The sequence below is a fragment of the Rhodococcus tukisamuensis NBRC 100609 genome, from assembly GCF_001894985.1.
Classification (GTDB): domain Bacteria; phylum Actinomycetota; class Actinomycetes; order Mycobacteriales; family Mycobacteriaceae; genus Rhodococcus_G; species Rhodococcus_G tukisamuensis.
In genome coordinates, this window is record NZ_BCXG01000006.1 from 56,230 (window position 1) to 170,033 (window position 113,804).

Here is a 113,804-nt window from a genome sequence, read left to right on the forward strand (position 1 = left end):
ACGCCGACCTTCCGGGCGTCCGCGGTGTGCATGTCGATGCACCACGCACAGTGGTTGATCTGGGAGGCGCGGGTGAGCACAAGCTCGGCGAGGGCCGGGTCGACGCCCTTCCTGGCCGCGGCGTCCAGGGCGATCATCGCCTGGTAGACCTCGGGGGCGTTCTTGAAGAAGTTGACACGCTGCGGGTGCTCGGGTGTGGTCATGGATTCGACTGTAGGCGCGGAATGGTCCGTCCGAATGGTTCAATCTGCGAGTGAAATCATGGGCCAATTCCGGGCTGGACCTGCATCTGGACCTCCGCGGCCGGGGCGGCGTTCGCTCCGCGCTGACCGCCGCCCTCCGCGAGGGCATCAGGTCGGGCCGGCTGGCTCCGGGAGCCGCGCTGCCACCGTCGCGAGCCCTGGCCGCGGACCTCGGGGTCGCCCGTAACACGGTGGCGGACGCGTATACCGAACTCGTCGCCGAGGGCTGGCTCACCGCCCGGCAGGGCTCGGGCACCCGGGTGGCACCGCGCGCGGTCACCACGCCGGCCGGGGGAACCCGCCGACCTGTCGCGGCCCCGTTGCCGGTGCACAACCTGATGCCGGGCTCACCCGACCCCGCCTCGTTTCCCCGCGCCGCCTGGATCGCCTCCACCAGGCGTGCGCTGACCGCGGCGCCGAGCGAGGCATTCGGCCCGGGCGATCCCCGGGGCCGCCCGGAGTTGCGAATTGCCTTGGCGGACTACCTGTCCCGGGCGCGCGGGGTGCAGGCAGACCCCGACCGGACAGTCGTGTGTGCGGGCACCGCCCACGCGCTGACGTTGATCGGGTCCGTGCTGGCCCGGTCCCCTGCGGTGGTGCAGGCCGGGTCGGGCACCGTCGCCGTCGAGTCGTACGGGCTGCACGTGCACCGCGGCCTGCTCGCCGAGGCGGGCCTGCGCACGGTGCCGTTGACCGTGGACGAGAACGGGGCCAGGGTCGGGGAACTGGTGTCGTCGGGGGCAGCCGCGGTGCTGCTCACGCCGGCCCACCAGTTCCCGATCGGCGGGCCGCTGCACCCGGAACGCCGTGCGGCGGTGATGGACTGGGCGCGCACCGTCGACGGACTGGTGCTCGAGGACGACTACGACGGGGAGTTCCGTTACGACCGGCAGCCGGTGGGCGCGATGCAGGATCTCGACCCCGACCGGGTGGCGTACCTCGGTTCGGTCAGCAAGAGCCTGTCGCCGGCGTTGCGGCTGGGCTGGATGGTGCTGCCCGACCGGCTCGTGGACCGGGTGGTCGAGGCCAAGGGCGTCTGGGAGCGGTGGGTGAGCGTGCCGGACCAGTTGGCGCTCGCCGACTTCCTGGCGAGCGGCGCCTACGACCGGCAGGTCCGACTGATGCGGGCACGCTATCGCGGTCGCCGCGACCGACTGGTGGCGATGCTCGCCGAACGGGCACCGGCGGTGCGGCTGTCGGGCATCGCGGCCGGGTTGCACGCCGTCGTCGACCTGCCGCCCGGCAGTGAGCGGCGCGTGCTGGCGGCCGCGGCCGCGGCGGGCCTCGCGTTGGGGCCACTGTCGCAACTGCGGCACCCGGACGCCACCACCCCGCCGCGGGACGGGGTGGTGGTCGGCTACGGCGCGTCACCGGAGAACGCCTTCGCGAGCGCCCTCGAGGTGCTGTGCCGGGTGCTGGCGACGGCCGGGGTCTAGATCGTCCCGCCGGCGGCGGACGGCGCGCCGGCGGCGTCCTTCGGGCTGCTCATCTCGCGGGCGACGAAGTTCTCGAGGTCGAACAGGTTGCTGCCGGCGCGGTCCGCGATGGCGAGCAGGGTGGTCATCGAGGCGACCTCCTCGACCTGCTCCTTGAGGAACCACTGCATGAACTGCTCGCCGAGGTAGTCGCCCTCCTCGCGGGCGGTGCTCGCGAGCTGGATGATCTGCTCGGTGACCGCCCGCTCCTGCTGCAGGGCCAGCGCGATCGGCTCGCGGGTGTCCGCGAACCGCGACTTGGCGTTGTCGACGCCCGTCATTTCCACCGTGATTTCCCGGTCCAGGAAGTACTGGACGATCATCATCGCGTGATTGCGTTCCTCCACCGCCTGCGAGTAGAAATGCTTGGCGAGCTGAGGCAGATCCGAATTGTCGTAGTAAACCGCGGTCGCGATGTACTGGTGCGACGCGTTGAATTCGTTGCGAATCTGGTCGTGGAGCAACGCGTGGAACTTGGACCTGTCAGTCTCTGTGGAATTCGCCATCGGGCGACGATATAGCTGGTCAGGGTGAAGTGTCATCCAAGTCGAACCTTATTGAGGGAAGTATTCCCTAATTAAGTTCGTCCTTAATTATGTGAGCCTTATTTGTGGGCGATTCGAATGACGTCGCCTGGTCAGGCCGCTGTCGCCTCGACTTCGCGAGGGGTCAGATGCCGCCGCCGGCGGGCCGCGGTGCCATGCCGTCCTTCGGCGGGGTCGAGTTCATCTCGCGGGCGACGAATTCCTCGACGTTGAACAGGTTGTCGCCCGCCCGGTCGACGATGGCGAGCAGGGTGGTCATCGAGGCGACCTCCTCGACCTGCTCCTTGAGGAACCACTGCATGAACTGTTCGCCGAGGTAGTCGCCGGTGTCGCGGGCGGTGCGCGCGAGCTTGGTGACCTGGTCGGTGACGCCACGCTCCTGGTTCAGCGCGAGTTCGACCGGCTCCCGGACCGAGCCGAAGTCGGTGATCACCTCGTCGATCCCGGGGATCTTGATCTCGAGGTCGTTGTCGAGGAGGTACTGGATCATCATCATCGCGTGGTTGCGTTCTTCGGTCGCCTGCTTGTAGAAGCGCCCGGCGAGCTGAGGGAGGTCATTTCCGTCGAAGTACACCGCGACCGCTACGTACTGCTGCGAGGCCGTGAATTCGTTGCGAATCTGTTCGCGGAGGAGATCGTGGAATTCGCTGCGCTCTCGGGTGGTCATGGCGCACAGATTACCGCCGGACGGCCGCCCGTCGGTGGACCGGTCGCGGAAGGTGGTGCACGCCACCGCGTCCCGGCCGAGGGGACGACCGGCGCCGCGATCGCGGTTCCGGTGGGTGGGACGGGCGCGTGATGGGCCGCGGGCCGGCAACCAGTCTGGGGTCATGAAGTTCTCACTGGCCGTGGCCATGATCCCGCTGGACCAGCTGGTGCCGTTGGCGCGGACGGCGGAGCAGTGCGGGTTCTCCGCCGTCGCGCTCCCGGACTCGTTGTTCTTCGCCGAGAAGGCGTCGGTCGACTACCCGTACACGGCGGACGGGTCGCGCATGTGGGACGGCGAGACCCCCTTCGTCGATCCGCTGATCGCCGCGGCCGCGATGGGCGCGGTCACGTCGACGATCGCGTTCCGGACCAACGTGCTCAAGCTCGGCTCGCGTAACCCGCTGCTTCTGGCGCGGCAGGTCGGGTCGGTCGCGAACCTGACCGGCGGCCGTTTCGAACTCGGCATCGGCGTCGGTTGGGCGCCGGAAGAGTTCGAATGGTGCGGGGTGCCGTACCGGAGGCGCGGTGCCCGCGTCGACGAGATGGTCGAGGTGCTGACGAAGGTGCTCGCCGGCGGGATGGTCGAACACCACGGCGAGTTCTTCGACTTCGACCGGCTGCAGATCAGCCCGGCGCCCGGGCGCCGGGTGCCGCTGTACGTCGGCGGGCACTCGGCGCCGGCGCTGGCCCGGGCGGCGCGCGTCGGCGACGGCTGGACCTCGGCTCTCATGCCGTTCGAGGAACTCGCCGCCACGATCGTGAGGCTCGGCGAGCTGCGCGCCGAGTTCGGTACCGCGGACCGGCCGTTCGAGGTCCAGGCGTCCGGGGTCGCCACGCACGGTTACGTCGAGCTGGCCGCCGTCGGCGTCACCGACGTGACCGTCATGCCGTGGGCGATGCGCGGGCTGCCGATGGACTGCCCGCTCGAGGCGAAGCAGGACGCGGTGCGGGCGTTCGCTGCCGAACACGTCGCACCCTGACACGCGGCCAACGACCTCAGGGACCTCAGGGGCCCGAGGTCAACAGTTCGGGCGGGACCGGCCGGTCGTTCGCGAGGGCCTCGAAGAACTGCGATGCCCGCGCGCGGTCCCACAACAGCACGTTGCCGGAGCCGTCGACGTCCTCGAACCCGCCGACCGGGACGGTGGTGGTGACCAGGTCACCGCGCATCGCCCAGGCCAGCCCAGCGAGGTTCCACAGGTGGTCGCCCTCGTCGACCTGGAACGAACCCGCGGTCTCGGTCACCATCGGCCACAGTCGCAGCGGGTTGAGCAGGGTGGTCAGTCCGGTGGCCTTCTTCAGCAACGCCGCCATGAACAGCCGCTGGTTGTTCATCCGGTCCAGGTCGGCCATCGGCGTCGCGCGAGTGCGCACGAAGCCGAGTGCCTGGGCGCCGGTCAGGTCCTGGCAGCCGGCCTGCAGGTTGATCCCGGCGAGCGGGTCGTCGATCGGGTACGGCACGCACAGGTTCACCCCGCCGATCGCGTCGACGATGCCGGCGAAACCGCCGAAGCCGATCTCCGCGTAGTGGTCCATCCGCAGCCCGGTGGCCTCCTCGACGGTCTGGACCAGCAGTTGCGGCCCGCCGAGCGAGAACGACGCGTTGAGCTTGTCGCGGCCGTATCCGGGGATCGGCACGTAGGAGTCGCGCGGGAGGGACACCATGGTCGCGGCGCCGCTCTCGGGGATGTGCACCACCATGATCGTGTCGGTGCGGCTGCCGCCCAGTTCCGGACTCTCGCCGCCGGTGGCGAGCTTCTGTTCCTGTTCCGGCGTCAGGCCGGCCCGGCTGTCGGAGCCGACGAGCAGCCAGTTGGTGCCCGGGGTGTCGGCGATCCGACCCGGGTAGCCGGCGAGTGCGTCGATCCGGTTCAGCCCGCGGTCGAGGTAGAGCACGGAACCGCCGACAAGCAGCACCAGGGCCAGCAGGACGAGACCGATGCGGCGCCCCCAGTGCGGCGGCCGTCGGCGCGCCCGCGCGGGATTCGGCGGCCGCTGCGGCGGGACCGGCGGCGCGGGCTGGTCGCGACGCGGGGGTGGTGGTACCGGGGTGCCCGGTCGACCCGGCTGCCCGGACTCACCGGGGTGGCGCTGCGGCGTCTGCGTCGGGGCGTACGCCGACCCGGCGGCCGGTCGGTAGGCGTGGGTCTGCTGCGGCGGCGGGCCCGCCGGGCGACCGCCGGCCGCCGGCTGTGACCAGGCCTGTGGGGGCTGCGCGCTGCGTCCGTCGCGCCGGATCACCTGGGTGCCCTCGGGTCCGGGGTCTGCCGGGGTGCCACGGTACGGCGGCTGGGGACGGGGCGGCTGGGCGCGGGGCGGCGGGTAGCTCGGCGGCGGGTAGTTCGGCGGGGGGTTTCGGCGCGGCGGCTGGTTCGGCGGCATCTGCGGGCGCGGGGCTCCGGCGCGACCCGCGTGGGGGTCGCGGGGGTCTCGCTGCTGGGGACGGTCGCCGTTCACGTGAAACGACTCTACGGGTCAGGGCAGCCAGGACACGTGGCCACGCAGCGCGGTGTACCCGACGAACGCGACCGCGTCGATCAGCCAGTGCGCGACGACCAGCGGCCACAGCCGGCCGGTCTTCTGCCAGTAGCGGCCGAACACCAGGCCCATCACCACGTTCCCCAGCCCGCCGCCGAGGCCCTGGTAGAGGTGGTAGCTGCCGCGCAGCACCGCGGACGCGAGCAGCGAGCGGTTCTCGCTCCAGCCGAGCCGTCGCAGCCGCGAGATCAGGTACGCGACGACCAGTACTTCCTCGGCGGCGGAGTTGGCGAACGCCCACGCCACCAGCGCGGGCAGCCGCCACCAGTGGTCGTCGATGGTGCTGGGCACGACGGTGAGGTTGGCGCCGAGGGCGTTCGCCACCAGGTACAGCGCCAGGCCGGGCAGCCCGATCAGCGCCGCGAGCCCGACGCCGGGCAGCAGGTCGCGTCGCCAGTCCGGACGGGCGGGCAGGCCGATCCGGGCGGGGCCGAGGCCGCTGCGCCAGAGCAGGTAAAGCCCGAGTGCGGCCCACGCACACAGCTTGGCGATGCCGAGCAACTGTCGGCCGAGGTCGATCCAGCCGACGGTGGACTGGGTGACGTTGAGCGCGACGGTCTGGTCGGAGAGGACGCCGGGGGCGAGGGCGTCCTCGGTCAGCGACAGGATGCCGGACAGCCCGCTGAGCCCGAAGGTGACGAGCAGGACGACGGTTATCTCGAACCACAGCGCCCGTCGCTGCTCGGGCGTCGGCGCGGGCTCCGACGGAGCGGGGGCGTTCGGCCGCAGCCATTCGTCGAGCCTGGTCACCCGGGCCACGGTAGCCGACCGAGGCCGGCCGGCCGGTTCAGTGCCGGGCGCGCAGGCCGTTGACGAAGGGGCAGCCGACGAGCAGTCGCAGGGCCCGGCTCAGCGCGGCGGCGTCGTCGACCGGGTCGCCGAAGGAGAGTCGGACGTCGTTGTCGGCGCCGCCACCCTCGGCGCCGGTGTCCTCCACCCGCAACCGGATGCCGTACCGGTCCAGGCCGAGCGGCCGGACGCGGCCGCCGCGCAGGTGCCGGGGCAGCCGTCGGGCGAGCAGGTCCACCAGTTCGCCGTGGTCGGCCTCGAGGTGTTCGAGCCAGTGGTCCTCGATCTCCCAGAACGGGTCGGGGCGGGCCGCGAGCAGGTCGTCCAGCGGGACCGGTTCGGCGCCGTGACTGTCCGCGACGACGGCGGAGTCCAGTACCAGGCGCAGCAGGGTGGTGGTGTGCCCGACGTCGAGCAGTCCGGGGTCGGGGTGGTCGGTGGCAACGGCGGCGGCGAGCGCGCGGGAGGCCTCCGGGGGCACGGAGTGCAGTGCGCCGCGCAGCCAGACCAGCGAGCGCACCGGTTCCCGCAGGGAGAGCGGCGCCCGGTCGGTGAGTTCGAGGACGGCCGGCAGCCCGGCCCGGGAGGCCTGCCACGCCAGCGCGGTGGCGGCGGAGTCGGTGGGGACGGTGAGCACGACGTCGCCGCCCGCCCGCAGGTGCTGGACCGGCACGACGACCGGGTCGCTGCCGTCGATGGCGAGGACCGCCTGGTGCGCGCGGGCGCAGGCGCTGCGCACCCGCTCCGCGGTCGACGGGCCAAGCGTGATCTCTGGCGTGCTCATCGGCGGGATCCCTTCGGTTACCGGCATCACAGTAGGTTAGCCATGCCTAAGTTACGGGAGGGTGGCCGCGGAACGCAAGGGCCGTCGCCGCCGATTACCGTTGGGGGCGTGTCCACCCTGCTCACGCTGCAACCGCCTGCCCCGCGCGACCCGGAACCGCCCTTTGCCGGGCTGCTCTTCGAGGTCTGCGCCGACGTCGACGCCGTCCGGGCCCGCCGCCGCGGCGTCCTGTTCGGGCCGCCGGTGATCGCGGCAGGGGCCCTGCTGGCGGCGCCGGGCCAGGTTCCCGACGAGCCGGTCTGCGTGCGCCTGGACGCCGACCCGGACCTGCTTCCCGCCTCGCCGCCACGGCCATCGCGCTTCGAGATCGACTGCAGCGCAGATCAACTCGACGACGTCGTCGCCCTCGCCCAGGGGGACCCGAAGCCCCTGCCCGCCCGGCTCGTGGTCTTCGTCGAACGCGGAGACCAGTCCCGCGGTTGGGCCGCCGAGTCCGCGGCGCGGATCGCCGACGCCGGGGCGCACCCCGGGCTCGACGTGGGTGCCGCCGCCGAGGACGTCGCCGACTTCCTCGCCGTCCTTGCGCACTCGGACGCCGGCTTCGTGGCCCGGGCCCGCACCGGCACCGAGGTGGTGGCGGTGCTCGCGGCCACGGTGGCGGCGCTGCGCGGCGACGACATCGCCGCCGCCTTCGCCGCGGCCGACCCGGTTCCGGTGGCCGCGCTCAGCCCCGCCGCGGCCGCGGCCGTGCGCGAGGTGCTGGTCGGTGTCGCCGTCGACGACGCGACGGAGGCCGAGTCGTACCTCTTCGAGCATGGGATTGCGGCAGACCTGAAGGGCTGAACAGTAGCCTGGACCCGTGCCACGCATCGCTTACTTCGGACCATCCGGGACCTTCACCGAGATGGCTCTGGCCAAGTTCGAGAAGGACGGTGCCTTCGACGGCCCGGTCGAGCGCATCGCCGCCCCGAGTCCGCCCGCGGCCCTCGACCGCGTCCGCGACGGCGTCGTCGACGCGGCGGTCGTGCCGATCGAGAGCTCGGTGGAGGGGCCGGTCCCGCCCACCATGGATGCGCTGGCGTCGGGGGAGCGGCTGCAGATCGTCGCCGAGACCGAGCTCGACGTGCGCTTCACCATCGTCGGCCGGCCTGGCACCACGCTCGACCAGGTGCGCACGATCCGGGCCTACCCCGTCGCCTCGGCCCAGGTGCGGCTCTGGCTCGAACGGAACCTGCCGGACGTGCGGCTCGAGTCCGCGTCCTCGAACGCCGGCGCCGCGGAGGACGTGGCCGCGGGCCTGGCCGACGCGGCGGTCTCCACCGCGCTGGCCGGCGAGCGGCTGGGTCTGAGCGTGCTGGCCGCCTCGGTCGCCGACGTCGACGGCGCCCGCACCAGGTTCGTCCTGGTCACCCGGCCCGCGCCGCCCCCCGCGCCGACCGGGGCCGACCGCACCGCGGTGGTGCTGCAGCTCAGCAACGAGCCCGGCTCCCTGGTCGGTGCAATGTCCGAATTCTCCACTCGTGGAATCGATCTCACCCGGATTGAGTCCCGGCCGACGCGCATCGAGTTCGGCACCTACCGGTTCTTCCTGGACTGCATCGGGCATCTCGAGGACGCGGCCGTCGCGGAGGCGCTCAAGGCCCTGCACCGCAAGCACACGGTCCGGTTCCTCGGGTCGTGGCCGGCGGCGACGCCGGGTGGGCAGCCTCCGCCGTCGGACGAGGAGGCGAGTCAGTGGCTGCGCCGGATCGGCGCGGGCGAACCGGACGGGGAGCAGTGACATGGCGGGCAAGCTGATCCTGGTCCGGCACGGCCAGACTGAGGCCAACGTGGGCCTGCGGCTGGACACCCGGCTGCCCGGAGCCCGGCTCACCGAGGTCGGCGAGGGGCAGGCGCGGGAGTTCGGCAGTCGGCTCGTCGGTACCTCGCCGCTGGCCGTGGTGGCCTCGGAGGCGTTGCGCGCCAGGCAGACCGCTCGGTGGGTCGAGCGGGCGTCGGGCGTCGCGGTGCAGGTGCGCGAGGGGATTCACGAGGCCCAGGCGGGTGACCTCGAGGACCGGGCCGACCGCGCCTCCCACGAGCTGTTCGCCAAGGTCTTCCACGCCTGGCATGCCGGCGACCTGGCGGCGAGGATCCCCGGCGGCGAGTCCGGCGAGGACGTCCTCGAGCGCTACGTCCCGGTGCTGAGCGCGCTGCGCCGGGAGTTCCTCGAGGCGCCCGGCGCCGGGGGCGACGTGCTGGTGGTCAGCCACGGCGCGGCGATCCGGCTGGTGGCCGGGTACCTCGCCGGGATGGACGGCACGTTCTCCGCGCGCACCCACCTGGACAACACCCAGACCGTCGAGCTGGTGCCGACCGCCGGCGGCGGCTGGCAGTGTGTGCGCTGGGGCGCAGTGCTGCCCCCGTTCGATCTCGCCCCCGTGGTGCCCGACGATCCCATGGGCTGACCGCTCGGCGCGCCTGTCATGCGTTTGACCGACGGGGGTGCCGCCGGTCGGGTCAAGCGGACCATTCGGGCAGGTCGATGCGTATTCTGAAGCGGTGACGGAGCGAGTTGACAAGCGCACCCTGCGATACGCAGGGCGGCGTGAGGAGCTGCTCGCGGCGGTCACCGACTACGTGATCGCGAACGGCGTCGGCGAGCAGTCGATCCGGCCGCTGGCGCAGGCGGCCGGGGTCTCGCACGCGTCGCTGCTCAACCACTTCGGCAGCAAGGAAGAGTTGCTCAGCGCGGTCGTGGAGAACCTCCGGCAAGGGTCGATCCCGATGGCGCTGGGCACGGAGGGCGACGACCCGGTGGAGCTGCTCAAGCGGTGGTGGGCTGCCCGCACCACACCTGAGGCACTGCCCCGGTTCCGGCTGATGTTCGAGATCTACGCGCAGGCGTTGCTGGATCCGGCGCGCTTCGAGCAGTTCCTCGAACACTTCGTCGGCGAGTGGCTGGCCGCGCTCGAGGTGGGGTTGCGCCGCGCGGACTGCCCGCCGGACCGGGTGGCCGACACGGCAACCCTGATCCTCGCCCAGGTCCGCGGGCTGCTGCTGGACCTGCTGGCCACCGGTGATCGGGACCGTGTTGACCGGGCGTTCCTGTTGTTCGCCGACACCATCGACATCTACGTCCGTTCCTGGCAGTCAGCCGGGCGAAAGGTCGACTGACTCCCGCCACGTGGCGGGCTACCGGAGTCCGCGCTCGGTGAGGGCGGCACGAATCGACGCCGGTCCTCGACCAGCTTGTTCCGTGGACCCGGGCGATGAGGTCCGTGCGCGACGCCGCGCTCGTGTCGGCCTGAGTTCGGTTGCGCTGCCCGGAGCGATTGATTGACCAGACGGTAGGTCTAACTTATGGTCGGTGTGCCCGGTCCGCAAGGTGACCGGGCGCACACTCGTGAGGAGATCAAGTTGACCCGTCGTCTACGCGCCGCGCTCGTGAGCACGGGCCTGTGCCTGGCCGTCGCGGCAGGTTTGGCTGCCCCGGCCGCCGCCGCGCCCGTCGCCGCTGACCGGCCGGGCACGGTCACGTCGGTCCAGGACCAGCCGGCCGACCGGCAGCTGCCGGGTGCCGCGAAGTCCTCGCTGGTGACGTACTGGTCGCAGGGGCCGCAGGACAGGCCGATGCTCAGTACCGGGACCGTTTACCTGCCGCAGGGCACGGCACCGGAGGGCGGCTGGCCGGTCATCTCCTTCGCCCACGGCACCACCGGTGTGGCGGACCAGTGCGCCCCGTCGGCCAACCCGCTGAACGAGCGCAGCGTCCGGTCCTACAGGCATTGGCTGGACCAGGGATACGCCGTCGTGGCCACCGACTACGTCGGCCTCGGCACCGCGGGCGTGCATCCCTACCTGGACGGTCGCTCCGCCGCGCACAGCGTCGTCGACATGGTGCGGGCCGCTCGTTCCGTCGAGCCGGCCCTCTCGTCCAAGTGGGTCGCGATGGGCCAGTCCCAGGGCGGCCAGGCGACGATGTTCGCCGCGAACCTCGCGACCTCGTACGCGCCGGAGCTCGACTACCTCGGCGCCGTCGCCACCGGGGTGCCGTCGAACATCGAGAACCTGCTGCCGCTCGGCGGCCCGGCGTTCCCGAAGCTGCCGCTCAAGGGCACCACCGTGTACATGGCCAACGCGCTCGACGGCCTGCGTGCGGCCCGACCGGACGTCGACGTCGACTCGTACCTGAGCCCGCTCGGTCGCACCATCCTCGACGACGTCGAGAACAACATCTGCTACGCGGAGGCCCGTACCAAGTACGCCGACGTCTCGCTGGGTCAGTTGCTGTCCAGGTCGATCGACACGCCGGCCTTCACGGCCGCGGCGCGCAAGATCCTCACCGTGCCTACGGCGGGCTACGACCGGCCGGTCTTCATCGGCCAGGGCCTGAACGACATCGACGTCCCGGCCCCGCTGACGCTGAAGCTGGCCGCCGACCTCGCGGCGAACAACGTCGACCTCGCGTTCCGCACCTACCCGACCGACCACCTCGGGACGGTGCCGGCGTCGGAGGCGGACAGCACGCCGTTCGTCGCCGCGCTCTTTGCCGGCGAGAAGCCGTGCACGGGTATCTCCTGCTCCGGTTCCAGCTAGTCGATGGCCCTGGTCGGCGAGATCAGACCTCGCCGACCAGGGCCCCCACGGCCTGCCGGACCCGGGCGTCGCCGCCCGGTCCGAGCGTGGACCAGGCAGTACCGTCGGTGGCGGTGCTCGAGGTGCCGAGGATCCGGCCGTGGTCGGTGTCGATCACCGCGACCGGTGCGCCCAGCGGTGCGGACCGGCCGTCCGCGCGGCGCATCGCGACGATCTCGGTGCGGGCGAAGCAGGTGGCCAGCGCGGCGGCCAGCACCCCGGCCTCGCGGGCCGCGACGCCGAGGGTGGCGAGCTTCCGGGCGGTCGCAGCCGGGTCCGCGCAGTCCGACAGGGCCTCGACGAGCCCCGCAGTGACGGCGTTGACGGGTTCGAACATCAGTGGCCGCGCGAAACCCGCAGTGCCGCACAGGAGGTCCCGAATCGGAACCGAACAGGGTTGCAGCACAACGGAGTTCTCCTCACAGTGGGCCACGACCCCGCCGAGCGGGCCTAGCGCCACGCACAGTCGGCCGCCGTCGCCGTCGCCGGTGTAGCGGCGCAGCGCGACCTCCCGGTCCGGCCGGGCCAGGGTCCGCAGTCGGTCCGCGAGGTCCGGGTGCGGGTCGCCGTGGTCGAGCAGGCCGCGGCCGGTGAGGGTACGGGCCGCCCCGACGAAGGCGGCGTCGCGGGCCGCGGCGGTGTCGAATCGTGATGACGCGTCCAGCGCCACCGGCAGTTCGTCGATGCGCAGCAGGTGGACCAGCAGGCCCAGTTCGTCGAGGGTGAGGGTCGCGGAGGGCAGCCCGGCGGGCCCGAGCACCGCGCCGGAGGTCAGCACCGCGGGCGTCTCGATCACGACGAGAAGTCCGGGTCCGCGCCGATCACCGACGGGATCACCACCCGGCCGTCGCCGAAGTGCTCGAACCCGCGCAGGTAGTCGGGCGTGTGGTGCAGCTCGTCCTCGCCGGCCCCGCGGGCGGCGCCGGTCATCGGTGCCCCCACCGGCCCGCCGCGGGCCGACGCCGCGGCCGTGTCGGCGCGCGACTGGTCCGGGCGCAACGCGTCGGGGAGGGGTGTCGTGCCGGCGCCGGGGGCATGCCCGGTGCCCCCGCCGGCCGCCCCTCCGCCTAGCTGGCTGCTGCCCCCGGCCGATGCCGCGCCTCCGGAGTACCCCGACGCGTCGGCATCGGCTGCGCTGCCGGAATGACCTGCGCTGCCGGAGTATCCACGTCCGCTGAACCCGACGGCCCGGGTCGCCGTCGATCCCGGTCTGCCGTCGCCGCCACGAGGGCCACCCTCGCCGCGCGCACCGGTGACGTGCCCGCCGGTGCCGTCGCCACGACCGGTGGCGCCGGGACCGGGTCCGATGACACCGCCGGTCAGGGCGGAGACTGCGTTCGGTGCGAGGGACGTGGCGCTGGAGGCCGCGGTGCCCAGGCCGGACCCCGCGATCGAGCCGGCCTGCGACGCCGCGCCGACCACAGCCGGGTTCTGCGCCTGTGCCAGCGCGGCCGCCACCGCGGCCCCGGCCGGGGTGGTCCGGAAGTCGTCGAACGCACTGCCGGCGGTCGCCGCCGCCGGTCCGTCGCCGTCGGAGGCCCGCGGCCCGTTCGCCAACGGTGGTGGGGGAGTGAAGGACTGGGGCGACGCTGCTGCCGTCGACGCGGACTCGTACGCCTCCATCACCAGCCCGGCCCGCACATCCATGGCCCGGTCCGCGGCCTCCGCGGCGGCGCCCGCGCCGACCAGCGTCCCGCCTACGGTGTGCGCCAACACCTTCGCGGTCTTCACCGCCGCGATCTCGGCGATGCTGGGCATCGCGAGCCGGGCGACGGTGTGGGCGGTGGCCTCGGCGCCGGCCTTGCTCGCGGTGACGGCGGCCAGTGTGCCCGCCTCCTGCGTCCACGCGTGGAACGGCACCAGCTTCGCCAGCGCGGCGTCGGCGGCGAGGCCCTCCCAGCCGACGCCCAGCTCGGCCACCACCCTGGTCATCGTCAGGGTCGCGTCGGTCAGGGCGGCGGTCAGCGCCGTCCAGGCGGCGCTCGCGGCGGTCAGCGCGACCGGGCCGACGCCGGCGTTGAGCGAGGTCGAGTTCACGGTGGCACCACGCGGCAGCCAGACCACGCCGGTGAATCCCAGGGTCATGTCGGTGTCTCCTCGGGGCGGTGCTCAGGCGCCCGCGTCGAGCGCGGTGCCGAAGGAGTGGTCGAGGTCCGTGTACTCGGCGGCCTGCCCGCGCAGGGTGACCGCGGCGGTGACCAGTTCGGCGATCCCCGTCGCCGCGGCGGGCAGGAAGCTGTCCGCGACCGAGTTGAACGACGCGGCGGCCATGGTGGAGACCTCCTCGCTGCCGGCGGGCGAGAGGTGCAGGGCGGCGGCGTTGGCGTCGAGCGCGGACCGCAGACGCTGCGCGAGGGCCTCGAGTTGGGCGGCGGCGGAGATCAGCGCGTCGGGTGAGACGTACACGTGGCCTGGCATGGTCTCGGCCTCCTGGAGGGCTCGCGGAAATGGTCCGTCAGGAGATTGGACGCGCCGCGCCGCGGCGCGGTTCCACGAGCGAACTGTCGGATTCAGACCGGCACTCCCACGGTCTGTACAGGGCTGGAAACGGATGAAGGCACCTTCGGACCGTCAGGTCGTCCGAAGGTGCCTTCATCGTGGGGCATGGAACTATTTGAACCCGGCGGCGATGTCGCGGCCGATTGGGTACTCCACCGTGAAGCCGCAGCCGCCGTGCAGCTGCACGGCGCGGTCCACCACCCGCTTCGGCAGCGCGGTTGGCCGTGATGATCAGCCCCGGATGGCGCGGCGGTCGCGGTCCGGATCAGAGAGGATCAGGACCCCGACGGCGGCGATGGCGGCGCAGACGCCGATTGCCTGGAACGCCAAGCCGTAGCCGGCGGCTGGGGTGGCGGCATGGTCGACGATGACGCCAGTGGCATAGGGCGCAACGAGTCCGCCGACAGCCATCGTTGCGAGGAACACGCCCATGGTGCCGGCTGTCTGCTGAGGTGGGCACAGTTCGGAGATGGCGGCGTTGAGAAGCGGGAAGGCCATGCTCACGGACGCATAGCCGATCGACAGGGCTAAGACCGTCACGATCGGCACGTCGAAGAGGGGCAGAGCTGCCAGGATGGAACCACCGACGAGTACACCGACGCACGGGACGATGATCCGTGAGGTTCGGGACCTTCCCCCCGCTGCCATCGACCGGTCGGTCAACGTGCTCGAGACGATCATCAAGACCAGGGCGATGACGGATGGAATCGCGAACATGGACCCAGCCTGCATCGCGCTGTATCCGAGACCTTTCTCGAAATACGAAGGGAGCCAGGTCAGCACGACGGTAGTCAGTGCGTAGACAAAGATGGTCAGCGCGGAGCAGCTCAGGAACGTGCGGGTCAGGAAGATCTTTCGCCACGGAACACTCGGCTCGGCATTCTCGTCGTCGCCGTGCGACTTCGACGTCTTCCCCGTGTAGGGGCCCTCCTGCCATCCGATCAGCCAACACACCGACCAGGCGAGGCCGAGGAAGGTCAACGTGATGACAGCTGTCCTCCAGCCGTAGCTGACGGTGAGATAGGTGAGGACCGGGGCGAGCAGGATCTTCCCGACTGACCCTGATCCCATGAGGAACGCTCCTGGCAGCCCGCGCTTGGCGGGTGGATGCCAGGAGTAGGTCGCTGTGTGCATGAGCGCGGAACTCGGGCCTTCGGCGAGGCCCAAGAGCATACGACCAGCGATGAGGGTGACCAGGCTGGCTGCGACCACCAGGGGCAGCAACACTACCGACCACACCGCGGCCAGGATCAGCAGTGCCCAGCGCAATGTCAGATACTTGTTCAACGGGCCCGCGAGGAAGCCCCCGATCGTGAACGTCAGGAAGAAGAGTGAGCCGACCATGCCGATCTGGGTGGAACTCAGCCCAAGTTCCCGTGCCAGTGGCTGGGCGATGATGCCCAGGATGGCCTTGTCGGCGAAGTTGACGACGTAGAGGAATACGACGAGCCCCGTCATGCTCCAGGCTCGCCGCCGGTTGTCGGCTCGGACTTGGACAACTATCGGATCAATGGTCTGTTCAGCGGTCATTCGGTCATTCCTTCGGGCTAGAGCTCTGGACCCTCTTGGGCTGAAGTTCTTGGATGTGGTGCGTCGGCGGTTGCAGTCCTGGCGCACCTCAACTGTGTCGCAGAACACGTTTCTGCTCACTAGAGGAGATTTATAGCAGAGGAGATGTCGGTCGACAAGGCTCGACGCTCGCCAAACTGGACCTGGCGATCTGCAGGACGGATTCGTCGACTCCGGCGTAGTCGATCGAGCAGATCGCTTGCGCGTTACCGGGTCTCGAGGCCGAAGCTCCGGCCCCAGTTCCGGATGCTGCGGTGGATTCGACGCAGTGCGGGGTGCGGTAGAGCGCTCTCGCCGCTTGGTTGTCGATCGACGGCCTGACGGCCGGGTCGGCGCGTCTCCGATCGAAAGGCCTGCGAATTGGCCGGGTGCGGCCACTGGAGGTCGTGGTGGCCCGACGCTTCAAATGGCCGATTTCGCACCGGTGTCGCGCGTTCACTGTTCCAGCGTTGCCCTCTGTCGGATGGGGCCTCGGGACGCTGGATGTTGCTGCTGCGTAGGTGGCCCCGGCGCCGGGTGCGCGCCCGGGGTTCGGGTCCGACCGATCCACACCGCTCGCCGTTGGAAGAGTGGTTGACTCAATCGGAGTCGCGGTGCAGAATCAGTTTCTGTAAACCAGAAACTTTCTCTTGAAGTGAGGTCCCATGCGTGATGCGGCCGACGTCCTCGCCAACGTCCGGCGGGGCATGCTCCCCGCCCACATCTACAACGACGCCGAGGTCTTCGAGGCGGAGAAGGAGCGCTTGTTCAGCCGGGCGTGGATGTTCGTCGCCCACGAGTCGGAGCTGCCGCAGATCGGCGACTACGTCGTGCGCCGGGTCATGGACAACTCGTTCATCGTCAGCCGTGACCAGTCCGGCGAGATCCACGCGATGTTCAACATGTGCCTGCACCGCGGCATGCAGGTGTGCCGCGCGGAGCAGGGCAACGCCTCGCACTTCCGCTGCCCGTACCACGGCTGGTCCTACAAGAACGATGGCCGCATTGTCGGCATGCCGTTCCACAAGGAGGCCTACGGCGGCGAGGAAGGCTTCGCACGCAAGGGACAGCGACTGTTGCCTGCGCCCAGCTTGGGCATCTACAACGGGCTGATCTTCGTGTCGATGGACCCGGACGCCGAGCCGCTCGAGGACTTCCTCGGCGACTTCAAGTTCTACCTCGACTACTACACCAAGCAGAGCGCCAGCGGCGTCGAGGTCCGCGGACCGCAGCGCTGGCGAGTCAAGGCGAACTGGAAGATCGGCGCCGAGAACTTCGCCGGCGACATGTACCACACGCCGCAGACCCACACGAGCGTCGTCGAGATCGGCCTGTTCCGCGAACCGAAGGCGGAGAAGCGCAAGGACGGCAACACGTACTGGGCGGGCAAGGGTGGCGGCACCACGTACAAGCTGCCCCCGGGAACCTTCGAAGAGAAGATGAACTACGTCGGCTATCCCGACGAAATGGTCGAGCGCATGAAGGAGCAGTGGTCCCAGGAGCAGGTCGACGTCATCGGACGCGACGGCTTCATGATCTCCGCCGCCTCGGTGTTCCCGAACATCAGCCTGGTCCACAACTGGCCGAAGGTCGCCGAGGGCGACGACGTCCTGCCCTTCATATCCATCCGTCAGTGGCAGCCCATCAGCGCCGACGAGACCGAGGTCCTGTCCTGGTTCGTCGTCGACAAGGAGGCCCCGGAGGAGTTCAAGAAGCTCTCCTACAAGGCCTACCTGATGTGCTTCGGCTCCAGCGGCATGTTCGAGCAGGACGACGTCGAGAACTGGGTCTCCCTCACCAACACCGCCGGCGGCTCGATGGCCCGCCGTCTGCTGCTCAACGGTCGCATGGGCATGCTGCACGACGACAGCCCAGTGGTGCAGCCCCTGACCGAGGACGAGTTCTGTGGTCCGGGCGTCGCGCACGTCGGCTACGGCGAATACAACCAGCGGCACCTGCTCAACGAGTGGGCCGACTACCTGGAGAAGCCTGCGCCCGTGCCGGCCAACATCCACGTCGGTGCTCCCCAGGTCGATGGTGAGTGCAGCAGTGAGACGGCAGCGCAGTGCAGCAGCGAGAAGGTGGAGGCGTAACCGTGAGCACCTACATCCCCATCGACTCCGCCAGCTCTCCGCTGGGCCAGGGCGCGTCGAAGACCGCAGCAGTGGGTCCCTCGCTGGCGTTCGACGATCAGCGGCACCTGACGGCGCACCGCTGGCTCGTGGAGGAGACCTACATCCTCGACCGGCAGGACTACGACGCCTGGCTGGACACCCTCGCCGAGGACATCCACTACTTCATGCCGATCCGCGTCACCACGGCGCTGGGTACCGGCTATGACACGGCCAAGGACATGGCGCACTTCGACGAGGACAAGTACTCGCTGAGCCGCCGCGTCGCGCGCTTCGACACCGGCCACGCCTGGGCGGAGGACCCCCCCTCGCGCCTGCGCCACCACCTGTCCAACGTCCGCACCTTCGCGACCGAGAACGAGAACGAGCTCGTCGTGGAGTCGGCCGTCCTGCTGTTTCGCAGCCGCGGCGACGTGCTGGAGCCCTCGCTGCTCTCGATCGGGCGCGTCGACCTGCTGCGTCTCGAGGACGGCGTCTGGCGGCTCGCCCGCCGGCACATCGCCGCCGACGAGTCCGTGCTGCGCATGCAGAACCTGGCGGTGTTCCTGTGAAGCTCTCCTGGGAGGGCGAGGCGGAGGACGCCGCGGCGGCGGCCCGGGCCAACTCGCGGCTCGGTGTCCTGCAGGACCAGCGCGACGGCGAGACCATCGTCATCGCGAACGAGTTCTCGGACATGCGGATCTCGAAGGTGCACACCCGCAACGGCGTACGGCTGCTCATCGAGTCGCCGAAGTCCGGTCAGTGGATCACCCTGGACGCGCTCGAGCTGGAGGCCCTGACCTGGCAGAACGAGACGACGCTCTCGGCCATGGTCGGCAAGCCGTTCCAGTCGCTCATCGCCACCGAGGACGCCTCGTGACCGGCTGGCTCGACGGCAAGCGCGCGCTGATCGTCGGGGCCGGCTCCGGCATCGGGCGCGGCGTGGTGGACGCCTTCCTCACGGAGGGTGCCAGCGTCGGTGTGCTCGAGCTCGACTCGGCCAAGTGCGAGGCCCTCGCGGCCGAGCACCCCGAGGTCGCGGTCGTGCAGGGCGACGCCACCAAGGCGGCGGCCAACAACGCCGCGGTGTCGGCGGTCGTGGATCGCTTCGGCGGCCTGGACGTTCTGGTGAACTGCGTCGGGGTCTTCGACTTCTACCGCAAGCTCGAGAGCATCGACGCCGACATGCTGGACCATGCGTTCGACGAGATGTTCGCCGTCAACGTCAAGTCGCACCTGCACAGCGTCAAGGCTGCGACGCCTGCGCTGCGTGAGTCCGGTGGCTCCATCGTGCTCACCGAGTCGACGTCGGCGTACTACCCGGGCCGCGGTGGAACACTGTACGTCGCATCGAAATTCGCGGTGCGCGGGCTCGTCACCACCCTCGGGTACGAGCTGGCGCCGGCCATCCGTGTCAACGGCGTCGCCCCCGGCGGCACCCTCGGGACCGATTTGAGCGGGCTCGCGACGCTGGGCCTGACGGAGAATCGGCTCGACGGCCCGGACCGGGCGAAGGAGCTCGCGGGCCGCAACCCGTTGGGCGTCGCGCTCGACGGCCTCGACCACGCGTGGAGCTACGTATTCCTCGCCTCCGATCGGTCGCGCGGCATCTCCGGCCGCGTCGTCCACTCCGATGGCGGGATGGGAATCAAAGTCTAAGGCCGTGTTACGCGCGACCTACTGAAGGAAGAATCTCACATGGCAATTCTCAAGGCGAACCTCGAATTGTGCCAGGGCTACGCGAATTGCGTGGTCGCGGCGGACGACGTCTACGACATGGACGACGACGGTCTGGTGGTGCTGCTCAAGACCCGGGTGGACGAGTCCGACCGCCAGCGGGTCGAGACCGCGGCGAAGAGCTGCCCGGCCAACGCCCTCTGGCTGGAGGACGAGTGAGCGGCGGGGTTCTCGTCGTCGGCGGCTCGGTCGGCGGCATCCGCACTGCCCGCGCGCTGCGCAATGAGGGCTACGCCGGGGTCGTGACGGTCGTCGAGGCCGAGTCGCATCTGCCGTACGACAAGCCGCCGCTGTCCAAGGCCCCGCTCGACGGCGACGCACACGTTCCACTGCTCACCGCGGACGAGGCGAGCGAGCTCGGCATCGAGCTTGTATTGGGCAGGGCCGCAGTCGAATTGCGGCCGCAGGCCAAGCAGGTGGTGCTGGACGACGGGGTTTTTCTGGGCTACGAGGAGCTGGTCATCGCCACCGGCGCGGCCGCGCGGCCGTCGCCGTGGACCGGTCCCGACGTGCACGTGCTCCGCGCCATCGCGGACGCCCGCGCGCTGCGCGTGAGCCTGCGGGGCGCGAACAGGCTGCTGGTCGTCGGCGCCGGGTTCATCGGCGCGGAGGTGGCCTCGCTCGCCCGCAAGCAGGGCATCGAGGTCACGATCGTCGACCCCGCTCCCACGCCCATGGCGCGGGTGGTCGGAGACGATCTGGGACAGCGCTTCTCGCAGCTGCACCGCGCGAACGGGGTGGACACGCGCTTCGGCGCGACGGTGTCCAGCCTCGAGCAGGTGGACGGTGGCATGTGGGCCGAGCTCTCCGACGGCACGAAGATCCTCGTGGACGCCGTCGTCGTCGGTATCGGCGCGGTGCTGAACACGCGCTGGCTGGAGTCCTCGGGCCTGGCGCTGGAGGACGGCGTGGAGTGCGACGAGTATGGCCGCGTGGCCGGCGCCGAGCACATCTTCGCCGTCGGCGACATCGCCCGGTGGTACCAACCGCGGCAGGAGAAGGCAGCTCGCGTGGAGCACTGGACCAACGCCGTGGAGCAAGCAAATTGTGTGGCCCACAACATTTCTCATCCGTACTCGACCCTCTCGCACGACCCGGTCGCCTACGTCTGGAGTGACCAGTACGACTGGAAGATCCAGCTTTTCGGCACGCGGAATCTCGAGGGCAGTCCGGCCGTCGTGGAGCAGTCGGATCCCTTCCGGTTGGCTGCTGTGTGGCAGGACTCCGACGGGCGAGCCAGCGGCGGGTTGACGGTGAACTGGCCCAAGGCATCGGTTCAGCTCAGACGCACTATTGCGGCGGGCGGTCCGGCCGAGCAGGTCCACGCCCAGCTCGCCGGCACGGCGGTGCAGGCATGAGGCCCGGGGAGCTCGAGGAGCTCCGGGCGCTCGTCGCCGAGGGCTGCCGGGTGCTCGCCGCCCGGCAGCTGGCCCCGGGGATCTTGGGGCACATCAGCTTCCGGATCGACGAGTCGCGGATGCTGATCCGCTGTCGGGGGCCGCAGGAGCGCGGGCTGCTGCGCACCACCGCCGAGGACATCCGCCTGGTCGACATGACCGGCGCGCCGGGCGCAGTGGGTGCGCTCGACGGCGGCTACACCGTGCCGTACGAGTTGCCGCTGCACAGCCGGATTCTCATGCGCCGTCCGGATGTCACCTCTGTGGTGCACGCGCACCCGCACAATGTCGTGGCCGCCGATCTCGCGGGGCTGCCCATCCTGCCCATCGTCGGGGCCTACGACATCCCGGGAGCGGTGCTGGCACACGGTGGAGTGCCCGTATTCCCCAGGGCCGCTTTGATTCACAACCCTGCCCTGGGCGACGACGTGGCCGATTCCCTCGGCGATCGGCCGGTGGTGCTCATGCGCGGCCATGGCCTCACGTCCACCGGCGCGTCGGTGCAGGAGGCGGTGCTTCGCGCCATCTCTGTCGACGTGATCGCCTCGCTGTCGTTGTCCATCGTCTCGGCGGGCGGCACGCTGGTGCCGATCGGTGCCGAGGATCTGGCGGACTTGCCGAACCTGGGTGCTGGTCTCAATTTGGGTGCCGCTTGGCGCCACGAGGTGTCGCGGCTCGACTAGGCGCGTCGGGTGGTGTGACGTTGGCCCGTTCGGTATCGCACCGGCAGTTCCTTCCGGCACTGTCGCCGAATTCAGTTCAGCTTCGTTGCTGATGTGGTCTGCCTGCCCGCGCGGCCCGCACGGTGCTCGCAGAAGAAAAATCCTCTGCACAAGGAAGCTTCTCCGTATCAGCCCAGGTTGGGCGACTGCATCTTGTGCTTATCGATCGATAGTGAAGTCCTTGACTCGGCGGCTTGTATGCCTGTTCAATGCTCGAGACCGCCGGTTCGGTGTGGTTCAGGTCACAGCCCGAAGGGACGTACGGAAGATGCTGAGGAAAGCTGTTCCAGCCCTCGCAATCGCCTCGATGCTCGCGTTGACCGCTTGCGGCGGGTCGGACGGTGGAGACTCCACAACAGGTGCGGACGGGATCAAGGTCGGGAAGGGCGTCGGCGATTCCGAGATCAATCTCGGAATCCTCACCGACTACTCCGGCCCGATCGCCCAGGCGGCAACCTCCGGCTCGATCGGCCTGGAGATCAAGCTGGATCAGGTCGAGGCAAGCGGTTTCTGACGGTCGGGGACCACGCGCCATCCGACCGATCTGATTTGAGTTAATGCTTGGCAAATGCCTCCGGAGGTGCGCGTAGGGGGTGGTCGACGGCCCCACTTCGCCGAGGGGCGGGACGTTGACGCCCCGGTTCTCGGGTGCCTCCGGGGGTGTTCGGCATATCTGACCGAAATGTTCTGACCATGTCGTCCGTTGTCCGTCGACTTATCCGCCCGGATTCTCTGGGCGACTGCGCTGCCACCCGCGCTGGGGCTGGGTCTGTCAGCGCAGCGCCGGAGACTTCTCTGAGTGATCCCGGCGCCGGGACTGAATTGGACGACCGTCCTGTCCGATTTCCGGAACTCTCCCCGCGCGACGACAACCTGCGCGTTTGGCAGAAGATCTTTCTGCACAGAGGGCTATAGAACGATATATGCAGGTGACAGCACTAGCGTTTGGAGGTTATCGAGCGCTAATCAGGTATTGACGGAAGGGCCGTGGGGCTGTTGAATGCACTGGAGCGCTGATCCGATGTGCGTCACGTCACAGATTCCAAGAGGGGTATTTAGATGGTCTCGATGAAGGCGGTTCCGGTTGTCGCGGTCGCCGCGATGCTCACGCTCACCGCTTGCGGTGGGTCCGGCAGCGACGCCTCCGCAGGCGCCGACGGCGTCAAGATGGGCATCGGTGTGACCGACACCGAGATCAACCTGGCGCTGCTGTCCGACTACTCCGGCCCTCTCGCCCAGGCGGCTACTTCGGGCACGGTCGGCATGCAGGTGCAGGTGGACGCAGTTAACGCCGCGGGCGGCGTCTGCGACCGCAAGCTCGTCCTGCACAAGATGGACACCAAGTACGACCCTCAGGTCGCCACGCAGCAGTACCGCGCCATCAACAACAAGGTGGTGATGATGCCGCAGCTGGTTGGAACACCGGCGATGATGGCCATCAAGGACAACATCGCGAAGGACAACATGCCCACCTTCGCGTCCTCGCTCAACACCGCCGCGATCAAGCTCGACAAGGTCTCCATCTACACACCGCCCTTCGAGGTGGAGCTGATCAACGGCCTCGTCTGGGCCGCCCAGGAGGCCGGTGCCAGCGCCACCAACCCGCTGAAGGTCGCGGTGATCACCCCCGCGGATCAGTACGGCACGATCTACGCCGACGCCGTCAAGTTCGCCGCGGACAAGATCGACGGCGTGGAGGTGGTCGCCAGCCCGGCGTACACCCCGACGGACAACGACTTCACCGCTCAGGTCGCCGACCTGAAGAAGTCCGGTGCTCAGGTGGTGATCCTCGGCAACACGATGGCTCAGACCGCGAGCATCGTCGGCCAGTCGGCGCAGCTTGATTTCAAGCCCAAGTGGGTCGGCTACTCGGCCGCCTGGAACGCGGCGCTGGCCAAGCCGCTCGCGGGCCTGCTGGACAACTTCTACGTGTCCGCCAGCTACGGCGTGCTCGCTGACGAGGTCCCGGGCATCGCGGACATGAAGACGGCCTTGGCGGAGTACGCGCCGAACGAGGAGCCGAGCAACTTTCAGGTCGTCGGCTGGCTCAGCGGCGTGGCAACCCAGGCCGTGCTCGAAAAGGCCTGTGAGAAAAAGGACCTCACCCGCGACGGCGTGCTGGCGGCGATGGAAGACCTCGAGATCGATTTCGGTGGCATCCTGCCGGCCGTCAACCTCAAGGACGGCGACTCGATCGTCAGCTACGAGACGAGGATGAACCGTGTGGATGCCGCCGGGATGATGATCCCGGTCGCGGACTTCAAGGCCGCCGGCGAGGCGAAGGCCTGGGGCGCGGCGAACGGCTTCTAAGTCGAGCGTCGAGGTGCCCGCTTCCCCAGGACGGCGGGCGCCTCGACGCCACCCAAGTACTACACCTCGCCCGTCTAGAGCCCAAGTGCCACACAATGTTCGACCAAAGGAGTAGAAGGGGAATGTCGCTCTTCTTACAGCTCGGCTTCCAGGGCATCGCCCTGGGAATGGTCTACGGACTGATCGCCCTCGGGTTCGTGATCATGTTCAAGGGCTCACACACATTCAACTTTGCCCACGGCGAGATCGTGGCACTGGGCGCCTACGCAGTGTTGGCCTTGATGGCCTTCATGCCCTGGGGGCTGGCGTTCGTCATGGCGGCCGTCATCGTCGTGGTCCTCGGGGTCCTGATCGAGGCGGTCTTCCTCCGCCGCATGGTTGGCAAATCCGTGACTACCGTCGTGCTGGCGACACTGGGCATCTCGATCATGCTCCACCAGGCGATCCTGATGATCTGGGGCGTCGGTACACACGGCTCGGCGGGCCCTGTCGGCTCCGGCACAGTGAATGTCGGCTCCGTGGTCTTGCCTTGGAGTGGCATCGTGACGATCGGCACCTCCGTTGTGGTCCTCGCTGGACTGGCCTACTTCTTCCAGAAGACCCCGTACGGACTGGCGCTCCGCGCGACCGCCAGTCATCAGGAGGCGGCGCTCGCACAGGGAATCGACGTACGGCGGATGTTCGCCCTCTCATGGGGACTCGCGGCCTTCCTTGCCGTGGTGGCCGGCGTCTTCCTGGCGTCCTTCCCCCGGGTCGTCTCGCCGTCATTGGGAATCGTGGCGCTGCTTGCCATCCCCGCGATCGTGATCGGTGGCATGGACTCGCTGGTCGGCGCGATCGTCGGAGGTTTGGTCGTCGGCCTGATTCAGGTGATGGGGTCCTACTACCTGTCGGACATCGGGGGCGGCCGACTGCACGAGGTCCTGCCCTACATCGTCATGTTCGCCGTGCTGGTGGTCCGACCGTACGGACTCTTCGGCAGTAAAAGCGTTGAAAGGGTCTGATCGATGACAACAACTCTCGAACCCGCACCCGTCGACGACGCCACCGCAGGTGGTCCGGCTGACGTCGTGCGGACCAAGAAGCGAAGCACGCGTGTGTGGGTTGCGGTGTGGGTCGTGGCGATGCTGCTGGTGCCCTGGGTCGTGCAGTCCGACCTCTGGATGGGCGTCGGAATCTTCGCGCTGATTGCGGCCGTCGGCGCCCTCGGCATGCAGGTCATCACCGGCTTTGCCGGTCAGATCTCGATGGGCCACGCGGTATTCATGGCGATCGGTGCCTACACCTCAGCCTGGCTGGGAGTCGATGTGGGACTGCCGGTCTGGGTGTGGTTGCCTGCAGCCGCAGTGGTTGCCGGACTCGCTGGTGCCCTCGTCGGTCCTGCGGCAGTGCGCATCCGCGGGCTCTACCTGGCGGTTGCGACGTTGGCCCTGATTTTCATCGGCACGTACGTCTGGGAGACCTGGACCAGTATGAGCGGTGGTGTCAATGGTCGGACGGCCCCTGCGGTCGAGATCAATGGGCAGGACTTGCTGGACGGTTACCGGTCGTCGGGAGGCGAGGAGATCCTGACCTCGTTCCAGGCTTGGTGGTACTTCGCGCTGGCAGTGCTGCTCGTCGTCACCGTGCTGACCTGGAACCTCAAGCGCTCGCGGCTCGGTCGCGCCTTCATGGCGGTCCGAGACCGGGACATCGCCGCAGGCGTCGCCGGGATTCCTGTGACCAGGACCAAGGTCGTCGCCTTCGTTGTCTCCTCGTCCCTCGCCGGTGTCTCCGGCGCGCTGCTGGTGTCCTACATGGGCTACTTCACGCCGAGCCAGTGGACGATGATGGTCTCCGTCGACTTCATCGCCATGGTCGTCATCGGTGGTATGGGCACGGTTGCGGGCGCGATCCTCGGCGCATTCTTCATCAAGGCGATGCCTGAGATGGTCAATGTGGTCTCGCCGTACCTTCCGTTTGTCTCGAAGGACGCGAGCGCCGACGGCGGCGTCACCGCGCCCCTGCTCTCTCAGTTCCTGTACGGCCTCGTGATCGTGCTGGTCCTCATCTTCGAGCCCAAGGGTCTGGTCGCGCTGTTCAAGCGGCCTGTCGACTGGGTCCGAGCTCGAATCTCGGGAGGTAGCAAATGAACTCGCTGGTCATTGACAGCCTCAGCGTCCGCTACGGCGCGGCCTCGCTTTCGCTCGAGGACGTGAGCCTCACGGTTCCCCAGGGCCAGATCGTCAGCCTCCTCGGGCCCAACGGCGCGGGCAAGTCGACACTGATGCGCGCCGTCTCCGGACTGCTCGGCGTGCACGGTGGCGCCGTCGCCTCGGGCAAGGTCGAACTGCTGGGCAAGGACGTCACCAACGACCGGTCGTCCAAGCGTGTCAAGGCGGGGCTCGCGCAGGCGTTGGAAGGCCGGCAGGTGTTCCCCGGCCTGACCGTGGCCGAGAACCTCGCGAGCGGCGGCCATGTCCGGCGTTATCGCAGGGCCCAGGAACTCGAGGTGCGCGAGCGGGTGCTGCACCACTTCCCGCGGCTGGGCGACCTGATGGCGCGCAAAGCCGGTTATCTCTCAGGCGGCGAGCAGCAGATGCTGGCGATCGGGCGGGCGATGATGTCCCAGCCCAAGGTGCTCCTGCTCGACGAGCCGAGCCTCGGCTTGGCGCCGAAGATCGTCGCGGATGTCCGCGACGTGATCGTCGACATCAACAAGGAGGGCACATCCATTCTGCTCGTAGAGCAGAACGCGGCAATGGCGATGGCGATTGCCCACTACGGATATGTCTTGGAAGGCGGCCGCGTGGTCAAGGAGGGCAAGGCGGAGGACCTGCGCGGCGACGCGGAAATCGCGGAACTCTACCTGGGTGCGTCGGCGGTGGGCACAGCCGAGCCTGCGCCGGCAGTGCAGGCCACGGGAATCGATACCGAAGGAGCGATCCAGCATGTCTGAGACGCGTGCCGACCTGTTGGAGGTCGAGGACCTTTCCCTGAGCTTTGCCGGAGTGAAAGCGATTGATGGCGTGAGCTTCTCGATCGCCGAAGGTGAGTTGTTCTCCGTCATCGGTCCGAACGGTGCGGGCAAGTCCTCGTTGTTCAACTGCATCTCGGGCGTATACGCGCCGCAGTCCGGCTCGGTGCGCTTCGCGGGCGAAGAGATCCTCGGGATGCCCGCTCACAAGATCGCGAAGAAGGGCATCGCCCGGACCTTCCAGAACGTCGAGGTCTTCCCGGCCATGACGGTGCTGGACAACCTGTTGCTCTCGCGGCACAACGCGATGCGCGCGGGCGCCTTGGAGAACATGCTCTGGCTGGGTCGCTCTGCTCGCGAGGAGAAGGCCGCGGTGGAGAAGGTTCGTGAGGTCGCGGCACTCATGCAGATCGAGCATCTGGCCGACATCCCTGTCGGATCGCTGCCGCACGGCACGCAGAAGCGCATCGAGCTGGCGCGGGCGCTGGCGATGGAACCCCGACTGATCATGCTCGATGAGCCCGTCGCGGGCATGAACCACGACGAGACCGCCGAGATGACGGAGACCATCGTGCAGGTGAACCGAGACCTCGGCGTGGCCATCCTGCTGGTCGAGCATGACATGAAGATGGTCATGGGTATCTCGAACCGCGTCTGCGTCCTCAACTTCGGTCAAAGAATCGCCCTCGGCAAGCCCGCCGAGGTTATCCGCGACGAGGAAGTCGTCGCAGCCTATCTGGGAGCTGCATGATGAGTGACGATCGTTTTGTTGTCTGTGGAATCGCCGGCAGCCTCCGCCGAGATTCGTGGAATCGCAAGCTCCTCGAAGCGGCGGAGAAACTAGCACCCGCCGATGTCGATTTGCGGATCACGGAGCTGCTGGGCGACATTCCGTTGTTCAACGAGGATCACATCGGTAACGAGGCGGAGAGCGTCCATGCGCTGCGCGCGGAAGTTGCGGCCGCCGATGCCGTGGTCATCGCCACGCCGGAATACAATGGTGGTATCCCCGGCGTCCTGAAGAACGCGCTCGACTGGCTCTCGCTGCCGCTCGGCAGTTCGGCGCTCGAGCGCAAGCCGGTGGCGCTCATGGGCGCGACGCCCGGCCGCCTCGGCACAGCGCGCAGCCAGTTCGAACTGCGTCACACTTTCGTCTTCTCGCGGTCCCCGGTGCTGCCGGGGCCCGAGATTCTCCTCAGTTTCGCGCCCAATCACTTTGACGAGCAAGGCCGGCTGACGGATCCAATCGTCCTCGAACGGGTCGATTTGATGTTTACGCACCTGAAGAAATACGCAAGTCTCAATGAATACGAGGTTGTCTGACCATGTCCGGCGCTACCACCAGCCCGACCGTCCACAAGGAATTTGTCAGCAGCGAGTCCCCGGGCGCGAAGCGCGCGGGGGCCGGCGGCTACCCGTGTCAGGGGATCTACTACACGCCGGCCGGCAAGAAGCCGCGCATCGCGATGATCGCCTCGCACTACCAGATTGACTTTTCCGAGCATTACATCGCCGAGTTCATGGCTGAGCGCGGTGTCGGATTCCTGGGCTGGAACACCCGGTACCGCGGCTACGAGGAGCTCTTCAATCTCGACCAGGCCCTGGTCGACATCGGCGTGGGCGTCCGCTGGTTGAAGGAACATGCAGGTGTGGATCAGGTTATCCTGCTTGGCAATTCCGGCGGCGGGTCGCTGATGGCGGCCTACCAGGCGCAAGCTGTCGAGTCGTGCATCCGTCCCGCCCGCGATATGGAACCCGCGTTGGGTATCGACGAGCTCATCCCCGGTGACGCCTACATCTCCCTCGCCGCGCACGGCGGCCGGCCCGATGTGCTGACCTCGTGGCTGGACGCGGCCGTCGTAGACGAGAACGACCCGACGCTGACTGACCCCGAACTCGACCTGTTCAACCCCGAGAACGGCCCGCCGTACTCCGAGGAGTTCATCGAGCGATACCGTGCTGCGCAGGTTGCTCGCAACCACCGGATCACCGCGTGGGCCCGGGAAGAGCTCGCCCGGGTCACCGCCGCTGGCTACTTCGACCGGCACTTCGGTGTTCCGCGTACCTGGGCGGACCCCCGCATGGTCGACGCGACGCTGGATCCGAGCAGTCGGCCTGCGGGCGAGTGCTACCGCGGCTCGACTGCCGTGGCGAATCGCGGCGACCGCGGCATAGGTGCCGGGAGCACGCTGCGGAACTGGCTGCACATGTGGAGTCTCGAAGAATCCCAGTGTCGCGCGGAAATGCACATGGAGAAGATCACTGTGCCTGCGTTTGTCATCAACCCTGACGGCGACACGGGCGTGTTCCCCAGCGATGCGGACGCGCTGTACAACGCCATCGCCAGCACCGACAAGCAGCGCAAGGACCTGCCGGGCGATCACTACTTCGTCGAGCCGGCCGGCGCCCGCGAGAAGGTCGCCGAGGTCATGTGCGACTGGATCGCCGAGCGCTTCCCCAAGGCGCAGTGGTGATGGGCACCGAGAACGACGAGCTGGGGCTCGCACGCAAGCAGCACTGGGTCAACCAGGTTGCACGGCACGCCTTCGAGCGCGGCGACCTCCCGGCCATTGTGTTCGGCGATCGCCGGATCACCTGGGCGGAGCTTCAGCAGCGAGTGGTTGCCGTCTCTGCCGCACTCGCCGAGCGCGGTGTGGGCCGCGGCGACCGCGTTGCGCTGCTGATGGGCAACCAGGCCGAGTACATCGAGATCATCATCGCCGCCAACCGGATCGGTGCTATTGCCGTGCCGATCAACTTCCGGCTGAGCGTCGGCGAGGTGGCGTTCACGCTCGACAACAGCGGGTCTGTCGTCCTCTTCGTGGACAAGCAGGCGAACGCCACCGGAATCGCCGCGTGCGCGGAGGCCGAGGGCCAGGTCCTGGTCTTCCAGGTCGGTGAGGGCATCGACGAGAGTGCTGGCGGCGCAACGCCGTACGACGTCCTCGTCGCCCACCCCGGTTCGGGCGCCTCGATCGCCGTGACCGAGGAGTCGGAGCCTGCGCTGCTCATGTACACCTCGGGCACCACCGGACGCCCCAAGGGCGCCGTGCTGACACATCGCAACCTGGCCGCGCAGGCGGCCACGAACGTGATGGCCTTCCGCTTCGAAATGCACGACGAGGTCAGCCTCTGCGCCGCGCCGCTGTTTCACATCGGCACCCTCGGCTTGGCGGCGCCGGCGATCCTGATGGGCGCCACGGTGGTCGTAATGCCCAGCGTCTCCTTCGACGCGGGCGCCCTCCTCGACGTCGCGGAGCGCGAGCGGGTCACGTCGACGTTCCTCGTACCCACTCAGTGGCAGGCGGTCTGCGACGAGCAGGAGCGGGTGCCGCGTGACCTGTCCAGGCTCCGTGTCAGCTCCTGGGGTGCGGCGCCGGCCAGCGACACCCTGCTCCGCAAGATGGGCGAGGTTCTGCCGGGCGCGGCGAGCCTCGCGCTCTTCGGGCAGACCGAGATGTCCCCGGTGACGTGCGTGCTGGAGGCCAAGGACTCACGCCGCAAGCTCGGCTCCGTCGGGCGCCCGGTGCCCGGGGTCTGGGCCCGCATCGTCGACCCCGACATGGTGGATGTGCAGCCCGGTGAGGTCGGGGAGATCGTCTACCGCGGCCCGGGGCTCATGTCCGGGTACTGGAACAACCCGGAGGCGACGGCGCAGGCCTTCGCCGGCGGCTGGTTCCACTCCGGTGACCTGGTGCGGATGGACGACGAGGGTTTCATCTATGTCGTGGACCGCGCGAAGGACATGATCATCTCCGGCGGGGAGAACATCTACTGCGCCGAGGTCGAGAACGCGCTGGCCGGCCACCCCGACATCGCCGAGGTTGCCGTGATCGGCAGGGCGCACTCGACTTGGGGCGAGACCCCGGTCGCGGTGGTCGCGCTGAAGCAGGGCGCGGCGGATCTGACCATCGAGGAGTTGCGCACCTGGGCCGGGGAGAGGTTGGCTCGTTACAAGCTGCCGACTGACCTCGTGGTGGTCGATTCGCTGCCGCGAAACGCCTCGGGCAAGGTCACCAAGAACGTGTTGCGCACCCCTGCCGTTACCCTACCTGCGTGACTGCAAAGGAAGATGCACCTCCGAATCGTCCGCAGTACCCGATCGAGTCTGTCGACAACGCGCTTCGGATCCTGTTGCTGCTCGGCGATCGTCGCAGCATCCGGCTGACCGAGGTGAGCGAGTATCTCTCGGTGGCCTCGTCGACTGCGCACCGGCTACTGGCGATGCTGCAGTACCGCGGGTTCGTTCGTCAGGTCGAGGGCTCGCGGGCTTACGAGCCGGGCCCGGCCCTGACGACGATAGCGTTCGCGGTCCTGCGCCAGACCGACGTTCGGGCGCGCGTGCACCCGGTCCTCGAACGGCTCTCGGCCAGCCTCGGCGAGACGGTCCACCTGGCCCGGCTCGACGGGAACACGGTGACCTTCGTGGACTCGGTCGAGAGTGCTCGGGCGGTGCGGGTCGGGTCCCGCATGGGCATGACCATGCCTGCGCACTGCACGTCGTCGGGCAAGGCGCTGCTCGCCACGCTGGACGACAGTGGGGTGCGCGAGCTCTACCCCAAGGAGAAGTTGACGGGCCTGACCTCGCACTCGATCACCAAGCGGTCGGTTCTGCTCCGCCAGCTCGCGGAGGTCCGCCGGGTCGGGTTCGCCACGAGCGACGAGGAGTCCGAGGACGAAGTTGTGTCGGTGTCGGTCTCGCTCGGCGAGTACGGCGGGGCGCACTATTCGTTGAACGTCTCCACGCCCAAGAGTCGGATGTCCGACGTGACCCGCGAGGAGATCGCCGCCGCACTGGCCCAGGCGGTGGACGAGGTCGCCGCGTTCTTCCTGTGATCTCGGAATAGAACGAATCTTCCTGCGCGGCAAGGGTAAGGCATGGAAAAGGCCCCGCCGATCGAATCGATCGGCGGGGCCTTTCCTTGATCGCGTCCCTATTCAGGCAAAGACCTTGCGAAGTTCGCCGGCGTCCAGGTATTCCTCGATGCGGCGGACCTTGCCGCCGTCGACGAACACCCGGAAGATGGTGGGGACGTTGACGGTCTTGTCCCCGATGGTCGCCCGGATGACGTGCTGACGCACAAAGCCGTCCTCGAGGGCGGCACAGCGGGCTTCGTCGTAGCCGAAGTCGTCGTAGCGGGTGGGGATGCCCGAGAGGATGCGGAGGTTGTCCTCACGGGACTGCTCGGCGTTGTCCCAGTTGTGCCAGATCTTCACGTCCGCGTGATAGATCTCGTCGAGGACGGCGACATCGCCTCGACTGAGGGCGGTGAACATCTTGTCTGCGAGCGCGAGCATCTCGCTCACTTCGCAGCAGCCCCAACCGGAGCGCCGAGGCCGCCGTCCGCGGTCCGGGGCGCGTGCGCGACGTCGTCCTCGCGTAGCTCGCGGGTCCACGCCGCGAACTCGAGCAGAATGCCGTCCGGGTCGAAGAAGTAGATCGACTTCACGAACGTGGAGTCGCTGTCCTCGAGGCTGATCCCGCGCTCGGACTTGTCGTGGTTGAGCATCGGTCCGGTCTGCACACCCTTGGCCTCGAGCTTGGCCTTGTACTCGTCGAACTTGTCGAGCGGGATCTTGAACGAGACATGGTTCATCGAGCCGTGTGCCGACGCGATCTCCCTGCCGATACCGGGGATGGCCGCGGGCGCCGCGATGCCGGGGGCGTGCGGGGCAGCGTCGGCGAACCAGAAGAACGCGATGAACTGGCCGCCGCCCATGTCGAAGAAGAAGTGCTGGCCGCCACCGGGCAGGGAGAGCGTCATGGACAGCTTCATGCCCAGGACGTTGGTGTAGAAGTCGACGGTGCGCTCCATGTCCTGGCACACCAGCGCCAGGTGGCACACGCCACCTAGTTCGAATTCCGTGTTTGTCATGTCACATTCTCCTCGCTGTGTGTCGGCCAGCTCGCCGGGTTCTCGGCTCGACGGTAGGTCCGAGCGTTCGGCTAGTCAAGATCTATCGATCGCTAAGTTGCGAACGGTGGGTAATCGTCGTGGTGGCCGGAGCCCGGTGTCACCAGGCGGAACCGGATCAATGGGAGGCCGACTGCAGGCCGGGTGGGTCGAAACGCTCTGGCGGATGCGCCATGCCCCACCGGGGGCGTTGGTGCGGGTCGGGTCAGCTGAACACGGCGCTGAGCTGGCCGCGGTCGAAGTACTCCTCGATGCGGTGGATTTTGCCGCTCTCGACGTACACGCGCAGGACCGCGGGGACGTTTACGGTCTTCTTCCTGACCGTGGCCTTGATGACGTGCTGACGGAGGAAGCCGTCCTCGAGGGCGGTGTGGCGGATGTCCTCGTAGCCGAAGGCGTCATAGCGGCCGGAGATTCCCGCGAGGGTCGCGAGGTTGTCCTCGCGGGACTGGTCGAGGTTGTCGAAGTTGTGCCAGACGGTCACGTCGTCGCGGTAGAAGCCGGCCACCGCGTCGATGTCGCCGTTCGAGACGGCGTTGAAGAACTGGTCCGCGAACTCGAGGATGTCGCTCATTGGAGTACTCCTGACTAGGCGCCGTTGGCGGCGCTGAGCTTGCTTACGGGGGCATGAGAGATGTTGGCGTTACGCAACTTGCGGGTCCGGGCTACGTACTCGAGCAGGATGTCGCCTGAGTCGAGGAAGCGGATCGACGGCGCGCAGGTGGTCCCACTCCTGGTTTCTGCGGCTGCCGGCTCGCACTCGCCTTGTGCTGTGACGCGCATCGCTCGGATGTCTCACGAAGACCGTATTGCCGTCTGTTTGGTTCGTCAAGACCTATCGATCGCTAAGTTTCGAACGAAAGGTGAGCGTGCTATTGACGGCGAACCGTCCGCCATGCCAACCTTCTATATCAGAGATAACTTCTGCATAGCAGAATTAACGAACTGGAAGGGGTGTCGGAGTGACTGGTCGTAACCGCTTTGAGGCCAAATCTGTAATCGTCACGGGCGCCGGCTCCGGCATCGGCCGCGAGACGGCGCTGGCCTTCGCCAGAGAGGGCGCCCTGGTAACGGTGGCCGACATCAACAAGGTGGGTGCAGAGGAGACTGTGTCGGCAATCGAGGCAGAGGGCTGCACCGCGCGGGTGTCGGTCGTCGATGTCGCCAACGCCGCTTCGGTCGAGTCGATGGTCGAGGAGGCGGTCGACGCGTATGGCCGCATCGATGTTCTCCACAACAATGCCTACTGGGCGCCGCTGAACCGCAGCGTCGTCGACACCACCGAGGAGGAGTGGGACCAGGCTCTGGCGGTCACTCTCAAGAGTGTGTGGCTGGGTTGCAAGTATGCGATCCCGCATATGGTGAAGGGCGGCGGCGGCGCCATCGTGAATACCGCCTCCACCGCGTCGTTCGTCGCGGGCCCCTCGTTCGCCGCCTACATCGCGGCGAAGGGCGGTGTGCTCGCCCTGACTCGGTCGGTCGCCTACGACTTCGGCAAGCAAGGCATCCGGTGCAATGGCGTGGCACCCGGGCTTGTCGAGACACCGGCCACCGAGGATGTCTTCAGCGACCCGGCCCGGGTTGCACCCATCCGCTCGCATCTGCTCCTGGGGCGCCATGGTCAACCGGGGGAGATCGCCCAAGCAGTGCTTTTCGTCGCGAGCGACGACGCGGCATACATGACCGGGCAGACCATCGTTGTGGATGGTGGCCGTCTGGCCGGGTGATCGCATCGGCGGGATACCGTGGTGCTCATGGAGCGGGCGGGAAGAATCGGTGGGGAGGGGCTCGGCGCCAGGATTCGGTCGGCGCGTATCGAGCGTGAGATCGGGCTCCGACAGCTGGCTCAACTGGTCGGCATGAGCCCGTCATCGCTGAGCGAGTTCGAGAATGGCAAGAGCCTGCCGGGCCAGGAGCGCTTGCAGGCTCTCTCGGCCGCGCTCGGGGTGCCGCTGGATCTGCGTCCGCCCGAGCCCGCCGGCCCACGGTTCGACAACTGGCGAGACTTCGAGCCGCTGGACCTCCCTCCGGTCTTTCGAACGGCGCTCGATGTCTTTGTGGAGGTCGGCTACCACGCTGCCACCGTCAGGATGATCGCCGACCGGTGCGGCTTGTCGATGGCCGGCGTCTACTACCACGTGGAGAGCAAGGACGTTCTGCTCACTGAATTGCTGCAAGGCGCGATGGCGGAGCTGACAAGTCGATGCGTCGCTGCAGACGCCGAAGCGGATTCACCCGCTGAACGGCTGGCGAACCTGGTCGAGTGCGTGATCCTTTTCCACACGTACCGTCAGGCCTCGGCGGTGCTCGCGTCCACTGAGTTACGGTCGCTCGACGAGTCCGGCCGATCGCTGCACCTCCAGGCACGGACGGAGGTCCGGGACATTGTGCAGGCAGCAGTGGAGGCCTGTCGTGATGCGGGGCGGGTCGGAACCGTGCCGGCGTCGTCGACCGCCACTGCGATCGTCACGATGTGCGTTGCCGTGGCCGATTGGTACAAGCCTGGCGTAAGCCCGCCGCCGCACGAGATCGCACGGGAGTACACGGACCTTGCGCTGGCCATGGCCAGCGCCGGCTCGTCGGGTACTTCGGGTTCGCGGGACTGACGACGCAACGCCAGGCGATTCGTCGGCTCCACGCTGCAGTGCTCCGCGCGGTGTCGGGATGGTTGAGAGTTTCTGAGCGGCTTCAGTTTTCGGCCTTCACGTCTTGACTTGCGTTGTCGTCCTGTGCAACTCTGAATAAGAGAAATGATCTGCCATGCAGAATAATGTGATGTCTGGGTGGTCAGTCCCACGGAGCGTCAAAGCCCAGGGTGCAAGTGCAGGTGCGTGAATCCCGCGTCGTGGGCAGGGCCCTCGGCGACATCGGTGGGCGCGAGCAGCACCAGTAGGACGACCGGATCTGAGGAGCGCGCAATGACCGCGATTGTCAAGGGTCACCCGTCGACGAACGACGACTCGTACCAGCTCAACACGACCACGCTGATCCGTCATTCGGCCCGCAACTACCCTGAGCGCGAGATCGTCTATCGCACCGCCGACGGGGGATGGGGCCGCTACACCTACGGCGACGCGTACGCACGCATCAAGCGGATTGCCAACGCTCTGACCGACCTGGGCGTGAAACCCGGTGACGTGGTGGGGATCCTGGACTGGAACAGTAAGCGGCACTTCGAACTCTACTGGGCCATCCCGGGCACAGGAGCGGTGATGCTGCAGATGAACCTGCGCCTGGCGCCCGAGGACGTGGGGTATGTCGCCACCCACGGTGGCGCGTCTGTCGTCCTGGTGGACGAGAGCCTGCTGAGCGTCGCAGAATCGGTGGCGCCGTTTGCGCCGGAGGTCACCTGGGTGGTGATGTCCGACAAGCCCCTCTCGGAGATCGCCACCACGTTGCCGAACGTCCGTCATCTCGAGGACCTGGTGGCGAAGGCGTCCCCGGAGATCGACTGGCCGATGATCGACGAGAGCTCCGCCTACAGCGCCTGCTACACGACCGGCACCACCGGCCGGCCGAAGGGCGTGTACTACTCGCATCGAGCGATCTACCTGCACACCCTGACACAGGCCTCGTCCTACGGGATGAGCGCCGCCGACGCGGTCATGCTGATCACGCCGATGTTCCACAGCCAGTCCTGGGGTCTTCCGCAGTCCGCCGTCTACGTCGCGGCCAAGATCGTTCTGCCCGGCCGCTATTCGGCAGTGGACACCGACATGTTGGCGGACGTGATGATCGCCGAGAACGTGACGGTCGCGAACGGCGCCCCGGCGATCTTCCAGCCGATGCTCGACTACATCGAGACGCTCGACGTCAAACCGGACTTCAGTCGCACCCGACTGCTGTCCGGCGCCACCGAGCCCGCGCTCTCGCTCATGCGTGGGTTCCACGACTTGACCGGTGCTGATTTCATCCATGCGTACGGGGCTACCGAGACTGCGCCGATGGCTTTCGTGAACTACGGCCGCAAGGTGACCTTGCAGGGCAAGGTGACGGAAGACGAATGGTGGAGTATCAAGCGCTATCAGGGTCTTCCCGCGGGCGGTGTCGATGTGCGGATCGTAGATCCGGAGGGCAACGACTTGCCGCACGACGGCAACAGCAAGGGCGAGGTCCTGCTGCGGGGACCGTGGATCACCGCGCGGTACCACAAGCTTGATGACGACGCCGACAGGTTCCTTGACGGTTACTGGCGAAGCGGCGATATCGGGACCATCGATCAGAACGGCTACCTCAAGCTCGCGGACCGGCTCAAGGATGTCATCAAGAGTGGCGGCGAATGGATTTCGTCGATCGATATGGAAAACGCGATCATTGCCCATCCTCGGGTGACTGAGGCGGCGGTGATCGGTGTCGAGCATCCGAAATGGCAGGAACGTCCGGTCGTCATCATGGTGACCAACGACGGTGAGGACGTTGCGCTCGCCGAGATCCACGAGTTGCTTCACGGCGCGTTCGCCAAATGGCAACTCCCTGACACGATTCTGTACGTCGACGCGCTTCCGCGTACGAGTGTCGGAAAGCTTCACAAGAAGGTCATGCGCGTTCAGCACGGGGACCTCTACCGAGGCGCGTAGTTCCTTCCCCAGGCCCGAGCAGTGCGATTGTCGCACTGCTCGGGATTTGCTGTATCTGTGTGTTGTACAAGTCTTTCCGGCCTTTCGAGATGGGGATATTTCTTCTTCGTCGTAGAAACACTTTCTGATAGCCTCCTCACAGGAGTCGCTGGAAGTGGCTCAAATCACCTCGAAGTCAAGGAGACTCAGTTGACCAAGCGGATCGCATGTCTCGAAATGAATACCGGCCAGCAGAAGAGCCCGGTTCCCGATCGCCTGATCGCGCCCGGGTACTCCGTCGAGTCGGTGTACACGGAGATCCGAGTGACCCCGATCGATGCGGTCGACCTGCTGCTCTCCGATGTCGTCTACGCGGAGGCTGCAATGCGGGCCGCTCGCGACGGGTGCGCCGGAGTTCTGATCGGCGGGGTTCCGGACTACGGTCTGGCAGCCGCGCGCGCCGCCTCCGATGTCCCGGTGGTCGGTAGCGGTGAGGCAAGCCTGCTGGCAGCAGCGGCTCTCGGCGAGAAGTTCAGCATCGTCACGATCTGGCCGGAGACGATGGACTTCGTCTACGAGCGTCTCCTGCGCGATAATCCTGTTGGACGGCAGTGTATCTCGGTACGCTACGTCTCAACCCACGCTGAGCAGAGCACTCTGGCTGATGAGGACAACTTCCTCACCCAGATGAAGGCCGGACGCGAGGACATTGTCGAGCGCATCCTTGCCGAGATCGAACTCGCAGTGCAGGACGGCGCCAAGTCGGTCATCCTTGGGTGCAACTGCATGAGCCCGGTCGCCGAGATCCTCGCTGCCCGCTCGAGCGTCCCCATCGTGGACCCGACGACGGCCGGCTACCGCCAGCTCGAGACGCTGATCGAGCTCGGCTTGCGCCCGGCGCGGGATCCGCGGGTGCCGCGATCGGAGCGTCAGGAGCTCTTCGCCGAGATGGTTCAGGCGGCGGACGGCGCGCTCGGCGCCGATCAGGAAGACTGCCCGGTGTGTGTCCTCAATGACGACGGCACTGCTTCGTGCGATCTGCCGGCAAACGTGCCCGCCGAAGCGTAGGAGGGGCAGAGATACATGAGTGCTGCGTACACACTCGAATCAGTAGCTGCCCGAGCCGAAATCGAAGACGTCATCCACCGCTACTGCCATGCGACGGATCGTCGGCGTTGGTGGTTGATGGACTCGGTTTTCCACGAGGACGCAACCTGCCGATTGTCATCGATCGGCGGAAGCTGGCGCGAATTCGTCGCACAAGGCTCCGCACTTCTCGAGCCGGTCGAGGCGACGCACCACCAGGTCGGCAACATCATGATTGCTTTCGAGGGGAGCGTCGCACACGTCGAGACGTATGTGACGGCATTCCATGCCATTCCGCATGATGCGCCTGTCGGTGGTGGTTTCGGTGGCACGGGTGAGGCGTACGAAGTCATGCTCGGCGCTCGCTATATCGACCGATTCGAACTCCGCGACGGTCGCTGGCGGATTGCGGACCGGCGCCTGCTCACGGAGTGGCGCAATCACCGTCCATCGCGAGAAGGCGGCCTTGCCGCTGTCTCTGGGCAGGCGAGGGGACAGCGAGAGGACGGCATCTCGGGATCGGTCGTCGAGGCTTGGCGCACAAACGATCCCGGTCGAGTAGACGCCAGTCGGCTTGTCGACCGTGCGGAGATCGCCGATGTTGTCAACCGCTTCTGCCACGCAGTGGATCGGAACCGATGGGAACTGATGGCGAGCGTATTCCATGAGGACGGGAAAACTGTCTTCATCGGAAACGAGCTGCCTTGGCAGAAGATGGTGGAGAACGCGCGGGTGTCGATGGGCTCCCTCGAGCGGACCCATCATCAGACGGGCAACATGCTGTTTTCCTTCGACGGTGACGTCGCCGAAGTGGAAACCTACGTCACCGCCTATCACCGAGTTCCGCCGACCGCTCCCTCAACTACGTTCTGGGACGGACGAAGTGAGGATTACGAGGGCGTTGCAGGTGGTCGATACATCGATCGATTCGAGCGCCGTGACGGTCGCTGGCGCATGGTCGAGCACCGAACCTTTGTCGAGTGGCGTCATGACCACGGCGTCGCGGAAGGCTCGTTGGCTCAAACCCCGTCGAACATGCGAGGCCAGCGTGGAGATGCCGACGCATCACTTCCGGTGATAGCCGCGCTGCTGCACTGATTGTCGTATTGCTTTGACGTGCAACGAATGAGCGCCGGTGAATCACCGGCGCTCATTCGTTTTCAGGGCCTTCGTCAGTTCTTCGCGATGTCGCGACCGATGATCTCGGTGGTTCCGCCGTCGATCGTCTGGACTCGGCTGTCGACGTGGGCGCGTGCTATCGGGTACATCCATGATGTAGCCGTAGCCGCCGGCCGTGCAGTTGTAAGCAGCGATCGACGACGCGCTTCTGGAGCTCGCTGGCCCACCATTTTGCCTGTGCTGCTTCGACAACAGGCAAATTACCATCATTGACGGCCAGGACGGCGTTGTCGACGTAGGCCTGTGTCACGTTGATCTCGGTCAGCATCTCGGCGAGTGCGAAGCGTGTGTTCTGGAAGTCGCCGATGGGCTTGCCGAAGGCATAGGCCTTGGTCCACTCGTGAGCGGCCGTGCGGAGCACATTGCGCTGACAGCGATCGAAAGCCGTTCACGGGGACGCCGTTCCATCAGATGGATGGGGTCACCGCCCTCGGTGCCCGAGGAGGTTGGCTGCCGGAACTCGAACGTTGTCGAACGACAACTCCGCCGCGTCCTGGCCGGCGAGACCCACTTTGTGGAGTTTTCGGCGGCGGGTGAATTCAGCCATCCCGCGTTGTCGACAAGAAGACTGAGCTGCGTGATCCTGCGTTGGGATCGGTTCGGGCGGCGACGATCGCGATGTCGGCATGGATGCCGCTGGTGATGGATGTCTTCTGACCGTTCAAGATCCAGTCGTCACCGTCGCGGACGGCGGAAGTCTTGATTGCCTGCAGGTCGCTACCGGTTCTCGGTTCGGTCATCGTAACCACGCCGATGATTTCGCCGGAAGCCCTTCCCGGTAGCCACCGCTGCTTCTGCTCGTCGGTACCGAGGTCGGCGATGTACGGGACGGGATGACGATGTCGGTGAGATCGCGGCACCGGGCGATCTCGTTGGTCAGGTCGGCAGGTGTAGGTTGCGTCAACGCGGTGACGAACCCGAGTGCGTCGGCATTTACACGGCGGCAACGAGTTCCGCTCGTCCCACTCACTGCATCCCGCCTTGCACGATGGGGTGGCGAACGCTGAACGTCTCCGTGGGTGCCGTTGAGATCATGAGAGTCCTGGGCTTTCTGTCAGAGGTCCGAGTCGGGTCAGGGGTAGGAAATTCGTCGGATCGAAGGAGCGTGAGAACAGTGGTACTCGGCCTCGGGAGAGCGTTCGGCATCTCGTTGCCCCGCTGGGCGGCCACGTTGGCGTCCCTCTCGTCGTGGAGCATTTACTTAGCGCTCGCTATGGAGGTATTGTGGGTCGCTACAGACAGCCGAAGATTCCGGGAAGCCGGGCACCATTCATCCGAGAGTGTTAGCTGTTCGGAAGGTCGAATGATCTTGCTGGGCAACTCGTTCGGATGAGTCAAATCTGATGCGACGAGCTCGCGACTGCGTCGCTGTCGTGCGGACCGCCCGAGTTTCCCCATGTCGCCCCCCCCTGAAAGAGGCCCGCATGACCACTCCGTCCACGGTCCATGACGTCATCATTGTCGGTTCCGGCCCCGCCGGATACACCGCTGGTGTCTACACCGCGCGCGCTGAGCTCGCGCCCCTTCTGTTCGAGGGAACCCAATTCGGTGGCGCCCTCATGACCACCACCGAGGTCGAGAACTTCCCCGGATTCCGCGAAGGGATCATGGGCCCTGACCTCATGGACCAGATGCGCGAGCAGGCCCTGCGCTTCGCGACCGACATCCGCACTGAAGACGTCGACGCGATCGACCTGAGCGCACCGATCAAAACCGTCACCGCGAACGGCGAAACCTACGCCGCGCACGCAATCATCCTCGCCATGGGCGCAGCCGCCCGCTACCTCGGTATCGACGGCGAAGAACGCCTCCTCGGCCGAGGCGTCAGCGCCTGCGCCACCTGCGACGGCTTCTTCTTCCGCGACCAGGACATCGTCGTGGTCGGCGGCGGCGACTCCGCAATGGAAGAAGCCACCTTCCTCACCCGCTTCGCCCGCTCCGTCACCCTCGAGCACCGCCGCGAAGAGTTCCGCGCCTCACGCATCATGCTCGAACGCGCCAAGGCCAACGAGAAGATCCGATTCCTGACCAACACCGAACCCGTAGAGGTGCTCGGCGAGAACAGTGTCACCGGCCTCGAGGTCCGCGACACCGTCACCGGTGAAACCTCCACCCTCGACATCACGGGCATGTTCGTCGCCATCGGTCACGATCCGCGCAGTGAGCTCGTCAAGGGCCAGGTCGAGCTCGACGAAGCCGGCTACGTCCGCGTCGCCCCGGGTTCCACCGCGACCTCCGTCGACGGCGTGTTCGCTGCCGGTGACCTGGTCGATCACACGTACCGTCAGGCCATCACCGCTGCCGGCACCGGATGCTCCGCGGCGATCGATGCCGAACGCTGGCTTGCCGATCGTGGGGACATCACCACCAACACGCTCGACGCTGCCGGTCCCAGTGTCGATGTCGTCGGCGCTCCCTGACCTCTGATCGCTTTACCTTTACGCTCGTTCCCAACCCTCGAGGAGTAACCGTGTCGAATACCGTCACGATCACCGACGATTCCTTCAAGCAGGACGTCCTGGCAAGTGACAAGCCTGTTCTGGTCGATTTCTGGGCTACGTGGTGCGGCCCGTGCAAGATGGTTGCCCCGGTTCTCGAGGAGATTGCCGGTGAGAACAGTGAGAAGTTGACCATCGCGAAGCTCGACATCGATGCCAACCCGGCCTCCGGCCGCGGCTTCCAGGTCAAGTCGATCCCGACGCTGATCCTGTTCAAGGGTGGCAAGCCGGTCAAGACGATAGTCGGTGCGAAGGGCAAGGCTGCGCTGCTCAAGGAACTCGCGGACGTTCTCTGACCTAACCGGTACGCACTACGGAATCGCAATCAACGGATGATCGCCGGTGTTCACCGGCGATCATTCGTGCTCAGGTCATTCGATTCCCAGCGCACGCGACCATAGGTAGGTGAAGGTGTCGATCGCCTCGTCTCCTGCGGGACCTTCTACCGATACTTCGAGTCGAAAGAAGATGTGTTCCAGGAGTTGAGCACTCGGCTGTTCGAAGATGTGCACCACCGTGAACCTCTCGACCCCGACCTGTCGCCGGCCGCGAAGCTGATTGCGACGAACCGGTTGTACTACCAGGCATACCGGCGCAACGCGAAGCTGATGGCCATCGTCGAGCAGGTCGCGACGTTCAACAGCGAATATCGCGAACTCCGCCACGAACATCGCCGAAAGCTGCTCGATCGGACGGCCCGAGCCATCGCCCGCTGGCAGCAGCAGGGCCACGTCCGAGCGTCACTCGATCCGGTTATGGCTGCTCGCGCCATGGCCGCGATGGTCGACCACAGCCTGTATCTGTGGCTTGTCCAGGGCGACGAGGCGGACGAAGAGAGCCTGCTCGACACTTTGGATCAGATGTGTATCGGTGCCCTCGGTCTCGACGACGAAGGTCTCCCGTCGTGATGCGGGTATCTGGATAGATCCACTTCACGGCAGGAGACCTCGGTTCGTTCGAGAACCGGTTGCGTGTGTCGTCAGATGTGAGGGTCGACGGTTCCCGTCGTGAGCGACGGTGCACCTGCGAGGAGCGGACCGAGATCGGTGATGGCTCCCTCGCCGGCGCGGAACTTGCGATACGCGGCGTCGTGCTCGGCCGACTGCCAGGTCTCGACGAAGCGCCAGACGTGGGGGCTCTTGGTGTCGACAACCGACTTCACGCTCAGGCAGCCGGGGAACGCCCGAGTCTCCTCGAGCACCCGTGTCATCACCTCACGCGCGGAGTCCAGGGACTCCGGCTTGAAGGTCAATTCCAGGACTGCGATCAATTCCATCTGTACTCCTCGGTGGTTGGATGTTGTCGGCGTTCGTCAGCGGAACTCGGCGGCGATGTCGCGACCGATGATCTCCTTCATGATCTCGGTGGTGCCGCCGTAGATGGTCTGGATCCGGGAGTCGACGTAGGCGCGGCCGATCGGGTACTCCATCATGTAGCCGTAGCCGCCGTGCAACTGCACGCAGCGATCGATGACCTGCTTCTGAAGTTCGGTCGCCCACCACTTGCTCATGGACGAATCCACCGCGGTTAGCTCACCGGCGTTCAACGCGAGAACGGCACGGTCGATGTGCGATTCGGTGACCTCGATCTCCGTGCGCATCTCGGCGAGAGCGAACCGGGTGTTCTGCAGATCGCCGATCGGCTTTCCGAACGCCTTTCGCTCGAAAACGTAGTTCTTGGTCCACTCGTACGCGGCGCGAGCCGAGGTGATTGCACTGACGGCGATGGAGAGCCGCTCGAGCGGCAGATTCTCCATCAGATGAATGAATCCCCTGCCCTCCGTGCCGAGCAGGTTCTCGGCCGGCACACGGACATCCTCGAAGACCAGTTCGGCGGTGTCCTGGGCGGCGAGTCCGACCTTGTGCAGCTTGCGGCCGCGACTGAAGCCGGGGGTGTCACGCTCGACCACGATCAACGAGAAGCCCTTGCTTCCGGCATTCGGGTCGGTGCGGCACACCACGATTACGACGTCGGCATGGATTCCGTTGGTGATGAACGTCTTCTGGCCGTTGATCACCCACTCGTCACCGTCGCGCACCGCGGTGGTCCGAATACCTTGGAGGTCGGAGCCGGCACCGGGCTCGGTCATTGCGATCGCCCCGATCGTCTGACCGCTGGCCATGCCGGGGAGCCAGCGGGTCTTCTGCTCCTCGGTGCCGAGGTTCGCGATGTACGGGACGACAATGTCGTCCTGAGTGTTGATCCCCGCACCGAAAGAGGTGGTGCCTGTCCGCGCGACCTCCTCGAAGACGATCTGGCGGAAACGGAAGTCGGTGACGCCGGCCCCGCCGAATTCCTCCGAGATACCGAGTCCGAGGATGCCGAACTTGCCGGCAGCCTGCCACGCCGAACGGCTGACCAGTCGCTCTTGCTCCCACCGCTCGTAGTTGGGTTCGATCTCGCGAGCCAGGAACTCGCGAACCGTCTCGCGGTACGCCTCGTGGTCGGCTTCGAACTGGGTGCGCTTCATGGGGGTACTCCTAGGTGTGGGTCAGGCGTCGACGGTGACGAGCAGCTTGGCGAGGCGTTCCGAGATCAGAGCCTCTGCGTCGGCGACGATGCGTTCAACGAGTGCGCCGGCGGTGGGGATGTCGTGGATGATGCCCTGGACGGTGCCGACCGTCCAGATGCCGGCCTCCGGGTCGCCGTTCTCGTAGACCAGTCGGCCGCGGGCTCCGGCGACCAGTTCGCGCACATCCTCGAACTGTCCACCGCGGTAGAGGATTTCGACGACCTCGCGGCTGACGGTGTTGCTCGCGACCCGTGCGGTGTTGCGCAGCGGGCGGAAGATCAGCTCGGTGTCCGTCTCCTTCGCGGCGACGATCGCTTCCTTGATGGTGCGGTGGATCGGGGATTCCTCGGTGCACATGAAACGGGTGCCCATGTTGATGCCGTCGGCCCCGAGCGCGAGTGCGGCGACGAGGCCGCGGCCGTCACCGAAGCCGCCGGACGCGACCATCGGGATGGTGATCTGCTCGGCCGCGGCGGCGATCAGCACCAGGCCCGGGACATCGTCCTCGCCGGGGTGTCCCGCGCATTCGAAGCCGTCGATGCTGATGCCGTCGACGCCGGCATCCTGGGCCTTGACGGCGTGCCGGACGCTGGTGCACTTGTGCAGCACCTTGACCCCGGCGGCGTGGAAGTCGGGCAGGTGCGGCGCGGGATTGGAGCCGGCGGTCTCGACGATCTTGACGCCGGACTCGATGATCACCTGCCGGTACTCGTCGTACGGCGGCGGGTTGATCGCGGGCAGGATCGTCAGGTTCACGCCGAAAGGCTGGTCGGTGAGCTCGCGGGTGCGGGCGATTTCCTCGGCGAGATCGTCCGGGGTGGGCTGGGTGAGCGCGGTGATCATGCCGAGTGCACCGGCATTGGCCACGGCCGCAACGAGTTCGGCGCGACCGACCCACTGCATGCCGCCCTGGACGATGGGGTGGCGGACGCCGAATGTTTCGGTGAATGCGGTGGTCAGCATGTAAGTCTCCTCGCGGTACGGGTTGTCAGGGAGCTGTGGGATGTCCGACGACGCGCAGGGCGATGGCGGTGTAGCGGGCGGCAACAGCGTCGGGGGTCAACGGGCCGTCGATCTGGAACCAGCGGGCGATCGACTGACCCATGCCGAGGAGCGCACGCACTGTCTCTGGGATGTCGTCGACGACGAAGACCTTCCGGTCGACGCCGTCCGTCACCAGGTCGAGGGCCATGAGTTCGAGCCTCTTGCGGGTCGCCGCGTAGTTGCGGCGGTTCTCCGGCGCGACATGCCGCAGCTCGGAGTCGAGCGCGGACTGTCGGGAGCGGTGCGTCATGTTCAGCACCACCGCATCGAAGAAGTAGGCGAAGCGCAGGACGGGATCGTCACCGCCGTCGGCGACCGCGGCGACGCAGCGGTCGATCAGGTCGCGGACCGCGGTGTCGAGCAACGCCACGAGAACCGCTTCCTTGTTCTCGTGGTGGTAGTACAGGGCGGGCACCGTTACCCCGACCCGGCGGGCCAGGTCGCGGACCGTGGTGCCGTGGAAGCCGTTCTCGTGGAAGGCATCCAGGGCGTGATCGAGGATGGGGCCGAGCTGCATCGGCTCGAATTCCCGCCAGTTGGTGATGGTTTCGGGCGGTGCGGACATCGACCCCTCCTCGATCACGTGCGGGTCAGCGCGGGGCCATGCGGATGGCGCCGTCGAGACGGATGGTCTCGCCGTTGAGCATCGGGTTCGAGACGATGTGCGCGGCCAGGGCGCCGTACTCCGACGGATCGCCGAGACGGGACGGGTGCGGCACCTGCTGGCCGAGCGAAGCCTGTGCGGCTTCGGGCAGCGAGCCGAGCAGCGGGGTCTTGAACAGGCCGGGTGCGATGGTGACGACGCGGATCAGCAGCGACGCGAGGTCGCGGGCGATCGGCAGGGTCATGCCGACGACGCCGCCCTTCGAGGCGGAGTACGCGGCCTGGCCGATTTGGCCGTCGAACGCGGCGACGGAGGCGGTGTTGATGATGACGCCGCGCTCGCCGTCGATGGGCTCGGTCTTCGAGATGCGCTCGGCGGCAAGGCGAAGCACGTTGAAGGTGCCGACGAGGTTGACGTTGATGATCTTGGTGAAGGAGTCGAGCGGGAAGGCGCCCTGCTTGCCGACGGTCTTGACGGCGTTGCCGATGCCGGCGCAGTTCACCAGAACTCGCAGGGTGCCGAGGGACTCGGCCAGGTCGAGGGCGGCGGTGACGGCGGCCTCGTCGGTGACGTCCGCCGCGGCGAAGCGCACCCGGTCACCGAGTTCCTTGGCGACGACCTCGCCGTTGGAGCTGGGGAGGTCGACGATGACCACCTGGGCGCCGTCGGCGAGGAGGGCCTTGGCGGTGGCCAGGCCGAGGCCGGAGGCGCCGCCGGTGACGAGGGCGACGCTGTCGTTGACGATCATGTGGTGTTCCTTTCGGGAAGTGTTGTGTCTCAGAGTCGTTCGATGATGGTGGCGTTGGCCATGCCGGCGCCCTCACACATGGTCTGCAGGCCGTAGCGCCCGCCGGTGGCCTCGAGGTGGTTGAGCAGGGTGGTCATCAATCGGGTGCCCGAGGACCCGAGTGCATGACCGAGGGAGATGGCGCCACCGAGGGGGTTGAGCTTGGCGGGGTCGGCGCCGAACTCGTGGGCCCAGGCCAACGGCACCGGCGCGAAGGCCTCGTTGACCTCGTAGGCGTCGATGTCGTCGATGCTCAGGCCCGCCTTGGCCAGGACCTTGTGGGTGGCGGGGATGGGGGCGGTGAGCATGAGCATCGGGTCGTCGCCGACCACGGAGAACGAGTGGAACCGGGCGCGCGGGGTGAGCCCCAGCTTGTTCGCCATCTCCTCGCTCATGATCAGCACGGCGGAGGCGCCGTCGGTGAAGGGGGAGGAGTTGCCCGGGGTGATCTGCCACGGGGCGTCGGGGAACCGGGCCGCGAACTCGTCGGTGCGGAACGACGGACGCAGGCCGGCCAGGCCCTCGGCGGTGGTGCTGGTGCGGACCGTCTCGTCGACGGTGTGCGTGACGGTCTCACCGGCGGCGTTCGTGACGCTGATCGGCACGATCTCCTTGTCGAACGCGCCCGCGGCGATCGCTGCGGCGGCACGCTGGTGCGACTGTGCGGAGAACGCGTCGAGGGCCTCGCGGTCGAGCTTCCACTTCGCGGAGATCAGTTCGGCGGAGATGCCCTGGTGGATCAGGCCCTCCGGGTAGCGGGCGGCAATGCCGGCGCCGGCTGTGTCCTGGCCCATGGAGGACGTGCCCATGGGGATACGGCTCATCGACTCGACGCCGCAGGCGATCACGATGTCGTAGGCGCCGGCGATGACGCCCTGGGCGCCGAAGTGTGCGGCCTGCTGGCTCGACCCGCACTGGCGGTCGATGGTGGTCGCGGGCACGGACTCCGGGAAGCCCGCGGCGAGCAGCGCGGTGCGGGAGATGTTGAGGGCCTGCTCGCCGACCTGCTGGACGCAGCCGCCGATGACATCGTCGACCTGGGCGGGGTCGAGGCCGTTGCGGTCGACGAGGGTGCGCAGCACGTGGGACAGCATCTCGACGGGATGGGTCCCGGACAGGGCGCCGCCGGGCTTGCCTCGTCCGGATGCGAGGCGGACGGCGTCGACGATGACAGCGTTGGTCATGAGAGGAACCTTTCGGGGGAGGGAGGAAGGTGGTGCGGCCCGGCGCTCCGGAGGCAGGGGCTCAGCGGAGCACCGGGCCGAGATCGGGGGGTGGTCAGCGGCCCTGCCAGACCGGCGGGCGCTTCTCGGCGAAGGCCTTCGGGCCTTCCTGCGCGTCGGCGCTGGTGAAGACGAGCTTCACGGCCTCGGCGTTCCGGTCCCACACGTCCTGTTCCCAGTCCGAGTCGGAAGCCGTCCGGTGGATCATCGACTTAGACTCGCGCACGGCCAGCGGCGCGTTCGCGGCGATGCTCTCGGCGAGTTCGAGGGCGACCTCGAGGGCGGTGCCGGCGGGCGCGACACGGTTGACCAGACCCAGTCTCAGGCCGTCAGCGGCGGTGATGGGCGCGCCGGTGAGCGCGAGTTCGAGGGCGACCTTGCGGGGGACCTGCTGCTGGAGGCGGATGACGCCGCCGGCCGCGGCGAACAACCCGCGCGTGACCTCCGGCAGCCCCAGTTGTGCCTGTTCGTCGACGACCGCCAGGTCCGACGCGAGCACCAGTTCGGTGCCGCCGCCGAGGGCGAACCCGTTGACCGCCGCAATCGTCGGCTTGCTTACCCAGTGCTGGACGAAGCCCGCGAAACCCCATTCGGGGTGGCCGTCGGCGTCGAGAGAGGCGCCACTGCCGAGCGCCTTCAGGTCCGCGCCGGCGCAGAAGGCCCGCCCGGCGCCGGTGAGGACGATGGCCCGAACCTCGTCGTCGGAGTCGGCCTGGTCGAGCAGGGTCCCGACAGCTGTCGAGAGCGCCGCATTGACGGCGTTCAGTGCGCGCGGGCGGTTGAGGGTGATGATCGCGACACTGCCTCGGCGCTCGTACAGCGCCGCGGGCTCGGGCGCGGTGGTCGACTCGTCGGCCATGGGTTGCTCCTCGGGGGATCTTCTGCGAAATTGATTTACTGAACGCTCGCTAAGACAACTATCACGCTACCCGGGAGGTGGTCAACGGATGACGTTGGCTCGCGACCGCTCAGTGGGGTCTGGTACAGATGAAACGGCCGCGGCACGCTTCCGTGCCGACGCTGCTCGAGAACATCGCGGTCCTCGGCGCCGGGTGCGGCGAGTACGTCCGGGAGGGCTTCGGCCACCCGGCCCGGCCGTGGGCCGAACGGGCCAACGCCGCACTGTGCGGCCTCGAACCTCGCAGCGCCACAGGCAAAGTGGCGCTCACTTTCCGATCCTGACTCCCCGAGAAGGACAGTTCATGAGCACCGACACAAATGACGTCCTCGTCGGCCTGGCCGACGGCGTCCTGCGCATCACCGTCAACCGGCCCGCCCGGATGAACTCCGTCACCACCGAGACCCTCGATGCCGCAGCCGACGCCCTGGACAAGCACGCCGGTGATCGCGCGGTCCGTGCCGTAGTGCTCACCGGCGCAGGCCGGGCGTTCTGCACCGGCGCCGACCTGTCCACCGTCGGCGACTTGTCCGGACCGCCCGACCCGTCCACCGTCGACGCAGCCAACCGGCTCGTCGCCGCTCTGCGCGCGTTCCCGCGCCCCGTCGTCGCGGCCGTCAACGGCCCGGCCGCCGGGGTGGGGGTCTCGCTCGCCCTCGGCGCTGACCTGACCGTCGCCGCCGAGTCCAGCTACCTGCTGCTCGCGTTCACCAAGATCGGCCTGATGCCCGACGGCGGTGCGACCGCGCTGGTCGCGGCGTCCATCGGCCGGGCCCGCGCGATGCGGATGGCGCTGCTCGCCGAGCGTCTGCCCGCCGCGGACGCGCTCGACGCGGGTCTGATCGCGCGGGTGTTCCCGGACGCGACGTTCGCCGACGACGTGGAGGCGCTCGTCCGGGGGCTCGTCGACGGACCGTCGGACGCGTTCGCGGCCACCAAGACCGCGATCAACGACGCGACCCTCGGGCAGCTCGACCCGGCGTTCGCCCGGGAACGGGCCGGCCAGCTCGAGCTGCTCGCCGCCGCCGACTTCGCCGAGGGCGTCGATGCCTTCCTGGGCAAACGGCCGGCGGTCTTCGGTCGCTGACGGCCCTCCGAGTCCTTCCGGTCCGCAGGGGCCGAAAGGACTCGCGGGCGGCGGAGCCGCCTAGTGCGCCCCAACGGTTTTCAGCGCGATCGCGGCGTACTTCTTCGCGACCTCTTCGGGAGAGAGGGTGCCCTCCGCGTGGTACCAGCGAGGGATGGACTGGCACATGCCGAGCAGTGCGCGTGTGGTCTCCGCGGGATCGTCGACATCGAAGGCCCCACTGGCCGTGCCGTCCTGGACGATCCGGAGGACCACCTCCTCGATGCCCTTGCGCACTGCGCGGTACCGCTGCCGGTTCTCCGCACTCAGGTACCGCACCTCGCCCTCGAGTGACGCGAGGCGGGCCCGGTTCGTCATCCGCAACACGATCGCCTCGATGACGTTCGCGAGCCGTTGGACCGGATCGTCACCACCGGCCGCATCGGCGTCGTGCGCCCGCGCCAGCACATCGGCCGTCGACAACTCGAGCAGCGCGATCAGCAAACCTTCCTTGCTGTCGTGGTGGTAGTACAGGGCCGGAACCGTCACCCCGACCCGGCGGGCCACCTCCCGCACCGTCGTCCCGTGGTAGCCGAGCTCGTAGAAGGCGTCGAGCGACGCCGAGAGGATCGGGGTCAGCTCGACGTCCTTCATCTGGCGCCAGTCGTCGGCGGCATCGTGCTGAGCCGGCTCGCCGGCGGGTTCACCCATTGTCCTACCAAACGTCTCGATCGCGAGGTTGTCGCGGTAAGGGTACCGGCCACCGGATCCCCACCCCGTTGCGGCGATCCGGTTCAGCCCCAGCCAAGCTGGTGCAGCCGCTCCTCCTCTATGCCGAAGTAGTGCGCGATCTCGTGGATGACGGTGATCGCGACCTCCTCGACCACCTGCTCCTCGTTCTCGCACACCTCGAGCAGGGCCTCGCGGTAGATGGTGATGGTGTCGGGCAGCGAGCCGCCATAGTGGCTGTCCCGCTCGGTGAGGGCGATGCCCTGGTAGAGCCCGAGCAGTCCGGGATCCTCGGGGTCGCGGTCCTCGACCAGGACCACGACGTTGTCGATGGCCCGGGCGAGCTTGGGCGGGATCAGGTCCAGCGCCTCGGAGACCAGTTCCTCGAAGGCGGCCTCGGTCATACGTACCGGCATGTCAGCCGGCCGGTGCGGGGCCGGCGCCGGGCAGCGGGGTGGGCAGGGAGCGGCCTTCCGGGAGGGGCGGCGGCGCGACGGGCGGCGCGCCGTTGATCAGGATGTCGCCCTTCGTGGAGTTCACGATCGACGCGAAGCCGCCGGTGTCGACCTCCTTGCCGACGGAGCAGTTCACCTTGCGACTGCCGGCCAGCCAGCTGGTCAGGTCGAGGTTGTCCCAGAACAGGGTGAGGGTCTTGTTCCGCAGCCCGTCGGCGCCGAGGTACTCGTTCGACGCCTGGGTGCAGGTCTCCTCCAGGTACTTGTCCTGGTCCTCGACGGACGGGAACCCGTCCGGGAACTTCGCGCCCAGGTCGACCACCGAGATCGCCTCGAAGGCGTGCGCCTCGGCGCAGTCGACGGGGTCGGTGGGCACATTCTGGTTGATGCCGATGCAGGTGCCCGCGGGCCACGCCTTGGACTGGTCCTGGCCGGACACCGTCCCGGTGATCGGCTGCAGCGTGCCGGTGGTGCCGGAGTTCTGCAGACCGCAGCGCACCGTGCGCTCGCCCGCCGCCCAGCCGGCCTCGCCGGGGTTGATCAGGCCGACGCTGTACTTGCCGTGCGGGTCGTACCGGGCGCCGAGGTACTCGTTGACCGCGGGCGCGCAGTGCTCGTCGCGCAGCTGGGAGAAACGCAGCACGCCCGGGAACCGGGAGCCGGGCCCGAACTCGGTGCCGGGGAAGACGCTCAGGTCCACCTCGGCGGCCACCTCGAACAGGTGCTTGGCAGAGCAGTCCACCTTCGACAGGTCGCTGGCGTCGTCCTTGGTCCAGGTCAGGCAGTCGCCGACGCCGGCGGTGCCGAACGCCGTGCCCGCCACCGCGCCGGTGGACATCGGCCCGCCGGTGCTGGGGTGGCTGATCAGCTCGGTCTCGCTCTTGAAACCGCCGGAGAACACCACGGTGACCAGGGCGGCGAGGACCGCGCCCAGTGCGACGGCGGCGAGCACGCGCCGGGTCGTCCTGGCCGACATGTACCGCTGCTGCGGGTTGTCCGCCGACGCGTCGGCGGGCACGTCCGCCGGCGCTGCGGCCTCGGCGCGGTCCGGGGGGCCGTCCGTCGGGTCGGCGCTCGGGGTCTCGGGTGTGGATTCGTCGGACATCACCTCCATCATGCCCGTTGGCATGGGCGGCGGCCGAACCTTGGCGCCTGCGCGGCGGCCGTCCCCGCGGGTCCCGATCGCCGCCGGCGCCGACCAAGTAGGGTCTGCTGCGTGATTGACCTCAAGTTCCTGCGCGAGAATCCCGACGTCGTCCGTGAGTCCCAGCGCACCCGCGGGGAGGACCCGGCCCTGGTCGACGCGCTGTTGGCCGCCGACGAGGCGCGCCGCGCAGCAGTCCTCGCCGGGGACAACCTGCGGGCCGAGCAGAAGGCGCTCGGCAAGAAGGTCGGCCAGGCCGCCCCGGAGGACCGTCCCGCCCTGCTCGAGGGGGCCAAGGAACTGGCGCAGAAGGTCAAGGACGCCGAGGCCGCGCAGCACGAGGCGGACGCCGCCCTCGACGCGGCGCAGCGGGCGATCTCCAACGTCGTGCAGGAGGGCGCACCCGCCGGCGGCGAGGACGACTTCATCACCCTCGAGACCGTCGGTGAGCTGCCGACCTTCGACTTCGAGGCGAAGGACCACCTGGAGCTGGGCGAGTCGCTGGGCCTGATCGACATGGAGCGTGGCGCCAAGGTCTCCGGCGCCCGGTTCTACTTCCTCACCGGGTTCGGCGCGATGCTGCAGCTCGGCATGCTGCAGCTGGCGGCGCAGAAGGCGATGGCCAACGGGTTCACGATGATGATCCCGCCGGTGCTGGTGCGCCCCGAGATCATGAAGGGCACTGGCTTCCTGGGCCAGCACGCCGAGGAGGTGTACCACCTCGAGGCGGACGACCTGTACCTCGTCGGCACCTCCGAGGTGCCGCTCGCCGGCTACCACTCGGGCGAGATCCTGGACCTGGCGTCGGGGCCGAAGCGGTACGCCGGCTGGTCCTCCTGCTTCCGCCGCGAGGCGGGCAGCTACGGCAAGGACACCCGCGGCATCATCCGCGTGCACCAGTTCGACAAGGTCGAGATGTTCACCTACTGCCGGCCGGAGGACGCGGACGCCGAGCACCAGCGGCTGCTGGCCTGGGAGCGCGAGATGCTCGCCGCCATCGAGGTGCCGTACCGGGTGATCGACGTCGCCGGCGGCGACCTCGGTTCCTCCGCGGCGCGCAAGTTCGACTGCGAGGCATGGGTGCCTACCCAGCAGGCCTACCGCGAGCTGTCGTCCACCTCGAACTGCACCACCTTCCAGGCCCGGCGCCTCTCGGTGCGTTACCGCGACGAGAACGGCAAGCCGCAGACCGCCGCGACCCTCAACGGCACGCTGGCCACCACCCGGTGGCTGGTCGCTATCCTGGAAAACCACCAGCAGGCCGACGGCAGCGTGCGGGTGCCCGCGGCGCTGCAGCCGTTCGTCGGCACCGACGTCCTGCGCGCCCCGTAGCCGTCGCCGGTAGTCCACGGCGACTGGGCCCGTCGAAGGGGTGGTGCGGCGCGGGGCAGGGTAGCTTCGGCCGACATGACGGACGAACCGATCGACCCCCAGTTGCAGGAGATCGCGCAGCGAGTCTTCGACGCGGCCCGGGCGGGTGACGCCGCCGCCCTCGCCGCCTACCTCGACGCGGGCGTCCCGGTGAACCTCACCAACGGCACCGGCGACACGCTGGTGATGCTCGCCGCGTACCACGGCCACGTCGAGGCGGTGCAGGCGCTGATCGAGCGGGGCGCGGACGTCGACCGGCTCAACGGCCGCGGTCAGTCACCGGTCGCGGGCGCGATCTTCAAGGGCGAGGAGGCGGTGGTGCGGGCACTCGCCGCGGCCGGTGCCGACCCGAACGCCGGGCACCCCACGGCGGTCGACAGCGCGAGGATGTTCGGCCGCGAGGACTACCTCGCGTTGTTCGGCGGGGTATAGCTCGCCGAACGGGTGGTTGCCGGACCAACCGTCGAGAGGTCGAACCGGTAACCGCCCGTTCGGGTGCTTCCGCTCAGTCGAGGTCGCCGAAACGGCCCTCCACGGCGGCCTCCCGGATCGAGGACCGCATCGCCTCGCAGCCGCCGGTCAGCGTGGCGATGCCGCTCCGGTCTGCCAACGGTGCCAGCACCGGGCAGGCCGCGACGGCCTCCTCGGTCCACTGCACCTCGGTGTGTTCCCAACTGAACTTCTGCACGAGCACGGTGACCCCGCACTCGCGGCACTGCACGGGCCGCACGGCTCAGCCCTGGGCGGCCGCGCGGCGGGCGAGGTTCTCCTCGACCTCCCGCTTCCACGACTCGACCGGCCGGGTGGTGTCGAGTTCGAACTCGAACCGATCGGTCATGTCCGGGGTGATGTCGGCGACGTCGACGTAGAACTGCTCGTACCAGCGGCGCAGCTGGTAGACCGGACCGTCCTGTTCGCACAGCAGCGGGTTGTCGATCCGGGTCTTGTTGCGCCAGATCTCCACGTCCTGCTCGAAGCCCTTGTTGATGAACGTGCTCATGCCCTCGGCCAGCTTCTCCGCGGCCTCGGGGGAGAGGTGCTCGGAGTACTTCACAATCACGCCGTAGGTGAGCACGAAGGTGTTCGCATCGATCGGGTAGTGGCAGTTGAGCAGGATGGCCTCGGAGTCGAAACCCTCGTAGTGGTAGGTCAATTCGTCGATCATGAAGGCCGGGCCGTAGTAGGCGGCGGCGGAGGAGTTGCCAAGCACCCGCGGCTCGCCGGGTTTGGCGGGCGGCCGGATGTCGTCGCGGGCGACGCCGTTCATGTACTGGGCGGCGACGTGGCCCTCGAAGATGTTGCGGAAGAACGTCGGGAACGAGCCGTGCACGTAGAAGAAGTGCGCCATGTCGACGTTGTTGTCGATGAGCTCGCGCACGTTCGTGTGCACGATCGTCTGCTTGAAGCCCTTCCAGTCCGTCCAGTCGTCTGCCAGGGCGCCAGGGATGCGGGGCGGACGCACCTCCTCGGGCGGAGGGTTGCCCTCGGGGTCGTTGTAGACGAACAGCAGACCGTCCTGGTCGAGTACCGGCCAGGACCGGGTGCGGGCCAGCGGCGGAACCCGGCGGGCGTAGGGGATCGCGGTGCACTTGCCGTTGCCACCCCAGCGCCAGTCGTGGAACGGGCAGGCGATGGAGTCGCCCTTGACGGTGCCCTGGCTCAGGTCACCGCCCATGTGCCGGCAGTAGGCGTCGAGAACCTTGATCTCGCCGGCGCTGTCGGCGAACGCGACGAGCTTGGTGCCGAAGGCGTTGATGGCATGTGGCTCCCCGTCGGTGAAGTCCCGGGACAGGCCGACGCAGTGCCAGCCGCGGGCGAACCGCTGCGGAGCCGCACCGCCCTCGATCTCCCGAACCTCGTCGACGTCGGTCGTCACGGTCGTCATGGTGTCGTCCTCTCCCGGTGGGGTCTCTGTCAGCCCAGTGGGTCAGAGACGGACGGATTCGGGGCGGCCCGTCTCGCTACATGAGACGACAGTCACATGGCGGCCGCAAGCCGGGCCACGTCACCCGGCCGGGAAAGTCCCTCACTCAGCCGGGTTCGACGACTCAGGCGACGGCGGAGCTGCCCTCGTAGGGCAGGCACAGACGCGGCACGCCTCCGTCCCTCCGTTCCCGGAGGTCCTGGTTGCGTTCTCGCTGTTCCTGCTCCCGCATCTGTCGCTCGTGGTCGTCGTCAGGATCGTCGGCCTGAACCGGCACCACGGGGCACGGGGTGGGTCCGACCGCATTCGCGGACCAGTCGCCGCCCAGGCCGCCGAAGACCACGGCGGCGGCGGTCAGGAGTCCGAATGTCCAGGTAGTCGCGAGTTTCACTGCCTCGCCCTTCCTCTCGAGGAAGGAGGGGCGACGAGTGTCGCCGACGAAAGTGCCAGTCGTCGCCGCCCAGCCTTCCGGAAGGCTTCCGTCATGCTCGCGACCGGGCAGTGCCGTCGGTCTTCGCGATCGCCCGCTCGCCCGCAAAATGGTGGCCGTGGACATGGCGCGCCTCGAATAGCCGTGTTTCATTCCAACCACGTGGCGCCCGACGTAATTCCCGACACACGCAGCGATTCGAGAACTGCCGGCCCGCGCCCCGCACCCGAAATTGGGTGCGGGGCCTCGGGACTACAGCTTCGTCGAGCGCAGCTCGTGTCCCTTCGAGGTCTTACAGCGTCCGGTCTCGAGGTCCCACTGCCAGCCGTGCAGGTTGCAGGTGAGGTTGCTGCCCTCGACGACGCCGAACTTCGACAGGTCCGCCTTCAGGTGGGGGCACCGGCGCTGAATCTCGTAGCCGCCCAGCTCGATCGACGAGGAGTCGTCGTGCGCCTCGGAGAACCAGCCGTCGGCGTACGCGATCCGCTCGTCGGTCAGGCACTTGAAGAATGTGTAGAGGAATTCGTTGTAGCCGCCGACCCGCCACGCCTCGAATCGGGTGGACAGGAAGATGGTGTTCACCCAGTCCGGCTCGTCGTCGCGCAGCACGGTGCGCACCAGCTCGGGCGCGATCCGGAAGCCGTACCGGTACTTGCCCTCGCCCTCGATCGGTTCGCGCACGGTCCGGTTCGGGAAGTCGAGGACCACGGTCTCCTCGCCCATCACCAGGCCGACGGGGTAGCCGATGCCGTCGCAGATCAGGTCCGACTGCGCCATGATCGGCTCGAACTTCGCCTTGAGCGGCACGAGCAGCGGCTCACCCTCGGCCGGCGCCCACGTCGCCTTCTCGGCGGCGAGCACCGGCGCCAGACGCTGTGCCATGTCCTCGATGTAGGCGGCCTTGTCCGAGAAGATCTTGTCGACCTCGGCGTCCGGGATCGGGTGCGTGAGCGTCAGCTCGCTGCCGCTCAGGTCCACCGTCGATCCCGGGATCATCAGCAGGCCACCGTTGTTGCCGTGCTGGCGCATCTGCTCGAGGAAGACGATCTGGTCGGGGAAGATGTTGCCCTCGTCGCCGCGGTCGTCGTTGAGGTAGCGCAGTTCCGGGTCCAGGAACACCGGCGGGCCGGCGGACGGGACCACCCAGGTGGCGCCGACCTGCTCGATGTAGCTCCGGCAGCGGTCCATGCCGCGCTGACGCTTCTGCTTGCCGAAGTTCGACTTGGTGCGTGACGGGATGTCGTAGACCATCGGGTACCAGATCGCGCCCGAGTACTGCAGCAGGTGGATGTCGATCTTGCCGAACTGTTCGCCGAGCACGTCCATGTCCACCGGGCGGGCGTCGTTCATGTTGAAGCAGGTGGTGGTGCCGTCGGAGATCACGATGCCCGAGTCGCCGATGGGGCCGTCGGCCGGGGCGCGGAGCGCGATGATCATGACGTCCAGGTCGCCCTTGGGCCCGGTCACGGTGTGTTTGACCGAGTCCGCGGTCTCGAAGAACTTGTGGAAGCCGAGCTTCTCGAGCTCGCGCTTGAGGTCCGGCACCGGGTAGTCCGGCAGCAGCACCGTCGCGTCCTTGTTGACGTGCTTGCTCAGCGTCTCGGGGTCGAAGTGGTCCTTGTGCAGGTGCGAGACGTACAGGTAGTCGACATTGCCGAGTGCGTCCCAGTCCAGCCCCGTGTTGTCGGGGAAGGGGAACCACGACGCGAAGTACGCGGGGTTCACCCACGGGTCGCAGAGGATCGATCCCGCCTCGGTCTGGATGTGGAATCCGGCGTGTCCGACGCTCGTGACCTGCACTGGTATGCCTCCTACGGATGATTCGACGCCTCAAGGGTAGGCGGCTGCGCCGCCCGTGCGCCCTTCCGGTGGCCCCAGTCACCAAAAAGGCGCGCAGGCAGCGGAGCTGCCCGACGGCTAGGCTCGGGAATCGTGGAACCCGTCTACAGAACGATCATCGGCATCGCTCGTACGATGTTCGCCGCCCAGGGCCTGAAGTTCACGGTCACCGGCGCGGAGCACATCCCGGCCCACGGCGGGGCGGTGATCGCCGTCAACCACACCGGGTACCTGGACTTCACGTACGCAGGCCTGCCGGCGCGCAAGGTCAAGCGGTACATCCGCTTCATGGCGAAGAAGGAGGTCTTCGACAACAAGATCTCCGGGCCGATCATGCGCACGCTCAAGCACATCCCGGTGGACCGGGGCGCGGGCGCCGACTCGTTCCGGGCCGCCGTCGACGACCTGCGCCGGGGCGAGCTGGTCGGCGTCTACCCGGAGGCGACCATCAGCCGCAGCTTCGAGCTCAAGGACTTCAAGTCCGGCGCGGCGCGGATGGCCCTCGAGGCGGACGTGCCGATCATCCCGGTGGTGATCTGGGGCGCTCAGCGGGTGTGGACCAAGGGACACCCGAAGCGGTTGGGCCGCACCAACACTCCGATCTCCATCGCGGTCGGTGCGCCGATCGCGCCGTTCGAGCCCGCCGCCGACCTGACCGCCGCGCTGCACGACGTCATGACGAAGTTGCTGACGTCGCTGCAGGAGGACTACGAGCACCCCGCCGGGGAGTACTGGGTGCCGGCCCGGCTCGGCGGCAGCGCCCCGACGCTCGAGGAGGCCAACCAGATGGACGCCGCGGACGCGGAGGCCAAGGCCGCGCGCCGGGCGCAGTCGCCGCGGGACGGCTCCTGACCGGCTCGGCCGCCGGCAGGCCGGTGCGCCGGCGACTGGTGCGCGTCGCCGCGTCGGGGGTGGCCCTGCTGGCGGTCGTGGTGCTCGGTTCGATGGCCTGGATCGGGGTCGCCTCCGCCGGACACGTGCACGAACCCGGCGACGCGCCGGAGGCCCCGGTGGTGATCGTGCTCGGCGCCAAGGTCGCCGACGGCAAGCCGATGTCCTTCCTGGCCGGCCGCCTCGACGTGGGGGCCCGGCTGGTGCGGGAGGGGAAGGCGCGCGCGGTGCTGGTCTCCGGCGACGCCAACGGCACCTCCGGCAACGAGATCGCCGCGATGACCGACTACCTGGTGGCCCGCGGCGTCGATCGCAGTCTGATCGTCGGTGACGACTACGGGCTGGACACCTACGACACCTGCGCCCGTGCCGCGCAGACGTTCGGGGTGCGCAAGGCGCTGATCGTCAGCCAGGGCAACCACGTCTCCCGGGCGGTGGCGCTGTGCCGGCACGCCGGGATCGATGCGGACGGCGTCAAGGGTGACTGCGACTGCCGGACGATCACCGTGGCCAGGAACACCGCGCGGGAGTGGCTCGCCAGGCCGAAGGCCGTCGCCGACATGCTCTCGAACCGGCCGCCGAAGGTGGGCTCGCCCCCGGACGACGCACTCGAGCGCGTGCTGGCGGACTGAGTAGGCGGCATGAGGGTCAACTCGGAGAGCATTTCGCGGTCGACGAGGGACAGAAAACGCCCGGTCGGAGGAGGCGTCCGGCGAGGACGGACCCCACCGGACGCCACGATCCAGCCCATCGGAGTGGTTGCAGTAGTTCCGTTCAAGGCCGTTTGGGGGGCGGTGGGTTGGTAGTCCTTCTTCTGATTCGCTGCGCAGCCGGACGTCGTAGGCTCGGGCGATGGTGGAGAAGTCCGAGATCCGGTTCCTCCCCCTCGGCGCCCGCCGCGTGGCGTACGAGATGCGGGGGGACGGTCCACCGCTCGTCGCTCCGGCGTGGTGGGTGAGTCACCTCGAGCTCGACTGGCAGAGCGTGGGCTTTCGGCGATTCTGGGAGGGAGTCGCGACTGGCTACACACTGATCCGCTACGACCGGCTCGGCGTCGGCATGTCGGACCGCACCTTGCACGATTCGGATCTGAGCCTCGGTGGGGAAGTTGCGACGTTGCGCGCGCTTCTGGACGAGCTCGAACTCGAGCGCGTGTCGCTCATCGGCGGCTCGTCCGGGAGTTGCACCGCCGTCGCATTTGCCGCAGCGTTTCCGGAGCGCGTCGAGCACCTGGTGCTGTACGGGTCGTACCCCGACGGTGCGGCGCTGACAGCTCCGGGCGTGGGGAACGCGATCCTGGCGGCGGTGCGCGCGCACTGGGGACTCGGCTCGCGCCTGCTCAGCGACATCTTCCTCGGTGGTGCCGACTCTGCGGAGCACGAACTCTTCGCACGGTTGCAGCGGGAGGCGGCGACCGCCGAAACCGCTGCCGCGTTGTTGGATCTGGTCTATCGCCTTGACGTACGCGCGCACCTCCCTCTCGTCCGCCAGCCGGCGTTGGTTGTGCATCGTCGTGGCGACCGCGCTGTGCCGTTCCGGCTCGGGCGTGAGGTCGCGGCCGCCATTCCAGGCGCGACATTCATCCCGCTGCCGGGAAGCGCGCACTTCCCCTGGCACGACGACACCGATTCCGTGGTCCGCGCGTGCCGCCAAGCGCTGGCACCGGTGCAGCCGTCGCCGCACCATGCGAGCGAGCCGGAATCGGTCCTACTGTCCAGCCGCGAGCGTGAGGTCCTCGCCTGCGTCGCTCGCGGTCTCGGCGATCGCGAGATCGCCGAGCAGCTCGTGCTGAGCCCGCACACCGTTCACCGCCACGTTGCGAACATCCGGCGCAAGCTCGGCCGCACCTCACGGACGGCCGCCGTCGCTGAGGCCGCCCGTCTCGGACTCCTGTGAGATGGCCGGAACGGGCCATCTGCAGAAGATGGCCGCGCTGAGCGATGCGCGCAACACGCGGTCGCTCGTAGGTTTGGCCGCATGACCGAGAACGCAAGCATCGAATCAAGCAACGAACTCCACGAGAGGCCGCCATCAGCGGCGTGGCTGCGGATTTTCGCCCTGGCGTACGACCCGTTTCTATGGCTGGGCGAGATCGCAGGCATGCGCCGCCGGCGGAGCACGCTCCTGGGCGGCGCCCGCGGGCGCGTCGTCGAGATCGGCGCCGGGACCGGGCTGAACATCGCGCACTATCCCGACGAGATCGCCGAGCTCGTGCTCGTTGAACCCGAGCCTGGGATGCGCCGAAGCCTCGCGCGCCGCCTGCAGCGGCATGGGCGCGTCGCGCGGATCGTCGACGCGCCTGCCGAGCGTCTACCGCTCGCGGATGCGTCCGTGGACACCGTCGTCTCGACGCTCGTCCTGTGCACCGTCAACGACCCCGAACTCGCGCTTCGCGAGATCGCACGCGTGCTCCGTCCGGATGGGCAGGTGCTGTTCATCGAACATGTGCGTGCGAGCTCGCGGTTCCTCGCGGCGTGCCAGGATTTTCTGTTCACACCGTGGCGACACTTTGCAGGCGGCTGCCGCTGCAACCGCGCCACCGGGGAGCTGATGCGCGACTGCGGCTTCACCATCGCAGCCGACGATGCTGTGTGGCGCGGCATGCCGTCGATCGTCCGTCCGATCATGGTGGGACGCGCTACTCGGTGATCTGAACGGTCGTCGGGTCCGCCGGGCCCACGCCTCGTAGTTTGATTCCACGATCGCCTCAGGGGTCCCAGAAACAGGACCTGCTCGGAGCCCATACCTATTGGAGCGCACAATGGTGTCCTCGTACAGCTACAGACTTCTCCAGATCGCGCTCGTCGTCTTTGGCGCGGTGATGCTTCTTCTCTATCCGCTCGCTGTGGTGTGGCCGACGGGTTGGGCATGGCATCTCGGTGCTCCCTACCAGTCCGACTACTTCATGATGATCGTTGGCCTGTACGCGACGCTGGGCATTTTCCTCTGGAACGCGGCGCGACGTCCTGAGGCCAACATCAGCCTGATCTGGTTCACCGTATGCTCGAGCGTCGTCCACGCCGCAACAATGGCGGTGCAGTCCTTCGGCAGCGGCGACCACATGGGACATCTGTGGGGAGATGTCCTGGGGCTGCTTCTCGTAGCCATCGTGCTGTCCGCCCTCGTAGTGTCATCCGGTCTGAAGCAACTACCCCCGACCGCCGTACGAACCCCGTGGCCGGTGGTCAGTCCTGAGGTGCCGGACGACGGCCGGCTGTGATCGACCTGCCGCCGCAACCAGAGTTGGCGAGATGGCATACAGCAGAAGGAGATTCGCGACTGTGTGGGCGGCGGGAGCCGTCGGCGCGCTGGCCGGGTGCGCGTCCGCGGACGCCGGCGAGACGGCGGACGACGCCGCCTCGTTGCCCGCGCAACAGTCCGTGACTCCCGGCCCCGCGCCGGTACTGCGTCCACCGTCACCCTGAACGACGTGCCGCCGCGGTCCCGGTGGCCGGCCGGTCCGGCCGTCCGGCCGCGCGCGGGTCGGTGCGGCAAGATGGGTCTGGTGCAGGACAACGGATACCCCAAGCCCCTCCTGATCGCCAGCGACGTAGACGGCACCCTGATCGACGACGACGAGATGGTCAGCGCCCGCACCCGTGCCGCGGTGCACGCGGCCGTCGCGGACGGGGTGCCGTTCGTGCTGGCCACCGGCCGGCCGCCACGCTGGATCGCACCGGTGGTCGACGGCCTCGGCATGGCGCCGATGACGGTGTGCGCGAACGGCGCGGTGCTCTACGACAGCGCCACCGACCGGGTGCTCGCCGCCGAGACCCTGTCCGTGGAGACCCTGACCTGGGTGGCCGAGCTCGCCAAGTCGGTGCTCCCGGGCTGCGGGCTCGCCGCCGAACGGATCGGTGCCACCGCGCACGACGCGGCCACGCCGCAGTTCGTCAGCTCGCCCGACTACGAGCACGCCTGGCTCAACCCCGACGACACCGAGGTCTCCGACGACGAGGTGGTGGCGTACCCGGCGGTGAAACTGCTGATCCGGCTGCCCGGGATCGCCAGCTCGCACATGGTCGAGCGGCTCGCCCCACTGCTGAACGGCCGGGCGGACCTGACCTACTCGACCAACAACGGGCTGATCGAACTGTCCGCGCCCGGGGTGACCAAGGCGTCCGGGCTGTCCGCGCTGGCGAGCCGGCTCGGCATCGACGGCGGCGCGATCGTCGCCTTCGGAGACATGCCCAACGACGTGCCGATGCTCTCGATGGCCCGGCACGGCGTCGCGGTGGCCAATGCGCACCCCGACGCGATCGCCGCGGCCGACGAGGTCACCACGTCGAACTCCGCGGACGGTGTCGCGCGGGTGCTGGAACGCTGGTGGGCGAACTGATCTCGGCGAACTTCCCTGCGTCACAACGCATCAGACCGGCTGCACGGCAGCCGGTCTGATGCGGGTGGTGCGCTGAGGTCGGTCAGCCGGCCGGGGCCGGAGCCGGGGCCAGTGCCTCGGGGGCGGGAGCGGGAACGGGAGCCTCGGGTACGGGCGCCGCCGCCGGCACCTGCGCCGCCGCGTCCGCCGCCGGCAGGCCGGCATAGGAATTCGCGTAGGTCTCGTTGTACGTCTTGAGCACCGTGGTGACGATGCCGGTGATCTGGTTGAAGATCAGCGAACCGTACTCGAAGTCGGCGCGCATACCGTCCGGGACCACGTACTCGTCGCTGACCGGGAGCCCGAGGGCCCCGCCGTCGAGGCCGCTCTGGTTCCACGTCTCGTAGATCTTGCCGAGCACCGTCCACACCCCGCCGTTGGGGGAGGTGGCGATGGCTCCGTTGTCGAACTTCACGAGCGAGTTCCCGGCCTTCGCGGACAGGATCCCGCTCAGCGAGGCCCCGAGGCGACCCAGCTCGCCGCCCTCCGAGATCCACTTCTGGGCGATCGGGGACTGGTCGGTGAGCTTGAGCAGTTCGCCCACGAGCGTGCCGAGCTGCTCGACCGACCCGGTGTCGATCGTCGGGGCCTGGGCGTCGGGCTGGGTGCCGGTCTGCGTGTTCCCGGACGTGGCGGCGTTGCCCGCCGGCTTCTCCGGTGCGACGGCCAGCACGCCGCCCCCGCCACCGTAGTTGGCCTTGGCGATGCTGCGGATCTGGTTCATCTTCGCGTAGCCGGCGTCGCCCGGGCAGCTGGTGTTGCCCACGTCGCGGTGCGCGAAAATGACGGGCAGGTCCACGGCCTGGCCCTGGCCGTACGGGGTGAACTCGGTGCCCTCGGAGTACATCGTGGTGCGACCGGTCGGATCCAGTCCGGCCTTGGCGAGCCGCCAGCCCAGGAACTTGCCGACGGCGTCGACGGTGGCCTGCGGCGGGGTGACGGTGGAGAAGTCGCCCATCATCGCGATGCCCATGGTGTTCTCGTTGAACCCGCCGGCGTGCGCGCCCTGCACGTTCCGGTCGAGCCCGCCGGCGCGGCCTTCGAAGATCTGGCCGTACTTGTCGACCAGCACGTTGTACCCGACGTCGCACCAGCCGAGGGTCTGCGCGTGGTACGCGTAGATGGAGCGGACGATCTCGGCGGACTCGGCCTTGGTGTAGTCGTTGCTGCCCGCGGTGTGGTGCACCGCCGCGCCGCCGAGGGAGTCGTCGTAGCTGGGTCGGTCGCAGCGGATCCCCTCGTCGGCGCCCCACTGCGCGCGGGTGATCACCTTCGGCCCGGAACCCGCGAGCGGCGAGGCGATGTCACCGAGCTCGGCGTCCGCGTTGCCGGAACCGGGCTGGATGAGCACGGCGGTGACGGCGTCCGCGAGTGCCTGGGTGGAGGCGGGTGCGGGAGCGGTTTCCGGTGCAGGTGCAGGTGCGGGCTCCGGTGCGGGCGCGGGCTCCTGCGCACGGAGCGGGGTGTTCAGGGCGGCCGGGGCGAACCCGACCGCGGCCGGCGCCGGGGCGCCGGGCTTGGCGGGGTCGACCGGGGTGAGCAGGTTGGGCAGCAGCTCCGCGGGCGCCGGCGCCTCGGCGGTGCCGGAGGTGGGCAGTGCCGCCAGGGCCTGCGCGGCCTTGGTGACCAGCACCTGCACCGCGGTGGTCTGGCCGACGAACACCGGCTCGGTGCCGGTCTTCCCGCCCTGGGTGCGATCGTTCTTGCGTGAGTCCACCTGCTCGGTGGCGAACCACGGGCCCCACGAGCCGTCCGCGAGCTTCGCGCGGACCTTGGCCGCGGTGGCGCCCAGGTCCGAGGTCAGCGCGATCATGCTGAACGGCGTGTCGCGGCTGATTTCCTTGACCGCGGTGCCGAACTCCTGCTCCGGCGTCGGCGCGGGTGCGGCCGGGGCGGGAGCCGCGGGCACCTGCGCGGCGATGTCGCCGGGTGCGGGCGCGGGCACCGGCAGGGCGGGCAGGGCGATCTTCTCGGGCAGGGTCAGCCCCTCGGGCAGCGGCAGGTTCTGCGGGAGCGCGATCTCCGTCGGCAGCGGCGGGAGCGGCAGCTTCTTCAGGTCGGACAGGCGCAGGTCGGGCAGGTCGAGGCCGGTCAGCTCCTTGAGCGGGATCACGATGTCGGGGACCTGCGCGAGGACGACCTCCGCGATCTCGGTCGGCACGGACTGGGTGGACTCGGTGGTCGACCGGACCCCGGAGGTGCTGGTGACGCCCCAGACCGCGAGCGGACTCGCGATAGCTACGGCGGCAACCGTCCCCAGGATGATCGACGGCTTCGATCGGCGGTGCGGCAAGACGACTCCCTCGTTGTTTCGCTGAACCTGCTCGAGGCCCCGAACCCTGCATTTGTGTTGCGAGTGTTGCTTGAGTGACAGCTGTTGCCATTGCTGACCACTCTTGCCACACTAGCCACAGATAGCCTAAGGCTCAACCTTAGCTTGAGACTTGATGCTCGTCTCAGTCGATGAGGAGACCGGAACATGGCCATTACCCGTCGCAAGAAGTTCATCATGGGCCGCCCGATGCGTGGCGGATGGCGGCCGTTCGCGGCGCGCGCCCTCGCGCTGGGCGTCGCACCCGCGCTGGTGGTGGGGGCCGGGGTCGGCATCGTCGCCGCCCGCGGGACCGCGGGCGCGGTCACCGAGGCTGTCGCGGCGGACACCCCGTTCACCGTGGTCGGTCACGGTCACGGCCACGGTCGCGGCATGGGGCAGTGGGGCGCCTACGGCTACGCCGCCGAGCAGGGCTGGGCCGCGGAACGGATCATCGACCACTACTACGGCGGCACCCCGCTGGACAGCATCCCGCAGCGGCCGATCACGGTGCGACTCGTCGGCCTGGACGGGCAGGGGCTGAACGTGTACTCCGACGCCGGCATGAACGTCGCCGGTCGCCCGGTGGCGCCCGGCGAGGTCGCGCACCTCACCGCGACTCCCGGCGGCGGTGCGAGTGTGGCCGTGACCAAGGGCTGCGAGGGGGAGGTGCTCTGGCAGGGTGCGACGGACCATCCCTGGGTGGACCCCGTCGACCTCGCCGCGGACCGTCCGGCGGAGCAGCACCTGAAACTGTGTGGCGGCAACAGTTTTCGAGGTTCGCTCGGTGTAGCCCTGGAGGGTGCGGAGCCGAGGGTGGTCAATCACGTCGACCTCGAGGATTACCTGCTGGGCGTGGTGCCCGCCGAGTCGAAGCCCGAGTGGGCGGACACCGGAGGAGCAGAAGCGTTGCGCGCCCAGGCAATTGCGGCGCGGTCGTACGCGGCGTCCGAGCATCGGTACGGCTACGCGGACACCTGCGACACCCAGGACTGCCAGGTCTACCCCGGCTCGACGAAGGAGGACCCGCGGACCACCGAGGCGGTGCGCTCCACGGCGGGCCGCGCGCTGGTTCGTGACGGCAACCCGGTTGCAGCCGAGTTCTCCGCTTCCACAGGAGGATTCAGTGCCGGCGGCGTGTTCGCCGCGGTGGAGGACAAGGGTGACGCATCGGCGCCTGTCCACGACTGGACGCAGGTCCTCACCGCCGGCGACATCGCCGAGGCGTTCGGCGTCGGCGAACTGCAGTCGGTGACCGTCACCTCGCGCAACGGACTCGGCGCCGACGGTGGCCGGGTCACCGGGATGAGGGTGGTCGGTTCGGAGAAGACGGTGGACGTCGACGGTGATGCCGCACGAAGGGAGCTCGGGCTGAAGTCCGACTGGTTCACCATCGCCGAGGGCCTGGTCCCGGCCCCGGCGGCACCCGCCGCCCCGCCGGACGGGCGCCAGGCCGCGCCCGACGACGCCGCGCCCGAGGTCCCGACGCCGACCGAGATCGAGAAGAAGTACGCCGAGCTCGGCGGCGCAAACGGCGTGCTCGGCGCGCCTGTCGGCCCCGAGATGGCAATGCCCGACGAGGCGGGCAAGTTCCGGATGTTCACGCACGGCGCCATCGTCTGGACCCCGACCACCGGGGCGCAGGTGCTCGACGCCAGCGTGCTGGGCTCCACGTTGCCCGGGGCGGGCAGCGCCGGCTGACGCCGCGGTTCTCCTGAACGGCACCTTCGGCAGGATCTCCCCCAGGAAACCGGGGGAGATCCTGCCGAAACTCGTCGTTGACAAAAAATGGCATCTGTCTCACTCTCGACACATGACGACAACTATGTCCGGTCAGGCCGCCTATGTGCCGCCGTCCGGGGAGTCCTGGCGTGACCCGTTCGGCATGTACGCGGCGCTGCGTGAGCACGACCCCGTGCACCATGTGGTTCCCGAGGAGTCGCCCGGCGACGACTACTGGGTGCTCACCCGGCATGCGGACGTGTTCGCCGCCGCCCGCGACCACGAGACCTTCTCCTCCGCGGACGGGCTGACCACGCAGTACGGCGAGCTGGACAAGATCGGCATGCGTGACAACCCGCCGCTGGTGATGCAGGACCCGCCGCAGCACACGGACTTCCGGCGCCTCGTCGCGCGCGGGTTCACCCCGCGGCAGGTCAACTCCGTCGAGCCGGAGGTGCGTGAGTTCGTGGTCGAGCGCCTCGAGGGGCTGCGTGCGGCCGGCGGCGGCGACATCGTCACCACGCTGTTCAAGCCGCTGCCGAGCATGGTGGTCGCGCACTACCTGGGTGTACCGGCCGAGGACCGTGACCGGTTCGACGGCTGGACCGACTCGATCGTCGCGGCCACCGCTACCGGCGACACCCTCGACGCGGCGGCCGCCGTGGGAGACCTGATGGGCTACTTCGGCGGCCTGATCGAGCGTCGACGCGCCGAGTGCGCGGCCGGGCAGGCCGGGGACGACACCATCTCGCACCTGGTGGACGCCGGGGTCGGCGCGGACGGCGACATCTCCGGGCTGCTGTCCATCCTCGGGTTCGCGTTCACCATGGTCACCGGCGGCAACGACACCACCACCGGGATGCTGGGCGGCGCCGTCCAGTTGCTGACCCAGCGGCCCGACCAGCGCGCGCTGCTGCTCGAGGACCCATCCCGGATCTCCGACGCCGTCGAGGAGTTGCTGCGTCTCACCTCGCCCGTGCAGGGGCTGGCCCGCACCAGCACCCGGGACGTGACTGTCGATGTCGACGGCCGCGGCGTCACCATCCCGGCGGGCCGTAAGGTACTGCTGGTCTACGGGTCTGCCAACCGCGACCCGCGTGCCTACGGTCCGGATGCGGAGGAGTTCGACGTGCTGCGTGCCCCGCGTCAGATCATGACCTTCAGCCACGGCAGCCACCACTGCCTCGGTGCGGCCGCCGCCCGCATGCAGGCCCGGGTCGCGCTCGAGGAACTGCTGAGCCGGTACCCCGACTTCACCGTCGACATCGACGCCGTCGAGTACGCGCCCGGCAACTACGTGCGCAGGCCCACCCACGTGCCGTTCTCGGTGAGCTGATGGCCGGCCCCGACGCCCCCGCCCCGCCGTGGCTGCGCGAGGAGCGCAGCGAGATCGCGGCGGAACGGATCCTCGACGCCGCCGCGGAGCTCTTCGTCCGTCGGGGCGTCGCGACCACCGGTATGGCCGAGGTCGCGAAGGCGGCGGGGTGCTCGCGGGCGACGCTGTACCGGTACTTCGACAACCGCCGGTCGTTGCACCTGGCGTTCGTGCACCGGGAGGCTCGGCGGCTGGGGGAGCAACTGTCGACGCAGGTCGCCGACATCACGGACCCGCGTCGACGCGTCGTGGAGGCGACGCTCGGCGCGGTCCGTGCGGTGCGGCGGACGCCGACCCTGGCCGCCTGGTTCGGGCTCGGCGACGCGGGCATCGCCTCCGAACTGGCCGGCACCTCGGAGGTCATCGAGGTGCTGGGGACGGCCTTCCTGGCCGACGCCGGGCTCGGCGACCACGCGGAGGTCTCGCGCCGGGCCCGCTGGCTGGTCCGGGTGATCGTCTCGCTGCTCACCGTGCCCGGCGCGGACGAGGCCGACGAGCGCGCCATGATCGAGCAGTTCCTGGTCCCGGTGCTGCTGGCGCCGCCCGCCTGACGGCGACGCCGGGCCCTCCAAGCTAGAGGGCGACGCCGCCGACCAGTTGCCCGATGCCGTACGTGACGGCCATCGCGAGCGCGCCGCCCAGCACCACCCGCGCCACCGCCCGGCCGCGGTCGGATCCGCCGAGCCGGGCGCTGACGCTGCCGGTGAGCGCCAGCGCGACCAGCACCGCCACCACCGTGACCGGGATCCGCGCCGTGGGCGGCGTGAGGAGCACCGCGATCAGCGGCAGCAGCGCGCCCAGCGTGAACGAGACCGCCGAGGACGCGGCGGCCTGCCAGGGGTTGGTGAGCTCGTCGGGGTTGATGCCCAGCTCGACCTCCGCGTGGGCGGCGAAGGCGTCGTGCGCGGTCAGTTCCTCGGCCACCGTGCGCGCGGTCGCGGGGGACAGGCCCTTTGCCTCGTAGAGCCCGGTGAGCTCGGCGAGTTCCTGCTCGGGGGTCTCGGCCAGTTCGGCCTGCTCCTTCGCCAGCAGCGCCCGCTCGGTGTCGCGTTGGGTGCTCACCGAGACGTACTCGCCGAGCGCCATCGACACCGCGCCGGCGGCGAGCCCGGCAATGCCGGCGGTGAGGATCGACCCGCGGTCGGTGGTCGCGGCGGCGACACCGACCACCAGGCCGGCCGTCGAGACGATGCCGTCGTTGGCGCCGAGGACCCCGGCCCGCAGCCAGTTCAGCTTGGCGTAGAGGCCCTGGCCGTGCGGTTCGGCGTCGTGGGGTTCTGGGGCGGTCGACACGTCCCCCGAGTCGGTGCTCATGGCCGGAACGCTAGTGGCTGCGAGGGGCCGCTACCAGCAATGCAAGGCTGTCCGAAGTGGTCGGGCGCGGCGCCCCGCCACCGGCGCCCAGCGCGTCGACGAGCACGAAACGAGGACGACCATGACCGACCCCGCCGGGCGCGAGAACTCGAATCCGGCGTCCTGGCCCGGGGTTCACGCCGACCTGCTGGCGGCGAGGACGCGGCTGTACGACCCCTGCGGGTTCACCTGTTCGCGGCCGGTGCCCGAGCCGGAGAGTGCGGCGTACGGGGCGCACGAGTTCACCCTCGACGGCCGGGCGGTCAGGTACCGCGTCGCCAGGATCACTCCGACGAAGGTCGGGCAGTTCGTGACGCTGTGGAAGCGGCCCGGCCCGGGTCCCATCGCACCCTTCGACGCCGCCGACCCCGTCGACCTGTTCGTCGTCAGCTGCCGCGACGGCGATCACTTCGGTCAGTTCGTGTTCGCCCGTGAGGTCCTGCGCGAGCGCGGCGTGCTCTCGCGAGCCGGCGAGGGCGGCAAGCTGGCGATCCGCGTCTACCCGCCGTGGGTGACGACGAGCAGTCGCCAGGCCGGCACCACGCAGGCCTGGCAGCTGGAGCACTTCCTGCCGATTCCCGGAGGCCACCCGGTCGACGCCGCGCGGGCGCGGGCGCTGCACCGCGCGTAGTTCCGGGCGCGTCCCGAACTGGCAGAGAGGTACGTCACCGACCAGCGGTTTGCCGCGAACTACGGCGGCCTCGCCGGCGCGACCTTCGTCCGTGACCCGCGACGGGTGTACGTCGAACGCACCTTCCGGTAGCGCGCCGGGCGTCCGATCAGCGCCGACAGCCCTGTCGGATACCCTGGTTCGCCGTGACCTCTGTTACCGAGAACTCCGTGACCTCCGGCCCGTACGACCTGATCATCGTAGGTTCAGGATTCTTCGGACTGACGATCGCCGAGCGGGCCGCGACCCAGCTCGGCAAGCGGGTGTTGGTCCTCGACCGCCGCAACCACCTCGGCGGCAACGCCTACTCGGCACCCGAGCCGGAAACCGGCATCGAGGTGCACCAGTACGGCGCGCACCTGTTCCACACTTCGAACCAGCGGGTCTGGGACTACGTCACCCAGTTCACCGAGTTCACGGGCTACCAGCACCGGGTCTTCGCGATGCACAAGGGGCAGTCGTACCAGTTCCCGATGGGCCTGGGCCTGGTCTCGCAGTTCTTCGGCCGGTACTTCACCCCCGACGAGGCGCGCAAGCTGATCGCGGAGCAGTCCAGCGAGATCGACAGCAAGGACGCGACCAACCTCGAGGAGAAGGCGATCTCCCTGATCGGGCGCCCGCTCTACGAGGCGTTCGTCCGTGACTACACCGCCAAGCAGTGGCAGACGGACCCGAAGAACCTGCCGGCCGGGAACATCAGCCGGCTGCCGGTCCGCTACACCTTCGACAACCGCTACTTCAACGACACCTACGAGGGCCTGCCGGTCGACGGCTACACCGCGTGGCTCGAGAAGATGGTCACCGACGAGCGCATCGAGGTCCGGCTCGACACCGACTGGTTCGACGTGCGGGACGAGCTGCGCGCCGTCAGCCCCGACGCCCCGGTCGTCTACACCGGCCCGCTGGACCGCTACTTCGACTACGCCGACGGCGAGCTCGGCTGGCGCACCCTCGACTTCGAGACCGAGGTGCTGCCGACCGGCGACTTCCAGGGCACCCCGGTGATGAACTACAACGACGCGGACGTGCCGTACACCCGCATCCACGAGTTCCGGCACTTCCACCCCGAGCGGGAGTACCCGGCGGACAAGACCGTCATCATGCGTGAGTTCTCCCGGTTCGCCGAGTCCACGGACGAGCCGTACTACCCGATCAACACCCCCGAGGACCGGCAGAAGCTCGAGGCGTACCGCGCCCGCGCCAAGCAGGAGACCGCGGAGCAGAAGGTGCTCTTCGGTGGGCGTCTGGGCACCTACCAGTACCTGGACATGCACATGGCCATCGCCAGCGCCCTGAGCATGTTCGACAACACCCTGCGCCCGCACCTCGAGACCGGTGCGCCCCTCGCCAACGGGACCGCCGAATGAGCGCGCGGCACCTGATCGAGGCGGACGCGGCCGCCGACGACCACGTCGAACTGCGCGGCAAGGCGCTGCTGCAGCGGGTGCTGCTGCCGCGACCGGGCGAGCCGCTCGACGTGCGCACCCTGTACCTCGAGGAGTCGAGCACCAATTCCGCTCGCGCCCACGCCCTCTCGCGAACCGCGCTGTCGATCGGTGCCGAGTCCGAGGTGTCGTTCTGCACCTACTTCAACGCCTTCCCGGCCAGCTACTGGCGGCGCTGGAGCATCCTGGACTCCGTGGTGCTGCGGCTCGAGCTCAGCGGGCACTGCCGGGTGGACGTGTACCGCTCCAAGGCCGACTCCTCGCGAATCCACGTGGAGGGCAAGGAGTTCGAGGACGGGGACACCGCCCTGGAGTTCGAGGTCGAGTTGGCGCCGTTCGAGGACGGCGGCTGGATCTGGTTCGACATCACCAGTGACACCGCGGTGACGGTGGAGAGCGCCGGCTGGTTCGCCCCGGTCGAGGCGCCCGGCGAGGCCAGCGTCGCGCTGGGCATCCCGACCTTCAACCGCCCCACGGACTGCGTCAAGGCCCTGACGGCACTGGGCTCCGACCCGCTGGTGCTGGACGTGCTGAAGGCGGTCATCGTGCCCGACCAGGGCACCCGCAAGGCCCGCGACGAGCCGGGCTTCGCGGCCGCGGCGGAGGTGCTGGGCGATCGCCTCGCGATGCACGACCAGGCCAACCTCGGTGGCTCCGGCGGCTACAGCCGGATCATGTACGAGGCCCTGAAGACCACTGACTGCCAGCACATCCTGTTCATGGACGACGACATCGAGATCGAGCCGGACTCGATCCTGCGCGCCCTGGCGATGTCCCGGTTCGCGAAGTCGCCGATGCTGGTCGGCGGGCAGATGCTCAACCTGCAGGAGCGCAGTCACCTGCACACGATGGGCGAGGTGATCAACCGCGGTAACTTCATGTGGTCCGCGGCGCCCAACGTCGAGTACGACCACGACTTCTCCAAGTATCCGCTCAGCGACCGGGAGAACTCGAAGCTGCTGCACCGGCGCATCGACGTCGACTTCAACGGCTGGTGGATGTGCATGATCCCGCGCGTCGTCGCGGAGGAGATCGGCCAGCCGCTGCCGCTGTTCATCAAGTGGGACGACGCCGAGTACGGGCTTCGCGCCCGGGCGGCCGGCTACCCGACGGTGACCATGCCGGGCGCGGCGATCTGGCACATGGCGTGGTCCGACAAGGACGACGCCATCGACTGGCAGGCCTACTTCCACCTGCGCAACCGCCTGGTGGTGGCGTCGCTGTACATGCCGGGCAACGGCCGGGGCCTGGTGCTCGACACCGTCAAGGCCACGGTCAAGCACCTGCTCTGCCTCGAGTACTCCACCGTCGCCATCCAGAACCGCGCGATCGCGGACTTCCTCGGCGGCCCGGAGCGCATCTTCGAGCTGCTGCCCACCGCGCTCGGCGAAGTCCGCGCGATGCGTGAGGAGTTCCCCGACGCAGTGGTGGTGCCGTCCTCGACCAGCCTGCCGCTGCCGTCCGGCGCCGGTGTCGGCGCGGTGGGCGAACCCCACGGCCCGCTCGCGAAGCTCGTCCGGCTCGGCAAGGGCCTGGTGCACAACCTGAAGCCCGCCGTCGACGAGCACCACGAGCGCCCGCAGCTGAACGTCCCGACGCTCGACGCTCGCTGGTTCCTGCTCTCGCAGGTCGACGGCGTCACCGTGACCACCGCCGACGGTCGCGGCGTCGTCTACCGCAAGCGCGACCCGCGCCAGGCCTGGGCGCTGCTCAAGGAGGCCCTGCGGCTGCGCCGCGAGCTGGCCGCCCGGTTCCCGGAGCTCAAGGCCGAGTACGCGGCCGCGGTGCCGGCGCTGACCAGCAAGGAGAGGTGGGAAAGTGTCTTCCAGTACAAGGCCTGAGTCGGCGGCCGAGGTGCGGGTGCTCAACGCGGTGCAGGGCACGGTCGGTGCCCGGCCCGGCGTGATCGCCGCCGCCCGTGGCATGTCCCACTTCGGTGAGCACGCGCTCGGCTGGGTCGCGATCGCCGGTGTCGGCGCCGTCGTCGACCCCCGTCGTCGCCGCCAGTGGGCCGGTGTCGCGGTCGGCGCGGTCGGCGCGCACGCGGCGTCCATCGTGATCAAGCGTGTCGTCCGCCGGGCCCGCCCGAACGACCCCTCGGTGCAGGTCAACGTGTCGACGCCGAGCAAGCTGAGCTTTCCGTCGTCGCACGCGACGTCGACGACGGCCGCCGCGGTACTCCTCGGTCGTCTGACCGGTCTACCCTTGCCCGCGGTGCTGGTGCCTCCGATGCTGCTCTCGCGGCTCGTTCTCGGCGTGCACTACCCGACCGATGTGCTCGCCGGATCCGCCCTGGGCGCAGCCTCGGCCGCAGTGGTTCTGCGTGCCGAAAAGAAGTTTGGAGAGAAATGAGCGAGGAGCCGTCCGAGGTCGCCGGGCCCCCCAAGACGTTGCTGGGAGGGATCGTCAAGGCGGTCCGCCCCCGGCAGTGGGTCAAGAACGTCCTGGTGCTGGCCGCGCCGCTGGCGGCCGGGTCCGTCACCGAGGTCGACGTGCTCGTGCCGGTGGCGTTGGCGTTCGTCGTGTTCTGCATGGCGGCGTCCGGCATCTACCTCGTCAACGACGCGATGGACGTGGAGGCGGACCGGGCGCACCCGACCAAGCGCTTCCGCCCGATCGCCGCCGGCGTGCTGCCGGTCAACCTCGCCTACGCGATGGCCGTCGTGCTGCTGGTCGGCGCGATCGGCATCTCGTTCCTGGCGAACTGGCAGCTCGCGCTGGTGATGGGCGTCTACATCGCCATCCAGCTCGCGTACTGCTTCGGCCTCAAGCACCAGGCCGTGCTCGACATCTGCATCGTGTCCTCGGGCTTCCTGCTGCGCGCGATCGCCGGTGGTGTGGCCGCCGAGATCCCGCTCTCGCAGTGGTTCCTGCTGATCATGGCCTTCGGCTCGCTGTTCATGGCGGCGGGCAAGCGCTACGCGGAACTGCAGTTGGCCGAGCGCACCGGCGCCAAGATCCGTAAGTCCCTCGAGTACTACACCGGCACCTACCTGCGTTTCGTGTGGACGCTGTCCGCAACGGCCGTGGTGATCTGCTACGGACTGTGGGCCTTCGAGCGGGACCAGGCGAACGGCACCAACTGGTTCGCGATCTCGATGATCCCGTTCACCATCGCGATCCTGCGCTACGCCGTGGACGTCGACGGCGGCGAGGCCGGCGAGCCGGAGGAGATCGCGCTGGGCGACCGGGTGCTGCAGTTCCTCGCGCTGGCCTGGATCGGAGCGGTGGGTGTCGCTGTCTACCTCGCCTGACACCGCACGTTCCGCGGGGTCCGCGGCGGCCGGCCACCCCGCCGACCAGCCGCTGCCGAGGTCTCTGACCCGGTGGGTGTACCTGGGCGGGGTCGCGCTGACCGCTGCCCTCTTCTTCTGGGGCGCCTGGCAGCGTCGGTGGATCGCCGACGACGGCCTGATCGTGCTGCGGACGGTGCGGAACCTGCTGGCGGGCAACGGGCCGGTGTTCAACGCCGGCGAGCGGGTGGAGGCCAACACCAGCACCGTGTGGACGTACCTGGTCTACGCCTTCGGTTGGTTGACCGAGATCCGGCTCGAGTACGTGGTGCTCACGCTGGCCCTGGTCCTCTCCGGTGCCGCGATCGCGTTGGGCATGCTGGGCGCCGGTTCTCTCTGGAACAACCGGGCCGGGGCACTGGGCCGGTCCACCCTGCTGCTGCCCGCCGGTGCCCTCGCCTACATCGCGGTCCCGCCCGCCCGTGACTTCGCCACCTCCGGGCTCGAGACCTGCCTGGTCATCTTCTGGATCTCGCTGGTGTGGCTGCTGCTGGTGCAGTGGTCGCAGCGGGAGCCGACCACCGTTCGGGTGCTGGTGCTCGCCTTCGTCGCCGGGCTGGGGCCACTGGTCCGCCCCGAGATGGTGATCGTGGCCGGTCTGGCCCTGCTGATGATCTTCCTCACACCGGGCAGCTGGCAGCGGCGCGCCTCGATCGTCGCGGTCGCCGGCGCACTGCCGGTCGGCTACCAGATCTGGCGGATGGGCTACTACGCCCTGCCCTACCCCAACACCGCCGTCTCCAAGGACGCGGGCGGCGCCAAGTGGTCGCAGGGCTTCGCCTACCTGTGGAACCTCGTGGGCCCGTACTGGTTGTGGCTGCCGCTGCTGGTGGTCGGCGGCTACGTCGGCTGGGTGCTGCTCGGCCGCAAGGTTTCGCCCGCAGACAGTGAGGACAAAGCGTCGGCAGGCCCGACGGGCGTCCGTGTCCCGCTGACTCAGCGGCTGCACACGCCCACCGCCGTGGTTGCCCTCATGCTGGGTGCCGGCCTGTTGCTGGCTGTCTACTCGGTGCGCGTCGGCGGCGACTTCATGCACGGCCGGGTCCTGCTGCCCGCGCTCTTCTGCCTGATCCTGCCGATCGCGGTCCTGCCGGTTCGGGTACCCGCCCGCGGGCAGTGGGGCAGGACCCCGGCGACCGCCTTGTTCGCGGCCGGGTCGCTGGCCTGGCTCGCGACGGTCGTGTGGGCGATCTCGGTGTCCACTGTGACCGGCATGCCGAACGGCACCGTCGTCGGCAAGTCCGGCATCGTCGACGAGCGCGCCTTCTACATACTCAACACCGGTCACGAGCACCCGATCCGGTCCGAGGACTACCTCGACTACCCGCGGATGCGCGCGATGGTCGAGGCGATCGCGAACACCCCGGACGGTGGGGTGCTGCTGCCGGCCGCCGCGTACACCTACTGGGACGTGGTGCCGCCGCCGGCGCCGATCCCGGAGGGTGGCGTCGGCCACGTTGTCTACTTCCTGAACCTGGGCATGACGAGCATGAACGTCGGCCTCGACGTCCGGGTGCTGGACCAGATGGGGCTGGCGTACCCGCTGGCCGCCCACACCGAGCGCCTCGACGACGGCCGGATCGGTCACGACAAGGCCCTCTACCCGGACTGGGTGATCGCGGACACCGGGATGGTGGACGTGCATCCCTGGCTGCCCTGGTACCTCGACGAGGACTGGGTGCGGCAGGCGAAGGTCGCGCTGACCTGTCCGGAAACCGAGGAGCTGCTGCAGTCGTCCCGGGGCGAGTTGACCCGGCCACTGTTCGTCCGGAACCTGAAGAAGGCCTTCGACTATGCGGGGTACAGATTCGACCGCGTCCCGGAGTACGAGATCGAGCGGTGTGGGCTCACGCCACCGCCGCCGGTAGAGCCCAGGTAGAGGTGATCGTGCACGGCGAATTTATCTCGTTTGTGTAACGATGGGTCCTCGTGGGCCGATGAAATGAGAGTGTGCAACGCGGTCACAGACAGCCACAGCGGCTCTGTTGTCAGAGTCGGTTCGGTGACATACAGTCCACCGAGCGCAGTGTGACCTTGAGCAGTACCACTGCCGTTTTCACATGTGTGGGGACGGAATGACGTGGCCGACGCCGATCGCCGTGCCGCCGCTGGCGGGCACCGCAGTAAAAGAAAGAGAGCAATATTCATGCGTATAGGCAGACCGAGGTTCTCTGAACGCCTCAAGCGACGCGTTCTCGGCCTGTCGGCCGCGGCGCTCGTCCTGCCCCTAGCCGCTGGTATTGCGGGTACCGCTGTCGCAGGCGCCGCACCGATCACGCACCGCGCCCCTTCGGGCGGATTCGAAGAGGTGATGGTCCCGTCCTCGATGGGCCCCATCAAGGTCCAGATCCAGTGGGCGGCCCGCGGTGGCGACGCTGCGCTGTACCTGCTCGACGGTCTGCGCGCCCGCGACGACCGCAACGCCTGGACGTTCGAGACCAACGCGCTCGACCAGTACCGGAACGACAACATCACCCTGGTGATGCCGGTCGGCGGCCAGTCCAGCTTCTACACCGACTGGATGGCGCCGTCGAACTTCAACGGCCAGGAGGTCACCTACAAGTGGGAGACCTTCCTCACGAAGGAACTGCCGGACTACCTCGCCACGCGCGGCGTCTCGCGGACCAACAACGGCGTGCTCGGCCTGTCGATGGGTGGCTCCGCCGCCCTGACCCTGGCCGCATACCACCGCGACCAGTTCAAGTTCGCGGGCTCGCTCTCGGGCTACCTGAACATCTCGGCGCCGGGCATGCGTGAGGCCATCCGCGTCGCGATGCTCGACGCCGGCCGCTTCAACGTGGACTCCATGTGGGGCCCGCCGTGGAGCAAGTCGTGGCTGCGCAACGACCCGTTCGTCTTCGCGCCGAAGCTCAAGGACCTGTCGATGTACGTGTCCTCGGCCAGCGGCCTGCCCGGTCAGTACGACCACCCGAGCAAGGCGATCGACTACTACAACACCGCCAACGGCATGGCGCTCGAGGCGCTGGCGCTGGCGAACAGCCGGGCTTTCCAGGTCCGCCTGGCCACCCTCGGGATCCCGGCGACGTACAGCTTCCCGTCCAACGGAACCCACTCGTGGCCGTACTGGTCCGCCGAGCTGTTCAAGGCCCGGGGCCAGATCCTGGACGCCCTGAACGCCCGGTGACCGGGTTCGTCCCAGCACTGTGACTTGATGATGCCGCCTCACCCGACCTACCGGCCGTGTGGGGCGGCATTGTCGTTTTCCGGAAGCTGAACCGAAGTAACAATTGCACCACCGGTCACAGCGAGTCACCCGGCTCGGCCGTTCGCCGACGTGTAGAAAGAATCACGAGCGGCTGGCGTCCACGTGTGGCGTTGCCCGGGCCGGGGGTTGACCGAGATCCGAGTGTCGAGCCGATGAGCAGTGTGGCCGAAGAGCAGAAAGTGAGTCACCGTCAGATGCGACCAGCACTGAGGAAGCCGGGCTTCGGGCCCGAGGGGACGGCGTCTGGCAGGACTCGTCGCGGACGCGCCCTGGGGCTGCTCGCGGCCGTGTTGGTGCTGCCGACCGCCGCCGGGCTCACCACCGTGGCAAACGCGGCCCCCGCCGACACCACCACGACGACCACGACTTCCGCGGCGCCGACCACCACGGACTCCGACGACGAGGTCCTGGCCCCGGTCGACAAGACGACGGTCGCCGAGACGACCAAGCCGAAGGCCACCACCGCGCCGAAGGCCACGACCACGGCGAAGGTCACCACCACCACGGCGGCGCCGACGACCACGACCACCACGACCGAGGCGCCGACCACGACCACGGAGGCCCCAGCCCCACCGCCGCGTGCCGCGACAGCCCGGTCCGCCCCGGCCCCGAACCAGTCGATCCCCGGGGTCTCCAAGGTGCAGTGGATCACTGACCGCCGGGTGGCCCTGTGGGTCGACTCCCCGGCGATGGGCTCGCCCTTCCAGGTGCAGGTGCTGCTCGCGCGTGACTGGAATGCCAAGCCCGACGCGACCTTCCCGGCGCTGTACATGCTCGACGGCCTGCGCGCGCGGGACGACGAGAGCGGCTGGACCATCGAGACGGACGCCGCGAGCTTCTTCGCGGACAAGAACGTCAACGTGATCCTGCCCGTCGGCGGCGAGTCCAGCTTCTACGCCGACTGGCTGGCGCCGGACAAGGGCAAGTTCTACCAGCTCGAGACGTTCCTGACGAAGGAGCTCCCGCCGGTCCTGGAGAACAGCCTGCGGACCACGGACACCCGTGGCGTGATCGGCCTGTCCATGGGCGGCACCTCCGCCATGTCGCTCACCGCACGCAACCCCGGCTTCTTCAAGTTCGCCGGGTCCTTCTCCGGCTACCTGAGCACCACCTCGCTGGGCATGCCGCAGGCGCTGAGGTACGCGATGGACAACGCGGGTGGTTACAACGTCGACAAGATGTGGGGCGCGCCGAGCAACCCGGCCTGGGCCGCGCACGACCCGTACGTGAACGCGGACAAGCTCAAGGGCGTGAGTCTCTACATCTCCAGCGGCAGCGGCATGACCGGTCCCTACGACCAGCCGTCGGGCATCCCCGGGGTCTCCACCAACTACGCGGGCATGGGCCTCGAGATCCTGTCGCGGCTCACCTCGCAGAACTTCGCGACCAAGCTGAACAAGCTCGGCATCCCGGCGCAGGTGAACTACCGTCCGTCCGGAACCCACTCGTGGCCGTACTGGCAGTTCGAGATGCACCAGGCGTGGCCGCAGGTGGCCAACACGCTCGGTGTCCCGGTGGACGCCCCGGCGTGCGCGCCCGGCGGCGCCATCGCGCCCGTCGCGAACGCCAACCCGTGGCTCGGTGGCTGTGTCACCGGCGAGTACGGCGTGCCCGGCGGCGTCGCGCAGGACTTCCGCAACGGCCGGATCTTCTTCTCCGGCGGCACCGGCGCCCAGGTGGTGGCCGGCATGATCGGCGGCGCCTACCAGGCCATAGGCGGCCCCGGCGGTCCGCTCGGTATGCCCACCACCAGCGAGACCGGCACCCCGGACGGCCGCGGCCGGTACAACCACTTCCAGGCCGGCTCGATCTACTGGACCCCGCAGACCGGTGCACACGCGGTCCGCGGCGCCATCAGGGACGAGTGGGCCAAGCAGGGCTGGGAGGGCGGTCCGCTCCGGTACCCGTCGGCCGACGAGATCAACACCCCCGGCAAGGACGGCGCGGTGCAGGGCTTCGAGATCGGGGCCATGTACTGGAGCCCGGCCAACGGCGCCAACGCCGTGCAGGGCCTGATCATGGAGAAGTACGGCTCGATGGGCTACGAGAACAGCTGGCTCGGCTTCCCCAAGACCAGTGAGATCCCCGTCAAGGACTTCGGCCGCTTCAACGCGTTCGACGGCGGCAACATCTACTGGTCGCCGCTCAGCGGTGCCTGGTCGGTCAGGAACGGGCCGGTCTTCGACGCCTGGAAGAGCCAGGGCTACGAGAACGGTCGACTCGGCTTCCCGATCGGTGACGCGCGCGACATCCCCGGCGGGGTCCAGCAGGACTTCCAGGGCGGCAGCATCACCACGGCCGGCGACCGGGGCGACCTCCACTTCCGCTAGATCACCAGGCAGCGGGTCGGGACCGGCGTTCGTCTCCGGTCCCGACCCGCTGTTGTCGGTACGCTCGATTCCGATTCGCACGGCAGCCGAACGCGGCGGCCACCACCCCGACCCCGAGGACTGACACAGACAATGCTCGATTCCACGCGTAAGCCCCTGGCGCGGGCCCTGGCCCTCGGCGCGATGCTGGCGGTCTCCGTCGGCGTGCTCGCGGGCTGCGGCAGCGACGACTCGACGGCGAGCAGCACCCCCACCCTGACGACCGCCCAGTCGCCCGGGTCGGCGACGGTGCCGCCGCTCAAGACCGACATCGAGGTGCCGCCGTACACGCCGCCCGCAGTCGCCGCGACCGCGCCGCCGGAGACTCCGGAGCCGGTGCCCAGCGGCTTCCCCGGTCCCACGGAGGCCCCCGCGGTCGACGAGCGGGGTCAGGAGTTCCTCGACGCGCTCAAGGCCGGCGGCGTGACGCCCGCCGAGGGCGGCGACATCGCCATCTCGACCGCGAACTACATCTGCTCGGCGCAGGCCGCCAACCGGCCGGCCGACGAGGTCACCGCGTACGTGACCGGCATGGCGGGCGTCGAGGCCGGGATGACCGGCGCGACCGTGACGCCGGAGGAGGCGGCGAAGGCTGCCGGGGTCTACATCGCCGCCGCGACCAAGACGTACTGCAAGTAGTCGACGATGGGCGCCGCGAGGAAGAGCCGGAAGTCGGCCGGGAGCCGGATGCTGCGACTGCTGGTCGTGGTCATCGTGGGGCTCCTGGTCGCCCTCGCGGCGCTGGTGGCCTGGTACCTGCTGGCCGGCCGGGTTCCGTCGCCGCCGCCCGGACCGCCGGCGCCGCCGGAACGGCCCAGCGCGCAGCCGGCGTCCTGTCCCGACGTGCAGGTGGTGTCGATCCCCGGCACCTGGGAGTCCAGCTCCGTGGACGACCCGTTCAACCCGACGGCCAACCCGGCCTCGCTGATGCTCAACGTCACCCGCCCGCTGGAGGCCGAGTTCCCCGGTCAGCGCGCGCAGGTCTACACGGTTCCGTACGTGGCGCAGTTCTCGAACCCGGTGGCGCTGCCGCCGGACGGCCAGATCTCGTACAACAAGAGCCGCGGCGAGGGCACGGCGAAGGCCTCCGAGGTGATGGCGTCGATGCACGCCGAGTGCCCGCTGACCAGCTTCGTGCTGATGGGGTTCTCGCAGGGTGCGGTCATCGCAGGTGACCTCGCGGCGAGTATCGGGGCCGGTAACGGCCCGGTCCCGCAGGACCTGGTGCTGGGCGTCGGGGTGATCGCCGACGGCAGGCGCGACCCGGCGGCCGCCCCGACGATCGGCCCGCCGGTGGCCGGTGTCGGCGCGGAGCTCTCGTTGGCGGGGCTGAAGGTGCCGGGCATCACCATGACCGGCCCCCGGCCCGGCGGATTCGGTGCGCTGGCCGACCGGGTGGTGCAGATTTGTGCGCCCACCGACGGCATCTGCGACGCCCCGCCGAACGCGTTCAAGCCGGGCAACATGCTCGCGAGCCTGGCTCGGATCGGGGAGTACGTGAACAATCCCGTCCACGCCCTCTACAACACCTTCGTGGTGGATCAAAGCGGCACCACGGCCACGGTCTGGATGACAGACTGGGCCGCCGACAAGGTGCGATCCGCGCCGACCCCCGCGCACGATTAGCGACCGGGGGACACGGACCCGATAGAGTGACCAGTCGGCCACCTGCCACGGCCAGGCCTGGCCCCCGCCGTTCTGCCCAGTCTTCAGGAGAAGTGATCGATGAGTTCCGCCGACGCCGCTGCGCCGCGCAAGTTCCGGTTCGCCGCGGGCGGTGAGGGCAACGCCGAGGAGGGCGGGGCCCGCCGATTCGTCAAGCTGGCGCAGAAGGCCGAGGAACTCGGCTACGACAGCTTCATGATTCCCGACCACCTGGGCAACCAGGTCGGGCCGATTGCCGCGCTCGGCGCGCTCGCCGTCGCCACGGACAAGATCCGCATCGGAACCGCGGTGCTCGCAAACGGTTTCCGTCACCCCGCCGTCCTGGCCAAGGACGCCGCGACCATCGACGTGCTCTCTGGTGGACGGCTGGAACTGGGCATCGGCGCGGGCTGGATGAAGGAAGAGTTCGACAAGGGCGGCATCGCCTACGACAGCCCCGGCGTGCGCATCGCCAAGCTGGAGGAGACGCTGCAGATCCTGGACACCCTGCTGCGTGGTCAGGAGTGCAACTTCCAGGGCAAGTACTTCCAGATCAACGGGCTCAAGGGCAGCCCGCGGCCGCGTCAGGGCCCGCGCCCGCCGATCGTGGTCGGCGGCGGCGGCCCGAAGATGCTCGCGTTGGCGGCCAAGTACGCCGACATCATCTCGGTGGCCGCCCCGAGCAACAAGGAAGGCAAGATGCTGCTGTCCGGCATCACCATGGAGGCCACCGCCGCCCGGGTGGACAAGATCCGGGAGGCGGCCGGCGACCGGTTCGACGACATCGAGCTGAACTGGACGATCACCACCATCGTGCCGACCGACGATCGGGAGGCGATGGCGGAGATGGCGCTGGCCGCCCTGGACAACGGCTACCCGCCGAACATCGAGGTCGACGTGAGGCTCACCGTCGAGGACATCCTGAATTCGCCGTACCTGGCATTCGGCAGTTACGAGGAAATTGCCGACCAGATTCGCGCGGTTCGCGCCCGTACCTCGATGTCTTACGTCGGCATCTTCCCGACGCAGATGGAAGCCTTCGCGCCAGTTATCGCCGAGCTCAAGGGCGAGTGAGCAGATTCGCCCTCGCACCGCGCGGTGTCTGTAACATGCTGTTGGTTTGGACTACGAACCGATTCGTTACCGTTACGAGATATGCGAAACAACCAGTAGAGACGATTGCACGATCCCCCCGCGGCCCGTGGGGATGAGCCTGTCGGGACCACGTCGCACCGAGGGCTTGCCTTGGAGGAGAAGAAGGTATGAACCAGCAATTCGATGACTACATCGACGAAGACGGTCAGATCAGGATGATGCCTGGCAGTACCCTCGTCGACCACGTCGAACGGCACACCCGGGAAAACTCGGACGAGCTGGCATACCGCTACATCGACTACTCCCGCGAGCGCGACGGTGAGGTCCAGGAGCTCACCTGGGATCAGTTCGGCCACCGTCTCCGCGCGGTCGCGGCCCGTCTGCAGCAGGTCACCGAGCCCGGTCAGCGAGTGGCCATCCTGGCCCCGCAGGGCCTCGACTACGTCGTCTCCTTCTTCGCTGCCATGCACGCGGGCACTATCGCGGTGCCGCTGTTCGACCCGGACGAGCCCGGTCACGGAGACCGTCTCTACGCCGTCCTCGGCGACTGCAAGCCGTCGGCGATCCTCACCGCGACCCAGTCGGCCGCGGGCGTGCGCCAGCTGTTCCGTCACCTGCCCGCGGCGGAACGGCCGCGGATCATCGCCGTCGACGCGATCCCGGACACCGTCGGCGAGACCTGGGTCTACCCGGAGATCGACCTCGACGACATCGCCTACCTGCAGTACACCTCGGGCTCGACCCGGGTGCCCGCGGGCGTGGAGATCACCCACCGCGCGGTGGGCACCAACGCGCTGCAGATGGTCGACGCCATCGAACTGACCACCGACTCCCGCGGCGTCACCTGGCTGCCGCTGTTCCACGACATGGGGCTGCTCACGGTGATCCTGCCGGCGCTGGGCGGCAAGTACATCACCATCATGAGCCCGCGCGCCTTCGTGGCGCGTCCCTACCGCTGGATCAAGGAACTCGCCGCCATCACCGACGGCGCGGGCACCTTCGCCGCGGCACCGAACTTCGCGTTCGAGCACGCCGCCGCCCGCGGCCTGCCCAAGGACGGCGAGAGCCTCGACCTGAGCAACGTCATCGGCCTGATCAACGGCAGCGAGCCGGTGACCACCTCGTCGATGCGCAAGTTCAACGACGCGTTCGGTCCGTACGGACTGCCCAAGACCGCGATCAAGCCGTCCTACGGCATGGCCGAGGCGACGCTGTTCGTCTCCTCCACCAAGCACAGCGACGAGGCCAAGGTCATCTACGTCGACCGCGACGAGCTGAACCGCGGTCGCATGGTGAAGGTCGACGCCGGCGCCCCGGGTGCCATCGCCCAGGTGTCCTGCGGCTACGTCGCGCGCAGCCAGTGGGCCGCGATCGTCGACGCCGAGACCGGCGGCGAACTGCCCGACGATCACGTCGGCGAGATCTGGCTGCACGGCAAGAACATGGGCAAGGGCTACTGGGGCCGTCCCGAGGAGACCGAGCAGACCTTCCACAACCGGCTCTCCTCCACGCTCGACGGGGGCAGCCACGCCGCCGGCGCGCCCGACGACGCGACCTGGATGCGCACCGGCGACTACGGCGTCTACGTCGACGGCGAGCTGTACATCACCGGTCGCGTCAAGGACCTGGTGATCGTCGACGGCCGGAACCACTACCCGCAGGACCTCGAGGCGACGGCCCAGGAGGCCAGCACCGCGCTGCGCCCCGGCTTCGTCGCGGCGTTCGCGGTTCCCGCCAACCAGCTCCCCAAGGAGGTGTTCGAGGCCGGCGCCGGCGGACTCACCTTCGACGAGGACGACGCGTCCGAGCAGCTGGTGCTCGTCGCGGAGCGGGCACCGGGCGCCGGCAAGGCGGAGCAGGGCCCGATCGCGGACGCGGTCCGGGCCGCGATCTCCACCCGCCACGGCGTCACGGCGCGCGACATCCTGCTGGTGCCCGCGGGGTCGATCCCGCGTACCTCCAGCGGCAAGATCGCACGGCGGGCCTGCAAGGCCGCGTACATCGAGGGCACCCTGCGCGGCGGATACACGCAGACAGCCTTCCCCGACAGCGTGTGACTTCCAGTTCCTTCCCGACGGGTAGCGTGATGAGTGATGGCTGAAACAGAGATGACAGTCGCGCAGCTGCGCGAATGGCTACGGAACTGGGTGGCCGAGGCCACCGGGCAACCGGTGAGTCAGATCTCCGACGATCGTCCGATGGAGGAGTTCGGGCTGTCGTCCCGCGACGCCGTCGCGCTGTCCGGCGAGATCGAGGAGCTGGTCGGCATCACGCTGGCCGCCACCGTCGTCTACCAGCACCCGACCATCGCCTCGCTGGCCACCCTGATCGTCGAGGGTGAGCCGGAGGTCGCGGACGTCGCCGAGGATGCTTCGTACTACGCGATCAAGGACACCTCGCAGTCGCACGACATCGCGATCGTCGGCATGTCCACGCGGTTCCCCGGGACCGGACAGACACCCGACGAGATGTGGCAGCTGCTCATCGAGGGCCGGGATGCCGTCACCGAACTGCCCGAGGGCCGCTGGAACGAGTTCGCCGCGGACCCGATGGTCGCGGACGCCATCGCGAAGGCCAACACCAAGGGCGGCTACCTCGACGACGTGAAGGGCTTCGACGCGGAGTTCTTCGCGCTGTCGCCGCTCGAGGTCAAGAACGTCGACCCGCAGCAGCGCCTGGCGATGGAGCTGACCTGGGAGGCGCTCGAGCACGCCCGGATCCCGGCCAGCGGGCTCAAGGGCGAGCAGGTCGGCGTGTTCATCGGCAGCTCCGCGAACGACTACCAGCTGCTCGCTGTCAGCGACCCGGTGCACGCGCACCCGTACGCGCTGACCGGCACCTCGACCGCGATCGTCGCGAACCGCGTCTCCTACTTCTTCGACTTCCGCGGCCCGTCCGTGGCGCTGGACACCGCGTGCTCGTCGTCGCTGGTGGCGGTGCACCAGGCGGTGCAGTCGCTGCGCTCCGGCGAGTCCGACCTGGCCCTGGCCGGCGGAGTCAACATGCTGGTCGCGCCCGCCGCGAGCCTCGGTTTCAACGAGATCGGGATGTTCGCCGCGGACGGCAAGATCAAGGCGTTCTCCTCCGACGCGAACGGCATCGTGCGCGCCGAGGGCGGCGGCCTGGTCGTGCTCAAGCGGCTCGAGGACGCCGAACGCGACGGCGACACGGTGCTCGCGGTGATCGCGGGCAGCGCGGTCAACCAGGACGGCCGCTCCAACGGCATGCTCGCCCCGAACCCCGACGCGCAGGCCGCCGTGCTGCGGCAGGCGTACCGGGACGCCGGCATCGCCCCGTCCGGCGTCGACTACATCGAGGCGCACGGCACCGGCACCATCCTCGGCGACCCGATCGAGGCGGACGCCCTCGGTCGCGTGGTCGGCCGGGGTCGCGACGCCGACAAGCCGGCGCTGCTCGGTTCCGCGAAGACGAACTTCGGCCACCTCGAGGCCGCGGCGGGCGCCGCCGGCCTGATCAAGGTCGTACTGGCGATGCGCGAGGACAAGCTCCCCGCCTCCCTGAACTATGCGGGACCCAACCCGTACATCGACTTCGACAAGGCGCACCTCCAGGTGATCCCCGAGGCCACCGACTGGCCGCGGTACACCGGCCACGCCGTCGCGGGCGTCTCCGGCTTCGGCTTCGGCGGCACCAACGCGCACGTGGTGGTTCGCGAGTACGAGGCGGCTGCGCCGCCGATGAGCACTCCTGGTGGCCAGGACGACCAGAACGACGCGCAGGCGACGGAGTCGCTCGACGTCGTGGCCGAGGCCGCCGGCGTGCTCGCCGACGCCGCCGAGTCGATGGGCATCGAGCCCGTCGCCGCCGAGTCGGTCGACGCGGAGCCGATGCCGGTGCTGCTCGCCGTCTCCGCCGCGCTGCCCTCGCGCCGCCGTCGGGCCGCCGCGGACCTGGCCGACTGGCTCGAGACCGAGGAAGGCAGCACCACCGAGCTCGCCGACCTGGGCCGCGCGCTGGCCCGCCGCAACCACGGCCGTTCGCGCGCCGTCGTGCTGGCCTGCACCCGCGCCGAGGCCATCACCGGCCTGCGGGCCGTCGCCGCGGGCAAGCCCGGTCAGGGCGTGTTCTCCGCGGACGCGCCCGCCACCAACGGTCCGGTCTGGGTGTTCTCGGGCTTCGGCTCGCAGCACCGCAAGATGGCCAAGCAGCTCTACCTGAACAACGCCGTGTTCCGGAAGGCGGTCGACGAGGTCGACGAGCTGATCGAGTACGAGGCCGGCTACAAGATGGCCGAGAAGTTCCTCGACGACTCGGTCGACTACGACGTCGAGACTTCGCAGGTCGGCATCTTCACCATCCAGATCGGGCTGGCCGCGGTGCTCCGCCACCACGGTGCCGACGCGGATGCCGCAGTCGGGCACTCGATGGGTGAGGCCGCCGCGGCGTACGTCACCGGCGGGCTCGCGCTCGAGGACGCGGTCCGCGTCATCACCGCCCGGTCGCGGCTGATGGGCGAGGGCGAGTCGGTGCTCTCCGGCGACGACATCCGCCTCATGGCGCTCGTCGAGTACAGCGCCGCCGAGATCGAGTCCGTCCTCGGCGACTTCCCGCATCTCGAGGTCTGCGTGTACGCGGCCCCGACGCACACTGTGATCGGCGGACCGCAGCCCGAGGTGGAGGCCATCGTGGCCCGCGCCGAGGCGGAGCAGAAGCTCGGCCGGATCCTGCAGACCAAGGGCGCCAGCCATACCTCGCAGGTGGACCCGATCCTCGGCGAGCTGGCCGCGGAGCTGGCCGGCATCGAGCCGCACAAGCTGACGGCCGGGCTGTACTCCTCGGTGGACAAGGAGACCTTCTACCGCGCGGGTCACGACCCGGTGCACCAGGTCGAGTACTGGACCAAGGGCATGCGCCACAGCGTGTACTTCACCAACGCGGTGCGGATGGCGGTCGACGCCGGGCACACCACGTTCGTGGAGCTGGCACCGAACCCGGCCACGCTGATGTCGGTGGCGGCGACCGCGTTCGACGCGGGTCTGCACGACGCGCAGCTGATCCCGACCCTCAAGCGCAAGGAGGACGAGCAGCTGGGCGTCCTCACCGCGCTGGCGCAGCTCTACGTGCACGGCCACAAGGTGGACCTGCCGTCGCTGTTCGAGGCCGGCGCCTTCGCCAACCCGCCGCGGACCGCGTTCCTGCGCAAGGAGCACTGGCTCGACATCCGGATCGGTGCGTCCGGCAGCGGTCGCCCGCCCGGCGCGCACGTGGCGCTGCCCGACGGCCGGCACGTCTGGGAGGTCGCGGCGGACGCCGTCACCGACCTGAACGAGCTGGTCACCGCGGCCGCGGCGCAGGTGCTCGCGGACGTCACGCTGACGGCCGCCGTCACGCACGGCGAGCTGCCGGCGTCCGGAACCCTGACCACCACGCTGAATCGGCACCCAGGCGGTGCGTCGCTGCAGGTGCACGGCAAGCAGGGTGCGGATTTCGCGCTGCTGCTCGACGCCGTCGTCACCTCCGGCGAGGCGCTGCCCGAGCTCGTGGTCGCCGCGCCGGCCGAGCGGTCCAGCTCGCCGATGGAGGAGCTGCCCGCCGTCGAGGAGTCGTTCGGGGACCGTTGGGACCCGGAGAGCGGCCAGAGGCTCGAGGACCGGTTGGCGCTGATCGTCGCCGAGTCCATGGGGTATTCGCCCGAGGACCTGCCCGCGGAGATCCCGCTGATCGAGCTGGGCCTGGACTCGCTGATGGCGGTGCGGATCAAGAACCGCGTCGAGTACGAGTTCGACATCCCGCAGCTGCAGCTGCAGGCGGTGCGCGACGCGAACCTGCGCGAGGTGGAGAAGTACCTGCGCTACGCGATCGAGAACCGTGAGGAGGTCGCGGCGCTCGCCGAGCAGCAGCGTCGCGACAAGGAGGCCGAGGCCGAGGCCGAGCTCGCCGCCGCCTCCACCGCTCTCGATTCCGCGCTGGCGGACGAGACCACCAGCCCCGTCGCCGAGGCCGAGGAGATCGTCGCCGAGGCGGAGCAGGACGAGTCGGACGGGGAGATCAACGTCCCGCCGCGCGATGCCGCCGAGCGCCTGACGTTCGCCACCTGGGCGGTGGTGACCGGCAAGTCCGCCAAGGGCATCTTCAACATCCTCCCGGTGCTGGACGACGACACCGCGGAGAAGCTGGCCGCGAGACTGACCGAGCGGGCCGGCGGCGAGGTGAGCTTCGACGACGTCCTCGACTCCGAGACCGTCGAGCAGCTCGCCGAGAAGGTGCGCGAGCACCTCGAGGACGGCGTCAAGATCGAGGGGCTGGTGCGAACCCTGCGCGAGCGCCCCGAAGGTTCCACTGCCGTACCGGTCTTCGTGTTCCACCCGGCCGGCGGGTCCACCGTCGCCTACGAGCCGTTGCTCAGGCGACTGCCCGCGGGCACCCCGATGTACGGCTTCGAGCGCACCGAGGGCTCGATCGAGGTGCGGGCGGCGGAGTACCTGCCGCTGATCAAGGAGATCCAGGGCGACGGCCCGTACGTGCTGTACGGCTGGTCGCTCGGCGGCGTCCTGTCCTACGCGGTCGGCAAGATGCTGCGCGAGGAGGGCAAGGACGTCCGGATCATCGGCCTGATCGACACGGTCATGGCGGGCGAGGAGGTCGAGGAGACCCCCGAGGAGATCCGCAAGCGCTGGCAGCGGTACGCCGCGTTCGCGAAGAAGACGTACAACGTCGACGCCCCGCTGCCGTACGACAAGCTGGCCGCCGCCGAATCCGACGAGGAGCAGATCCAGCTCCTCATGGAGCTGCTGAAGATGAGCGGCGCGAAGATCCCGGGCGGGATCATCAAGCACCAGCGCACCTCGTGGCTGGACAACCGGGCACTTCAGACGGCGAAGCCTGACAAGTACGACGGGGACGTGGTGCTGTACCTGGCGGACCGGTACCACGACGACGCGATCGCGCTCGAGCCTGCGTTCGGGACGCGTGCACCCGACGGAGGCTGGGGGAAGGTCGCCTCGAATCTGGAGATCATCCACGTCGGCGGCGATCACATCCAGATCGTCGACGAGCCGTACATTGCCAAGGTGGGGGCTGACCTGACCAAGAAGCTGGCCCTGATCGAGGCCGAGAACCGGAGCAACTGAGTGACCACCACCGCAGACAAGCTGGCGGAACTTCGCGAGAAGCTGGAGCTGTCGAAGGCCCCGGGCAACCCGAAGGCCATCGCGCGGCGCGCGGAGAAGGGCCTGCCCACTCCGCGCGAACGCATCGACATGCTGCTCGACCCGGGCAGCTTCGTCGAGGTCGGCCAGCTCGCCCGGATGGCGGGCGATCCCGCCAACCCGTACGGCGACGGCGTCGTCACCGGGCACGGCACCGTCGAGGGCCGGCCCGTCGCGGTGTTCGCGCACGACCAGACCGTCTTCGGCGGCGCGGCCGGCGAGATCTTCGGCCGCAAGGTCTCCGCGATCCTCGACTTCGCAATGAAGATCGGCTGCCCCGTCGTCGGCATCAACGAGTCCGCCGGCGCCCGCGTCCAGGACGCCGTCGCGTCGGTGGCCTGGTACGCGGAGATGGGCCGGCGTCACGAGCCGCTGTCCGGGCTGTGCCCGCAGATCTCGATCATTCTCGGCAAGTGCGCCGGTGGAGCCGTCTACGCGCCGATCAACACGGACGTCGTGATCGCGACCGAAGAGTCGTACATGTTTGTCACCGGTCCGGACGTCATCAAGTCCGTGACCGGCGAGGACGTCAGCCTCGATGATCTGGGCGGCGCCCGCAAGCAGGCCGAGTACGGCAACGTGCACCACGTCGCGCCGGACGAGAAGGCAGCGTTCGAGTACGCGCGCAAGTACCTGAGCTTCATGCCGTCCAGCTGCACCGAGCAGCCCCCGATCGTCAACCCCGGTCTCGAGCCGGAGATCACCGAAGACGACCTCTCGCTCGACACGTTCATGCCGGACGCCGACAACTCCGGCTACGACATGCACGACGTGCTGCTGAAGATCTTCGACGATGGCGACTTCCACGAGGTCCGCAGCCAGACCGCGCAGAACATCATCACCGGCTTCGCTCGGGTCGACGGCCGTCCGGTGGGCGTGGTCGCGAACCAGCCGATGCACCTCTCCGGCGCGCTGGACGCGGCGGCGTCGGACAAGGCCGCGCACTTCGTGCAGGTCTGCGACGCGTACAACATCCCGCTGGTGCTGGTCGTGGACACTCCGGGCTTCCTGCCGGGCGTCGAGCAGGAGAAGATCGGCGTCATCAAGCGCGGTGGCCGGTTCCTGTTCGCCTACGTCTCGGCGACCGTGCCGAAGGTGACCGTCGTGGTCCGCAAGTCCTACGGCGGCGGCTACGCGGTGATGGGTTCCAAGCAGCTCGGCGCCGACGTGAACTTCGCCTGGCCGACCGCCCGTATCGCGGTGATGGGCGCGGAGAGCGCGGTCGCGGTGATCGGCCGCAGGCAGATCGAGGCGGCCGGCGAGAACGCCCCCGCCGTCCGACGGGAGCTGATCAACTTCTACAACGAGCACGTCGCGACCCCGTACGTCGCGGCCGAGCGCGGCTACATCGACGCGGTGATCGACCCGTCGACCACCCGCCTCGAGATCCGCAAGGCGCTGACGCTGCTGCGCGGCAAGACGGTCGCCAAGAACCCGCGGAAGCATGCGCTGATCCCGTTCTGACCGTCCCGCCCGTTCTCCTCCCCAATGTCACATTGGTTGCCCACAGGGTCCCCAATGTGACATTGGGGAACGGGAGTCGATTTCCCAGGCCATCGCGACGGAGTCGATCCAACCGTCCGGCCTCGCGATGAAGCTGCCTGTGCCGGTTTCGATCTCACAATTGTGGACCATCGGCGGCAGACCGCTGCGCCGGTAGAGTTGCTGCGCTGCGATCTCGGCGACGGAGTGGGCGTCGGCCGCGAGTTCACGCAGAACCGATCGTGGCAGCGCGGTGCCGCGCCGCGACCCCTCGGCAAGTTCGATCGCCAGTTCCTCGACCGAGGTGTCGCCCCGCTGGATGACTTCGCTGAGCAGCGCCCGGCAGGCATCCCTTCGTCGCAAGCGGCGCGCGACGTCCAGCACGGCTCGGGTGACCGGTGCGCAGCGGAGCGAGCCTCGGGAATCCGGACCTGTGGACAACCGTCCGTCCCGCGCCAGGATCCAGCCCGGCCAGATCCCCAATGTCACATTGGGGACCCTGTGGGTAACCAATGTGACATTGGGGAGGAGAACGGGCGGGCTAGTAGACCCGCATCATCCCGGGGTTCCAGAAGCCGGACCGGGTGACCTCGCTGGTGTCGATGGTCGCGGCGGTGGCGTCGGGGAAGAACCGGTTGTACCGCTCGAGCGCGCCCCAGTCCCGGCCCCAGTCGTCCTTGAGGTAGGTGGGCACGGTCGACGGCTCGGCCAGCATCTCGGTCCAGCCGCGCGGTCCGCCGTTCTCCTGCGACTGCCAGGTGTCGGTGGAGCTCACCGCCAGCGGGCGGTCCGGCTTGATCCGGTAGTTGGGCATCTCGGCGACGCCGTACAGGTGGTCGAACGGACGCTGGCAGGGGAACTGCAGCCCGACCGCCCAGTCCAGGAGCACCGGCTGGGTGGAACCGACGAAGTCGTTGAGCGTCTGCAGCTGCGGCACCCGCGGCGGGGTGAACGCGAGCCACTGGTCGCCGGTGAGGTTCGGGTCGTGCGCGAGCACCCGCACCACGTTGGTCTCCGCGGGCAGCTCGTCGAGCGGGATCCGCAGGTTCCGCCAGGACGGCGCGGGCCCGATGTCCTTGGGCAGGTAGGTGCCCAGCGCGGTGACAGCGCCGCCGGCGTCACGGTGTCCGTACTCGAGCAGCAGCGACTGCCCGTAGGTGAACTCGCCGTCCTTGGTCTCCGACCAGATCCGACCGGCCGCGGTGACGACCACGAGCGGGGCGTCCTCGGTGCGCTCGGGCAGCTGGTACCAGCTGGTGGTGACCTTCGCGGGTTCCTGCACGCCCGGCTGGTAGCTGCCCAGGACCGGGGTGGTCGCCGGGTCCAGGCCGAACGGGAGCTTCGCGGTGCTGCCGTTGACGCCCTGTGCGCCGGTGCCGCCGGAGGTGCCGGCGTTGGAGCCGGTGGCGAAGTTGGCGCCGACCGACTGCGAGTCGGTGTTCGACTGTCCGGGCTTGACCTCGGTGTAGTCCGCGGTCAGGTCCTCCGGCACGCCGTTGGGGCTGAAGCCCGTCGGGGCGACGCCGGCCAGCGGGTCTTTCGGGTCGGTCGGCGGCTGCGCCGGGTCGAGCACCGGCTGCAGGCGTCCGGCGTTCGGGTCGGCCTCCGTGAGCACGTCGGTGGCCAGCCCACAGCTCGAGCCGGTGACGGCGTCGACGTTGGAGCGGGCCAGCGAGTACGCCGGGTACTGCGCGACCGCGCCCTTGGCGAGGGAGAGGATCTCGAAGAGCACCATCGCCGCGGCGACCACGGTCAGCGGCATCGCCGCGAACTTCTTGATCCGCCGGCCCTTCTCGGTGGAGGCCTTCACCTCGGTGCCGATGAAGTCCTCGCGGAAGTACTGCCAGCCCACCAGGAGGATCGCCGCCACGAACAGCGCGAGCAGCGCGGTGTTGAGCTCGAAGCCGGCGAGCGAGACGGTCTTGTCGAACCACGGGATGCCGTAGCTCGAGACGTACCACCAGCCGTTGATGCCGGAGAACGAGAACGCGAGCACCAGCAGCAGCCCGGCCGCGAACATGGTGCGGTTACGGCGCGAGCGCAGCGCGCTGGCCGACACCGCGACCGCGGTCAACGCGGCCAGCGAACCGGCGATGCCCGCGTACACACCGAAGTGGTGGGTCCACTTGGTGGGGTTGAACATCATGAAGAAGATCGTTCCGAACACCACGCCCAGCAGCCGCCAGGACGGGCCGACGGCCGCGCCGGGAATCCGCTTGCGGCGCAACAGCACGAACAGCGTGGTGAACAGGCACAGCATCATCACCAGGAAGGCGAAGCGGCGCGAGACCGAACCGTCGACGGTCTGCACGAACAGGTAGTAGTACCGGAGGAACTCCTCGTACCAGTTCATGTTCGGGCCGATCAGGGTGCGCACCCGGGTGGCCTCGCGGACCCCGGCGAAGGTCTGGTCGGCGAACACCGCGACCAGCACCACCGTGCCGGCGGCCATCAGCGGCGCGAGCAGCGGCCACAGCCCCACCTCGCGGTGGCGGCGGACCAGGATCCGCAGCATCGGCCGGGCGCCGGCGAGCAGCGCGGCCACACACATCAGGCCGGTCGGGGCGGCGCCGAGGGAGAACGCGGCGATCACGATGGCGACGGCGGCCGGCAGCAGGCGTCCGGTGGCGATGGACCGCTCCACCGAGCACCAGGTCAGCAGGGCGCCGAGGGCCACGATCGGTTCGGGGCGCAGGCCGTTGTTGTAGGGCATCCAGAACGCGAGGAACACCAGTGCGCCGGTCCAGACGGCGGCCTGACTGTGCCGCACCGCCCGCCCGAGGCGCGGGATCACCTCGCGGCTGATCACCATCCAGCAGAGGATTCCGGCGAGCAGCGCCGGCAGTCGCATCCACGGGCTGGCGGTGGAGATCTTCGCCATCGCGGCGAGCACCTCGTAGTACCAGCCGAACGGCGCCTCGGGGACACCGAACCAGCGGAAGTAGTTCGCCATGTAGCCGGCGTGCTCGGACGCGCGGGCCATGGTCAGCAGGTAGCCGTCGTCGGCGGTGTTGGCGCCGATGAAGTGCCAGAGCACCAGGGCCGCGGTGACGGTCGCGTCGATGGGCCGGAAGCGCCACCAGCGGGCAGGCAGGAAGCGTCTGTGCACTCGACCGTCGGTGCCGTCGAGGCGACCCAGCGCGACCAGGGAGGAGATGGTCAGCAGCACGGCCAGCACCATCGCGGCCAGCTTCACGAACGTCGGCGACGAGGTGAACCGGCTGTCGATGTTCGCGGTGAAGGTCAGGTCGGACGGCGCCGCGCCGTCGAGGCTGGAGAAGACGCCGACCAGCTGCGGGCGCAGGTCGCCGGTGAGGGTGCCGGTCGCCGGCTGCCCGTCGACGGTGAGGCCCTCGAACGTGGCGGTGGTCTGGTCGATGTCCGAGACGATGGTCAGCGCGGAACAGCCGCCGGACGCGACGGCGTCGCGCGGCGCGGTGGCGACCACCACGTTGCGGTCGAGGACGTCGACGGTGCTCTCGGTGACCCGGACGAACATCGCGTTCAGCGACGCCTCGGAGCCCTGCGGCGGCGCGGTGGCCAGCAGCAGTCCGCCCGACGCCGGCAGGTCCCGGACGAGCCGGCACGGCACGCTGGCCTGCAGATCGATGGGCACCTGTGCCATCAGCGGTGCGTCGACGTTGCCGATCACCCCGGCCTGCGGCCAGTTCAGGGCCGCCGCGGTCTGCTTGACGGGCAGGAACGGCGTCGCGACCGCGAGCACGAACCCGAGCAGTCCGGTGACAATCGCGATGAGCCGGGCGGTCCGGTACTTCGCGCGCATGTCCACGGAGGTCGATATTGCGGGCGGGCGAGGGGGAGCTGTCACGGCTTCGGGCACGATTGACGATGGTATGCGAGCGGCCGTGGTGGATCACACCGCGTCGGGATTGTCCGATATCGCGATCGCGGGTGCGGGCGCCCGTGTACGGGGGCCCGCACCCGCGTTCGCGGTCCCGGTCAGCGAGCGGCGAGCGGCCCCGGGCTCCACAGTCCGGACCGCGTGACCGGCTCGGTGTCGACCTGTCCGGTCACCGCGGCGGGGTCGAGCGGGGTGTACTTCTCCAGCGAACCCCAGTCCCGCGCCCAGTCCTTGTTCAGGTAGCTCGGCATGGTCCGCGACGTCAGCAGCAGATCGATCCAGCCGAGCGGGCCGCCGCCGATCTTGTCCTGCCAGCCGTTGGTGGAGTCCGCGCCCACCCGGTCGGGCAGGATCCGGTACTCCGGCACCTCGGCGACGCCGTACTCGTGCGCGAACGGGCGCTGGCAGGGGAACGACAGCCCGACCGACCAGTCCAGCAGCACCGGCGCGGTGGTCCCGACCACCTCGTTCAGCGTCTGCAGCTGCGGTACCCGCGGCGGCGTCACGGCCAGCCACTGCTTCGGGGTGAGGTCGCGGTCGTCCGCGACCAGCCGGACGGCGTCCGCGTCGGCGGGGATGTCCGCCGTCGGCACCCTCAGGTTCCGCCAGGACGGCGACGGCCCGATGTCGATCGGGGCGACGCGGCCGCGTACCTCCACCTGGCCGTCGTCCGTGCGGGTGCCGTACTCGACGGCGAGGTCCTGACCGGGGGTGACCACACCGTCCTTGTCGACCGAACGGATCCGGCCGGCGGCGGTGACCACGAGGATCGGTGCGGCGTCGCTGCGCTGTGACTCTGACCCGGCTGCGCCGGAGTGCGGCAGGCCGTACCAGTCGGAGATCAGCTGCGCGGGCACCTGCTCGCCGACCTGGTAGCTGCCGAGAACCGGGGTGCGCGCGGGGTCGAGGCCGAACGGCAGCGCCACGGAGCTGCCGTTGACGCCGGTGGCGCCGGTGCCGCCGCCGGTGCCCGCGGCCGTGCCGGTGGTGGTCGTCGTCGTGGTCGAGTCGAGCGAGTTGGCGCCGCCTGCGCCCTTGTTCTCCGCGTCCGCGGTGAGGTCGACGGGCACGCCGTTGGGGGTGAAGCCCTTCGCCTCCTCGCCGCCGAGCGGGTCGGGTGCGCCGGAGAGGGCGCTGAGCATCCCGACGTTGGCGTCCGGCTCGATCAGCACGTCGTCGGCGAGGGCGCAGGTGTCGCCGGTGAGGGTGTCGAAGTTCGACCGGGCCACGGAGTACGCCGGGTACTGCGCGACCGCGCCCTTGGCGAGCGAGAGCACCTCGAAGAGCACGACGAAGGCCGCCGCCAGGGTCAGCGGGGAGTCGAGCAGCGCCCGCCAGCCGTGGGTGGGCACCGGCCGTTCCTCCGCGAGGTACGGCTGACGCAGGTGCTGCCAGCCGGCCAGCAGCAGCGCCAGCACCGACAACACGAGCAGGCCGTTGGCGAAGCTGTTGCCGCCGATGGACGGCGGCTTGTCCCACCACGGCACGCCGTAGCTGGACACGTACCACCAGCCGTTGGAACCGGAGAAGGCCATGGACAGCAGGAACAGCACGGCGGCCGCGAACAGGGTGCGGTTGCGGCGCGAGCGCAGGGTGGCGGCGGCGACGGCCACCGCGGCCAGGGCGGCGACCGAGCCGGCGATGCCGGCGTAGACACCGAAGTGGTGCGTCCACTTGGTGGGCGTGAACATCATCAGCAACAGCGAGCCGACGATGATGCCGAGGATCCGCCGGGACGGTCCGGCGGCGGTGCCCGCGATGCGACCGCCGCGGCGCAGCATCATCATCCCGCACACCACCACCGACAGGATCATCACGAACACGCCGAACCGGCGGGCCAGCGAGCCGTCGGGGGAGACGTTCATCAGCGCGTCGTACCGGTGGTACTCGTCGAACCACTGGACGTTGGGGCCGACCGCGGACCGCACCCGGGTGGACTCGAGCACGGTGGCGAGGGTCTGGTCGGCGAAGATCACGATCAGCACCACCAGGCCGGCGGCGCCGATCGGCGCGAGCAGGGGCAGCCAGCCGACCTGCCGGGCGCGGGTGACGGCGATCTGCACGAGCGGCCGCGCGCCCACGATCAGGGCGGCGACGGCGATCAGCCCGGTCGGCCCCGCGGCCAGGGAGAACGCCGCGATCAGCACGCCGACGGCGGCGGGCAGCAGCCGTCCGGTGGCGATCGCCCGCTCGATCGAGCACCAGGTCAGCAGCGCGCCGAGGGCGATGATCGGTTCCGGGCGCAGGCCGTTGTTGTAGGGCAACCAGAACGAGAGGAACACCAGTCCGGCGGTCCACAGGGCGATCCGGTTGTGCCGCACCGCCCGGCCGAGTCGGGGGATCACCTCCCGGCTGACCACCATCCAGCACAGGATGGCGGCGATCAGGGCCGGCAGTCGCATCCAGGTGCTGGCGGTGCCGACCTTGGTCATCAGCGTGAGCACGTCGTAGTACCAGCCGAACGGGGCCTCGGGGACGCCGAACCAGCGGAAGTAGTTGGCCATGTACCCGGCCTGCTCCGAGGCCCGGGCCATGTTGAGCAGGTAGCCGTCGTCGGAGGTGTTGGCGCCGATGAAGTGCCAGAGCACGAGCACGCCCGCGACCAGCGCGTCGACGCCGGTGAAGGTCCACCAGTGCCGCGGCAGGAAGCGCCGGGCCCGACGGCCGTCGACGCTGTCGAGGCGGTGCAGGGCCAGCAGCGCGAGCGCGGTCGCGAGGACGCCGACGATCATCGCGAGCAGCTTGAACACCGTCGGACTGGAGGAGAAGCGGGAGTCGATGTCGGCGTGCACCGCGAGGCCGGCGGGGGCGGCGCCCTGCAGGTCGGAGAAGACGCCGACCATCTGCGGGCGCAGGTCGCCGGGCAGGTCCACGCTGGTGGCCCCGTCGGCGGCGTCCGCGTCGGCGTCGGGCAGGCCGGCGAAGGTCACGGTGGTGTGCGTGGCGTCCGAGTGCACGACGATGGCGCTGCACCCGCCGAGTTCGGCGAGCGGCGCGGAGATCAGCTGGGTGTTGCGCAGGATCACCTGCACGGTCCGGTCGGGTTCGGACCCGACCTTCACCACCAGCCCGGCGAGCTCGGCGTCGGCGGACTGCTTCGGCACGGTCGAGAGGAGGTTGCCGCCGTCGGGCAGCGTCGCGGCCGTCGCGCAGGGCAGGTGCACGTCCAGGCTGATCGGCTCGTAACTGACCAGCGGGGCATCGATGCTGGTCAGGGTGCCGTTCTGCGGCCAGGAGATGGTGGCCTGCTGCTGCGTCACGGGCAGCAGCGGGGTGAGTACCGCCAGGACCAGGCCCACCAGCCCGGCGACGACTGCGATCAGTCGTGCGGTGCGGAGGGCGGAGCGGTCCGGGGCGGGCGGTGCCCCCGGGTTTGTCACTGTGGGGGTCTCAGGCTCGGCGGGCACAAGGTCCGATCGTATGGGATGCCGCGCCGGAGTCAGGCCGAGGCGAGCCGGGGCCGGGGACGCGGGTCAGGGCCGATGCGAGGGAGCGGGCTCTGACCCGCGTCCGCCGAGATCAGGAGTCGAAGTTGAATCCGCCGCCGCCACCGGCGCCGCCGGTCGCGCCGCCGCCCGCATTGCCGGTCGAGCCGGCGCCGAGGTCGCCGCCGAGCATCGCCGAGATCAGGGCCGAGAAGATTGCGGAGAAGGACATAGGCGCTCCTGCATGTCACGTGATCGTTGGTCGACACCGGCTGGTGTCTGAGGCCATTGGACCGAGTGGCGACGGCCGGAGTCGACGGATCGACCGCAAGTTAGGGGCCGATTAGGGGGCAGTCGGACATCCCCCTGTCCCTATTTCTTCCCCTAGCGGGTGGGGTGGGGAGGCCAGGGGTCACCGGGTGCCGGCGACCAGGCCGCGGACGTCCCAGACCCAGACGTCGCCGGCCTGGTGGCCGGGGTCGCCGAGCAGTCGCTGGACGGTCTGACGCAGCGCGGCCTCGTTGCTGCCGTGCGGCAGGACCATCACGTCCGCCCGCCAGAACTGCAGGTCGGCGACGGCCTGCCTGCGTTCCGCGTCGGTCACCGTGGGCACCACGCCGGTCTTCTGGGTCTGCGCCAGCAGCAGCGCGGTCCGGCGGTCGTCGGGCCCGTACTTGGCTTTCTTCTCGGGGCCGACCGGGCCGACGAAGTAGCCGCCCGCCAGGGGGAAGCCGAAGTCGGCTTCGATCTGCCAGGTCAGGGCGCGGGCGTCCTCGGGCCGGGGCAGCGGGACGGTGACGACCGAGCCGGAGGAGACGTAGTCGCGCCAGGTGCCGTCGGCGAAGAACTCCGGGGCCGGGGCCCGGTCGACGGAGGGCAGCGGCGTCGGGGTGAGGGGCAGCAGCGCGACCAGCAGGAGCAGCAGCCACGGCACGAGGGCGGCGCGCTGCCGCAGGGCCCGCTCGGTGGCCAGCGCCAGCAGTACCGCGATCGCGGGGATCGCGCCCATCGCGAACCGCGTCTCGAGCACGGACTCGAGCAGCGGCACCCGCTCGAGCCAGCTCCAGGGCAGGTCGATCCCGGTGCCGTCGCGGCCGACCGTCAGCTCGGCACCGAGGGAGAGCAGGCACATGACCGCGGTGGTGATCGCCGCCGCCCGGGCCGTCGGCGAGCGTCGCAGCCAGACCGCGGCGCCGGTGACCAGCGCGAGCAGCGGCCAGCCGAAGTAGGCGTTGTGCTCGGTGGCGTTGATGGCGACGTCCTGGCCCGGGCTGAGCTGTCCGCCGACGGACTGGGCGGGGAACTGCAGCAGCGCCTTGAGGTCGTTGCCCATCGGCCCGTGGTCGATGAACTCGTAGCTCTGCGGCCCGAAGAACTGCCACCACAGCGGGATCGCGGTGATCGCGAGCGCGATCGCGGCGGCGACCAGCAGGGGTTTGAGTGCGGTCCGGATCGTGGGCAGCGCCTGGCGGGGGTGGGCGGCGAGGTACGACACGGTGAAGACGCCGAAGCCGATCGCGAGGATCAGCAGGGGTTCCTCGCCGAGCAGGATCTGCGCCGCGACCAGCACGCCGAGCAGGACGGTGGTGCGTGGGCCGGCACCGCGGGCCAGGGCGACCACGCAGGCCAGGATCAGCGGCAACAGGCCCATGGCGACGAAGTTGGGGTGGCCGTTGGCGTGCGAGATCATCGCGGGGGCGAATCCGCAGAACAGGCCGCCGATCACCGCCGCCGCCGTCGACTCGACGACGTACCGGGACAGCAGCCAGTACCAGGCGAAGGCGGTGCCGGCGAGCCCGGCGGTGAGGACCAGCGTCCAGGTGAAGGTCGGGCCGAACAGCAGGGTGACGGGTGCGAGCGGCAGGCTGACACCGAACATGGCCGTGTTGGCCATCAGGTTCACGCCCTGTGGGTAGTTCTGCAGCACGGTGCCGAGCGGATTCTGGAACTGGGTGACTGAGTGCGCGGCGACGGCGAAGAACCATTCCCACATTCGCTGGTCCTGGCCGCTGCCGACGAGGTAGCCGCTGGTCGGTGAGCGCCACTGCTGTTCCAGGACGTACACCGCGACCGCGGTGAACCCGAGCGCCGCGAGGAGGTCCGGCCTGCGCAGGCGCAGACGGCTGGGTGCCGGGGCGGCCGCGGTGGTGGCCGGCGTGAGGGTCGACGGCTCCGGGGTCAGATCGCCTGTTGTCTGCACCGAAGTCATCCACGCTCCTGTCCGAGATTGCGCCCACGACGCTCGCGGGACCCGTTGACGGTACGGGCGAACCCTGTGGGCTGTCTGTGTCAGGTCCGGTGGGCGGTCCGCGTCAGGATGCGGCCTCGCGCTCCGGCGACGGGACGGCGAGCGCCTCGGCCACGCGGTCCAGCGACAGCCCGAGCACCTCGGCCACGGCGGCGATGGTGAAGAAGGCCGGTGTCGCGATTCGGCCGGTCTCGATCTTGCGCAGCGTCTCGACGGAGATCCCGGCGGTTAGCGCGACTTCGACCATGCTGGCCCCGCCGCGGGCCTCGCGCAGCAGTTCGCCGAGTCGTCGGCCCCGTTCGAGTTCCTCCGCCGTGAGCGGTACGCGCACCATGGTGCCTATAGTAATACCGGTATAGTTATTGGTCTGATGGTTGTCGACGGGAAGGCGCTGAAACGGATGGTCGAGATCAAGACCGAGGGCGAGGTGAGCTCGATGAGGGCCGCGGGCCGGGTGGTCGCGGAGGCGTTGGCCGCGGCCCGGGGGGTGGCGGAGGTGGGGGTTCGCGTGAGCGAACTCGATGCGGCCGCGGCGGCGGTGATCCGGGCGGCCGGCGGAACCCCTGCCTTCCTCGGCTACCACCCCGACTGGGCCCCGAGCCCGTTTCCCGGCGTCGTGTGTGCGAGCGTGAACGATGCTGTGGTACACGGGATTCCGTCCGACTACCGGCTGGCCGACGGTGACCTGGTGAGTCTGGACTGCGGCGCCCACCTCGACGGCTGGTGCGGCGACTCGGCCGTCAGCTTCGTCGTGGGCGCCGCCGATCCCGAGGACCTGCGGCTGATCGCGGCAACCGAGGAGGCGCTGGCCCGGGGTATCGAGGCCGCGCGGGTGGGGAACCGGATCGGCGACATCGCCGAGGCCATCGGGAGCTTCGCCCGGTCGCGGGGGTACGGCGTGCTCGCGGACCACGGCGGTCACGGGATCGGTCGGGCCATGCACGAGGAACCGCACGTGCCGAACGAGGGCAGGGCCGGTCGTGGCATGAAGCTGCGTGCCGGAATGGTGCTCGCACTGGAACCGATGCTCATCCGCGGCGGCAGCGACGACTACCGACACGACCGGGACGGGTGGACGCTGCGGACGCTCGGCGGGGAGCGGGCGGCGCACAGCGAGCACACGGTCGCGATCACGGCGGACGGCCCACTGGTGCTGACGGCCGCGTGACGCGGCGCAGACCGGTTGCGGCCGAGTGTGTCTCGGCCACAACCCGCCCGGTTGTGGGTGAGTGTTCAGGCCTGTGCCTGGTCAGACTCCGTGGATCTCGCGCCGGTTGTGAGCCGGCCGTGGTCTTCGCAACGGGTCCACCCACGCCGGGGGTGTGAACCAAGGATGGCCATCCGATTCGATCTGCACTGCCCAGTGGTTCTTGTGGATCATCGTGTGGTGCTTCTTGCACAGCAGCACCAGGTTCGACAGGGCGGTGGGGCCGCCGTCGCTCCAGTGCCGGACATGGTGGGCGTCAGTCCAGGCGGCGGGTCGGCCGCAGCCGGGGAAGGCGCATCCGCAGTCCCTGGCCACCAGTGCTTTCCGCAGTCTCGGGGAGATGATGCGGGTGGTTCGGCCCACGTCGAGTGGGTTGCCGCCCCGGTCGACGAAGACAGGGGTGACCTGGGCGTCGCAGGAGATGCGGGCGGCGACGGCGGCGGAAATCGGGCCGGCCCAGGGCATGGTGGCGTGGCGGCGTCGGCGGTAGTGCCGCGGTGGCCTGATGTCGGCGCAGCCGGCGCAGTGTTCGCCGCCGACTGGGCCGGTTGCGTTGTCGGAGTGGTACTCCCAGCCGTGACGGTCCCAGGCCCCGGTCGCAGGGATCTGTGCTGTCGCGGACACCGCGTCGCGTAGTGCGTCGACGTCGATCGTGACGGTGACGTGCGGGCGTTCGCCGCCTTCCTTCGGGCCGCGGGCGTTGTCGAGGTGTCCGCGGATGATCTGGGTGAAGGCGTCGGCGTTGCGCTTGGAGGCGGTGCGGGGATCGCGGATCGGGTTGCCGTCCTCGTCCGTGCTGGGGTGCGGCTTGGACAGGCCGGACAGCGCGGTCTGGATGGCTTCGCCGGACTCGGCGTCGAAGCTGCCCTTCACGAGCATCCGCCCGCCCAGGGTGGTGGAGGCATGGAACTCGTTGAGTTCCGGGTTCTCTGCGTCCGAGGGGAGGTCGTTGTCGCGTTCGAAGTAGATGTCCATCTCGCGGGCCCGCTTACGGAGCTGTGCGGGGTCTTCGACGCGGGCGGCGATGAGCAGGTATGCCTCGCAGTCGTCGGCCCGGGCACTGTCGGGGTCGGGGTGTTCCCAGTCGGTTCCATCGGGAGCCGGGTCGATGCGGAAGTCCTTGGTGAGCTTGGCGAGGCGGGCGAGGAAGTTGACGATCACCTGCACGTGGCCCAGTTCGATCCGACCGGCGTCCAACAGCCCGGCCATCTGTGGGTGCAGCGGGAGCTCGCGGGAAAGGCGGACGATCCGCGCGGCGTGGGCGGGGTGCATCCGGGTGACGCCGGCCAGCCAGGAGGTGGTGTCGGCGGCGCCGGCATGTTCGGGCAGGCACCTTTGATCGGCCTCGTGCACCAACCTGACGAGTAGCGCCTCACGTGCACGGATGTCCTGGACGAGCTCCGGTACCGCCGCCAGGATCTCGGTTTCGTCGAGTCGCCATGCCTCGACCCCGGCGGGGTCGGTGAGCATGGCGTCGAGTTTCATACATCGAATTCTACTCGCACGCGTATTCGATCACAATTATGTTTCGCCTGGTGAACGGCCTTCGGCCTGTCGGTGCTTTCGGTTGCTCTGGCAACCAAAAGTACTCACAAGAGCCGGCGGCGCCTCAGTGCCCGGCGCCGAAGAACTCGGACAGCACGGGCGCCAGGACCTCCGGCGTCACGTCGTGGAAGCCCCCGTCGACGATGCCCATGCCCGCGCCGGGAACCACCTCGGCGACCGCCGCGGCGGCCTCGCGCAGCCAGGGCGGACTCCCGGCGCTGGCCAGCGCCAGGGTCGGGACGGAGATCGTCGCCAGCCGCTCACGCGGCATGGCGCCGCTCTCGACCACCAGCGCGTCGTAGAGCAGGGTGTGCGCGATCGCCTTCATCGGCACCCAGGCCGGCGACTGCCTGATCGACGGGACCGCCTCGGCCGGGACCCCGACCGCCTCGGTCATGAACAGTTCCACGGCGTCGCCGCGTCGCCCCGCCGCGGTGAGCTCGGCGAGCCGGGTGAGGTAGTCGTCTGACGTCCGCGGGCCGTCGGAGTACGGCGGCTCGAACACGGCGAGCCGCGCGACCGGCAGTCCCGCCGCGGCGGCCTCGAGGGCCAGCACCGCGCCGGAGGACAGGCCGTAGACGTGCGTCGGCCGGCCGATGTCGTCGAGGATCGCGGCCAGGTCCTCGATCTCGCGTTCCGGCGCGTACGGCGCGGTGTCGCCGCTCGACCCGCGTCCGCGTCGGTCGTAGGCGATGGTGGTGAACTCCGACGCGAGCGCCGCGGCCAGCGGGCCGGCCGTCCGCCGGTCGTTGAACGCGCCGCCGACGATCAGTGCAGGTGGGCCGTCGCCGGAACGCTCGTACGCGATGACGGTGCCGTCGGCGGAGGTGACCTGGTGGGAGGTGACTGTGGCCATGACCTTCCCCTTCCCGGGGTGGACGGATCGGAGGTCTCTTCCCAGTACAGACCATCGGGTGCCGGTGAATCCATCGATCACCGATGAGTTTCGAATTCGCCGAGGGTCTGTACCTGCATGGGAATCCAAGGAAATGTGTGCGCCATGACTGAGAGCGCGGTTCGTGGGGACTTTGCACCGTTGGCGGAGCCGTACCGGCGTGAGCTGCTCGCGCACTGTTACCGGATGTCCGGGTCGGTGCACGACGCGGAGGACCTGGTGCAGGAGACCTACCTGAAGGCGTGGCGCGCCTACGAGAAGTTCGAGGGCCGCTCGTCGCTGCGTACCTGGCTGTACCGGATCGCGACGACCACCTGCCTCACCGCGCTCGAGAGCAAGGGCCGGCGCCCGCTGCCCACGGGGCTGGGCGCGCCGAGCTCCGACCCGGCCGACGACCTCGTCACCCAGGACGAGGTGCCGTGGCTCGAACCGATTCCGGACACCCTGGTCGATATGTCCTCCAACGATCCGGCGGTGGCCGCAACCTCCAAGGAGACCATCCGCCTCGCCCTGATCGCCGCGCTGCAGCACCTGCCGCCGAAGCAGCGCGCGGTGCTGATCCTGCGCGAGGTGCTGGCCTGGCCGGCGGCCGACGTCGCCGAGCTGCTCGGGACCACCACCGCGGGGGTGAACAGCGCGCTGCAACGGGCCCGCGCGCAGATCGACCGGGCGGCGCCGAGCGAGGACGCCGTGCAGGAACCGGTCGGGCCCGATCAGCGCGAGCTGCTCGACCGGTACCTGTCGGCATTCGAGCGGTACGACATGGCCGCGCTGAAGGAGCTGTTCACCCAGGACGCGGTCTGGGAGATGCCGCCGTTCGTCGGCTGGTACCAGGGTCCGGACGCGATCCGGACGCTCATCGAGAACAACTGCCCGGCAAAGGGTCCCGGCGACATGAAGCTGATCTCGACGGTGTCGAACGGGCAGCCGGCGTTCGCGATGTACATGCGCGACGCCGACGGCGCCTACCCCGCGTTCCAGCTGCAGGTGGTCTCCCTCGGCCCGTCCGGGATCGGCCACGTGACGGCGTTCTTCGACACTTCGCTGTTCGAGAAGTTCGGTCTGCCGGCAGTCCTGCCGGCGGGGTCGTGACGGTCAGCCGCCGGGTCGCCTGGCCGGTCGCCGATCCGGTCGCGCTGCTCGAGCGGGCGATCAGTTACGCGCTCGGCAGCCTGCAACTGGTGACGGCGCAGGACATGTCGGCCCCGACGCCGTGCCGGGAATGGAACCTGCGGGAGTTGTTGGCGCACATGAACGACGCGCTCGAGGCGTTGCAGGAGGCCGTCGACGACCGGGTGGTGGCGCTCGTGCCGGACGAGGGCCCGCCCAACATCTCATCCGATCCCGTTGCCGCCCTGCGGGATCGGGCTTGCCACCTGCTCGGCTCGTGGACCGGGTCAGCCGATCCCGCTCCCATCCGGATCGGCGAGGTGCCGGTGCTGTCGGACATCGTGCCCTCCGCGGGGGCGCTCGAGGTCGCGGTGCACGGGTGGGACGTGTCGGTGGCGTGCGGGAACCCCCGGCCGATACCGGCCGCCCTTGCAGACGAATTACTCTCCTGTGCAGCGCTGTTCGTCACCGATGCGGACCGGCCTGCCCGCTTCGGGGTACCGGTGGAGTCGGCGCGAGACGCTGGCCCGGGGGACCGGTTGCTGGCTTTCCTGGGCCGGGATCCGAGCGGCCGGGGCACGCGCTAGCTGTACCCGGCCAGGACGTTGGTAGCAGGCGTGTCGGCTTGATGTGAAGAGAACCTCCGGTTGAGGTGTGGCTTGTCGAAGGCCCGCATCCCACCGGAGGTTCTCGTGTCCCACCGTAATGCCCGCACCACGTATCTCGGGAGAAAGCTCATCGTCGAGCGCCACCGGGACGGCTGGCCCAAAGCCCATATCGCCAGCGCAATGGGAGTTTCCCGCAAATGCGTCTCCACGTGGGTGACCCGCTACGAGACCGAGGGAGAGGCAGGGTTGCACGATCGGTCCTCACGCCCGCACACGATGCCGACCCGAACCGCGACCACAGTCGAGACCCGGATCGTCGAACTACGCATGCGTGAACGACGCGGACCGGACTGGCTCGCAGCCGAACTCGGGGTGCCGGCCCGCACCGTCTCCCGAGTCCTACGACGACACCAGGTGCCGTACCTGGCCGACTGCGACCCGTTGACCGGCGAGGTGATCCGCTCGTCGAAGACCACCGCAGTGCGCTACGAACGCCAGCGGCCCGGCGAGCTGGTGCACATGGACGTCAAGAAGCTCGGCCGGATCCCCGACGGCGGCGGATGGCGTGCCCGCGGCAGGGAGCACGCGGAGCGGGACTACTCGACAAAGGTTGGGTTCGACTACGTTCACTCGCTGGTCGACGATCACTCCAGGCTCGCCTACTCGGAGGTCCTGCCGGACGAGAAAGGCGCCACCTGTGCTGGTTTCCTGTCCCGCGCGATCGACTACTTCGCCGGCCACGGCATCACCAGGATCGAACGGCTGATGACCGACAACGCCTGGGCCTACCGGTGGTCGTTGCGCGCGGTGTGCGCCGAGCACGGCATCCGACAGAAGTTCATCAAACCGCACTGCCCCTGGCAGAACGGCAAGGTCGAACGACTGAACCGCACCCTGCAGACCGAGTGGGCCTACCGGCAGGTGTTCACCACCAACGCCGAGCGCACCGCCGCGCTTGCACCCTGGATCGAGTACTACAACACTCGACGACGCCACGGCGCACTCGGAGGCCTGCCGCCGATCAGCCGGCTGTCACCAACCTGATGGCCGGGTACAGCTAGCCCGCGCCCGACCCGTACCCGGTTGGTTGCCTGCGCTAGCGCGCCGCCGCGATCGCCCGCAACACCTCGAACGTCTCCTGCTCGTCCTGTTCGGTCCCGTAGTCGCTGAGCTTGACGATGACGGTGCGAGTGGTCGGGTCCACGTAGGTGTACTGGCCGTACACCCCGACCGCGGAGAGGTCGGCGCCGTCGCCGCCGGTGGGGTGCCACCACTGCGCCGAGTAGCCCCACTTGGACACCGGGTGCTGGGCGGGGGTGCTGATCCGCGAGATCCACGCCGCCGGAACGACTTGCGTGTCGCCGACGCGGCCGCCGTCGAGGACGAGCTGCCCGACCTTTGCGAAGTCGCGGGCGGTGGCGTTGATGCAGCAGAACGCCTTCTCCTGTCCGCCGTCGCGGTCGAGGTTCCAGGTCGCGTCGTCTTCCGCGCCGATCGGGCCCCACAGGTCGTGGGTGAGCAGGTCGGTCAGCGGCCTGCCCTCGACGCGGGCGAGCACCTGGCCGAGGAGTTGGGTGTCGACGCTGCGGTAGTCGCCCTTGCTGCCGGGCGTGAACTGCACACTGCGGTGGTCGCGGACGAACGCGTCGAGGTCACCCGTGAGGTACATCCGGGCGGTGCCGGTGAGGGGGAAGTACGGGTTGTAGTTCTCCGATACGTCGGCGCCCGATGTCATGTCCAGCAGGTCCCGCACCGTGATGGCGTCGTAGTCGCCGCCGCCGGCCAGCTCCGGCAGCACGTCGACCAGTCGGTCGTCCTCGCTCAGTTTGCCGGCGTCGATCGCCCGGCCGATCAGCAGCGAGACCACCGACTTCGCCATCGACCAGGATGCCAGCCGGGTCGTGGGCTCGACCCCGTCGCGGTACCACTCGTGGGTGAGCGCGCCGTCGCGCAGCACCAGGAAGGCGTTCGTCTTGGTGGTGTCGAGGAATTCGGCGACCGGGATCTGCTTGCCCTTCCACGGCACCGCCCCGGGCAGTGCGGCCTCGTGCACGGGCAGCGGTCGCGGGTCGGTGGCGGGCACGGACCGGGCCGGGTAGAGCGACCCCTGGGTCGACGGCGCAGCGGTGAGCAGCCGGGCCAGAGTGGGCGGCGCGGGGATGTCGAGCGCGGCGGTCGCGGCGTAGGACCCGGCGATCAGCACCGCGAGGGTCAGCGGGACTGCGATTGCCGTCCGGGTCAGTATTCGCCTGCGCCGGGTCGGCCTGTCGGAACTCGGCTGCTCGGAGGTGGGGCGGGCGTCGGTAGCGGTGCTGGGCTCGGTCATGCGCGGGTGTTCCTCGATCTCCGGTGCGGTCGGTCGCGGGTAGTGGCGGTCATCCGGCGGTGGCCCGGGCGCGGGTGTCGACGGCGGCCCAGAACGCCTCGATCATGGTGTCGAGCACCATGTCCGGGCTCACCTCGGCCAGGGCGCGAGCGGACGAGGCGATCGCCGGGTAGCGGGCAGGGTCCGCGCCCGCGTACTCGCTGAGCCAGGCGCGCTCGTCGGCGTCCCGAATTGTGTCCGGCAGTACCGCCCAGCCGGCCTGCATGCCGGCAAATGCCAATACGCTGTCGGCCAGCATCCGTTGGTAGCGAACGACATCCGCGTCGCCGAGGCCGAGCTCGGCGAGCGAGGTGAGCATCGTCTCGACGAGGGCGAACTCGCCCGGGCCCCGGGTGGTGCGCGGTGCTACCGCGGCGCCCACGTAGGGGTGCTCGGTGAACACCGCGACCACCGCGTGCGCGAGGTGCTCCATGCGCTGTTTCGGCCCGAGCCCGGTCGGGACGCGGTCGCGGGCCATCGTGAGCAGCCGGTCGCCAACGGCTCGCAGGAGCGCGTCCTTGTCGGAGAAATGGCGCCACACCGCGGACCGGTCCACTCCCAGTTCCTCGCCGAGTGCGCGCCCGGTCAGCCCGTCGGGGCGGCCCCGTGCGGCAATCCGCACCGCCGCCTCCACGATGATCTCCGGCGTCAGCCGGATCGCGCGACGCGAACCGTCGTCGGCCATCGTGCACCCCGTCCCGAATCTGTCATCAGTGTTGTCATCAATGATGACAAGCCGGGTGCGACCGCGGGGGCGAATCGGTGAAATGGGGCTACGCGGCGCCGTCCCAGGCGAACCGGGCGAACGGCTCGTCCAGATGTGCCCCCGTCATCCGGTTGGCGAAGGTGGACAGGGTGTACGTGCCGACGCCGAGCACGACCTCGAGTGCCTGCCTGGTGCTGAAACCGACGTCGAGGAAGGCGCGCATCCGGGCGTCGTCCACCGCGCCCGCACTGTCGAGCACGGCCAGGGTGAACTGTCGCAGCGCCTCGAGCCGTGGGTCGTCGAGCGGCCGACGCTCGCGCAGCGCGGCGGTGAGCTCGGGCGAGGCCCCGTCGCGGGTGAGGCCGGCCGAGTGCAGGGCGACGCAGAGGTGGCACTCGTTTCGGGTTGCGATCGCGAAGACCACCACCTCCCGTTCGAGGTGGGTCAGCGTGCTGCGCTCGAACAAGGCGTTTGCGCGGGCGAACGCCTGCATCAGCTCCGGCGACTCGGCCATCAACGCGCTCGCGGCGGGCAGGAACCCGAACTGCTGCTCGATCGCCGCCATGATCGGCCGGGCGGCGGCGGGGGCGGTTTCGGCGGTGTGTGCGGTGAAGGTCATGGGGCTTCCTTCGGATAAGATAGACAATGTGGTTGTCCAAAACAGTAAACCTGGTTGTCGATATGGCGCAAGGGGTGCCGCATGAGTGAGCGCGAGAGCCCGGGCTACGAGCTGCCCCTCCTGCTGTTCTCCGGGTTCCGGTCGTTGATCGACGAGACGCATCGTCGGCTCGCCGCGCAGGGCCATCCGGAGATGCGGCCGGCTCACGGATTCGCGATGCAGGCGATCGGCGTCGAGGGCGCCAGCGCCAGCGAGGTGGGGCGTCGGCTCGGCGTCTCCAAGCAGGCCGCGGGCAAGACCGTCGACCGACTGGAGGCGATGGGATACGTTTCCCGGCAACCTGATCCGTCCGATGCGCGCGCCAAGACGGTGGTCCTCACCGAGCGCGGGCTGGACAGCCTGCGCCGCTCCGCCGTCATCTTCGAGGAGCTGCAGTCCGAATGGGCAGCGGCAATCGGGACGGACCGGCTGCGGGCGCTCGAGTCCGACCTGCGCACCGTCACCGGCGGCCAGGGTCTTCGGCTCGACGCGCAGGCCTGGTTCGGCGGCTAGTGGGCCGACGGCACACTCAGTCCCCGTAGAACCCGGCCGGGTCGACCTCGGTCAGGACGATCCAGTTCGATTCCGGGCTCGCCGCCTCGGCCGAACGGCCGCCGTTCTGCCGCAGCGCGACCGCGACCGCCGGTTCCTCGTCCACCTTCCGGACCAGGCCGTACAGCACCGCGAGGTGGTGCACGCACGGGCGCCGGCGGCCGGTGCACCCGCAGGTCGCCGCGTGCTCGGCGATCGGGGGCGCTACCGCGATGTCCTTGGCCAGCAGGTCGGCGACCAGGGCGTCGGGCAGTTCGCCGGCGGACACGCGGCGGTCCCGGGCGCCGGCCCGGTCGAGCAGCCGACGCACCGCGGCGGCTTCCTTCGTCGTCCACACCGGCACCTCCAGGGCCACAGGGAAGCTCTTGCCGCGGACGGTCACCTCGGCCCGGATTCGCCCGGCCCTGACCTCCGCCAGGTGCACCGCTCCGTTGCGGGCGAGGGAACGGGCCTGGGGGAGGGCCGGATTCGGGGCGGATGCGGCCGTCGACTCGACGGTCCGCAACCACGCCCGGCCCCACGCGGTGACCCCGAACTCCGTGCTCATCAGCAGACTCCGATCGCGTCGAGGTCGAGCAGGGCACGCAGCTCGGTGTCGGGGAGATCGGCCAGTGCCGCCTCGGTGGTTCCCGTGACCGACTCGGCCAGAGCGCGTTTCGACTCGTGCATGGCAGCGATGTGGTCTTCGATGGTGCCACCGGTGACGAGGGTGTACACGTTGACGGTCCGCCGCTGACCGATCCGGTGCGCCCGGTCGGTGGCCTGGGCCTCCACGGCCGGGTTCCACCACCGGTCGTAGTGCAGCACATGACTGGCCCGGGTCAGGTTGAGCCCGAACCCGGCCGCTCGCAGGCTGAGGATCAGGACGGGCGCGGCGTCCGGCCCGGTCTGGAAGTCGTCGACCAGCCGGTCGCGCCGCTCCACGCTCAGGCCGCCGTGCAGGAACGGGATCGTCCCCGCGCCCAGCTCGGCGGTCAGGTGCGTCGAGAGCAGCTCGCCCATGCCCCGGTACTGGGTGAACACCAGCGCCCGGTCGCCGTCCGCGACGATCTCCGCAAGCATTTCGGTTGCGCGGTCGAACTTTCCGGACCGCCCGACCAGTTTGCCGCTGTCGCCACCCGGGCCGGCCTGCGCCGGGTGGTTGCACACCTGCTTGAGCGTCGTCAGCAGGGCCAGGACGTTGCCGCGCCGGGCGATGCCGCTGCCCAGGCCGGAGGCGAACGCGTCCGCGACGGCGGCGCGGTACAGCCGGGTCTGCTCGTCGGTCAGCGTGCACGCCACCGTCGAGAACTGTTTCGGCGGCAGCTCGGTCGCGACCTGGGACTTGGTGCGGCGCAACACGTACGGCCCGACGACGGTGGCGAGTCGCTCCGCAGCGGTGCGCGAGCGGCCCGACTCGATGGGCGTCGCGAACCGCTGCCGGAACCGCGCCCGGGTGCCGAGCACGGCGGGGTTGGTGACGTGGAGGAGTGACCACAGCTCCTCGAGCCGGTTCTCGACCGGGGTGCCGGTCATCGCGACCTTCACCGTCGCGGGCAGTCGGGCGGCGGCCTTCGCGGCGAGCGACGTCGGGTTCTTGATCTGCTGGGCCTCGTCGAGCACCACGCAGTCCCACGCGACGGCGGTCAGCTCGTCCGCGTCGGTGCGCAGGACGCTGTAGCTGGTGAGCACCACCGCGGCGTCCGGCACGGTCGCCGGCAACCCGCGGCTCGCGCCGTGGTGCACCACCACCGGCAGGTCGGGGGCGAAGCGGCCCAGCTCGCGTCGCCAGTTGCCGATCACCGAGGTCGGGCACACCACCAGGTGCGGCCCGGACCCGGCGCGGGTGGCCAGCAGCGAGATGGCCTGCAGCGTCTTTCCCAGCCCCATCTCGTCGGCGAGGATGCCGCCGCCCTCACCGGCCAGCGCGCGCAGCCAGGTGACACCGTGAATCTGGTAGGGCCGCAACGTCACCCGAATCCC

107 protein-coding genes and 2 pseudogenes (2 of these 109 only partly in view) are annotated in these 113,804 nt (G+C 69.1%); 65 read left to right on the top strand and 44 right to left on the bottom strand.

Translation table 11 applies throughout. The features are described from left to right. Positions 1–203 carry the beginning of a carboxymuconolactone decarboxylase family protein gene (locus tag RT2_RS08720; protein WP_072844380.1) on the bottom strand. The gene continues 256 nt to the left of window position 1, outside the view, so only the first 203 of its 459 coding nucleotides appear in the window; it begins with the start codon at positions 201–203; its stop codon lies beyond the left edge, outside the window. 50 nt (positions 204–253) lie between these two features. Here RT2_RS08720 and pdxR point away from each other — a divergent pair, with 50 nt between their 5' ends. Then, complete coding sequence (pdxR, locus tag RT2_RS08725; RefSeq protein ID WP_217635563.1) at positions 254–1,678, top strand: MocR-like pyridoxine biosynthesis transcription factor PdxR; 1,425 nt, start codon at positions 254–256, stop codon at positions 1,676–1,678. Here pdxR and RT2_RS08730 read toward each other — a convergent pair. Both RT2_RS08730 and RT2_RS08735 read right to left on the bottom strand, forming a co-directional pair. Further along, complete coding sequence (locus tag RT2_RS08730) at positions 1,675–2,223, bottom strand: ferritin (protein WP_072844384.1); 549 nt, start codon at positions 2,221–2,223, stop codon at positions 1,675–1,677. The two genes, pdxR and RT2_RS08730, sit on opposite strands and share 4 nt — an antisense overlap. A gap of 163 nt (positions 2,224–2,386) precedes the next feature. Next, positions 2,387–2,929 carry a ferritin gene (locus RT2_RS08735; protein WP_072844600.1) on the bottom strand — a complete coding sequence of 181 codons (543 nt, stop codon included), beginning with the start codon at positions 2,927–2,929 and terminating at the stop codon, positions 2,387–2,389. A gap of 163 nt (positions 2,930–3,092) precedes the next feature. Here RT2_RS08735 and RT2_RS08740 point away from each other — a divergent pair, with 163 nt between their 5' ends. Then, positions 3,093–3,950, top strand: a complete 858-nt coding sequence (locus tag RT2_RS08740; RefSeq protein WP_072844386.1) for a TIGR03619 family F420-dependent LLM class oxidoreductase — start codon at positions 3,093–3,095, stop codon at positions 3,948–3,950. Between the two features lie 25 nt (positions 3,951–3,975). Here RT2_RS08740 and RT2_RS08745 read toward each other — a convergent pair whose 3' ends face one another. The 3 genes from RT2_RS08745 to RT2_RS08755 all read right to left on the bottom strand — a co-directional run bounded on the left by RT2_RS08745 (position 3,976) and on the right by RT2_RS08755 (position 7,081). Beyond that, complete coding sequence (locus RT2_RS08745) at positions 3,976–5,211, bottom strand: LCP family protein (protein ID WP_072844388.1); 1,236 nt, start codon at positions 5,209–5,211, stop codon at positions 3,976–3,978. 234 nt (positions 5,212–5,445) lie between these two features. Next, positions 5,446–6,258: a CPBP family intramembrane glutamic endopeptidase gene (locus RT2_RS08750; RefSeq protein WP_072844601.1), complete on the bottom strand. Its 813-nt coding sequence runs from the start codon at positions 6,256–6,258 to the stop codon at positions 5,446–5,448. Between the two features lie 37 nt (positions 6,259–6,295). After that, positions 6,296–7,081: a DUF2470 domain-containing protein gene (locus tag RT2_RS08755; RefSeq protein ID WP_072844390.1), complete on the bottom strand. Its 786-nt coding sequence runs from the start codon at positions 7,079–7,081 to the stop codon at positions 6,296–6,298. 108 nt (positions 7,082–7,189) lie between these two features. Here RT2_RS08755 and RT2_RS08760 point away from each other — a divergent pair, with 108 nt between their 5' ends. The 5 genes from RT2_RS08760 to RT2_RS08780 all read left to right on the top strand — a co-directional run bounded on the left by RT2_RS08760 (position 7,190) and on the right by RT2_RS08780 (position 11,659). Beyond that, positions 7,190–7,924, top strand: coding sequence for a hypothetical protein (locus tag RT2_RS08760; protein WP_072844392.1), 735 nt, complete (start codon positions 7,190–7,192; stop codon positions 7,922–7,924). Positions 7,925–7,940: 16 nt separating this feature from the next. Further along, positions 7,941–8,861 (top strand): prephenate dehydratase, encoded by a 921-nt coding sequence (gene pheA, locus RT2_RS08765; protein ID WP_072844394.1) that lies wholly within the window; start codon positions 7,941–7,943, stop codon positions 8,859–8,861. 1 nt (position 8,862) lies between these two features. Next, positions 8,863–9,528, top strand: coding sequence for a histidine phosphatase family protein (locus RT2_RS08770; RefSeq protein ID WP_072844396.1), 666 nt, complete (start codon positions 8,863–8,865; stop codon positions 9,526–9,528). A 94-nt stretch (positions 9,529–9,622) separates the two neighbouring features. Further along, positions 9,623–10,237: a TetR/AcrR family transcriptional regulator gene (locus RT2_RS08775; RefSeq protein WP_072844398.1), complete on the top strand. Its 615-nt coding sequence runs from the start codon at positions 9,623–9,625 to the stop codon at positions 10,235–10,237. 186 nt (positions 10,238–10,423) lie between these two features. Further along, positions 10,424–11,659 (top strand): lipase family protein, encoded by a 1,236-nt coding sequence (locus tag RT2_RS08780; RefSeq protein ID WP_092775751.1) that lies wholly within the window; start codon positions 10,424–10,426, stop codon positions 11,657–11,659. Positions 11,660–11,681: 22 nt separating this feature from the next. Here RT2_RS08780 and RT2_RS08785 read toward each other — a convergent pair whose 3' ends face one another. From RT2_RS08785 to RT2_RS08800, 4 genes are all read right to left on the bottom strand, one after another. After that, positions 11,682–12,494 (bottom strand): ESX secretion-associated protein EspG, encoded by an 813-nt coding sequence (locus tag RT2_RS08785; RefSeq protein WP_083577214.1) that lies wholly within the window; start codon positions 12,492–12,494, stop codon positions 11,682–11,684. Further along, complete coding sequence (locus RT2_RS08790; protein WP_072844400.1) at positions 12,491–13,783, bottom strand: PPE domain-containing protein; 1,293 nt, start codon at positions 13,781–13,783, stop codon at positions 12,491–12,493. Before RT2_RS08790 ends, RT2_RS08785 begins: the two co-directional genes overlap by 4 nt. Before the next feature lie 24 nt (positions 13,784–13,807). Continuing rightward, positions 13,808–14,116, bottom strand: coding sequence for a PE family protein (locus tag RT2_RS08795; RefSeq protein ID WP_072844402.1), 309 nt, complete (start codon positions 14,114–14,116; stop codon positions 13,808–13,810). 312 nt (positions 14,117–14,428) lie between these two features. Next, on the bottom strand, positions 14,429–15,727 hold the full coding sequence (locus RT2_RS08800) for an MFS transporter (RefSeq protein ID WP_072844404.1): 1,299 nt from the start codon (positions 15,725–15,727) through the stop codon (positions 14,429–14,431). Positions 15,728–16,410: 683 nt separating this feature from the next. On the opposite strand from RT2_RS08800, the gene RT2_RS08805 reads away from it, so the two are divergent. The 17 genes from RT2_RS08805 (at position 16,411) to RT2_RS08885 (ending at position 31,814) form a co-directional block, all read left to right on the top strand. Further along, on the top strand, positions 16,411–17,838 hold the full coding sequence (locus RT2_RS08805) for an aromatic ring-hydroxylating oxygenase subunit alpha (protein ID WP_072844406.1): 1,428 nt from the start codon (positions 16,411–16,413) through the stop codon (positions 17,836–17,838). 2 nt (positions 17,839–17,840) lie between these two features. Beyond that, positions 17,841–18,428 carry a 3-phenylpropionate/cinnamic acid dioxygenase subunit beta gene (locus RT2_RS08810; RefSeq protein ID WP_072844408.1) on the top strand — a complete coding sequence of 196 codons (588 nt, stop codon included), beginning with the start codon at positions 17,841–17,843 and terminating at the stop codon, positions 18,426–18,428. Further along, positions 18,425–18,736 (top strand): hypothetical protein, encoded by a 312-nt coding sequence (locus RT2_RS08815; protein WP_072844410.1) that lies wholly within the window; start codon positions 18,425–18,427, stop codon positions 18,734–18,736. The genes RT2_RS08810 and RT2_RS08815 overlap by 4 nt, the downstream gene beginning before the upstream one ends. After that, positions 18,733–19,515 (top strand): 3-(cis-5,6-dihydroxycyclohexa-1,3-dien-1-yl)propanoate dehydrogenase, encoded by a 783-nt coding sequence (gene hcaB / locus RT2_RS08820; RefSeq protein ID WP_072844412.1) that lies wholly within the window; start codon positions 18,733–18,735, stop codon positions 19,513–19,515. The genes RT2_RS08815 and hcaB overlap by 4 nt, the downstream gene beginning before the upstream one ends. A 39-nt stretch (positions 19,516–19,554) precedes the next feature. Next, positions 19,555–19,752 carry a ferredoxin gene (locus RT2_RS25790; protein WP_031940479.1) on the top strand — a complete coding sequence of 66 codons (198 nt, stop codon included), beginning with the start codon at positions 19,555–19,557 and terminating at the stop codon, positions 19,750–19,752. Then, complete coding sequence (locus RT2_RS08830; protein WP_072844414.1) at positions 19,749–20,951, top strand: NAD(P)/FAD-dependent oxidoreductase; 1,203 nt, start codon at positions 19,749–19,751, stop codon at positions 20,949–20,951. The genes RT2_RS25790 and RT2_RS08830 overlap by 4 nt, the downstream gene beginning before the upstream one ends. Then, positions 20,948–21,673 (top strand): 3,4-dihydroxyphthalate decarboxylase, encoded by a 726-nt coding sequence (phtC, locus tag RT2_RS08835; protein WP_072844416.1) that lies wholly within the window; start codon positions 20,948–20,950, stop codon positions 21,671–21,673. Before RT2_RS08830 ends, phtC begins: the two co-directional genes overlap by 4 nt. Before the next feature lie 346 nt (positions 21,674–22,019). After that, positions 22,020–22,226: a hypothetical protein gene (locus RT2_RS08840; protein ID WP_072844418.1), complete on the top strand. Its 207-nt coding sequence runs from the start codon at positions 22,020–22,022 to the stop codon at positions 22,224–22,226. 545 nt (positions 22,227–22,771) lie between these two features. Further along, positions 22,772–24,022 carry an ABC transporter substrate-binding protein gene (locus RT2_RS08845; RefSeq protein ID WP_072844420.1) on the top strand — a complete coding sequence of 417 codons (1,251 nt, stop codon included), beginning with the start codon at positions 22,772–22,774 and terminating at the stop codon, positions 24,020–24,022. Positions 24,023–24,144: 122 nt separating this feature from the next. Further along, a complete protein-coding gene (locus RT2_RS08850; protein WP_072844422.1) occupies positions 24,145–25,026 on the top strand; it encodes a branched-chain amino acid ABC transporter permease in 882 nt (293 codons plus the stop codon). Between the two features lie 120 nt (positions 25,027–25,146). Then, positions 25,147–26,154 (top strand): branched-chain amino acid ABC transporter permease, encoded by a 1,008-nt coding sequence (locus RT2_RS08855; protein WP_245709129.1) that lies wholly within the window; start codon positions 25,147–25,149, stop codon positions 26,152–26,154. Then, positions 26,151–26,960, top strand: a complete 810-nt coding sequence (locus tag RT2_RS08860) for an ABC transporter ATP-binding protein (RefSeq protein WP_072844426.1) — start codon at positions 26,151–26,153, stop codon at positions 26,958–26,960. Before RT2_RS08855 ends, RT2_RS08860 begins: the two co-directional genes overlap by 4 nt. Next, positions 26,953–27,729 carry an ABC transporter ATP-binding protein gene (locus tag RT2_RS08865; RefSeq protein ID WP_072844428.1) on the top strand — a complete coding sequence of 259 codons (777 nt, stop codon included), beginning with the start codon at positions 26,953–26,955 and terminating at the stop codon, positions 27,727–27,729. The genes RT2_RS08860 and RT2_RS08865 overlap by 8 nt, the downstream gene beginning before the upstream one ends. Next, positions 27,729–28,301 (top strand): NADPH-dependent FMN reductase, encoded by a 573-nt coding sequence (locus RT2_RS08870; protein WP_169888233.1) that lies wholly within the window; start codon positions 27,729–27,731, stop codon positions 28,299–28,301. The genes RT2_RS08865 and RT2_RS08870 overlap by 1 nt, the downstream gene beginning before the upstream one ends. 2 nt (positions 28,302–28,303) lie before the next feature. Beyond that, entirely contained in the window at positions 28,304–29,452 is a 1,149-nt protein-coding gene (locus tag RT2_RS08875; protein WP_072844432.1) for an alpha/beta hydrolase, read from the top strand. Next, positions 29,452–31,038, top strand: coding sequence for a long-chain-fatty-acid--CoA ligase (locus RT2_RS08880; RefSeq protein WP_072844604.1), 1,587 nt, complete (start codon positions 29,452–29,454; stop codon positions 31,036–31,038). The genes RT2_RS08875 and RT2_RS08880 overlap by 1 nt, the downstream gene beginning before the upstream one ends. After that, positions 31,035–31,814 (top strand): IclR family transcriptional regulator, encoded by a 780-nt coding sequence (locus RT2_RS08885; RefSeq protein ID WP_072844434.1) that lies wholly within the window; start codon positions 31,035–31,037, stop codon positions 31,812–31,814. The genes RT2_RS08880 and RT2_RS08885 overlap by 4 nt, the downstream gene beginning before the upstream one ends. A 102-nt stretch (positions 31,815–31,916) precedes the next feature. Here RT2_RS08885 and RT2_RS08890 read toward each other — a convergent pair whose 3' ends face one another. From RT2_RS08890 to RT2_RS08900, 3 genes are all read right to left on the bottom strand, one after another. Continuing rightward, complete coding sequence (locus RT2_RS08890; RefSeq protein WP_083577221.1) at positions 31,917–32,285, bottom strand: nuclear transport factor 2 family protein; 369 nt, start codon at positions 32,283–32,285, stop codon at positions 31,917–31,919. Then, positions 32,282–32,854 carry a VOC family protein gene (locus tag RT2_RS08895; protein ID WP_072844436.1) on the bottom strand — a complete coding sequence of 191 codons (573 nt, stop codon included), beginning with the start codon at positions 32,852–32,854 and terminating at the stop codon, positions 32,282–32,284. The genes RT2_RS08890 and RT2_RS08895 overlap by 4 nt, the downstream gene beginning before the upstream one ends. Positions 32,855–33,098: 244 nt before the next feature. Further along, complete coding sequence (locus RT2_RS08900) at positions 33,099–33,467, bottom strand: nuclear transport factor 2 family protein (protein WP_072844437.1); 369 nt, start codon at positions 33,465–33,467, stop codon at positions 33,099–33,101. A gap of 388 nt (positions 33,468–33,855) precedes the next feature. Here RT2_RS08900 and RT2_RS08905 point away from each other — a divergent pair, with 388 nt between their 5' ends. From RT2_RS08905 to RT2_RS08925, 5 genes are all read left to right on the top strand, one after another. Further along, positions 33,856–34,620 carry an SDR family NAD(P)-dependent oxidoreductase gene (locus RT2_RS08905; protein ID WP_072844439.1) on the top strand — a complete coding sequence of 255 codons (765 nt, stop codon included), beginning with the start codon at positions 33,856–33,858 and terminating at the stop codon, positions 34,618–34,620. Positions 34,621–34,647: 27 nt separating this feature from the next. Beyond that, positions 34,648–35,499 carry a TetR-type transcription factor C-terminal domain-containing protein gene (locus RT2_RS08910; RefSeq protein ID WP_072844606.1) on the top strand — a complete coding sequence of 284 codons (852 nt, stop codon included), beginning with the start codon at positions 34,648–34,650 and terminating at the stop codon, positions 35,497–35,499. 312 nt (positions 35,500–35,811) lie between these two features. Beyond that, positions 35,812–37,470, top strand: coding sequence for a long-chain-fatty-acid--CoA ligase (locus RT2_RS08915; protein WP_072844441.1), 1,659 nt, complete (start codon positions 35,812–35,814; stop codon positions 37,468–37,470). A 189-nt stretch (positions 37,471–37,659) separates the two neighbouring features. Beyond that, complete coding sequence (locus RT2_RS08920) at positions 37,660–38,517, top strand: aspartate/glutamate racemase family protein (RefSeq protein ID WP_139191103.1); 858 nt, start codon at positions 37,660–37,662, stop codon at positions 38,515–38,517. A gap of 15 nt (positions 38,518–38,532) precedes the next feature. Further along, positions 38,533–39,633 (top strand): nuclear transport factor 2 family protein, encoded by a 1,101-nt coding sequence (locus RT2_RS08925; RefSeq protein ID WP_072844445.1) that lies wholly within the window; start codon positions 38,533–38,535, stop codon positions 39,631–39,633. Between the two features lie 74 nt (positions 39,634–39,707). Here RT2_RS08925 and RT2_RS08930 read toward each other — a convergent pair. Beyond that, a pseudogene (locus tag RT2_RS08930) lies at positions 39,708–40,544 on the bottom strand (acyl-CoA dehydrogenase family protein); the annotation flags it as partial. Continuing rightward, positions 40,529–40,749, bottom strand: a pseudogene (locus tag RT2_RS26330) (nitronate monooxygenase); the annotation flags it as partial. The pseudogenes RT2_RS26330 and RT2_RS08930, both read right to left, overlap by 16 nt. Positions 40,750–41,138: 389 nt before the next feature. Here RT2_RS26330 and trxB point away from each other — a divergent pair. From trxB to RT2_RS08950, 3 genes are all read left to right on the top strand, one after another. Beyond that, positions 41,139–42,134, top strand: a complete 996-nt coding sequence (gene trxB, locus RT2_RS08940; protein ID WP_072844446.1) for a thioredoxin-disulfide reductase — start codon at positions 41,139–41,141, stop codon at positions 42,132–42,134. A 50-nt stretch (positions 42,135–42,184) separates the two neighbouring features. Continuing rightward, positions 42,185–42,508 (top strand): thioredoxin, encoded by a 324-nt coding sequence (gene trxA / locus RT2_RS08945; protein ID WP_072844447.1) that lies wholly within the window; start codon positions 42,185–42,187, stop codon positions 42,506–42,508. 186 nt (positions 42,509–42,694) lie between these two features. Next, the gene (locus RT2_RS08950; protein ID WP_245709086.1) at positions 42,695–43,120 is read left to right on the top strand and encodes a TetR-type transcription factor C-terminal domain-containing protein; all 426 of its coding nucleotides are present in this window, start codon (positions 42,695–42,697) and stop codon (positions 43,118–43,120) included. 71 nt (positions 43,121–43,191) lie between these two features. Here RT2_RS08950 and RT2_RS08955 read toward each other — a convergent pair whose 3' ends face one another. From RT2_RS08955 to RT2_RS08985, 7 genes are all read right to left on the bottom strand, one after another. Continuing rightward, positions 43,192–43,488, bottom strand: coding sequence for a putative quinol monooxygenase (locus tag RT2_RS08955; protein WP_072844448.1), 297 nt, complete (start codon positions 43,486–43,488; stop codon positions 43,192–43,194). A gap of 36 nt (positions 43,489–43,524) precedes the next feature. Continuing rightward, positions 43,525–44,682, bottom strand: coding sequence for an acyl-CoA dehydrogenase family protein (locus RT2_RS08960; RefSeq protein ID WP_072844449.1), 1,158 nt, complete (start codon positions 44,680–44,682; stop codon positions 43,525–43,527). A gap of 21 nt (positions 44,683–44,703) precedes the next feature. Continuing rightward, positions 44,704–45,687: an NAD(P)H-dependent flavin oxidoreductase gene (locus RT2_RS08965; RefSeq protein ID WP_072844450.1), complete on the bottom strand. Its 984-nt coding sequence runs from the start codon at positions 45,685–45,687 to the stop codon at positions 44,704–44,706. 25 nt (positions 45,688–45,712) lie between these two features. After that, the gene (locus RT2_RS08970; protein WP_072844607.1) at positions 45,713–46,333 is read right to left on the bottom strand and encodes a TetR/AcrR family transcriptional regulator; all 621 of its coding nucleotides are present in this window, start codon (positions 46,331–46,333) and stop codon (positions 45,713–45,715) included. 25 nt (positions 46,334–46,358) lie between these two features. Further along, positions 46,359–47,120 carry a 3-hydroxyacyl-CoA dehydrogenase gene (locus tag RT2_RS08975; protein WP_072844451.1) on the bottom strand — a complete coding sequence of 254 codons (762 nt, stop codon included), beginning with the start codon at positions 47,118–47,120 and terminating at the stop codon, positions 46,359–46,361. A gap of 29 nt (positions 47,121–47,149) precedes the next feature. Then, positions 47,150–48,343, bottom strand: coding sequence for a thiolase family protein (locus RT2_RS08980; protein ID WP_072844452.1), 1,194 nt, complete (start codon positions 48,341–48,343; stop codon positions 47,150–47,152). A gap of 94 nt (positions 48,344–48,437) precedes the next feature. Further along, the gene (locus tag RT2_RS08985) at positions 48,438–49,241 is read right to left on the bottom strand and encodes a crotonase/enoyl-CoA hydratase family protein (RefSeq protein WP_072844453.1); all 804 of its coding nucleotides are present in this window, start codon (positions 49,239–49,241) and stop codon (positions 48,438–48,440) included. 128 nt (positions 49,242–49,369) lie between these two features. Here RT2_RS08985 and RT2_RS08990 point away from each other — a divergent pair, with 128 nt between their 5' ends. After that, the gene (locus RT2_RS08990) at positions 49,370–49,564 is read left to right on the top strand and encodes a hypothetical protein (protein ID WP_072844454.1); all 195 of its coding nucleotides are present in this window, start codon (positions 49,370–49,372) and stop codon (positions 49,562–49,564) included. Positions 49,565–49,584: 20 nt separating this feature from the next. Beyond that, on the top strand, positions 49,585–50,367 hold the full coding sequence (locus tag RT2_RS08995; protein WP_072844455.1) for an enoyl-CoA hydratase: 783 nt from the start codon (positions 49,585–49,587) through the stop codon (positions 50,365–50,367). Positions 50,368–50,427: 60 nt separating this feature from the next. Here RT2_RS08995 and RT2_RS09000 read toward each other — a convergent pair whose 3' ends face one another. The 3 genes from RT2_RS09000 to RT2_RS09010 form a co-directional block, all read right to left on the bottom strand. Further along, positions 50,428–51,057: a TetR/AcrR family transcriptional regulator gene (locus RT2_RS09000; protein ID WP_072844456.1), complete on the bottom strand. Its 630-nt coding sequence runs from the start codon at positions 51,055–51,057 to the stop codon at positions 50,428–50,430. Between the two features lie 83 nt (positions 51,058–51,140). Beyond that, positions 51,141–51,491, bottom strand: coding sequence for a metallopeptidase family protein (locus RT2_RS09005; RefSeq protein ID WP_072844457.1), 351 nt, complete (start codon positions 51,489–51,491; stop codon positions 51,141–51,143). Position 51,492: 1 nt separating this feature from the next. Continuing rightward, a complete protein-coding gene (locus RT2_RS09010) occupies positions 51,493–52,506 on the bottom strand; it encodes a septum formation family protein (protein ID WP_072844608.1) in 1,014 nt (337 codons plus the stop codon). Between the two features lie 240 nt (positions 52,507–52,746). Here RT2_RS09010 and serS point away from each other — a divergent pair, with 240 nt between their 5' ends. Further along, positions 52,747–54,006 (top strand): serine--tRNA ligase, encoded by a 1,260-nt coding sequence (gene serS, locus RT2_RS09015; RefSeq protein WP_072844458.1) that lies wholly within the window; start codon positions 52,747–52,749, stop codon positions 54,004–54,006. A 75-nt stretch (positions 54,007–54,081) separates the two neighbouring features. Continuing rightward, positions 54,082–54,477 carry an ankyrin repeat domain-containing protein gene (locus tag RT2_RS09020; RefSeq protein WP_072844459.1) on the top strand — a complete coding sequence of 132 codons (396 nt, stop codon included), beginning with the start codon at positions 54,082–54,084 and terminating at the stop codon, positions 54,475–54,477. Positions 54,478–54,550: 73 nt separating this feature from the next. Here the strand turns inward: RT2_RS09020 and RT2_RS09025 are convergent, their stop codons facing one another. The 4 genes from RT2_RS09025 to RT2_RS09040 form a co-directional block, all read right to left on the bottom strand. Further along, positions 54,551–54,775 (bottom strand): hypothetical protein, encoded by a 225-nt coding sequence (locus RT2_RS09025; protein ID WP_072844460.1) that lies wholly within the window; start codon positions 54,773–54,775, stop codon positions 54,551–54,553. A 3-nt stretch (positions 54,776–54,778) separates the two neighbouring features. Next, complete coding sequence (locus tag RT2_RS09030) at positions 54,779–55,930, bottom strand: 3-ketosteroid-9-alpha-monooxygenase, oxygenase component (protein WP_072844461.1); 1,152 nt, start codon at positions 55,928–55,930, stop codon at positions 54,779–54,781. A gap of 163 nt (positions 55,931–56,093) precedes the next feature. After that, positions 56,094–56,360: a hypothetical protein gene (locus RT2_RS09035; RefSeq protein ID WP_072844462.1), complete on the bottom strand. Its 267-nt coding sequence runs from the start codon at positions 56,358–56,360 to the stop codon at positions 56,094–56,096. A gap of 291 nt (positions 56,361–56,651) precedes the next feature. Beyond that, positions 56,652–58,199, bottom strand: coding sequence for a Rieske 2Fe-2S domain-containing protein (locus RT2_RS09040; protein WP_072844463.1), 1,548 nt, complete (start codon positions 58,197–58,199; stop codon positions 56,652–56,654). A gap of 132 nt (positions 58,200–58,331) precedes the next feature. Between RT2_RS09040 and RT2_RS09045 the strand changes: the two genes are divergently transcribed. The 7 genes from RT2_RS09045 to RT2_RS09070 all read left to right on the top strand — a co-directional run bounded on the left by RT2_RS09045 (position 58,332) and on the right by RT2_RS09070 (position 63,468). After that, entirely contained in the window at positions 58,332–59,090 is a 759-nt protein-coding gene (locus RT2_RS09045) for a lysophospholipid acyltransferase family protein (protein ID WP_072844464.1), read from the top strand. A 23-nt stretch (positions 59,091–59,113) separates the two neighbouring features. Beyond that, positions 59,114–59,761, top strand: a complete 648-nt coding sequence (locus RT2_RS09050; protein ID WP_371851146.1) for a SanA/YdcF family protein — start codon at positions 59,114–59,116, stop codon at positions 59,759–59,761. Between the two features lie 220 nt (positions 59,762–59,981). Continuing rightward, positions 59,982–61,025 (top strand): alpha/beta fold hydrolase, encoded by a 1,044-nt coding sequence (locus RT2_RS09055; protein WP_072844465.1) that lies wholly within the window; start codon positions 59,982–59,984, stop codon positions 61,023–61,025. Between the two features lie 81 nt (positions 61,026–61,106). After that, entirely contained in the window at positions 61,107–61,778 is a 672-nt protein-coding gene (locus RT2_RS09060; RefSeq protein ID WP_072844466.1) for a class I SAM-dependent methyltransferase, read from the top strand. Positions 61,779–61,890: 112 nt separating this feature from the next. Next, a complete protein-coding gene (locus RT2_RS09065) occupies positions 61,891–62,349 on the top strand; it encodes a DUF6632 domain-containing protein (RefSeq protein ID WP_245709088.1) in 459 nt (152 codons plus the stop codon). Between the two features lie 31 nt (positions 62,350–62,380). After that, a complete protein-coding gene (locus tag RT2_RS25795; protein ID WP_169888238.1) occupies positions 62,381–62,554 on the top strand; it encodes a hypothetical protein in 174 nt (57 codons plus the stop codon). A gap of 80 nt (positions 62,555–62,634) precedes the next feature. Next, a complete protein-coding gene (locus RT2_RS09070) occupies positions 62,635–63,468 on the top strand; it encodes an HAD family hydrolase (RefSeq protein WP_245709090.1) in 834 nt (277 codons plus the stop codon). An 82-nt stretch (positions 63,469–63,550) separates the two neighbouring features. Here the strand turns inward: RT2_RS09070 and RT2_RS09075 are convergent, their stop codons facing one another. Beyond that, positions 63,551–65,800 carry an N-acetylmuramoyl-L-alanine amidase gene (locus tag RT2_RS09075; RefSeq protein WP_072844467.1) on the bottom strand — a complete coding sequence of 750 codons (2,250 nt, stop codon included), beginning with the start codon at positions 65,798–65,800 and terminating at the stop codon, positions 63,551–63,553. Positions 65,801–65,986: 186 nt separating this feature from the next. Here RT2_RS09075 and RT2_RS09080 point away from each other — a divergent pair, with 186 nt between their 5' ends. The 3 genes from RT2_RS09080 to RT2_RS09090 all read left to right on the top strand — a co-directional run bounded on the left by RT2_RS09080 (position 65,987) and on the right by RT2_RS09090 (position 69,466). Further along, complete coding sequence (locus RT2_RS09080; RefSeq protein ID WP_072844468.1) at positions 65,987–67,519, top strand: SpoIID/LytB domain-containing protein; 1,533 nt, start codon at positions 65,987–65,989, stop codon at positions 67,517–67,519. A gap of 112 nt (positions 67,520–67,631) precedes the next feature. Further along, complete coding sequence (locus RT2_RS09085) at positions 67,632–68,876, top strand: cytochrome P450 (protein WP_072844469.1); 1,245 nt, start codon at positions 67,632–67,634, stop codon at positions 68,874–68,876. Continuing rightward, complete coding sequence (locus tag RT2_RS09090) at positions 68,876–69,466, top strand: TetR/AcrR family transcriptional regulator (RefSeq protein WP_072844470.1); 591 nt, start codon at positions 68,876–68,878, stop codon at positions 69,464–69,466. Before RT2_RS09085 ends, RT2_RS09090 begins: the two co-directional genes overlap by 1 nt. 22 nt (positions 69,467–69,488) lie before the next feature. On the opposite strand, the gene RT2_RS09095 is transcribed toward RT2_RS09090, so the two are convergent. After that, positions 69,489–70,229, bottom strand: coding sequence for a VIT1/CCC1 transporter family protein (locus RT2_RS09095; protein ID WP_072844471.1), 741 nt, complete (start codon positions 70,227–70,229; stop codon positions 69,489–69,491). A gap of 121 nt (positions 70,230–70,350) precedes the next feature. Between RT2_RS09095 and RT2_RS09100 the strand changes: the two genes are divergently transcribed. The 14 genes from RT2_RS09100 (at position 70,351) to RT2_RS09165 (ending at position 92,643) form a co-directional block, all read left to right on the top strand. Beyond that, positions 70,351–70,899 (top strand): MepB family protein, encoded by a 549-nt coding sequence (locus tag RT2_RS09100; RefSeq protein ID WP_072844472.1) that lies wholly within the window; start codon positions 70,351–70,353, stop codon positions 70,897–70,899. A 185-nt stretch (positions 70,900–71,084) separates the two neighbouring features. Then, positions 71,085–72,305, top strand: coding sequence for a UDP-galactopyranose mutase (gene glf, locus RT2_RS09105; RefSeq protein WP_072844473.1), 1,221 nt, complete (start codon positions 71,085–71,087; stop codon positions 72,303–72,305). After that, entirely contained in the window at positions 72,302–74,224 is a 1,923-nt protein-coding gene (locus RT2_RS09110; protein WP_072844474.1) for a glycosyltransferase, read from the top strand. The genes glf and RT2_RS09110 overlap by 4 nt, the downstream gene beginning before the upstream one ends. After that, entirely contained in the window at positions 74,202–74,735 is a 534-nt protein-coding gene (locus RT2_RS09115) for a phosphatase PAP2 family protein (protein WP_174556688.1), read from the top strand. The genes RT2_RS09110 and RT2_RS09115 overlap by 23 nt, the downstream gene beginning before the upstream one ends. Continuing rightward, positions 74,732–75,637 carry a decaprenyl-phosphate phosphoribosyltransferase gene (locus RT2_RS09120; RefSeq protein WP_072844476.1) on the top strand — a complete coding sequence of 302 codons (906 nt, stop codon included), beginning with the start codon at positions 74,732–74,734 and terminating at the stop codon, positions 75,635–75,637. Before RT2_RS09115 ends, RT2_RS09120 begins: the two co-directional genes overlap by 4 nt. Then, the gene (locus RT2_RS09125; protein WP_072844477.1) at positions 75,615–77,555 is read left to right on the top strand and encodes an arabinofuranosyltransferase AftB family protein; all 1,941 of its coding nucleotides are present in this window, start codon (positions 75,615–75,617) and stop codon (positions 77,553–77,555) included. The genes RT2_RS09120 and RT2_RS09125 overlap by 23 nt, the downstream gene beginning before the upstream one ends. Positions 77,556–77,822: 267 nt before the next feature. Continuing rightward, positions 77,823–78,821 carry an alpha/beta hydrolase gene (locus tag RT2_RS09130; RefSeq protein WP_072844478.1) on the top strand — a complete coding sequence of 333 codons (999 nt, stop codon included), beginning with the start codon at positions 77,823–77,825 and terminating at the stop codon, positions 78,819–78,821. Positions 78,822–79,096: 275 nt separating this feature from the next. Next, complete coding sequence (locus tag RT2_RS09135; protein ID WP_217635564.1) at positions 79,097–81,232, top strand: alpha/beta hydrolase-fold protein; 2,136 nt, start codon at positions 79,097–79,099, stop codon at positions 81,230–81,232. Between the two features lie 132 nt (positions 81,233–81,364). Continuing rightward, positions 81,365–81,910, top strand: coding sequence for a DUF732 domain-containing protein (locus tag RT2_RS09140; RefSeq protein WP_072844479.1), 546 nt, complete (start codon positions 81,365–81,367; stop codon positions 81,908–81,910). Positions 81,911–81,916: 6 nt separating this feature from the next. Beyond that, a complete protein-coding gene (locus RT2_RS09145; RefSeq protein ID WP_083577225.1) occupies positions 81,917–82,897 on the top strand; it encodes a cutinase family protein in 981 nt (326 codons plus the stop codon). Between the two features lie 99 nt (positions 82,898–82,996). Then, entirely contained in the window at positions 82,997–83,989 is a 993-nt protein-coding gene (locus RT2_RS09150; protein ID WP_072844480.1) for an LLM class F420-dependent oxidoreductase, read from the top strand. A gap of 188 nt (positions 83,990–84,177) precedes the next feature. Then, positions 84,178–86,067, top strand: coding sequence for a long-chain-fatty-acid--AMP ligase FadD32 (fadD32, locus tag RT2_RS09155; RefSeq protein ID WP_072844481.1), 1,890 nt, complete (start codon positions 84,178–84,180; stop codon positions 86,065–86,067). A 51-nt stretch (positions 86,068–86,118) separates the two neighbouring features. After that, on the top strand, positions 86,119–91,101 hold the full coding sequence (gene pks13, locus RT2_RS09160; RefSeq protein ID WP_072844482.1) for a polyketide synthase Pks13: 4,983 nt from the start codon (positions 86,119–86,121) through the stop codon (positions 91,099–91,101). Beyond that, positions 91,102–92,643, top strand: a complete 1,542-nt coding sequence (locus RT2_RS09165; protein WP_072844483.1) for an acyl-CoA carboxylase subunit beta — start codon at positions 91,102–91,104, stop codon at positions 92,641–92,643. A gap of 27 nt (positions 92,644–92,670) precedes the next feature. Here the strand turns inward: RT2_RS09165 and RT2_RS09170 are convergent, their stop codons facing one another. From RT2_RS09170 to RT2_RS09190, 6 genes are all read right to left on the bottom strand, one after another. Next, positions 92,671–93,045 carry a hypothetical protein gene (locus tag RT2_RS09170; RefSeq protein ID WP_174556689.1) on the bottom strand — a complete coding sequence of 125 codons (375 nt, stop codon included), beginning with the start codon at positions 93,043–93,045 and terminating at the stop codon, positions 92,671–92,673. A gap of 157 nt (positions 93,046–93,202) precedes the next feature. Beyond that, positions 93,203–96,445, bottom strand: a complete 3,243-nt coding sequence (locus tag RT2_RS09175; protein WP_083577265.1) for an arabinosyltransferase domain-containing protein — start codon at positions 96,443–96,445, stop codon at positions 93,203–93,205. 176 nt (positions 96,446–96,621) lie between these two features. Continuing rightward, positions 96,622–99,930: an arabinosyltransferase domain-containing protein gene (locus tag RT2_RS09180; protein WP_072844485.1), complete on the bottom strand. Its 3,309-nt coding sequence runs from the start codon at positions 99,928–99,930 to the stop codon at positions 96,622–96,624. A gap of 112 nt (positions 99,931–100,042) precedes the next feature. After that, a complete protein-coding gene (locus RT2_RS25800; protein ID WP_169888241.1) occupies positions 100,043–100,180 on the bottom strand; it encodes a hypothetical protein in 138 nt (45 codons plus the stop codon). A 180-nt stretch (positions 100,181–100,360) separates the two neighbouring features. Beyond that, on the bottom strand, positions 100,361–102,157 hold the full coding sequence (locus RT2_RS09185; protein ID WP_072844486.1) for a glycosyltransferase family protein: 1,797 nt from the start codon (positions 102,155–102,157) through the stop codon (positions 100,361–100,363). Between the two features lie 103 nt (positions 102,158–102,260). Continuing rightward, on the bottom strand, positions 102,261–102,530 hold the full coding sequence (locus RT2_RS09190) for a helix-turn-helix domain-containing protein (RefSeq protein WP_072844487.1): 270 nt from the start codon (positions 102,528–102,530) through the stop codon (positions 102,261–102,263). Positions 102,531–102,596: 66 nt separating this feature from the next. Between RT2_RS09190 and map the strand changes: the two genes are divergently transcribed. Further along, positions 102,597–103,364, top strand: a complete 768-nt coding sequence (map, locus tag RT2_RS09195; protein ID WP_072844613.1) for a type I methionyl aminopeptidase — start codon at positions 102,597–102,599, stop codon at positions 103,362–103,364. A gap of 81 nt (positions 103,365–103,445) precedes the next feature. Here the strand turns inward: map and RT2_RS09200 are convergent, their stop codons facing one another. Beyond that, on the bottom strand, positions 103,446–104,888 hold the full coding sequence (locus RT2_RS09200) for an HNH endonuclease signature motif containing protein (protein ID WP_072844488.1): 1,443 nt from the start codon (positions 104,886–104,888) through the stop codon (positions 103,446–103,448). Positions 104,889–105,012: 124 nt separating this feature from the next. Continuing rightward, positions 105,013–105,804 carry an alpha/beta fold hydrolase gene (locus RT2_RS09205; RefSeq protein WP_072844489.1) on the bottom strand — a complete coding sequence of 264 codons (792 nt, stop codon included), beginning with the start codon at positions 105,802–105,804 and terminating at the stop codon, positions 105,013–105,015. A 144-nt stretch (positions 105,805–105,948) separates the two neighbouring features. Between RT2_RS09205 and RT2_RS09210 the strand changes: the two genes are divergently transcribed. The 3 genes from RT2_RS09210 to RT2_RS09220 all read left to right on the top strand — a co-directional run bounded on the left by RT2_RS09210 (position 105,949) and on the right by RT2_RS09220 (position 108,605). Beyond that, the gene (locus RT2_RS09210; protein WP_072844490.1) at positions 105,949–106,935 is read left to right on the top strand and encodes a sigma-70 family RNA polymerase sigma factor; all 987 of its coding nucleotides are present in this window, start codon (positions 105,949–105,951) and stop codon (positions 106,933–106,935) included. After that, positions 106,932–107,540, top strand: a complete 609-nt coding sequence (locus RT2_RS09215; protein WP_072844491.1) for a TIGR03086 family metal-binding protein — start codon at positions 106,932–106,934, stop codon at positions 107,538–107,540. Before RT2_RS09210 ends, RT2_RS09215 begins: the two co-directional genes overlap by 4 nt. A 105-nt stretch (positions 107,541–107,645) precedes the next feature. Then, positions 107,646–108,605, top strand: a complete 960-nt coding sequence (locus tag RT2_RS09220) for an IS481 family transposase (protein ID WP_083577228.1) — start codon at positions 107,646–107,648, stop codon at positions 108,603–108,605. A gap of 52 nt (positions 108,606–108,657) precedes the next feature. Here the strand turns inward: RT2_RS09220 and RT2_RS09225 are convergent, their stop codons facing one another. From RT2_RS09225 to RT2_RS09235, 3 genes are all read right to left on the bottom strand, one after another. Next, positions 108,658–109,887, bottom strand: coding sequence for a serine hydrolase domain-containing protein (locus RT2_RS09225; RefSeq protein WP_083577229.1), 1,230 nt, complete (start codon positions 109,885–109,887; stop codon positions 108,658–108,660). A 49-nt stretch (positions 109,888–109,936) separates the two neighbouring features. Continuing rightward, positions 109,937–110,611: a TetR/AcrR family transcriptional regulator gene (locus tag RT2_RS09230; protein ID WP_072844493.1), complete on the bottom strand. Its 675-nt coding sequence runs from the start codon at positions 110,609–110,611 to the stop codon at positions 109,937–109,939. 88 nt (positions 110,612–110,699) lie between these two features. Continuing rightward, positions 110,700–111,251, bottom strand: coding sequence for a carboxymuconolactone decarboxylase family protein (locus RT2_RS09235; RefSeq protein WP_245709093.1), 552 nt, complete (start codon positions 111,249–111,251; stop codon positions 110,700–110,702). 81 nt (positions 111,252–111,332) lie between these two features. On the opposite strand from RT2_RS09235, the gene RT2_RS09240 reads away from it, so the two are divergent. Then, positions 111,333–111,803: a MarR family winged helix-turn-helix transcriptional regulator gene (locus RT2_RS09240; protein ID WP_072844494.1), complete on the top strand. Its 471-nt coding sequence runs from the start codon at positions 111,333–111,335 to the stop codon at positions 111,801–111,803. 16 nt (positions 111,804–111,819) lie between these two features. Here RT2_RS09240 and RT2_RS09245 read toward each other — a convergent pair whose 3' ends face one another. Together RT2_RS09245 and RT2_RS09250 are read right to left on the bottom strand one after the other, a co-directional pair. After that, complete coding sequence (locus RT2_RS09245) at positions 111,820–112,389, bottom strand: hypothetical protein (protein WP_072844495.1); 570 nt, start codon at positions 112,387–112,389, stop codon at positions 111,820–111,822. After that, a protein-coding gene (locus tag RT2_RS09250) for a DEAD/DEAH box helicase (RefSeq protein WP_072844496.1) crosses the window boundary here: on the bottom strand, positions 112,389–113,804 show its 3' portion. The gene runs 462 nt beyond the window's last position; the window shows 1,416 of its 1,878 coding nt (coding positions 463–1,878); its start codon lies off the right edge, out of view — the gene reads right to left on this strand; its stop codon occupies positions 112,389–112,391. The genes RT2_RS09245 and RT2_RS09250 overlap by 1 nt, the downstream gene beginning before the upstream one ends.

Coding starts and splice junctions, on each gene's coding strand:
- RT2_RS08955 (WP_072844448.1), bottom strand. CDS start 43,488: ATGGAATTGATCGCAGTCCTGGAATTGACCTTCAAGCCGGAGTCCCTG.
- RT2_RS09055 (WP_072844465.1), top strand. CDS start 59,982: ATGGTGGAGAAGTCCGAGATCCGGTTCCTCCCCCTCGGCGCCCGCCGC.
- RT2_RS09140 (WP_072844479.1), top strand. CDS start 81,365: ATGCTCGATTCCACGCGTAAGCCCCTGGCGCGGGCCCTGGCCCTCGGC.
- RT2_RS09005 (WP_072844457.1), bottom strand. CDS start 51,491: ATGCCGGTACGTATGACCGAGGCCGCCTTCGAGGAACTGGTCTCCGAG.
- RT2_RS08800 (WP_072844404.1), bottom strand. CDS start 15,727: ATGACCGCTGAACAGACCATTGATCCGATAGTTGTCCAAGTCCGAGCC.
- RT2_RS09200 (WP_072844488.1), bottom strand. CDS start 104,888: ATGAAACTCGACGCCATGCTCACCGACCCCGCCGGGGTCGAGGCATGG.
- RT2_RS08900 (WP_072844437.1), bottom strand. CDS start 33,467: ATGAGCGACATCCTCGAGTTCGCGGACCAGTTCTTCAACGCCGTCTCG.
- RT2_RS09130 (WP_072844478.1), top strand. CDS start 77,823: ATGCGTATAGGCAGACCGAGGTTCTCTGAACGCCTCAAGCGACGCGTT.
- RT2_RS09065 (WP_245709088.1), top strand. CDS start 61,891: ATGGTGTCCTCGTACAGCTACAGACTTCTCCAGATCGCGCTCGTCGTC.
- RT2_RS09230 (WP_072844493.1), bottom strand. CDS start 110,611: ATGGCCGACGACGGTTCGCGTCGCGCGATCCGGCTGACGCCGGAGATC.
- RT2_RS08980 (WP_072844452.1), bottom strand. CDS start 48,343: ATGACCAACGCTGTCATCGTCGACGCCGTCCGCCTCGCATCCGGACGA.
- RT2_RS09185 (WP_072844486.1), bottom strand. CDS start 102,157: ATGACTTCGGTGCAGACAACAGGCGATCTGACCCCGGAGCCGTCGACC.
- RT2_RS09010 (WP_072844608.1), bottom strand. CDS start 52,506: ATGTCGGCCAGGACGACCCGGCGCGTGCTCGCCGCCGTCGCACTGGGC.
- RT2_RS25795 (WP_169888238.1), top strand. CDS start 62,381: ATGGCATACAGCAGAAGGAGATTCGCGACTGTGTGGGCGGCGGGAGCC.
- RT2_RS08795 (WP_072844402.1), bottom strand. CDS start 14,116: ATGCCAGGCCACGTGTACGTCTCACCCGACGCGCTGATCTCCGCCGCC.
- RT2_RS08755 (WP_072844390.1), bottom strand. CDS start 7,081: ATGAGCACGCCAGAGATCACGCTTGGCCCGTCGACCGCGGAGCGGGTG.
- RT2_RS08975 (WP_072844451.1), bottom strand. CDS start 47,120: ATGATCGTCAACGACAGCGTCGCCCTCGTCACCGGCGGCGCCTCCGGC.
- RT2_RS09190 (WP_072844487.1), bottom strand. CDS start 102,530: ATGGTGCGCGTACCGCTCACGGCGGAGGAACTCGAACGGGGCCGACGA.
- RT2_RS09100 (WP_072844472.1), top strand. CDS start 70,351: ATGACCGACCCCGCCGGGCGCGAGAACTCGAATCCGGCGTCCTGGCCC.
- RT2_RS08845 (WP_072844420.1), top strand. CDS start 22,772: ATGGTCTCGATGAAGGCGGTTCCGGTTGTCGCGGTCGCCGCGATGCTC.
- RT2_RS08855 (WP_245709129.1), top strand. CDS start 25,147: ATGCTGCTGGTGCCCTGGGTCGTGCAGTCCGACCTCTGGATGGGCGTC.
- RT2_RS25790 (WP_031940479.1), top strand. CDS start 19,555: ATGGCAATTCTCAAGGCGAACCTCGAATTGTGCCAGGGCTACGCGAAT.
- RT2_RS09225 (WP_083577229.1), bottom strand. CDS start 109,887: ATGACCGAGCCCAGCACCGCTACCGACGCCCGCCCCACCTCCGAGCAG.
- RT2_RS08770 (WP_072844396.1), top strand. CDS start 8,863: ATGGCGGGCAAGCTGATCCTGGTCCGGCACGGCCAGACTGAGGCCAAC.
- RT2_RS09085 (WP_072844469.1), top strand. CDS start 67,632: ATGACGACAACTATGTCCGGTCAGGCCGCCTATGTGCCGCCGTCCGGG.
- RT2_RS08965 (WP_072844450.1), bottom strand. CDS start 45,687: ATGCTGACCACCGCATTCACCGAAACATTCGGCGTCCGCCACCCCATC.
- RT2_RS08925 (WP_072844445.1), top strand. CDS start 38,533: ATGAGTGCTGCGTACACACTCGAATCAGTAGCTGCCCGAGCCGAAATC.
- RT2_RS09145 (WP_083577225.1), top strand. CDS start 81,917: ATGGGCGCCGCGAGGAAGAGCCGGAAGTCGGCCGGGAGCCGGATGCTG.
- RT2_RS08735 (WP_072844600.1), bottom strand. CDS start 2,929: ATGACCACCCGAGAGCGCAGCGAATTCCACGATCTCCTCCGCGAACAG.
- RT2_RS09080 (WP_072844468.1), top strand. CDS start 65,987: ATGGCCATTACCCGTCGCAAGAAGTTCATCATGGGCCGCCCGATGCGT.
- pks13 (WP_072844482.1), top strand. CDS start 86,119: ATGACAGTCGCGCAGCTGCGCGAATGGCTACGGAACTGGGTGGCCGAG.
- RT2_RS09095 (WP_072844471.1), bottom strand. CDS start 70,229: ATGAGCACCGACTCGGGGGACGTGTCGACCGCCCCAGAACCCCACGAC.
- RT2_RS08805 (WP_072844406.1), top strand. CDS start 16,411: ATGCGTGATGCGGCCGACGTCCTCGCCAACGTCCGGCGGGGCATGCTC.
- RT2_RS08880 (WP_072844604.1), top strand. CDS start 29,452: ATGGGCACCGAGAACGACGAGCTGGGGCTCGCACGCAAGCAGCACTGG.
- RT2_RS08995 (WP_072844455.1), top strand. CDS start 49,585: ATGAGCACCGACACAAATGACGTCCTCGTCGGCCTGGCCGACGGCGTC.
- RT2_RS09030 (WP_072844461.1), bottom strand. CDS start 55,930: ATGACGACCGTGACGACCGACGTCGACGAGGTTCGGGAGATCGAGGGC.
- RT2_RS09235 (WP_245709093.1), bottom strand. CDS start 111,251: ATGACCTTCACCGCACACACCGCCGAAACCGCCCCCGCCGCCGCCCGG.
- RT2_RS09000 (WP_072844456.1), bottom strand. CDS start 51,057: ATGGGTGAACCCGCCGGCGAGCCGGCTCAGCACGATGCCGCCGACGAC.
- RT2_RS25800 (WP_169888241.1), bottom strand. CDS start 100,180: ATGTCCTTCTCCGCAATCTTCTCGGCCCTGATCTCGGCGATGCTCGGC.
- phtC (WP_072844416.1), top strand. CDS start 20,948: ATGAGGCCCGGGGAGCTCGAGGAGCTCCGGGCGCTCGTCGCCGAGGGC.
- RT2_RS08740 (WP_072844386.1), top strand. CDS start 3,093: ATGAAGTTCTCACTGGCCGTGGCCATGATCCCGCTGGACCAGCTGGTG.
- RT2_RS08910 (WP_072844606.1), top strand. CDS start 34,648: ATGGAGCGGGCGGGAAGAATCGGTGGGGAGGGGCTCGGCGCCAGGATT.
- RT2_RS08985 (WP_072844453.1), bottom strand. CDS start 49,241: ATGGCCGACGAGTCGACCACCGCGCCCGAGCCCGCGGCGCTGTACGAG.
- RT2_RS08970 (WP_072844607.1), bottom strand. CDS start 46,333: ATGTCCGCACCGCCCGAAACCATCACCAACTGGCGGGAATTCGAGCCG.
- RT2_RS08915 (WP_072844441.1), top strand. CDS start 35,812: ATGACCGCGATTGTCAAGGGTCACCCGTCGACGAACGACGACTCGTAC.
- RT2_RS09175 (WP_083577265.1), bottom strand. CDS start 96,445: ATGCGCGCGAAGTACCGGACCGCCCGGCTCATCGCGATTGTCACCGGA.
- RT2_RS09120 (WP_072844476.1), top strand. CDS start 74,732: ATGAGCGAGGAGCCGTCCGAGGTCGCCGGGCCCCCCAAGACGTTGCTG.
- RT2_RS08840 (WP_072844418.1), top strand. CDS start 22,020: ATGCTCGCGTTGACCGCTTGCGGCGGGTCGGACGGTGGAGACTCCACA.
- RT2_RS09110 (WP_072844474.1), top strand. CDS start 72,302: ATGAGCGCGCGGCACCTGATCGAGGCGGACGCGGCCGCCGACGACCAC.
- RT2_RS09210 (WP_072844490.1), top strand. CDS start 105,949: ATGACTGAGAGCGCGGTTCGTGGGGACTTTGCACCGTTGGCGGAGCCG.
- trxB (WP_072844446.1), top strand. CDS start 41,139: ATGACCACTCCGTCCACGGTCCATGACGTCATCATTGTCGGTTCCGGC.
- RT2_RS09090 (WP_072844470.1), top strand. CDS start 68,876: ATGGCCGGCCCCGACGCCCCCGCCCCGCCGTGGCTGCGCGAGGAGCGC.
- RT2_RS09245 (WP_072844495.1), bottom strand. CDS start 112,389: ATGAGCACGGAGTTCGGGGTCACCGCGTGGGGCCGGGCGTGGTTGCGG.
- RT2_RS08780 (WP_092775751.1), top strand. CDS start 10,424: ATGGTCGGTGTGCCCGGTCCGCAAGGTGACCGGGCGCACACTCGTGAG.
- map (WP_072844613.1), top strand. CDS start 102,597: ATGGTCGAGATCAAGACCGAGGGCGAGGTGAGCTCGATGAGGGCCGCG.
- fadD32 (WP_072844481.1), top strand. CDS start 84,178: ATGAACCAGCAATTCGATGACTACATCGACGAAGACGGTCAGATCAGG.
- RT2_RS09205 (WP_072844489.1), bottom strand. CDS start 105,804: ATGGCCACAGTCACCTCCCACCAGGTCACCTCCGCCGACGGCACCGTC.
- RT2_RS08730 (WP_072844384.1), bottom strand. CDS start 2,223: ATGGCGAATTCCACAGAGACTGACAGGTCCAAGTTCCACGCGTTGCTC.
- RT2_RS08960 (WP_072844449.1), bottom strand. CDS start 44,682: ATGAAGCGCACCCAGTTCGAAGCCGACCACGAGGCGTACCGCGAGACG.
- RT2_RS08990 (WP_072844454.1), top strand. CDS start 49,370: ATGAAACGGCCGCGGCACGCTTCCGTGCCGACGCTGCTCGAGAACATC.
- RT2_RS08865 (WP_072844428.1), top strand. CDS start 26,953: ATGTCTGAGACGCGTGCCGACCTGTTGGAGGTCGAGGACCTTTCCCTG.
- RT2_RS08850 (WP_072844422.1), top strand. CDS start 24,145: ATGTCGCTCTTCTTACAGCTCGGCTTCCAGGGCATCGCCCTGGGAATG.
- RT2_RS09060 (WP_072844466.1), top strand. CDS start 61,107: ATGACCGAGAACGCAAGCATCGAATCAAGCAACGAACTCCACGAGAGG.
- RT2_RS08790 (WP_072844400.1), bottom strand. CDS start 13,783: ATGACCCTGGGATTCACCGGCGTGGTCTGGCTGCCGCGTGGTGCCACC.
- RT2_RS08875 (WP_072844432.1), top strand. CDS start 28,304: ATGTCCGGCGCTACCACCAGCCCGACCGTCCACAAGGAATTTGTCAGC.
- RT2_RS08870 (WP_169888233.1), top strand. CDS start 27,729: ATGAGTGACGATCGTTTTGTTGTCTGTGGAATCGCCGGCAGCCTCCGC.
- RT2_RS09135 (WP_217635564.1), top strand. CDS start 79,097: ATGCGACCAGCACTGAGGAAGCCGGGCTTCGGGCCCGAGGGGACGGCG.
- RT2_RS09150 (WP_072844480.1), top strand. CDS start 82,997: ATGAGTTCCGCCGACGCCGCTGCGCCGCGCAAGTTCCGGTTCGCCGCG.
- RT2_RS08895 (WP_072844436.1), bottom strand. CDS start 32,854: ATGACAAACACGGAATTCGAACTAGGTGGCGTGTGCCACCTGGCGCTG.
- RT2_RS09240 (WP_072844494.1), top strand. CDS start 111,333: ATGAGTGAGCGCGAGAGCCCGGGCTACGAGCTGCCCCTCCTGCTGTTC.
- RT2_RS09020 (WP_072844459.1), top strand. CDS start 54,082: ATGACGGACGAACCGATCGACCCCCAGTTGCAGGAGATCGCGCAGCGA.
- RT2_RS08860 (WP_072844426.1), top strand. CDS start 26,151: ATGAACTCGCTGGTCATTGACAGCCTCAGCGTCCGCTACGGCGCGGCC.